Raw genomic sequence first — 88,381 nt, forward strand, 5'->3', positions numbered from 1 at the left:
AGAAGTCGTTTTTGAAGACGAGCAAACCGCTGAAGCGGCATTGGCAGGACTGTATGCAGGACTTTGGACGAACTCGCTTATTTCGGGAGGTATTGATGGAATGGGTGCATTGATGGGAACGTATACAGACGACCTGACCTGTGTGTACACATCAGGATCAAACGGTATTTTGGATATTGCTAACAATCAGCAGGTTGCTACTAATACCGTAGTAACGACGGCTTGGACGAATGCTTACGGGCAGATTTATGCTGCCAACAGCATCATAGAAGGCGTTACGAATTCAAAATCGTTAAGTCAGGCATCCAAAGACCGAATCAAAGGTGAAGCATTATTGGTTCGATCCATTATTTACTTTAATCTCTATCAGATTTTTGGAGAAATAGCTTACACAGAAACTACGAACTATTTTATAAATAGCCACTTGGGGAGAATGAATAAAGATCAGTTCCTCATAAAACTGGAAACCGATTTGTCTGAGGCGGTCAATCTTTTACCATCCGCTTACAGAAATGCAGAAAGAATCTATCCCAACAAATTTGCGGGATATATGGCATTGGCAAAAATGAAGATTCTGTTGAAGAAATGGGCGGAAGCAGAAGTGCTTTGCAGTACGATATTGCAATCATCACAATATACATTTCAAACAGATCCTTCCAAAGTATTTCAGAAAAGCGGCACGCATATCATTTGGCAGTTGAAGCCCAAAAATACGAATGATGCTACGAAAGAGGCATCACTGTACAACTTTACGGGAGCACCTTTATCGTTTGTCCTCAATTTGAATCTCATCAATACCTTTTCTGTGGGAGATTTGCGGAGACAGTATTATATAACGGCAGTTCCTTTTAACCAGCAGATCAATTACCGCTCTTCAAAATATAAAAACCTTGCGGTCAATAATCCTAATGAATATTCAATAATCTATCGTTTGGATGAAGTCAATTTCATGATGGCAGAGAGCCTGATCGAGCAAAATAAAGCAGGAGAAGCCGTTTTGTATATCAACCGTTCCCGCCAACGGGCAGGATTACCGGCTCTTAGCACCTCATTATCCGTTTCGTCGGCAACCACAGAATTGAGAGAGGAAAAGCGCAGGGAATTTTTTGTGGAACACGGCATCCGTTTTTTTGATCTGAAAAGATGGGGACTGCTTGACCAGTTGATTCCGGTAAAACCTAATTGGAAAAACTACCATGCCCAATGGCCGCTTCCGCAGAAAGAACTGCTTCTCAATCCAAATCTTAATCCACAAAATACAGGATATTGATAATGAACAGAAGTTCGAAGAATTGGAAGAATAGGGAAGACATACCTGAAAATAATAAGACGATGAAAACGATTCGAAAAATAGGGCTCCTCATTGTGTTTACTTTTCTGTTGTTGCCGTTACAATTCAACGGACAACATGATGACCTGAAAAAATTGGAAGCATTGGCAGAAAAAGCCGAAGTCCCGGATTTTCTGAAAATGTCAGAAGATGGAGAATGGGTAAGCTGGTTGATGAAATATGAAAGTAAATCGCCGATGTACATTTTACAAAATGTACATGATAAGACTCAAAAGTTTGAAAGAAAATCAATCAGGACTTCATTTTTTATGGGCAGTGAAAAATTTGCCTTTTTGAGTGGTGACCGATTAGAACTGATTAGTTTGGCAACTCAAACTATTGAAACAAAAAATCATATAAAGACGATTGATCAGATGAAACCGCAATCTTTATTTTTGATTCATTATGATGAGCATCAGAATAACAGACTGGAAATCTATGGTAAGAACGGAAAACAGCTGCAGTCGATTGATCAAGTCGTACGATTTCTTAAGGTTGACAATGAATTGATTCTATGGACGAAAAACGATTCTAAAGCACAAGAAATTAAAGTTTGGAAGATTGAAGGGAGCAATAAAAAACTGATTGCAAGTACTTCAGAAGAAGTCTTGAAAGTTTGGAAAGGCACTGCTACGGAAGGAGGATATACAGTCTTTGGTAAAGACAAGCATGAATATACATTAAAGCACTATGTTGATGGTTTGCCGATTCCGCGAAACCTTGATTTGATGCGGAGTAAAAATTATCATTATGTAAATCTTGACTATTCATCAGATCCTGATGCATTATTTATCAAGCTGATCAGAAAGATTCCGAAAGAAAAAAAAATGATAGAGTTTTGGTATGGCGTTGAAAAAGATCTCACTCATCATATTAAAGATATGCAGGTTGAAGAAAAATTTTTGTGGTATCCCAAAACAGGTAAAGTAATCCCGATGGATTCGATTTTTCATACAGAAATAGCGATTGGCAATTCCGGAGATTTTTTGAAGATAAAAAAAGATCATTCATTTGTAGATAAGAAAGATGATTTTTTCATGCCCAAAAGAGATTCCTTGTTTGTATGGAATTCAAGATCAAATGAACATCGTTTTTTTTGTGTGATTGATGAAAGACTGTATGTTTCACCGGATAGAAAATGGATTCTTACGGCTGATAACGATGGATGGAATCTTTTAAACACAATTACCCTTAAAACTAAAAAGCAATTATCAGATCGTGAAGCTTCACCCTATTTTAAAGGAACTGAGTTGATTACCTGGGTAAAAGGGAATAAGGTATGGGAACAAAATATTTTGAACGGCAAACTGGTGAGGAAAGTGAATTTAGATGGTGACCATGTTGAAATTATCAACAGTCAACACCAAAAGATAACGGAAGGGCTGCCTAGAGAAATTATTTCAGTACCTGAAAATAATTATTTATTTCGTCTCTCAAAAGGTGATTTGCTGAAATCATACGTAGAGTGGGATCATCGTACAATAAAAAAAATTATAGCTGAAACTACAGATAAAATACGAAATTTGATCTTTACAGATAATCATTCAAATTTTGTGTGGACTAAAGAAAATTACAATGAAGCGCCATCCATTGTATTTAAACAAAAAGGAAAGAAACATCATGTCGTATTCACGTCCAATGTTCATGATAAAACTGCGGAAAAAATAAGAAAGATTCAGCTGCATTACAAAGGAGCAACTCAAGAAACTTTAACTGCAACTTTATTTTTGCCACATGATTATAATTCGGGTAAAAAATATCCTGTCGTACTTAATATTTACGAAAAACAACAGAAAGGCATGTCAGCCTTTTTGCTTCCGACCTTTAAAAACGGAAGAGGCTTTAATGTACGGTTGCTATTGGAATCAGGCTATATGGTGCTCATTCCGGATATTACATACGGAGATAAAGGATCTGGTTTGTCTGCACTGGAGTCAATCCATAATGTATTAGATGAATTGGTAAAAATAGAACAAGTAGATGCGAGGCGAATTGCTTTGACAGGACAGTCTTTCGGAGGATATCAGACCAACTTTGTCGCAACGCACTCAGATCGCTTTGCTACATTTATTTCGGGAGCATCGGTATCTGACGTTATCCATACTCCGTTTTCTTTCAATTACGATTTTGGAAGTCCTGACTATTGGCGGTATGAATATGGTCAAATGCGTATGGGTGGCAGCTTTGTAGAAAATAAACAAAAATATATGGATAACAATCCGTTGTATTTTGCTTCAGAGGTTAAAGCTCCCATATTACTTTGGACAGGTGAAAAAGACAGTAATGTAGATCGCGAGGAAACCCGCTCATTATTTGTGGCTCTGAGAAAATACCGCAAGCCTGTGATAGCATTGTTTTATCAGGATGAAGGACATTCTCTTTCCGGTAGAGCAGAACAAAAAGATTTATCTGTAAGAATGCTGGAGTGGCTGGATTATTTTTTAAAAGATAAAAGAGATGTTGAATGGATTGATAAACAAATGAAGGGTGCGTTGTAGCACCCTTCACCTTTTTAATTAGTTAGGAATTTCATACAGTGGATTCCCGCAAGAGGTTCCACCTGCATTTTGGAATAGATTATGAGTGTTGACCCCATCAGACCAGGTACATACTTCCGTAATAACGTCTGGCTGACATGATTTTTCTGTCATAATACATTTTTCAACAGGTGCTAGAGGATCAAAACGATAGCCGTTTTCCACTAAACTGTTTTTTTTCACAACGCTTGTAGCGTACGCACTTCCTGCGCCTAAAAGCAATACTGCTAAGGGCAATGCGATTTTTCTCATTTTTTTCATGATGTAAAATTAAATTTGGTGCCTACTCTTAGTTCAGGTTTTCGGCTTCCCCCTGCAATGAAATGCTGAGTGATGTTCTGCGCAAAACGATATTTAATGATTTCATTTCCTGTTAATACATAAAGATGCTGATCTGCAATATGAAACTGCATCTTTTTTTCCTTTTTGGGATTTGGTAGATAAAAACTTCCGATGTATCCTTGTTTTACGGTAGAATAAACATCAATGATAAAAGAATTTTTCCACCGATCCCTGTCTTCAAATTTTCCGATGAGATTTGATTCGATAAACAACAGACCCGCATACGCAAATGCTTTTTTATTGACTTTTAATGGAGGTTTGCTCATCTTCTTTTTTCCGTCCGAAAGTTCAGAAACTTCAATCTGCGGAATGCTTATCGTATCAATGGTTTTATACTTCGCTTTGATGGTAAGATGGTTATCCATGATCAAGAGCTGATTTTTGTAATAGTGTACATAAACAGCAGTTTGAGTGATTGGGTCAAAATGCAGTTGTCCATCAGTATCAAAGATTCCGTCATTGGTTTTTCCAAGAATTCCTGATTTCAGATTCAGAGGATTTTTCTGCAAAGGATTTAACAATCCTAAGGTCTGCTTTTCTGAATCTTTGAAATAAGTGCTGATTGCAAAGGAATCTTTACTGATATTCACCAATTGGCTGAAATATGCCTGTCCTAAGCTCAAGGTCTTTGCCTGATGATTTCCCAGCATTCCCTGATAGATAACAGGTACGCTTCCATCATACAGATAGAAATCCGGTGCATTCACCTTCAGTTGCGCTCTTTTAAAATCAAAGTCGTACCTGTCCGGTATTATCCTGTGATCTTTCATTGCTTTAAAATTCAAATCAGTTGATGTCAGTAGAAATGGAGCAGTATAGTTGCCCAGATATACTGAATCTTTTGAAATGCCCGCAAGGTAATAGGAGTTGATCTGAAGATTGAAACGATTCTTTTCTGTTATAGGATGCTGCAAAAACCTTCGTGTAAAATTATTTTCCTTTTTGATCATAAATTCTGATTGTCTGTACATCAGAATGATTGCTGAACAACTTACAATCGATAAAACAATCAGCAGACTTACAGATTTAAAAATCTCTTGTCGTTTAGAACCTGAATATAAAACAATTGCAAAAGCAGCTATGATAACTGTGGCAATATTAAATATCAGATGGGTTTTCCAATCCATTTTTTCTAAAATTCCACCGCAAGAGCAAGGAATAAACTCGCTGTAGTTCAAGATCATGTAAATATAGACAGTGAATAAAACCATCAGAACAAAAGAAAAGTATAATCCGATTTTTCTGGTTCTCTCAAAGATCAATAAAATACATATTGCAAGTTCAATGATTAGAACTCCGTAAGAGATAACATTTGAAAATGCACTCAATAGGGGAGACTGTGCAATCTGAATCTGAAAATTTTCAAAATCCATCATCTTACTGATGCTCGCATAGCAAAACAGCAGGATGAAAAAATAGCTGACAATTTCTATAAATCTTGTTCTGACGGTTTTCATAATCGTAATATTTATCCTTTTCTAACTAAAATCCATTGTACGTTCTTTCCGCAATATGCCGGCATAAGTTCACCTTTTTATACAAAAACTGAAGTACTGATCCGCCCTTCAATTTCCCATTCACCGCTCACAGTGCATTTTTTTCCTGTGCTTATCAGTACCTTTTGGTTTTCCACACTTAGAAACTTTGTCGGTTAAAGAGGTTTTTATTTCTGGTGGTATCCTGCTCAATCCTCCAATGCTGCTTATCTCTTGGTGGATCGTCATCATCATCTCCTGTATCCAGATTTTCAGAATCACTTTCTCCGGATTCTTTATTTCCAATTTTTTCAGATTCATTATAGTTTTGAACTTCGATTTTCAGATTTTTTTGTTCTGTTATGTTAAAATCATTATCAGATCTTTCGCAAGACTGCATAAGCAATACAGTTATTAAACTTAAAATTGAGATACACTTTTTCATTTTTTAAATGGCTTTAAAAGTTATCCCGGCCGGTTTGAAATATGATTAGAATTCTGATGTCGAAATTAGGAGTGTTGGGGTATTCAGAAAAGCTTTATGCGGGTCTATGGATTCATTAGAAGGGAATAATTGATACATTATTCCCACAAAATAGAATCTTATAACGCTGTAAATCAGCTCATAGGTCATAAAAACTTTTGAATAGATCAAACAACTGTTTGAATTATGATTTTTTAATTAAATTTGTGAATACGCTATCTATATGTATTATCATAATCGATTATTATTGTTAATATTTACTTTCTTTTTGTCATTAATCCAAGGTCAGAATCTAAATGAACAGTCTTACAAGAATATTTCAGGCTTATTTAATTCGTATTCCGAGAATGATGAAAGAGCCTTGGTGTTTGTAAATCTGTACATCAGCAAAGCAAAAAAAGATCATAATTATAAAAAGCTCATAAGAGGATACGAGGAAGCGATCTACTACAGCAGAGATGTGAACCGCAAATTATTATATGCAGACAGTACGATAATCACAGCCATACAAAACAAAAATGATGATGATATTTCCAGGGCTTATCTTGGAAAGGGGATCATATACTATTATAACAGAAGACAATATAAACCTGCTTTAGAGCAGTATTTAATAGCCTTCAAGTTTTCCAAGAATTCGAAAGATGATTACCTCAAGAATAAGATCACGTATCATTTGGGGATGGTTAAAAGCTATTTGGGTTATTATAAGGAGGCGGCAGTACATTTGAAGAAGCAGCAGATTATTTTGAAAAAAAATCCAAAGAGAATGTTCATCCTAACATCAGGCTGAATAACGAATCAGGATACTTTAACAGTATTTACCGGTTAAGTACCTGTTACAGGAACTTACGGTTGTATCAGAAGGAAGATTCATTGATTAATATAGGATTAAGAAGACTTCACAATACCGCTCAGCTGTCCACGGAGTATGGATATTTTCAAAAAGGAAAAGGGGTACAGTTGTTAAGATTGGGAAATACCGATGATGCATTACAATATTTTAAACAGTCAAAGGATATTTTGAGTCACCATCAGGATGATGCTTCATTAATGACGGTTTATTTTTATATGGGAAAAGCGTATTGGTCAGATAGAAAAAGAGCAGAATCTTTACAGTATCTTAATAAAGTTGATTCTTTGGTCAATAAATTTTGGTTTGTCACTCCGGAGATCAGATCCGGTTATGAATATCTCATTAAAGATGCCAAACAAAACAAAAATTATGAAAGGCAATTATATTATACCAATCAGCTGTTAAAGGCTGATTCAATTATCAATGCTGATTTTGCCATGCTTTCTTCAAAAATTCACAGGGAATACGATACCAATACTTTATTAGAAGAGAAGAATAAATTGCAAAGGGTTCATAAAAATGGGTTTATTATTTTATATTATTCTATGGGTTTTGGATTGATGATATTATGCTTTTCAATCTGGAAGTTCCGCAAGAGAGAAAAAGCACTGACGATCAAGTATCAGGAATTGTTAGAAAAATTTAATACTTCTCAACCTACAGATCATTTTTTAGAATCGAAACCTGTTTCTTCCGAAGAAAAAAATATATACAGCGCAGAAATTATTGAAGAAGTAAAAGCAAATCTCAAGATTTTTGAAGAGAGAAAAAACTTTTTGAAGCAAAATTTAACGCTTCCGATTGTGGCTAAAATGATTGGAAGCAACCGTACCCATCTATCATACGTACTCAATGTTCATCTTGATGTAACATTTACCACGTATTTAAAAATTTTAAGAATCAGGTATATCACCAATTTACTATTAGAAGACAGTAAATATCTTAAATTTAAAATTGACAGCCTTGCGGAAAAATGCGGAATGGCAAACCGGCAAATCTTTTCAGCACATTTCTTGGAAATCAACGGAATTAGACCTACCGATTTTATCCGGAAAAGACTGGATGAAATTCAGAAGAATTGATTTTTTTATTTTTTAGCCCGATTTTTACGTGACCAAAAAAATGATACGTATGAACGGACAAAATTTCCGAAAAAAAAATGACCAGCTTTGGAAAAATCTTACAACAACTGTAGATCAGATCAACAGGAGCGAAAATGACATTGTCATTCGTTCTGAAGAGATTCTGATGGAAACAGACATTGCCATTAGACAATTGAAGGATCACCTTCGGCAATATCAATTTTCAGATTGGAGTGATGAAATCTACTTTTTTAAAAATACCAAACCGCAATTCATAGCAGTTTATATTTACTACTCCAAAGTTTTAGCTATAGAAGCCTCAAAACCTTATGCAGATCCTCAAGCCTTACAATCCTACTACGAAAATGAGAGAAGCAATCTTTTGTATTTTTATAATGAGCAGAGAGAATTTATTAGTTACTACCGCCGAAAATCTACCTATCTGGATAAGAAATATTTCGTCAGGTTCAAATTCGACTTTAAGTTGAAGTTAAGCCCCGAACTGTACAGCTATGATGAAGAATTTTCGACATCCCATGATCATATGGTATCTCAGATTTTAGCGAATGATCTTTTGGATCACTATTTATCTAATAAAATAAATTCGAAAGAAGTCAGAGAAAATTCAATCGCACATATCAGAAATCTGGAATGGACAGCTCCTAAAGTTGCATTGATTGAGTTGTTGTATGCGCTTCACCAAACAAAATGTTTCAACGGTGGTCACTCAGATCTGGCTGAAATTTTCAGGTGGGCAGAAAACTCACTTCATATTAATTTAGGCAATTATCATAAAACTTTAGGTGAAATACGCTTACGTAAAACGGAAAGAACTAAATTTTTGTCATTGCTTCAAAAGAATTTAGATCAATATCTGGATAATTTAGATGTGTGATTTGGATGAAGATAGATAAAACAAATTGTAATCTTTAATTTAAAACCTTTTATTCATAGGTTTCACAAGGGAATCTTTCGGTAGTACCGACAAACTACCGAAAGATATTTTGCGTGATTTCGAAAATTTGTCAGACAAAACAAATTTGAAATCATGGCAATATCCATTATCACCAAAGAAGATCTTCAGCAGTTTAAAGTTGAATTGCTGGAAGGGATTAAAGAATTACTACACGATAATACAACAGAACAAAAATTATGGCTTCGGACCTCCGAGGTCAAAAAGCTGTTGAACATCTCTTCAGGAACATTACAAAATCTGAGAATCAACGGAACGTTATCATACAGTAAGGTAGGAGGGACTCTGTACTACAATTACAAAGACATTGAGAAACTACTGACAGACTTCAAACATTAAATCGGTAGTTATGAAGCAGTCTAATAAAATTATTGATTTTTTTGGAAATGTCATTAGGGATCATCGGATGGTTCCCTCGCACATCAGTTTATATGTTTCGCTTTTCCAGTTGTGGAGTAGGCATCAATACCAAAATCCATTTCGTGTGAGTCGGAAAGAGGTGATGAAGCTCGGTAAAATAAAATCTTTTGCGACTTACCACAAATGTATAAAAGAACTGCATAGCGCAGGGTTTATCATTTATTCCCCTAGTTATCACCCTTATGAAGGAAGCTTAATCGAAATTATTGATTTTGAAAGTGAAGATTTTGAAAAAAGTAAAATAGTACATGACCAAAAAATAGTACCCGACAAAAAGATTTCCTTTTCTGTACCGATGCTGTATGAGGTTGAACTATATTTTAACGAGTGTGATTTTCAATCTGAAGAAGCGAATCAATTTTATTCATTATACGAATCTAAGGATTGGAAGTTGTGCAATGATCAACCCATGAAGTGTTGGAAATCTGCAGCAAGAAATTGGATTTCAAAGCTGAAAAATTCAAATCAAAACCAAAACCAAAACCAAAACTAATGAAAGAAATTGATCCTAAAACTCCGATCTGGCAACTGACTGTTGGAGAATTCTTAGAAATTTCGAGCGGTGTCAACTCTGAAAAGAAATATGAATATGGTCTGAAAGGTTTAGCGAAAATATTGGGATGTTCTGTTTCAAAAGCTTCAGAAGTAAAATCATCGGGGTTATTGGATGAAGCCATCATCCAAAACGGAAACATTATCATCATAGACAAAGAAAAAGCATTATCGCTTTTCGGAAAAAAATAAAGATGACTTATCTTGAATTGATACACCGATTTTGGGATTTTAATAAAATAAATCAAATAGGTTCTACGGGAATTTCGATGTATCTGTATTTGCTTAAAATTGGATATGACAATAACGGGTATGAGTTCCAGATTTCTGATGTTGCAGTGAGTAAAGAGTTGGGATTAACCCGAAAGACCGTAAAATCTGTAAAAGAGAAACTCCAGAACTTTGGATTAATTGAATTTCAAACCAAGAACGGACTTCCATGTTACTACAGATTGCTTTTAGATTATCCCTTGAAAATTGCTAAACCCGAAAAAATAAAGAAAGCTAAAATTGTAAAAAGTTCAGATTTTCTTACAGCAGGAAGTGTAGAAATTCCATCACAACAACAGCCATCACCACCTGTAATCAATCAAAAGAACATTCCAAGTTTTGATGAATTTATTGAATATGCCCAAACATTAGAAACTTATGAATCTGAATTAGATTCCGTCATAGAAAAAAAGTACGAAGTCTGGGTACGTAATGATTGGCAAAATAGTTCAAACCGACGTATTACCAACTGGAAATCTTCCCTAAAAAGTATATTGCCGTTCATAAAAAATGAGGATACAAACCTTCAGCTTTCCGTATCAAGCATTCCAAATATAAAGCGTCCTAAAAATCCAGACCGAAAGTAATACTAAAATAAAAAATTCAACACATAAAAAAGATGTACAGCATGGGGGATCCGCATGTAAGACTTATCCGAAAGGAATTTGACAATAAAAGCGAAAGAGTTCCCGAAAAAATCAGAATAGGGAACCATTTCGTGGACGATTTCATTTTTGAAGATCATGAAGCTGCCGATATTCCTATCAATGCACTTCGGGTGATTTTCAATATTATTTCCATCATCAGCAATGAACAATTCCGTCCGGAAGACAGACCAAAACAGCTTTCACTTTTTGATGAAGAATTTGAAACCGAAAACAATATTTTCGCTTCTATAAAAATCAGAAATAGCAAAATTTCTCCTAGCGGTTCCACAAAACAAGTGATAGATGCTTATGAATTTCTCGCAAAATTCAAAATGAGCTGGTATAAATCGTTTAATTCTAAAGGAAGAGAAATCAAAACTTTCGGTGGACTCATTTCAACACCGAGTTACGATAAAAGAGGGTACACCACTTTTCTAATCAGCAGTTATTGGCTGAAAAAATTGATGGTCATTCCGGAATATAATTATGTGCTGTACAATCTGGTCTATAATGTAAGAAACAACAAACATATAATATTTGCTATCTGGCTTTCGAAAATCCCTGAAAATGGAACGGTATTAAAACTGTCAACACTGAACAAAAAATTTGGATTGAATTATCAAACTGCCAAGGATTTTTGTTTCAAGTTTCTAAAACCTGCAAGAAGCAGTCTTAATACATTCAATACGGTCTCTTTCGATTATAAGTACAAAAGAGATTCAATTTTTGTAATACCGCGTTTGACAAAAAAGAAGGAAGATGATCATATATCTGAAAACAGTAACGAAGAACGGAAATTAAGAAAAGCATATCCTAATGAAAAGCAAGAAATCAGCCGAAGATTGATCTACTTTAGAAAAAGATATGGTCTGCTGACAAGTGAAATGATTCAGTTTTCGCATCAATACAGATATATTCCGCAAACCAGAGTATTGATAGAGAAAGCTTTTGAAGAATTTATTAGAACAGCACGATTGCAAGGAATTAAATCGACAGAATTTCAAGGAACCGAATTTTTAAATAAAATTCAGGAACACATCATACAGATTTACAGGAATACAAAAATGGGAGAGTTGCTGCCAAATGGCTACCCAATAATTATTTGAGTTCGGAATTCCACTCACCCAAAATTCGGAATTGCACTCACTGAAGTTAAGAAAATGTTAAAATATTGAAATTTTTGATTGAGAATTCGGAATTGCACTCACTCCAAAATTCAAAACCCGTTAAAAATAGGGATAACTGTAAGAAAATGTGAAAAAAAACGAAAAATCAATGAAAGTAGAAAATACAATTCGGATTTACACTCACCACAAATGAGTTGTTTTTTCGGAATTGCACTCACTCCACTTTCGGAATTGCACTCACTGAAATTCGGAATTGCACTCACCGAAAATGGGGTTCAAATGCTTTACCATAAGGCGATTCGGTGCATCATTAAAAGTATTATAAAAGTAATTAAAAAGTCTTTTTTTATTTAAAAGGAAAATGTGGATAAAAAATTTGCTTTAAAAAAGAAAAAAATGAATTGCGAAGAAGCAAAAGAAAAAGTAAATATTAGAACAGTTTTGGAATCGTTCAATCTCTTTCCCGTGAAAGAAAACCGAAAAACGGCATTTTATTTTGCGCTCGACAGAGAGGAAAAAATCCCGAGTTTGTCTGTTGATTTTGTGAAAAATAAAGCTTTTGATTTCGGAACCGGGAAAAGTTATGATGTTATTTCAATTGTTCAGCAAATGAATCAATGTTCAGTTTCTGATGCTTTGAAGTACCTTGATAAATTTGACTTCTCAGTTCAAAATAATACTCAGATTGAAGAATCTGTCCAAATCAAAAATTATCAAATCATAAAAGTAAATGAAATTCAGCACCCAGCTTTAATCCAATATTTAAAATCCCGAAAAGTTTGTGAACAAAAAGATTTGGTAAAAGAAATTGAGTATATGTTGAATGGTAAGAAATATTTCGGAATTGGCTTTTTTAATAATTCCGGAGGCGTTGAAATCCGAAATAAATATTCAAAGATATGTTTGGGCAAAAAAGATGTGACTTTGATAAAAAATGATTTGAAGACTTCCAATGAAATTGTAGTTTTTGAAGGTTTTTTTGATTATCTGACTTTTAAAAATTTGGAAAGTGCAGAAAGTTCAATTTCAGATTGTTTGATTCTCAATTCTACGGCAATGCTTTTCAAAGTCGATAAAGAACTTAGAGCATATTATAAAACCTCACTTTTCCTAGATAATGATGATAATGGAATTACAATCAAACAGGTTATCCGGAAAAACTATAAAAATGTTGAAGATTGTTCTTTGTTGTACAAAGATTTTAAGGATTTAAACGAGTGGTTTTGTGCAACAAAGTAAAATGTAAAAATTCTGAAAATGATTTTAAAGAGAAATTTAATTTTAAAAATCATAAACTGGTTAAACCTTAAAAAAAACAGATTACCTAATGTTTAATTTTACATTTTTCCTACTATCAAAACCCTCTATTTAATCACTTCTAACTGATTTTTGGCTTTTTACTATTGCAAATGTAGGACAGCATCATTCACCTAAAAAAATATTTTTGGGTTTCTATAAAAATTCTTTCCACGAGTTCCAATAATTTTTTCAGACACTCCTGAATCCTTCGGACAAAAATATTTCGAGCCACAATCCTCCAAAGCTTTGGAGGATTGTGGTTTTATATGCCTGATACTTTCCTATGATCATCGGCAAAGAAAAAGACGGAACCTCAGTTATACGAATCAATTAAATCGCAGACGGTCTTTGACATCAACGGAAAAAACAACAAAATAAAACAACAAATAATTCTGCTTTTCCAATTGGATATAAGCAGAAAAAAAAACGAGTGTCCTCGAAACCAAATCAATCAAATCGAAAATTTTAACAAACTCGAAAATCAATTATTAACAATCAAAAATTAACATTATGAACATCGTAGGCAGAATTACAAAAAACGCAGAAATCAACACTTTAAAAAATGACAAACAGGTCGTGAATTTTTCACTAGCCATTAATGACAGATTTAAAACCAAACAAGGCGAACTAAGAGAACAGACCACTTATTATAACTGCTCCTATTGGCTAAGTGCCAACGTAGCTAAGATTTTAACGAAGGGAACATTAGTAGAGCTTACAGGCAGAGCAAGTGCGAGTGCGTGGATTGGAAAAGATGGAGAAATAAAATCGGGGTTGAATTTCCATACTTCTAACATCAAAGTACACGGAGGCGGAAAAAAGTCTGACACAGAAGAACAACCAGCTTCACAGCCACAGAAATCCAATGCTTTTGCGGAAGATACGGACGATGATTTACCATTCTAAAAGCATTCAAAATATGGAAGCACAATATAACTTTCAAATGAAGCCGAAAAGTGATAAGAATGATTGGGAAAAGGTGGAAATCTTTTCCCAATTCTATTGCGAGAGAACGACAGCAATACGGTATGCAAAAAGTCTTTCAAGAAAATTCAAATCAGAAATCCGCCTTACAGAGGGAAAAGAACCTTTCAAAACAAGCGGAACATACATTTACGAAAACAACAATTATACAACAAATATTATGGCAAATTGGTGCAACAATAAAGTAACATTCACAGGAAATCGAGAGGTTTTGGACAAAGTCTCGAATGTATTTCAAGAAATGATAGAAAAGGAAACTAAGGGAAATATTGGGCAACTGCCCGATTTTGTCAAGAGCAAAAACGGTTACTTCTGTGAAATTTATCGAAGTGAAACAGATGAATGTTCTTTCCATTATGAGACAAGATGGAGCCCAAATATCGAAGCATTATGGATTGTTGCAAATCATTACGATGTCGGATTTGTATTGGATTACGAAGAATCTGGCTGTATGGTTTTTGGCAAGACCATATGCGAAAACCAAATCTTACAGGATTATTTTCTCAATCAATGTGACTTTCAAGACTTCATCTACAATGTAGATACAGATTGTTACGAATTCGAAGGTGAAAATTACGATTACAAAGAGGAGATTATGAGAATCCTATTAGACAGGAAAATAAATAATAACAAACAAAAAATTGCATAAATGAAAACATCACTTCAACAAACAGAATATTTACTGATAAAATCAATGACCAACAGTGAATGGGATAATGGCGATTTTGCCATTATCCACATTACGGGAGAATGGAAAGAAATCCAAAAGAAAAGGCTCGAAGCCGTAAAGCCTTTGGAAAATGACTATGATTTAAAATGGCTGAATTATGCCGATACCAATGTAGAGTTTTTCAAATTTTCGGAAGAAAATTATCCCTAAGTTGAAGAATGGCTTTCGGAGAGAAGCAGGATTTTTATCGAATTGGAAAAAGAGGATTTGAAAAAATTTTTGCAACCCGAAAATAATCTGAATTGCTACCAAATGCAAGTCTATAAAAACGGAAATGCCATTTACAACGCTTTTGGAAAACAGACAGGCGAAGAATTTTGGACAGAAGAATTTTCATTATATCAATTAACTCAACAACAATGAGAGTAACAGACTTAAACGGTTGCAAGATTAAAGTAACCAATCTTGATGAAGCTATCCAAATTACAGCAGAGTAAGGAATATGAACATACAAACAAAGAATTTTCAGAATTAGATAAAAGACTGAGAAGGTTTTGGAAAGATATGTACGGAAAACTACTAAAATCAAAACAATATGAGCAATCTCGCAGACAAAACGGAGTATAAAGCATTGAACATTATTGCCAAAATGGTAAAACAATATGAAAAATTACACTATTTGGATATGACCAAAGAAGATGATTGGAATGCCACAAACGCAAGAAACCTATTACAGAGCATTATTCAAAATAATGAATATAAAATTAATTATAACAGAAATAGTAAAAAATCAATTTTAAAAACAAAATTATGCAAACCAATTTTTTCAGACAGATAGGCAAACTCAATCTTACAGGAGATTTGCAAATCACACTCCGACAAGGGGCAGAAAACAGTTTCGTTCTTTCCGTATTGCTCAACAATGAGCAATGCGGAGACGAGGCAAGGAAAACGATTCCGCCACTCAATTTAAGGGGGACAGCGGAAGAATTGGACAACGGATTTTTTGAAAGTATTTCGACACCATTGCAGACCGCATCGGGCTTAATGGTAGATATGGAAAGTTTTATGAAACAGGTCGAAGAAGCCAAGAAGAAATCGGCAATGGAAAAGGAGAAATCCGACAAGGAGAAAAAAGAAAAGGAAGGCAAAGATAAAAAGTACAAAGAAGCCTTGCAAAAAGCCGAAGAACTCGAAAAAGACGGCAAATACAAAGAAGCGTGGTCAGCTCTTCCAAAAGTATCGGAATTTCCCGATTATGCTGAAATCATCCGCAAAAAGCAGGATGAATATGAGAAACATTTTGCACCAAGCCTATTCTCTGAAACGACCAATGAAAATGTTGAATCTTAAAAATATTATAAATGTTACTTGCAACCCTATTAGACCGAGTTTTTATACTCAAAGATAACGGACAGGAAATACGTTTACCTGACCCTGAACCAAAATGGAGCGTAGAATCAGTAATGAACTTTTACGCCAACACGTACCCGATACTGACCACTTCAAAAATTTCAGCACCGAAAATCAAGGATGATGCTGTTGAATATCAATTTGAAAGTGTGATGGGAACAAAAGGATAATAAATAGTTGATGGTTTTTGGTTGACAGTTGATAGAATTACAATCTAAAAGCTAACAACCATCAACCATAAACTGACAAACAAAAATAAAATGAATGCAACGAAAAACCATATCGGGGACAATTCAACCTCCCGAAGAAAAAAAACAAAGGCAACTTCACTTACAATTGAGGGAATACGCACAATGGATGCATCAGATAAAAGACAGTTCGGAAGTTCAGAAAGACCAACGGAAATCCGTTCCAATCTCCCAACTTCCAATGCTTTTCTGAGAACCTGCTTTATGCCGAAATTAAAGGAGAATGAAATAACAATAACACAGGGCAAACGTAAGTCTGCTAAAACAGAAAGGGATTTTTATAAGTCCCTTTCTCAATTAGCAAAGCATTATGATATAACCCCAATGCCGACACAGCATTTTAATTATCCATACAATATCAGCCTTGCTTTGAGAGATATTGAAACGCAGTTGAAAACCAAGACTGAAAATTGGCAGAGTGTTAGGCTGATAGAAAAAGGGAGTAAGACTTGCTTTGCAATAGAAGAAAGATGCAACACAGGGGCAACCTTGTTTTATGTTCCCGTCGTACCGCTTTATCAATTGCTCCGCAATAAGGTACACAGAAAAGCAGCTTGCTTACTATTGTCCGTATGCACTTATCTGTATAGAAATGTAGATATTCCATATTACAGACAGGAAGATTCTTATCTCTATTGGAATTACGAAATGCTTACTGATTGGATAGAGCAGGACGAAGAAATAGAAGATAACCACATCTGCAAAAAAGAACTTCAACGGGCGGAAATCAACGGAGATATGATGGGACAAAAAATTTCCAATGCTAAGAATCTTCTTTTTTTTGAGCAACGCTTGAAACGTTTTATACCGAAAAACAGGTTTGATAAAGAATGCCTTCAATTGGCAGAAAAAACCTTTAAACTTTATTGTGATTACCCTAATGAAAGCATTTTCAGAAATGCCCACTATAATAATGCAAACAAGCCCTCAGAAATGGAGGGAGATGACAATTATAATGAGGAAACTGTTATCGCAATGGATAAATATATTTCCTTTTTTGCCGAGAGTGACGGATTGATTTATGATAATCTAACGAGTATGGTCAATAATGAGTTCAACGAATATGCTGAAACACAGCAACCAATGATTTTTAAAACCTTTGACGGAAGTGATATATTGGATAAAAACCTTGATTTTGAAAATCAGTTGTTTAAGGTCTTAAACGAATTGTGCCGATTGCTCAACTAATCTGTGCATACACGGCGCAAATAATTCAATTATAAAAACAAGCTATGAGAAATACAGCCAATACAATTAAGAACGAAGAAACCGACATAACCAATAATTTTGGAACACTTTACTATCCTAAATCAGCACTGGTCTTTTATGAGACAGAAGATTATAATCGCGATGGTTATGTTGAACATTTTGATATTGACCCTAATGGAAACCCTGTCAATGCCCACCCTTTGACTGTAAGGGAGGCACAACGACTCTCCAAATCTTTAAATATTCAAAATAAGAAAGAAAAAGATTTTCTAAGACCAAGTGGTATTATTTCTGAAACTGTACTATTTATAGATACATCGGAAAATGGAAAAGTGGTCTGGTACACAAAAGCACAGGAACGACAGTTACTATTTACCGAAAAGCTTTCCATTCCAAATGGTTTAGCGAATGTGCCACCTTTGCTATGGTGTGCCAATAAGCAGGGAATGAAAATATTCGCATTGGAGACAGACCAACGCCCCAATACAGATACACCACTATTTCACGCTCCGTTCTTTAATGTTTACGAAAGCGGAAGTGTTTGTATGGGAACGGTCGACGTAAACATTAAAAGTTCCGCATCACTCGAAGAGTTTACTAAGAAATGGGAAAACTATTTTTTCAATTCTTATTTCAGCCATTTGGTCAACAGCCATAATCCGATTAAAGGAAACTTGGTAATCCTTTGGAAAAGCCTTATTGATTCAAAAGAGCCGTTTCCGACAGATATTCTAATCAATTCAAATCTAACTTTAAAAAATCTACTCTAATGATACAATCTGAAAAAACAAAAGTCCATTTTACCGATGATAGCCTTTTAAATCCTACCAATCCTGTAATGGTAAACCTCATAGGTGCAGGTGGTACAGGTTCTAAAGTATTGACCGCCTTGATCGAAATGAACCATTCATTGATTGAATTGGGACACGCAGGATTACAGGTGCGGTTGTGGGATGATGATATTGTCACAGAAGCGAATCAAGGCAGACAGCGTTTTGCAGAATGTGAAGTAGGATTACCAAAGGCAGTTGCACTGATAAATCGGGCAAACCGATGGTCTGGAACGAATTGGAAAGCCGAAGTCAGAAAGTTTGAAAGAGATTCTTTAGGAAGAATCCAAGAGAATATGCAGTCCGCAATTTATATGTCGTGTGTTGATAATGTCAAATCACGATTTGAAATTGCTGATATTCTGAATGAATTGAAAGAGGGTAGGAGATTATACAGAAACCAGGCTAAATATTGGATGGATTTTGGCAACAACCGATATTCTGGACAGGTTTTGCTTTCTACAGTTGAGAATATAAAACAACCTGATTCCGAAAAATATCAAACAACGTCGAATCTTCCTTATGTGACGGAAGAATTTGGAGAACTGCTTTTGCAGTCTGAAACGCAAGATGATACACCAAGTTGCAGTTTAGCAGAAGCATTAGAAAAGCAGGATTTGTTTATTAATTCTACATTAGCACAAATGGGATGTTCTCTATTGTGGAACTTGTTTCGCAACGGACTGACTGAAAACAGAGGTTTTTTCCTTAATCTAAAAAATTTCCATTCTCAACTGATAAAAATATAAAAAACCGCCTGACCAAAAGTTGGGCGGCAAAAATGCAATTCCTCCCTGCGGTCGGAAACGTATTTTTGCGGAAAGCGGAACAACCCCATTTCTAAAACAATTCCGGACTTTGGCTTTGGTTTGTTTTAGAAAAAAGGTTGTAAGTATTAACTGACTATAGAAAACTCGTTGTGCATAGTTTCAATTAAGCATTAAAATAGTTAGTTGAAACTATGCACTTTCAGTGCAAGAATTTCAGTTTCTATAAATTTTTTATTCGACACAGATGCACAGATAATAAAATGAATTTTTTAATATTTTATTATCTGTGCATCTGTGGAGTTTTTTAAACGAATTTCATTCGTTGTTCAAATCTATGGACTGAAAGTCCATAGTGGTTTAGTTATTTACAACAAGCATTTCCCTCTTGAATAGGTGGGCACTTTACTGTACCGTAACTACAAAACACGCAACAATCTCCCTTTATAGGTTTTAGAGTTGTTTTGCAACTCTCACACTGATAGAAAAATTGACAAGCATCAGTTGGCATTTCTTCGGATTTCTTATGTCCGCAGGTTGGACAAGTTATTTCGGATATTAAAATGATGTCCATTATGAAATAATTTTGCTTTTTAGTGATTTGTAACCAGTAGAGTTGATAGCTTTTTCGATTTGCTCGATGCTGGTTTGTTTGTTGTCGAACTTTACAATTGCGTTGCCTTTTTCGTAAGAAACAATAACTTCAACAATGCCTTTTAGTTTGCTAATTTCTGTCTTTACATGATGTTCACATCCTGAACAAGTCATTCCTTTAATAGTAAATTCAACTTTCTGAATTTTAGAAGTCGAAGTAACAATTGCCGTGATTTTTGTCTTCGGAACAAAGATGTGAGCATAACTCGGAAATGATAGAAGTAAAACTGATATTACGGTAATACTTCCTAACAATGATTTCGTTTGCATAAAATTTTGTTTTTGATTTGTTTCACAATTACAGTCAATTTGTTGTTGAGGTTTCAGTTTTTGATACCAAGCAAAGCCAAGAACTAAAACAGTCATACCAATAAAATAAGGTCGAAAAGGTTCGAGCCACGAAAAGGTAGAAGCAATTCCGCTTGAACCCGCAACTATAGCCAAAATTGGCGTAATACAGCACAAGGACGAAGCAATTGCTGTCAAAAGTCCTGCACCGATTAATTTTTTTTCTGTTTTCATATTGCTTCCAAAATTTTGTTTTCGTTAAGGATTTTGAAAAAAGGTTTGAGCATTTTTTCATACTCTTTTGCCAACGAATAGAAAATAGTTTGCGCTTGTCTTTCCGTTTCAATGAGTTTTCTGTCTTTGAGTTTTCGCAAGTGCTGAGAAACTGCCGAAATGGTCATACTGAGAATATCGCTTAGGTCGCAAACACAAAGTTTCTTTTCTTCATAAAGAAGAAAAAGTATTTTCAGTCTTACATTGTTACCCGCTAACTCAAGTCCGCTGGATAAATAATCAACTGTCCCTTTGATTTCACTAATCCGGTCTTTGCAACGCATTATCTGCTTAACGTCCGCCTGCTGCCTTATACAAGAAAGATTATCCATAAGTACAAAGATAAGCAGATTGTTTATTTAAGCAAATACTAAAATACAAAAACATCTTTTTATACATTTTCATAAAAGGATAAAAGATTTCCGTATAAGTCTAATGCTGCAAATTCTCTTGTGCCATAATAGGTACTTTCTATCTCTGTTTTTTCATTGTGAAGCACCTCTTTTTCTTTTAGCTCTTTATACAGCTCTTCAACTCCTTTTACTTCAATTCTGCAACTGTGTGTTCCTGCTAAAAAGCTTTCTGCCCCACTACTAATCGGTTTTAGAAATAGAAAAATGCTTTTCCATTTCCAACTATAATTGCAGGAAGCCCACAAATGCAGTTCTATGTTGCCCCGAACCAAAATTGCAAAAGTGTCTTCCTTGTGCCGACAATCAAAACCAAATTTGTCTTTGTAAAATTGAACTGCTTTGTCAATTTCCCTGACAGGAAATGCGGGTGTTGCCTTTATCAGTTCTATCATTGTCATGTGCAATTTTAAATTGTAATATTGTGGTAAATAGTTGAGACAGCTCAAACGGATTGAAAAAACGTTTTCGGTTTCCTGGCTTAGCTGTTTATCCTTTGTTTTAATAATTTAAAGATAACCCAATACCCCAGCCCATATCGCTATCATAATGTGTACGAATACCCACATTTTTATTGATAATATATTTTAGCTCTGTCATATATTCCATATCGGTGTTGACCATAAAACCAGCCCTCAATCTCTTTGTGATGGGAATATCTTCACGCATTAAAGAAAGACGTACAATTCCATCGTGATATACCTCTGCCTGAAAGTTTACTAACATTGGTAATGTGTACATAAAGCCCAAGCTAATAGCTCTACGTGTATCTTTTTCATTTTTCTGTCCGAATAAATTGGTTTCGTGTTCATCCATACCCATTTTACGATACCTCCAATCAAAACCTATAAACGGCATAAACCATTGCATTTTTCCAATGTACCTTCCTAAATGTGTTTCTACTTCATAACCGTGCATATCGTTATAGCCTAATCGCCATTCTGTCCCTAAACTCCATCTTGAATTCTGAAGCATCGCATCACCATCATTTCCATTGCTAGCAAAATCATTCTGAGCCATTAAGTGTGGCATATTGCTTTCTCTTTGCAACATATTATATGCTTGTTTTTTGTTAGGTAAATTCGGATTTTGATAATCGTCAACTGCAAATACCCTGTTCATTCCTGACATCATATGATAAAGGATATGACAGTGGAAAAACCAATCTCCTTCTTCGTTTGCTAAAAACTCAATGGTATCAGTTTCCATTGGCATTATATCTATAACATTTTTTAGTGGTGATTTTTCGCCTTTGCCATTGATTACCCTGAAATCAAAACCGTGCAAGTGCATTGGATGGCGCATCATTGAGTTATTATGAATGGTAATTCGTAGAATTTCTCCTTTTTTCACAGGTATTTTATCAACTTCTGAAAGTATTTTATTATCCATACTCCACACATAACGGTTCATATTTCCGGTAAGGGTAAATTTCAATTCTTTTACTGGCGCATCTTTAGGAAGTTCCGTATTGGAAGGAGATTGTAGCATTGCATAATTCAGCGTTTTGATTTCTCCCAAAGCATTTGCATTGTAACGGTTGGGATCATTTTCCATATTCATATTGTGTTGACTATGGTCTTCTTTTGGTTTTGCCTCTCCAGTAATTTCAGGATACATTACCACGTTCATATCCATTTGGTTCAGGCTCATTTTCATTCCCATATCGTCCAAATCTCCATTCATCTTCATCATATCGTTCATCATCTTCATCCCTTCAAAATATTTTAATTTAGGAAGTGGTGATATTAATTGTTTGATGCCATTGCCCACAAAATAACTTGCGGATTGTGTTCTGTCTTCAGTAGTAGCTAGAAACTGATAAGCAACACCATCTTCAGGAATTGTTACTACAATATCGTAAGTTTCAGAAACCGCAATGATTAATCTATCTACTTCCACAGGTTCTACATCATTACCGTCATTTGCAACTACGGTAATTTTACCGCCTGCATACCGCAACCAAAAATAGGACGAAGCACCACCGTTTGAAACTCGCAATCGTACTTTATCGCCCGCTTTTAGCGTTTTGCCGTCCACCTTTTTTAAATCGGTCGTATGGTTTCCATTGATTAAAATTTTGTCATAATACACATCGCTTACATCCATTGCCAACATCCGTTTCCATTCGTTGGTTAGTTTTGTTTTGAAATGTCCTTCTCTAATAGCTTCTGCATAAGACTGTGTTGCATTTTTTTTAATAGCTGCCCAATCGTTGGCATTATGCAGCATCCTGTTGATGTTGTCGGGATTAAGATTTGTCCACTCGCTTAAAATGATGGGTACAGTCGGCAAATCGTCAATTCCTTTTCTAAAGGTTTTATCATCATCCTTTTTCTTCATTATAAAACTGCCATACATCCCAATTTGCTCCTGCAAACCAGAATGTGAGTGATACCAATGCGTTCCGTGTTGGATAATTGGGAAGCGATAGGTATAGGTTGTGCCTGCCTTAATAGGTTTTTGTGTAAGCCAGGGCACACCATCTTCTTTGTTGGGCAGGAACACTCCGTGCCAATGCAATGAGGTACTTTCTTTTAATTGGTTATGTACAACGATTTCGGCTGTATCGCCTTCGGTAAAAGTGAGCGTTGGCATTGGTATTTGACCATTTACGGAAATGGCTCTTTTTTCTTTGCCTGCGTAGTTTACAAGCGTATCTTTTACATACAACTCGTAACGAACTACTTTTTGTGCAAAGAGAGATTGCGAACATAACAGTATAAAAACTGCTTGCAGCAACCTGATCGTAACATTTTTAGGTATATTCATTTTGATATTTTTTTTCTTGAAACTTAATCCTGCTCTTTTAGCCAATTGGTTAAAACTTTGATTTGCTCATCATTCAGTTTTGTGTTTTTATGCATCATTGTATATGATGCTAAGGGCATTTGTTTAGTTTCGATTTGTTCTTTAATTGAGTTTAATAATCTGTCCTGCTTCCTATTTGAGTATGTACCCCATTCGTTGAAATTCAAATCCTCTTTTGCGTTTTTTATGTGGTTTTCTACTAATGCTCTCATAGGTTGCACATAGTCGTACCAAACATAATTAGTATTGTTACTATGACAATCGTAGCAAGAGGTTTGAAGCATCGCTTTTACTTCAACAGGCATTTTATACGCTTGGGTAAAATCGGTTGTGTAAACCTGCCCTTTATCTACATTAAGGGCAGGCTGATAAAATTGAATAGCAATAAAAATAAACAGCACTATTGTCAACATTATCTTTAATACTCTCTTCATTTTTAGAACTCTTTTTTTACAGAGCCACAGGTAAGCATCTTGCTGCCATAATAAGGATTTTTGATAGTCTTAGCTTCGTTAATCCAAACCGCACCTTTACCATCATTGTACATTGGGCAGTAGTCCTGATATAATTTTTGGGTAGTTCCAAATAATGTGATAAGGTCAGAAACGTCTTTACTTAGCGATGCTAAATGCTCTCTCTGGTGGTCTATTTTACCAGCATTGTCACTAATATGCTCTGCATTTTCTTTGGCATTTTCCGCTATTTCCATATATTCTTTATGTTTATTCGCTGGGATAGCGTTCATATCCACATTTTTTAAGGTAGTAAACAATTGCTTTCCTGCATTAGCCGCTGCTTTGTCATTATCTGCAACAAGTGCATTTTTTAAAGCCAAATAATCCTTAATTATAGGTGCGACAGTAAACTTTTGAGCTTGCTTCACATCGGACTTTTCTGCCTCTTGAGAAGATGTATCCGTTGAAGTAACAGTTGCTACCGTATCATTGTGTGTAGGTGATTGTAACTCCGGAGTTGCAGCAATTGTTGTGCTATCATTAGCTTGCTGGTCGCTATTTTTATTTGAAGATTGATTGCAGGAAATTGTTACCGCTGCAACTGTTACTAATGTAATGATTGAGAAAATTATATTTTTCATTTTATTTATTTTTGATATTATTGAAGAAATTTGTCTTATTTATTTGTTTTCAAATTCATTTAGCTTACGCTTCATAAATTCGATTTCTTGTGCCTGTGTTTCCAGTATGTTTTTTTGTAACTGTATCAATTCGGGGTCGGTAAGCTTAGCTTTTTCAGACATCAATACTGCTGCTGCGTGATGCGGTATCATACCTTTTACAAACTCTTTATTTCCCACAAATAATTGCTCCCGAATACCAAACCAAGAAAAGATACCAATCGCAAGGGAAACCGTTATGATTGCCCAGTTGATTTTTTTGCTTTCATACATTCCTTTCATTATCAATAGTTCTATAATCAACATTGCAGAAACCATCAGCAAAGTCATATACAAATTATTGATGTTCAGGATAAGGTTCTGTAAGCCGTCAATCATAGCATACATAATGAAGTACATAGCTATGAACATAGCAACAGCCATTACAGCAAAGCGTTTGTACATTGCTAAAGAGTGATTAGTATTATGCTTTTCATTCTTATGGTTATGTTGCATTTCGTGTTGGTTTTCCATACTTTCCATAACAATAGCGTTTTATTTGTTATTAATAGTTTCCTGTACGCTACCGCAAGTAAGCATTTTGGAGCCGTAATACGGGTTTTTAATTGCTTCTTCTTTGCTTAGCCAATTTGCTCCTTTACCATTATTGTACATTGGGCAATGTTGATAATAAACAGGTGTTTCTTGTTTTGAAACTTTGGCTAATTCGTACATATTATTAGCCAGTAAAGCGAAAATTTCTCTTTGTTTGGTAACATCTTTTGCTATAGCAATTTTTTCTGCATTAGCAGTTAAATCTTTCATTACTTTCATCCAAACGGTATGTTCTTCGTTGGAAAGTTTTGTCATTTCTACTGCTTTAATGGCTTTTACCAATTCGGTAGCTTTTGCGGAAGAAGTACCTGCATCAGTTTTTACCAACGCATCTTTCACTGAAAAATAGTTATTGAAAACGGCTTTTAATTGCGGTACATTTTGTGTTTCAGTGGTATTTTTTTGAGCCATATCGCTTTGGTTATGGTTGGCGTGTTCATTTTTCATATCCATACCTGCATCTCTGGTTTTTGCAACTGGTTTTAGTTCCCTTTTATACTGGCAACAGTCGGATAATTTTGCATATACATCATCTGGAGCCAAAAATTTCTCACTGTCATAACCTGCTAAGGCAATGCGTTTCAATATTTCGTCCTGATTTGTTTTTTTACCATCATAGTTGAGTGTAGCAATCTTGGTATCTTTATTCCAATCTACCGTGGCTACATTTTTTAAATTTCCTGCTTTTTCGATGGTTGTTTTACACATTTCGCAGTTGCCATATATTTTTACAGTTTCTGTTTTTGCATTTTTGATTTGTGCAAAACTGTTTACGGCTGATAGTAATACGATGATTACCATCAATATTTTTGATATTGATTTCATTTTTATTTTTTTTAATTTAATAAGATATACGAAGAGTTTGCGAAAACTGGATTCAGCTTTCGACAAGGCACACGTATGGCTAACAAGCCATCGTTTTAGCTTATTTTAGGTGGTTGCCAAATGGAAGAGTAGCCTGAAGAATAGTAGGCTTCTTTGAAACCGAATTTTTGCTTTTTAATTTCAGCAAAAGGGTTAGCTGTTTTTAAATCTATTGGTATTGGTAAGCTTACAGAAGATGAAGAAGTGCTACATCCACATGAACTGTGCTTACAATTGCCGTCGCAGTCGTGACCATTTTTGCATTTTTTACAGGACTTGTCCTTGCAACTGCTTTTATGTTCTGCTTTTGCAGATTGATCTTTTGAGCAGGACTTTTGCTCTGTCTTAGTTGTTTTTTTTGCACAAGCATAGCTTATGCTTGGCATTAGGAAAAAGCCCAAACATAGTAAGATGACAAAGCTGATATGTTTACTCAAATTTTTCAACACTACAAAATTATGAAATTATTTCTTTTAATTGCTATATTTTGCACTTTCGTGAACTGCAAACACAGAATTATAGATAAAATATCTAAATCACTAGTCTGCATAGTCCTTTTTATGCTTATTAAAATAAATATACAGTTAATTACCTAAAGTGTTTGTTATAAGTTAAATAACTAAACAGGTTATTAGGATAAGGAAATTATCTTTGTTTAATGGTTCTATCTTAAAACCTGCTTTCTGTACAGTTTCAATTACCTGTTCTTGTGTAATTCCTTCTGATTTTACGGTAAGCACCTTGTCTTTAGTTGTATCTACTTCCCAATGGCATATTATACCATGGTATTATCCAAATGAGGTTTTACAGATGCTACACATCCACCACAGTTAATATTTGTTTTGAATCGTAAGTCTTGATTATTCTTTTCCATTTTGTTTATTGAATAATTCATTTAAAGTTTAAAACTGCGTAATCGCAATGCATTTACGATTACCGATACAGAACTTAAAGACATTGCTAAAGCTGCAATCATTGGAGATAATAAAATTCCGAAAAACGGATATAAAATACCTGCTGCAATTGGAACACCAAGCACATTGTAGAAAAAGGCAAAGAATAAATTTTGCTTGATGTTTTTCATAACAGCATGGCTCAAATTTTTTGCTTTAACGATACCTAATAAATCGCCTTTTACTAAAGTTATTTTGGCACTTTCTATGGCTACATCAGTTCCAGTTCCCATAGCTATTCCGATATTGGCTTGTGCTAATGCCGGAGCATCATTTATACCATCACCAGCCATAGCTACAATTTTCCCTTCTGCTTGTAAACGTTTAATTTCGTTGAGTTTATCTTCGGGTAAGCATCCTGCTTTATAGGAAGATAAACCTAATTCATCCGCTACTGCTTTGGCTGTATTAACATTGTCGCCAGTAAGCATAATTACTTCTACACCTTGGAGCATTAGTTCTTTTATCGCTGCTGCACTCGAAGTTTTTATCGCATCGGTAATTGAAACAAAACCAACTGTAACATCATCAACAGCAATGTAAGAAACCGTTTTACCAAGTTTTTGTTCTGCAATAATTTTGGTTTCTAAATCGTTAGAAATAGTTGCCTTAACCTGTTCCATTAGTTTTTTATTGCCTAATGCTACTTTTCTATTGGTAACCGTTCCTGTAACTCCTTTTCCTGTAACATTTTCAAAATCTTTGACTCCAATTAATGAAATAGATTTTGTTTTGGCATAATTGACTACTGCTTGTGCCAATGGATGTTCACTGTATTGGTTTAAGGAAGCTATATTTTGCAATAAATCATCCTCGTTATTAGTTGATGCGTAAATTTTTTCTACAGAAGGTTTTCCCTCAGTTAGCGTTCCTGTTTTATCTGTTATTAAAACATCCACCTTATTCATATTTTCTAAGGCTTCGGCATTTTTAATTAATACTCCAGATTGTGCTCCTTTGCCCACACCCACCATCACAGACATCGGCGTGGCTAAACCTAAAGCACAAGGACAAGCTATGATTAAAACTGCAATGGCATTTATAAATCCATAAACCTTCGCTGGTTCTGGACCAAATAGTGCCCAAACAAAAAAGGTAATTACTGAAATGATTACTACAATGGGTACAAAATATTTAGAAATACTATCGGCTAATTTTTGAATGGGTGCTCTTGAACGAGAAGCATCGTTAACCATTTGTACAATTTGAGAAAGTAATGTTTCAGAACCTACTTTTTCGGCCATCATTACAAATGATTTGTTCCCGTTGATTGTTCCCGAAATTACATTATCGTCTTTCTTTTTGTCAACGGGAATTGGTTCTCCTGTAATCATTGCTTCATCAATACTGCTTTCACCATCGGTTATTTTTCCGTCAACTGGAATTTTATCTCCTGGTTTTACGCGTAATAAATCACCTTTCTTAATATCATGAATGGAAATCACTTTATCGCCCCCTTCACCAATCAAAGTAGCTTCGGTTGGTGCTAATTGTAATAACGCTTTTATAGCTCCACTGGTTTGGCTATGTGCTCTTGCTTCTAACAATTGTCCCAACAAGACCAGTGTAATGATTACTGTTGCTGCTTCAAAATAAAGATGAATGGTTCCGTGTTCGGTTTTAAATTCTTCCGGAAAGATATTCGGAATCAGCATTCCTACAATACTAAACAAAAATGCAACTCCAGTTCCTATTCCGATAAGGGTAAACATATTTAGATTCCAAGTGATTATGGATTTCCAAGCTCGTACAAAAAACATCCAACCAGCATAGAAAACAACAGGAATTGAAAACAGAAATTGCACCCAGTTCCACATGTTGCTGTCCATTATTTGAAATAACGGATTGTTATGTACCATTTCCATCATGGCAATAATAAAAATTGGCACCGTAAAGAGGGTTGCAATTTTCATTTTTTTAAGCAAATCCAGATAGGTTTTTTTTTCTTCGGAATCGCTTGGTTCCATGGGTACTAAATCCATTCCGCATATAGGACATGAACCCGGACTATCTTGAATAACTTCGGGATGCATTGGGCAGGTGTACATCGTTTTCTTTACATTCAATTCTGCTTCTTTTACCAAATGCATTCCACAAACAGGGCAATCGCCAGCTTTATCATAAGTTTTATCGCCTTCACAATGCATTGGACAATAGTATTTGCCTTTTATATTGCTAGTCACTTCGATTGTTTTTTTATCATCGTGAGAATGAGCAGAGCAGCAGGATTTTGCCACTGGTTCATTTGTCGTGGTATGTTGTGGGCTTTTGTTATTGCTCATTTCTATGGTATATTTTCCAACAGCGGTTAATGCTTTTTGCAATTGTGTAGTTGGAATGTGTTTATCCATTGTCAGGGTAGCTGAGTTTTCATCTTTTGAAACTTCAACATTTGTCACATTTTCAACCTTTAATAAAGCTGATTTCACCTTTGCTTCGCAACCTCCACAGGTCATACCTGTTACTTGATATTTGTGTACCATTTTGTATGAGTTTTATGATACAAAGTTCCGTATTGTTTCCATTTTTTCGTTGTGGAATTTTGGGAATGATTTGTAAGATTTACTTAGACCTTATCCAAAGGTTTTCTTTTATCCTCTCGTATTCGCTTGAAATAACTTGGGGTAAGTCCTGTTACCTTTTTGAATTGGTTGCTTAAATAGGCTACACTTGAGTAATTTAAACGGAAAGCAATTTCACTCAAAGATAGTTCATCATATACCAATAATTCTTTTACCTTCTCTATTTTTTGGGCAATAAAATATTTTTCGATAGTAGTGCCTTCAATTTCTGAAAATAAATTAGAGAGATAATTATAGTCGTGGTGTATCTTGCTATTTAAAACATCCGACAAATTGTATTTTGTTTCGCCATCCTGATGATGAACGAGGTCAATAATAATATTTTTTATTTTTTCTATAATTCGGCTTTTTTTATCATCTATTAATTCAAAACCTAATACAGTCAGTGCTTGCACTAAATTGGTTTTAACGTTTTCAGCTAATTCTTTATCCAAGGTAACTTCTCCCAGCTTTATATTTTTCACAGTCAATCCAAGCTTCTCCAATTCATTCTGCACTACCATAATACAACGGTTGCAAACCATATTTTTTATAAAGAGTGTTGTCATATATTTTGTGCTTTATTTGAAATTAGCTTAAAATAAGCTCTATAAAATTACAATTAATATTTTCTTGTAATTGTAGAACAGTTGTCAATTGATGTATTTATCCACTGCGTTGTCCAATTCTTCATTTTTAATATTGCTTAAATTTATATCTGCCAAATGGAAAACTGGTCAAGTAGTTTGCTGACTTTCTTTATATCATTTCTTTATTCAAAGCATCAATGAGCATTTTGGTCATAATATTTCTTCTTTAGCCACAAACTTGCACGTACCAATAATATCAGTACAGGAACTTCCACCAATGGGCCGATAACGCCCACAAATGCCTGTGGCGAATGAATACCGAAAACCGATATTGCTACGGCTATTGCCAATTCAAAATTGTTTCCTGTGGCTGTAAATGCGATGGATGCGTTTTTATCGTAAGGAACTTTAAGAGATTTATTGATAAAGAAGCTCACGAAAAACATAAGTATAAAATAGATGATTAACGGTATTGCTACTTTTACTACATCCATTGGCAACTCTACTATTTTATCGCCTTTCAGACTGAACATCAATACTATAGTAAACAGTAAAGCATACAATGTAATGGGCGATATTTTGGGTACAAATTTCCGGTTATACCATTCTATACCTTTTGATTTTACAAGGATGTATCGGCTTAAAAAACCTGCCAAGAAAGGAATACCTAAATATATCAATACGCTTTCGGTAACATCTTTCATTGATACGCTTACATTGAAATTGGCTAATACTAATTTTGCAGGTAATACGTTGATGAATAACCATACTAAAAAACTGTAAGTAAATATCTGGAAGATACTGTTTAATGCAACTAACATAGCTGTATATTCTCTGTTTGCTTTAGCTAAATCACTCCAAACGATTACCATTGCGATACATCTTGCCAAACCTATCAGTATCAAACCTGTCATATAATCGGGTTCATTCCTTAAAAATAAAACGGCTAACCCGAACATTAGCACTGTACCGATAACCCAATTCAGCAATAAGGATATACCAATTACTTTTTTATCCTTAAACGCCATAGGCAATAATGAATAATCAACCTTTGCTAATGGCGGATACATCATCAATATTAAACCTATTGCCAACGGAATATTTGTAGTGCCTACGGATAGCGCATTTGTAATTTTTGAAATACCGGGAAAAATATATCCCAATCCTATACCTACTGCCATTGCAAGGAATATCCATAAGGTAAGGTATCTGTCTAAGAATTTTAGTTTTGGTTGCATCGGCTACATTTTAATCATTGAAAAAACATAGAACATTTCCGTTGCTATCTGTAAACTTCTATCAGCATAGACCTTTGATTGTTCCGGTGTATTGTCTGAAATTTTAGGGTCTTCAAATGTGATAGGTATTCTCTTTTCTGCTCCTGCAATAAAAGGGCATCCGCCGTCTGCCTGTGAACAGGTCATAATAGCTGCAAACGCTGATACAGGATTGAAAGGGCTATCATATTTTTTGGAGAAACCAACAATCGGCAAAGAATTATCACTATACTTTATGGCATATACAGGATTGTCGGTATCTGCTATTTTGAAAATACTTAATCCCTGATGTGTCAATGCTTCTGCCACTTTCGGGAATAATGCCGTTTCTTCTGTACCACCCGAATAACAATGTACCTTTGGGATAACATAGTGTGCTGCTGCTACCTGTGCCCAAACCTGCGATAAATGGCTTCTTCGGGAATTGTGGGTACAAATGAAGTTGATACTTATTTCCTGACTATTGTTTACTTTTTGCTGTACAAAATCTATCAGTGGTCGTAATATATTTTTGCGTTCTTCACTGATGTTTTGAAAAGTAGTAACATTGTTTATTGTTTCAACTAAATTCTTATACATTTTGATTGATTTAAAGGGTTTAACAACATCCTGAATTAGGTGTGCAGGAAGCATTATTCAACGCTGATAATTTTATTTTTTGCTTTTCGACAGGAATACCGCAAGCATCCTGAGCAAGACAAGCTGTTGTTTTACTTTTCAGTACGAATGTTTTTCCGTTGAAATCCAAATCATATTTCCCGATAGTATCAATTTGATATTCTACTTCAATTTCGGCATCTTCCATACCTAATTTTTCTTCGGATAGTTTGATGATATTTAATAGTTTGGTTGGCTTCAATCTATGTTCGTAATCGTCAGCATTCCATAATTGGAAATTGACAACTTTTTCATTGCGGATTACACCACCACAATCAATAAAAATTTTATTGATTTGCCCAACTTCGGTAACGTGGAAATGTTCGGGAACAAACGTTCCGTTCTCTAATTGAAATTCAACATGCTCTAATGTTGGTAAGATTTCTTTGATTTTTGATAGTTTCATAATTTCATTATTTAATTGTTATATTGCATTATTACGATTGATTTGGTTAAAATAAATGCTTAGCAACATTTATCAATACCTATATCGTCAACAAAGAAAGTATTGAGTTCCTTCTTAATCTGCTGCCAGACATTTTCATCAATGCAGTAGCATACACTGGTTCCCTCTATATTTCCTTTGATAATACCAATGTTTTTTAGTTCTTTCAAATGCTGCGAAATGGTAGCTTGTGCCAATCCCAATTCCTCTACCAAGTCATTACAAATACAGGCATTTTGTTTAATGATATATTGCAGGATAGCTATGCGTGCAGGATGAGCCAATGCCTTTAGCGAAGTTGCTAAACGGTTCTGCTGTTCCGTGTATATTTCAGTTTTTGTAACTCCCATTTTTATCAAAAATTATACATCGCAATATTACGATTAATATTTTAACTACCAAAATTGTTTAAAAAAATATTTAGTGAAGTTTACCCCTGTTGCACCAAATGTTGCAAATTCGGATCATTTTTTTTATCCGCTCTTTTTCATTTTCAATAATATTTACAATGTTTATTTTTATCTGGCGGTAATTCAGTAAAGATATCCTGTTGTTGATTTCCGGGCAATGATGGCGGTTGCTTTTAGGGTTGGTTTTGTTGGATGTCCTTTCAAAGCCACTTCGCTTTTTTGCAAAACGCAATTCCAAAGTCTAAAGTCCTACGTTTTTCCGAACAAAAAAGCTTTGAGGGGATGTCAGGTTCTCTTCCCTTTTTTAATTTGACGGAATGTATTGTGAACTCTGCTGTAGCTTTCCCTGCAAACTGTATAAAAAGGATTATACTAGTCATCAACCTGCATAAAATAAATACAGCTTTAAATTCATACCTGTGTAAATAAGATACAGATCATCATCATAAAATAGAATCATGCCGATCATCAAACCTGCGTAATACACATACAGCTGGAGTTCATACCTGCGTAAATCATATACAGGTCACCTGCTTAAGATAAGTACAGGTCAAAATCCTTACGATTTGATCTACAATACGATAGATAAATTATCACTTTGAAAGGATTTATTATTTACTTTCGTATGCTCAGACTTCACTTCCACACATTTCCAATAAAAACAATAAAAGAATCAAAACTGCTGATTATCAATACTATTAATCGTTTTTCAGAACTCCGAAAAATAAGCGGCTTTTTTTGAGCAAGATGTGTCTTTGTACCCACAAATTTTTGCAAATTTTCGAGTACAAAGACGATCTTGCCTTTTCTGCAAAAAGGAGAAAAAACGGCGGAACTTGTTTTTTTATGTTAGGTGAAATTTAAGTTAAGATTCCAAACTAATCCAATTTATTCTTTTTTAATCTTTATAGATTTTAGACTCATCCAGAGTATTCTTAATTAGCCCAACTCCCATCAAAACTATTGTTTTAGAGGTTTTTATGATACAACTTTGCCGTAGAAATTTTATCAAAAATGAAAAAATCATTTAACCTTTTAATATTTGTTTTTGCAATTATCGTTAAAGCTCAGGTTGGAGTTAATACGCAGACACCCGCAGCAACTTTGGATATTGTCGGCAAACCAGATCTGCCCAATCACTTTGATGGCATAATTCCCCCAAGAATTACAGGTGATCAACTTGCAAATAAAACTTATTCAGTATTGCAAAAAGGTGCCATTGTTTACGTGACTCAACCTGCATCAAATCTTTTGGGTCAAGTCATTCATATTGTTAAAGAAGGGTACTACTATTTCAATGGTATGTTTTGGAATCAGATGTTTAAGGAGCCTACTTATTACGATGCTCTTATTGTATTGGACGAAACACTTTCTGCAAATACTATTTCTGAACAATCCTCGTGGAACACATACCTTCCTTTTCCTACAAATCCTCGTCAGCATACATTATCTACAAAAATATATAGATTAGGAACATCAGGTCTAGGAATAACTGGGCAAATCGATGCGCGGCGAATAGGAACAATTGGCTATTTAGATGTCAGTATAATTTGTTCAACACCTATCACTTCAAGCTACGTAATACTGAATCTTTCAAAACCATTACGGGATTTAGGTTTTATGTCGGATGGCAGTGTGGGTTCACTGAGCAATATTTTAGTAAGTGGGAACTCAAATGGAATTAGTTCAGGAGTAGAGCAGGGCATTATTTCATTAACGAACGTTGATTTCAATCTACTTCTTTGGAAAAATCAAATCGAAAAATTTACCGGTACCATAAAGGGCATGACCACTTTTCCGATTAATTATCTGAATGTAATTGAATGATAAATAAGACGGATATTAAGAAGAAACATTACATTAAAATAAGGATTTCCATCATCCAAAAAGAAAAGTGGAAAAAAGCCTGTTCAGAAAAAAAAATCTCTTTAACAAGTCTAATTGTTAATTCTGTTGAAAATAGGCTTATGGACAACGAGAGAAGAAAAGTATTAGCGTTCATAGAAAAGCAGGATAACATATTCGGAAAGATTGAAAACAATATCAATCAGGTAGCAAAAATAGCAAATAGTCAAAAGTTTATCAGCGAAAATGAAATCAGAAAATTTTCGAATAAGTTATCAGAGATCATAATTCTGAAGAAAGAACAGAACGAAATGTTTACAAAAATCTACGCAATGCTATCAAGATGATTGTTAAGATTATGGATCCGGCAGGTCCCAGTTTTCCAGGAGTTCATTATAACGATAAGAAAATTGACAAAGGAACCGGAGAATTAATGCTGATGAAAAATTTTCCTTCCTTCATTAACGAATCAAGCAGCAAGGAGGAAGTAAGAAACTATTTGAGAGCTATTTCGATTGGAAACAAAAAAGTATTAAAGCCTCAATTTCATGCGATGATCTCTACGAAATTTCAAGGACATTCGAAAGAAGAGCTAACTAAGATCGCTGAGAATTTTATGGATGAAATGAAATATGGAGGACAGCCTTTCATTGTAGTTTTTCATAGTGACACCGATAATAATCACGCTCATATAGTTACTACAAGAGTCGATAAACAGACAGGGAAAAAGATCAATGATAGTTATGAAAGGCTTAAAGCCCAAAAAGCTTTAAGCGTTACAATTGAAAAATTGTATGGTCAGAAACCGGAAGAAGAACTTGGCAAACTGTTGAACTATAAAATAAGTTCGCTCAATCAGTTGGAAACTTTACTCAGCAGAAATGGTTATAAGATAGGCAAAAACACAGATGATATAAATTCTTTTAACATTTTAAAAAACGGAGTAATACAGCAAACACTTTCAGGAAATCAGATTGTTTTTGATAACAGTAAAAATGATAAAAGGGCAAAGCAGATCAAAGCCATATTAAGCAAATACAAACAATTGTATTCCACCAAGGTTTTCAAGGTGGAAGATGACAGAAAAAAGGAGTCAATGCTCCCAAAAGAAAAATTACGAGAAAATAATTTAAAAATAAAAATCAGTTTTGAAAGTGAACTCCAAAAGAAGCTGAAAGATGTTTTCGGGATCGATGTGGTTTTCCATCATAAAGAAGATAAAAATCCTTTTGGCTACACCGTGATCGACCATAAAACAGGAAAAGTCTATAAAGGAAGTGATCTACTGAAAATGAATGAAGTGTTTGAATTTACTTCTGACAAGCTAGATAAGAAGACTTTTGAAATCCTGAAAGATTATAATATTCCGAACCAGGAATCAAAAAAAATATTGCTTGAATTTTTAAATAAAAAATATCCGGAAATAGAGATCAAGGGCTTTATGCTTTTTGAAAACCGAGGAAAGAAAGATTTGGAAACCTATCGAAAAGTTCAGTTTGAAGTCAAAAGTTTCATTAAAAATCAAAAAAACACAAATGATGAAAAAAAGGATATTTCCATAACCAGGGCTGAAGACGGAAAGCTGTATGCGGTTCATACTCGGTTCCATTATATCGGAGAGCTCCAATCATTAATTGGGGAAAAGGAGTATCAAAAATTTCTGAATCCGACAGGCGTAAATGAAGTGCAGGCAGAAAACCGGACTGAAAATAATGAGAAAACAAAATTAAACAAAGCAGTTGATGAACTGCTGTTTGAGTTGATGAAAAGTTCAGGAACTGCAAAAGACCCTGTCGAAAATGAGCTCAAAAAAAGACGAAAAAAAAGACGATAAAATGATGGTTGTCGGCTGATATAAAAATCATCTTCGGTCCAACAACAATCAGTTAGAAACATAAACTAAATCCAATGATCATAACATTTGCTACACAAAAAGGAGGAACCGGAAAAACAACTTTAGCCATCGCTTTTGCCAATTACATTTCGGCAATTTCGGAAAGGAAAATCAATGTTTTTGATTTTGATTATCAGAAATCATTTTACTACAAATGGAAAGATGATGAATTATCGGAAAGTCCGAAATTGTATGAAGTGGAAATTATTGGCGATGATGACCAACAGCCATTTTCAGACTTTGAGACCCTCATTAATTTAAAAGATAGCGATGACATCAACCTTTTTGACTTGGCAGGAACACTCGATGCAAAATATAGCGATCTGCTCATTTACAGTGATTTTATCGTGATCCCGTTTGAGTATTCAGATGTTTCTGTCAAGTCCACATTGGTCTTTATCAATATGCTGGGACTATTGGAAAGTGAGGCTGAAAGAGTATTTATCCGTTCCAAGTATGATAAAGGCTACAAGTATCTGAATCAGGAAGGAATGGACATTGAGCTGAAAAAATTCGGATTGCTACTGGAAAATCCTGTATTCAAAAAAAACTGTCTACAAAAGATTGATACCAGAAAGCTGACCTACGAACAAAAATATGGGGTAAGAAAATCTTTCGATGAATTGATAGAATATATTAATCAAACATTGAAGATCACCCTTTGAAATAAAAAATATACCTAAGTATTAATCTCTATAACCTCAGTAAAAATGATAAAAATCTCGCTTTGCATCTTGGCTGTTTATCTGACGTATTACGCCGGAAATATTTTATACGATCTGTTTCTGAAAAAAGAAAAAGAAATCTATAAAGAAGAGACGGAGGAATTTTCATTGTCCGAAATTTCTGAACAGTACGAAGATCTTACTGCAACTATAGGGATTGAAGATGTAGAAAATCTCAACACTCCCAAGTCCTTTAATAAAAATGCAATCCATTCTGATATCACTGAAGGAAACGAAGAACGACAAGATCTGGAGTATTTGAGGGAAATATTTGAATCTGAACAAGATCTGGATGAACCGGGCATTGCACTAAAAAAAGATTCCACGGAAATCGAAAACCAATCACATCCTGAAAAAGCTGAAACAATCGAAGTAGATTTTGACCAGACGGAAAAAATATCAGCCGAAAAGGAAAATCAGAAACCTAACGAAGTGATTCGCGAAAACCCAATCACAGTTAGTGCAGACCAGGAAACTTCCAGAATAAAAGAATGGAAGGCGATGCTTAATCTTTCTGAAACCCTGGTTCAAATGGTTGTGAACTACGACGGATACAAAGTTTATCAATCCACGATGTAGTTAGCCAACTTAAACAAAATCTAACGTACTGAATATTAGACTTAACAGCGGATTTACATTCGTTGTCCGGGACTTCCATGCCCAAAATTTAACACTCAAATGATTATTAACCCTTTATAAAATTTTTGAATTATGATGAAAAATTATTTCACAAAAAACGTGACAACAAAAAAAGTTTTAACCCTAGCCTTGGCACTTATGGCGATAACTCCCGCATTTGCCCAAGGTGGAGCAACGGCAATCTCGAATGCAGCAAGTGATATCACTGATTATTGGGATCCGGTCAAGCTGATCTTGAAAGCAGTAGGAGGATTGGTCGGTTTTATCGGAGGTCTCCGAGTGTATAACAAATGGACCAATGGTGATCAGGATGTCAACAAAGAGATCCTTGGTTATGGAGGAGCAATGATTTTCTTGATTGTCGTTCCTGAATTCGTAACAGCATTCTTTGCCTAATATGGGATTCTACCTTTATAAGGGGCTCAAAAAGCCCCTTGTATTCTTCGGACTCAAAGGAAAATACATCTTTTATGCAGTCGGCGTCATCGGAGGCGGGGTCATATCAGCATTGGTACTCTCAAAGTTCGGTCTCTTAGGCTCTTTATTGGGTCTTGCAGTCACCGCAGGCGGAGTTTATCTCATCTTCAGAAGACAGGACAAATATGGTTTGTATGACAAAACCAAAAACTTCGATCAGATCTTAATTTTTCCAAAAAGGTTACATAATAATAAACTTTTAAAGAATGGCAACAATAAAAAAACAAGCCTTTAGCATCCCATTTATTGGATATGATCAGGGAAAAGATTTCAATTGGGATTTTGATGTTCTTTTCGGACAGTACGGGAATCCTATTATCGGGATCAAAATAAAAAATATTGTTGAGCAATATTCGGCAGACCCGGATAGCTATCTCAATTTCCACACGGTTTTAAATCAGGTGGTATCAATCATTGGAGAAGGAAGAATTGTTCAGAAGCTCGATATCTTTTCCAAGAAGAAATATGCTGCCGAGCAATCCAACCAATTTCTACAACAAAAATATTCGGAGCATTTTGAGGGCAGACTTTTCAAAACTATTGAGACCGTACTTCTCTTTACTGATATTGTAGATGATAAGCTGAAAAAGAAAATGAAGCATTATCATTTTTCTGATAAAAGCTATAAGGAACTACGGGATAAATGCCAGAAAGTTTTGATGCTATTAAAACAGAACAATTGTGAACCTGAGTTTTTATTTGAGAAAGATTTTGAGTACTACATTTCCGGGGTTCTATCGATGCAGTTTTCCGAATCTCCAACATTTGATAATATAAAGAGTACCAACGAATTTTTACAAATAGGAAAAAGGTTTGTAAAAAACATCTCTTACGTGGATGTCGAAAACATCGATTTACCATCGGAAATTGAACCTTATTCTATTCTCGGCGGCAATGGTGCCGCAGCAGAAACAGCAGTAGATAATTTTAGTTTTATCAATGAACTGGAAGACTACGAAACGATTGTCTACAATCAGATCATTACCATTCCGCTTCAGGCACAACAGCAAAGGGAGCTTGATAAAAAAAAGAAAAAGCACGAAGGAGCAGCCAATAATTCTCCTTCCAATGCGATCATAGCAGATGAAATTCAGACCCTGCTTCATAATATAGCGATTGATGGACAGCTCGTTGTGAATGCCCATTTTTCCATCCTTTTTTCAGCACAGACATTGGAAAAAATGGAGAACATTCAGTCGATGATTGAAAATAAGCTTTTTACGAAAGGAATCATCGTTTCTAAAAATGCCTACAACCAATTGGAACTCTGGCGAGCAGCCATTCCGGGCAATGGAACAGAACTGAGGGAATACGATTTATTTATGACGACAAGCGAAGCGGCCTTGTGTTTTTTTTTAAAGAAAGTTACCCGGTCAATGAAGAATCCAATTTCTATTTAAGATTTACCGATAGACAAGGCGTTCCGCTAAAAGTAGATCCTTCGGATTTACCGATGAAAACCGGAAGAATTAATAACAGAAATAAGTTCGTTCTCGGACCTAGTGGGTCAGGCAAAAGTTTTTTGATGAACAATATTATCGAGCAGTATTTGACCTGCAATTATGATGTAGTGATTGTTGATACAGGAGATTCTTATTCGGGAACCTGCAAATATAAGGGAGGAAGATACATCCAATACACCGAAGAAAAACCGATTACTATGAATCCTTTTCTGATGGATAAGAAAGAATTTAACATTGAGAAAATTGAATTTTTAACCAACCTGATCTTCCTTATCTGGCAAGGTCCGGATTCTTCAATGTCATCCGCACAAAAATCCATTTTAGACAATGTGTTGATGTCGTATTACCATCAGTATTTCAACTCAGGAACACAGTGGTATGAAAATAAAACTTCTGAAGAACTCATTCTCTATCTGAGTAAATATAACATACACGAAGATGATCTTTTTTATGAATATGAAAACGAAGCCAAAGGACAGCATACTTACTATGACATTTTGGGAATTACTTTCGATGCCAGTTCCGATGAAATAAAGGAAGCGGGAAGAAAATTATTGAAATTTTATCATCCCGACAAGAATATCAATAACCCGGAATATGAAAGCGAAAATTTCTATAAAGTTTATGAAGCGTATGACACTCTGAACGATGAAGAAAGAAGGAAAATATATAATGAGACGCAGTTGATTTTAATCAAGTCGAACGATATCATCAAGCAGCCTGGATCAGCTGAAGAATGGAACGAATCCTTTAGAAAAGCGATCATCAGGAAAATCAAAGAACTGGAAGAAAAGCTGGTCGTAACTGAACTTTCGTTCAATGGGTTTTATGATTATTGCGATCAATTTCTTCCTATCTACCTGAATAATAAGAAACATAATATTATAGAGAAAGAGTTTAATCTGCGCACCTTTTTATTTGTACTGAAAGATTTTTACAAAGGCGGAAGGTACGGAACGACTTTAAATGAAAGTGCAGACAATACGCTTTTTGATGAAACATTCATCGTTTTTGAAATTGACAACGTAAAAGATAATCCCAAACTCTTTCCGATCGTGACGCTCATTATTATGGATACTTTCATTCAGAAAATGAGGCTTAGACAAGAGCGTAGAAAAGCCTTAATAATTGAGGAAGCGTGGAAGGCAATTGCAAGTAAATTAATGGGTGGATACATTCTCTATTTATACAAAACAGTAAGAAAGTTCTGGGGTGAAGCTGTGGTTGTAACTCAGGAACTGGACGATATTATTGGAAATGCTGTGGTAAAAGATTCCATCATCAATAATTCCGACACTTTTATTTTGTTGGATCAGACGAAGTTCAAAGATAATTTCGACAAAATCGCATCATTGCTTTCGCTCAATAAAGTAGAGCAAAACAAGATTTTCACCATCAATAATCTGAACAACAAATTCGGGAGAAGCCGATTCAAAGAATTTTATCTGAAAAGAGGTTCAAAAGGCGAAGTCTATGGAAATGAAGTGTCCTTGGAGCAGTATTTAACCTACACTACAGAAAAGCCTGAAAAATCAGCTGTTGAATATTATGTTCAGAAATACGGAAACTATGATGAAGCATTACGCAGGTTAGTCGGTGATTTGAAAACCTTTGGAGATAGCCTCGAAAACTTTGTATCACTCGTGAATTTATATCAAAATCCTTTGGATCAAAAAATCAATTCTTTTTACAGAATGATGAAAAATGAACACAAAGGAAGGAATGTTTTCAAAATCATCTCTCAGGAATTAGAAGACCGAAATCTCAGCTTTTTAGAATTAATCAACCAAAAACAAGAGCTATATGAAAAAATTTAGTCTCAAAATAGCAATGCTGCTTTTCCCACTTTGGGGGACAATGGGATTCGCTCAAAACACTTACATCGACCCAACGGTAACGGCAGCAATGATTCTCTATTCAGAAAATCTAAAAGCCAAACAGAATGAAGTCATCGAAGAAACTTCAAAATTAAAGGACGCACAAACTTGGGTGGGAACTAAAATGGTGGTCGCCAATGATATTCAGAATAAAATACTGAAGGGATTAAAAGAAGTTTCAGGGACATTACAAAACGGAATTCAGGCACAGGAAATCTATTCTGAACTCAATAAATGCTACAATTATTCATCACAAGTGGTACAATTAGCATCACAGCAACCTGAGTATGCGATATTCGGTGTGAAGGCTTCGCAGAAAACCTACGAGCAAAGTCTAAAAATTGTTACCGATGTATCAGATATTCTCGCATCTGGAGAACTTAATCTTGCTACCGCAGGAGATCGATACAAAATTCTTCATAATATTTCCGAGAATGTAAAAAATCTGAAACTGTGGCTTTTGGCGATTAAGTTAAGACTTGAAAAAGCCAATCGATTGGGATTTTGGAATTCCATTAATCCATTTGCAGGATACATCAATACAGACAAAGGTATTGTTGAAAACATAATGAACAGATATAAACGGAATTTTTAAAAATCATACGATGAAGAAAGTTTTTCAAATTCTACTGATTCCAATGGTTTATATCGTGCTGACTTCTTCCGGCGGTGGTTCTACACCGGCTTGGCAGCAGGAAAACGTTTCCTTTCCGATGATGGATATTGTAATTAATGCGACGATGAAAGAACACGACAGACAAAAAGAAATGCGGCAAAAACAAATAGCCAATACCACCGTAGAAACAGCCAACAGAGCCCAATGGAATCAATTCAAGGAAAAGATTACAAAGATACAAGATCGGCTTAGGATTGTTTCATTTGCTATTCAGGCTGTACCGACCGGAATAGCAATGAGCAGGGAAATAACGAAAATAACAAACAATCAATCCGCCATTATCAATGAAATAAACGATGCTCCTTATTCAATTATTGCGGTATTGCCTTCTCAGGTTCAGTTTGTTGATGACCTGCAAATGGTAACACGGCTAATAACAGGGATCATTTTGTCTTACGGAGCTATTAACCAAATGGAAAAATCAGAACGTAAAGTATTATTAGACTATGCTTTAGATGAAGTAAAAGCAATAAGCAGAAATTCTACTCATATGCTTTTGAAAATTAGAGATATCAAAGCCAAAGTAAAACGTAATAAAAGAGCCTTTCAATATTATGTCAATAGAGATAAGCAAGTAGTTGAAAGCATAATGGATAACATCAAATCTTTCTAAAATGAAATCAAAGATTCGCAAATTCTATAGCAAAAAAGTAATAATGATATGAGCAAAAAAATATTTCTTTCCGGAGTTTTATTCTTCTCCGTTGCATCGGTAAAAAGCCAGCAAATAGTCATTAATGATAAACTCCTTTCGCAGATCACCGTAAATCACGGTGTTCGATTGGGAAGCGAACAAGCTTTTTTGGATTCCTATGAAAAGCAAAAAGAATTGTATGATGACATCAACAATAAAATCACGCAGATCATAGCCATTCAGGAGTATATCTATCAACAACTGAAAAATGTGAATTCAGCTTTGACCCAGAGCAAGAAACTTATTTATCTCTATCAATATTTAGGTAAAATAGTGACGAACTCCAATAAAATGCTGGATCTATCAGCGCAGCATCCTGAATATTCCGTACTCATTTCAAAATATTATGTTGAAATAGGCAAGCAGACGATGAAGCTTCAGCAGGAAGTTACCCAGGATATTCTCAATGAAGACAAAGATTTTCTGATGGATGCAATGGATAGGGAAATGCTTATTGAAAAGATATTTACCCGTGTCAGAAATATCAACGGAAATATTCTGTACATCAATTTACGGTTAGAGAATGCCAAGAAAATCCCTTATCTGTATCAGGTTCAGGTTCTCCGCAATTACATCAATATAGACAAAGCCATTGTTGGCGACATCATCACTAAATACCATTACCTCTTTAATTAAAAAATTATGGGAAATCTACTAAAAAAAATCAGTCTATTTCAGTTGCTCTTTTTTACAGCCACTGTGTTTGGACAATTGAGTGTAAAGAGATTGAATGACCCTTCCATTGTTGCTCAACATAAAAGAATTGTCTTTCAAGATTGGGGAGATTGGAGACCATATCCAAAATATTTTTTGGGAATCCAAACCAATTTTGCCTACGCAACAGTCTGGGGAATATGGGCTCCAAAGATCAACAGGGATTATAAAGACGGTGAAGATATTCGACCATTAAAACCTACAGGGGTGCAAAATCAGAGATTCGCCCAGTTAAAATTTCAGGAGGAAGAAGCAAAAAAAATAAAAGCAGCTTCAGATACCATTCATAAAAGAAGTGTTCAGGATTTTGCCCATTGGACGTCCGCTACTGTTGATGCCGATCCTCTTTGGCTTTTGTATTACAAACGAATGTTAAAACCAATTACCGAATTCCCCGACCATCCACAAAATTTTATTGAATGGAGATTGAAAGACCAACAAACGTTTGAAACGCTCAATACGACAGGAACCATTAGAAGGCTTAAGGAAGAGCTGGATCTCATCAAAGAAAAATACGCAATGTCCAGAAGTATGGATATGCCAAGAGGAAAACGGTTCATTATGTACCACGAAACCCTTATTAAATGGAGAAAATTTGTGCGAGAGTTAAGGGATTACAATAACAAGACAACACTTCTTACAGATTACAAAAATATTTTAAAGAACCATTCAAATTATGCTTTGCCACCTGGTTGGACACCCGCTTCAGACCAGCAAATTGTTCAAAATTTGATGAATCATTATAAACACCGATTTTAAAAATGAATAAAACGATAACATTAACTTTTTGCTTATTAACAATTCTTTTACCTGTTATGGGTTTCGCCCAGACAGACGGTGATTACAGCAATCTACTCCAATTTTTAAAGGGAGATGGTGCCTTTGAAAAGTGGTTTATGGAAGTTTTTACAAAACTGGACAACAGTGTGCAGGATAGCGCCGCCGGTTCAGCTTTGGTAGGAAAAGCAATAGGCGGTTTAGGCGCTCTGATGTACCTCGGGTACATGGGCTGGCAAATGGCTGCCGGAGACAGAGAATGGGAAATCACACCGATGCTGAAACCAATTCTTATTGGATTTACGCTTGTTTATTGGAGCGGATTTGTCAGTATGATTCAGGCACCATTTGAAGCCATTGCCGAGCCCGGAATATCAATTTTCAGCGAGATAGAATCAGAAGTTAACGACTTAAGGGTCGAGAGATTTAAGAAGCAGCAGCAATTACTCGATGCTGTCATCAAATTAAAGGCGGAAGAAGATGCCAAACAGGAAGTCATTGAGAATACTACTGAAGATGCGGATGATTCTTGGTATGACATCAGCGAAGGATTGGATAAACTCATTCAGCCCATCAAGGAATGGTCGATAAGAATGGAATTCCAAATGCAAAAATTAGTCGCGGAACTCATTGAGTTTGTTTGCCTGTCGATTCTACGCATTTGCGTGTATCTCATTTTCTTCATTCAGAAAATATGGTCTTACATTTTAATTATTTTGGGACCGATAGCTGTTGGAATGGCTCTTATTCCCGGATTTGAAAATTCATTATACAGTTGGGTCTCAAAATTCATCAACATTAATCTTTACACTTTTGTTGCCTACACGATCATCAACATCGGTCAGCAATTGATCGCTTCCGGTTATACAATGGAGATCGAAAGGTATGATACCTTATTATCCAATGGAACCATTACCAACTTAGACGCTTTAATGGTCTATGTGAGTAATTCGGGAATGATCTATAACCAGCTCTTTACCTGTGTTGCCTATGTTGTAACAGGTATCGGGGTTTTAATGACTCCAACTATTGCCGACAGTATTGTTTCAGCAGGAGGAGCCGGGGCGATGACGAAAATGAAAAGTGCCGCAGGAAAAATGGCAAGTAGTGCTAAAACAGCAATCTTGGCAGCTAAAACAGGAGGTGCTTCAGTAGCAGCAAGTGCAGCAGCAGGTTCCGCTTCGGGAAGGGTTAAGGAAGCGATGAAAAACGGAAAATAAATGTTTTACGCATGACCAACAACCTAACACTATCAACCAACAACTAAAATAAAGATGCTTATCAAAAATATAGAACAAAGAATCAAGATCAACAAGGTCATTTCATTATCTACCATTGCTTTTGCTGTTTTTATTGTCATAGCCGGATTTTTCTTTGCATACAGAATGATCGAGGATTCCAGAAAATCAATTTACATTTTAGACAATGGTGTTCCGGTTCTTGCCAAGCAGACAGATGTCCTGCTGAACCGACCTGTTGAATACAAAGCTCAAATTGAATTATTCCACCGATTGTTTTTCACGCTCGCACCAGATGATACCTATATCAAGGATAATATTCAAAAGTCATTGTATCTCATCGATGACAGCGGAAAAAAGGAATATACAAACCTAAAGGAAAAAGGTTTTTACAATCAGATCATTGCCTCCAGTTCGATGGTAAGTATTCATACTGATTCAATTGCACTCAATATGGAACAGAAGAAATTCTCTTTTTTCGGGAAACAGATGATCACACGAAAATCTTCTGTCATTACGAGGAAGCTCATCACCGAAGGTTTCTTTGAAGACATCATTAGAAGCCCCAATAATCCCCACGGTGTGATTCTTAAAAACTGGCGAATCATCAATAACGAAGAAATATCCAATCAAAATAAAAACTCTTATTAAAAATGGAAACTACATTAAAACAAAAGGGTCAGAAATGGCTTCAGTGGGCAGTTCAAAATCCAAAGAAATTCTTTACGTATTCAATGATTCTACTGTCGGTTTCATTTATTGGGTCTCTCATTCAAGGTGTCTTTTTCTCTTCCGACACTACGTTCAAAATAAGACCTCCAGTCCTCTATTCTAAGAGTAAGATGAGTCAAAATCAATCCTTAAATAATGATAAAGAGATGGAGAAGATTGTAAACGAACTGAAAGCTTTAAAAGTAAAAAGAGACCAAAATGCTTTGAAAAAAGAAGACAGCTTACGAATTGACTACTTGTTTAACCAATACCAAAAACTAAAAAATGGACATTAAAAAAATAAATTTTAAAGAAAAAAAATATGTTCTGCCACTTCTGGCTTTACCGTTTCTTTTTCTTTTCGGATATGTAGGAGCGCAGTTTGTCAAAGAAGACACGTCCGAAAAAGACAAGCCAAAAGAATTATCTCTTTCACTGGGGGATACGCAGGATTCCATTATGACCAAAAATGATGCTTACGATGCGTTTTTCAAAAAAGAGGACAACCGAACGATGCTTGGTGGTTTGGACAAAGAAGAGGATAGTTTACTGAACTATGATGATCAACTGTCCTTAGCACAAAAAAGGAAAATAGATTCATTAAAAGCAGTCAATGGCAGACAAAATCAATATGAGGCGAAAGGAAATCAATCCTCCTATTACAAACCAAATCAATCACAAAGTGACGATAAAGATTACAACAGGTCTTCGGAGATCATCAAAATGCTGAATGACAAATCTTACGGAGACCAAGAAGATAAATACGCTGATACACCAAAAGAAAAGACACAAAGTGTCCAACCAGACCCTGTAAAATATCTGAAAGAACAAATGCTCGTGATGGATTCTTTAGAAAAATCCCGTGACCCTGAGTACCAAAGTAAACTTGCCGCAGAACAGAGATTGAAATCAAATAAGGATAAGATGGACGATTTTCTCAATTCAACTTTCAATGTAAGCAAATCCGGAATAAACAGCGGTTTTAATGCTTTCTATAAGGAGAAAGATAACAGTTTTATCAAAGCGGTCATTGACGAAAATAACAAAGGCTTTCTGGGCAGCAGAATCAGGTTCCGCTTGTTGGAAGACATTTTTGTCGGAAACATAAAAATAATCAAAGGTTCGATATTATATGGTCAAATCTCAGGATTTTCAATGCAAAGAGTCAATCTCAATATTGTTTCAGTCTTTACCAAAGGGGAAATCTACCCTGTCAATCTATCCATTTACGATGTTGACGGTATGAAAGGACTGTACGTTCCGCAAAGTATTTTCAGAGATATGATGAGGGAAATGGGAAGTAACTCCGTACAAGGAACTCAAATGGATATGGGCGGAAAAGGATTCTTCTCAAGTATTGGATCCAGCCTGTTTACATCAACCTCCAAATCTATTGCCAACCTGATCAAAGAGAACAAAGCAAAATTGAAGTACAATTCTTATGTCTTTTTAATCGACGAAAAACAATTGAAAGATTCACAAAACCAAAAAAAATAAAACAATGAAAACGTTATTATACACCCTTTTAATTTTCGCAGCAAACTTACTCACTGCACAAACTGCAAGCAAAGAACAAATTATTTCCGATTTACCGGAAATTGAAATTACTGAAGGTATCAACCTGCATATTATTTCGCCGGAACCGATTCAGTATGTGGATCTGTCAACAGAAAAACTGACTGGAGATTTACCAGCTTCCAATATTGCCAGAATAAAAATCACAGACCATCCTGATTCTGATGAGAAAGGAAAAATCAAAACACCTTCCGTTTTTTTTAATGGAGATAAAATTGGAGTGATAACCGTTGTTGCGCAATCTTTCATCGCACAGTACAAAGTTGTTTACAGAAACCAGGACAACCTCAATACGATTACCAATATCCATATTCAACCCGAAGCGATGCAACCTGTAGAATTTGAAAAAATGGTTTTTTCAAATCTTGAATTGAGAAAATTTGCAATGGATATTATTAAAAAAAAATCTGAGATAAATCCAATAAGGGAAGAGAAGAATCTAAAACTCAGCTTTCAACTCAATAATGTCTATGTAATCAGTGATTACATCTTTTTGGATATGACCATCAAAAACAATTCTAATCTGAGCTACGATATTGAGGACTTGAAATTCTCTTTAGAAGACAAGAAAATACATAAAGCAACAAACAATCAAAGTGTAGATCTTACCCCAATTTTACAACTCAATCCTCAAAAACACTTCAGGAAAAATTTCAGAAATATCTATGTTTTCAAAAAATTCACTTATCCAAATAGCAAAGTAATGATGATCCGTCTCATTGAAGAGCAACTCTCTGGACGCACCATAGAAATGAAGGTGAACTATTCTGAAATTCTGAAAGCCGATACCTTTTAATAATTAATATAATGGAAAATTTTTCAATTATGCTGTGTTTCACACTCATGCTATTAATAATTACCTGTCATTCTGTTTTGATAATTGTCTTTCTTACTAAAAGAAAAGAGCTCATAAATGAGTATGAAAAGCTATTAAATCTTAAAGATTGGTATGAGAAAATATCTGAAGAGGCAGGTCGCTCCTACATTATCGAGAACGTCGAAAAAAGAGGAAATGAATTAATTGATCATTTGAATCTGTTGAATGCCAATCTTATTGAAATACAGGAACAGCAAAAAAAATTACAGGAACAGCAACAAAAGCTGCACAATAACCTATTAGAAGAACACAAATTACTTAATCAATATTTCGAAAATTATTCATAATGCAAGAACAACAACATCAAATCAAGATCTATGGCTTTTTACAAAAAGCAGTTTATGCAGTCGTTGCACTCGATTGTGCTTCGCTTTTCTACTTTAATGCTGATGTTCCGGTAATATCCAACTTGTTGAAAAATTTTTCAAAGCTGAGCTTTATTTACCCACCTATCAATGCCAAATTTGCAATATTAATTCTAATCGGATTAGTGGCTATCGGAACAAAAGCCAAGAAGAAGAAAGACCTTAATATTAGTAAAGAGATTATTGCTCCTATGATATTGGGATTGCTGATGATTTTCTCTTCATTGGTTTGGCAAAATGAGGCAGGAAATGCTAAACTTCCGAAAGTATTTCCCAGCTTAAATCTCTATCAGATAATTTATGCTGTTCTTTCTTTTTTAGGGGCAGTTATTCTTCAAATGGGTGCAGATAGTATTTCAAAACTGATGCAGCAGAAAATGGGAAAAGACCGATGGAATGTTGAAGAAGAATCTTTCGACCAAAATCAGGAATTGGTAACATCGGATGTCACAATCAATATTCCATACTTGTTCCGTTACAAAAACAAAAGCAATAAAGGTTGGATGAACATCAATCCTTTTAGAGGAACGATGGTCATTGGAACACCAGGTTCTGGTAAATCTTTTGGTGTGATCAATCCTGCCATAAGACAAATGATTGCAAAAGGTTTCTGTCTCTGCATCTACGATTTTAAATTTCCTGATCTAGCACAGATTGCATACTACCATTATTTGTTGAAAAAAAGTAAGGAAGCAGACTACGATTACAATTTCCACGTCATTAATCTGAAAGAGGTTGAAAAATCAAAACGAGTCAATCCATTTCACAAAAAGTACATCCAAACTTTAGCAGAAGCCCAGGAAATGGCAGAATCAATGGTTTCATCTCTACAGAAGGGAGGTTCGAGTTCCGGAGGTGGTTCTGAAGCTTTCTTTACCCAATCCGCCATCAATTTTCTGTCTTCCTGTATTTATTTTTTTGCAACATTTGAAAATGGAAAATATTCTGATCTGCCTCATATTCTTTCCTTTATGAACCGCAGTTATAAAGAAATTTTTGACACACTTTTTACCAACGAAGAAATTTTCTCTTTGCTTTCGCCTTTCAAAACGGCGTATGACAACAAAGCGTTTGATCAGCTGGAAGGACAAATTGGAACTTTGAAAATATTCCTTTCCCGATTGGCAACTAAAGAAAGCTTTTGGGTGTTTTCGGGAGATGAAGTGGAATTGAAGATTACTGATCGTGAAAATCCATCCATTATCATATTAGCATCAGATCCGGGAACACAGGATATTAACTCAGCCCTTTATTCCTCGGTGTTAAACAGGACTTTAAGATTGATCAATTCCAAGCACAATTTACCGGGAGGAATTATCGCAGACGAATTTCCGACGATTTATATTCATAAAATTGATAACATCGTGGCCACTGCAAGAAGCAATAAAGTTGCTGTAATGCTTGGATTACAAGAAATTCCGCAGCTCAGACAGTTCTACAAAAAAGAAGTTGCAGATACTATTTCTGCGATTGTTGGAAATATTATTTCCGGTTCTGCCAGAGACAAAAATACATTGGATTGGTTGGAAAAACTATTTGGGAAAATTAAACAGAAATCATACTCACAATCAATTTCACAGCAAGGGACGACCACCAGTATTAATGAAAAGATGGACAATATGATTCCTGCCGGAAAAATTGCGGCTCTGAAAACCGGAGAAATGGTTGGAATGATCGCACAGGGAGAAGAAAATGATGCTGAGGAATATAAAACGTCTGCAATTAGTGGTAAAATTAACCTGGATATGAAAGCGATTCAAGAAGAAGAAAAAAACTATGTTAAAATGCCATCTTATTACTCTTTTGTAGATAAAAAAGGGGTTAACCGCAAAGAAGAAGTGCTGATGACCAACTTTAGAAAGATCAACAAAGAAGTGGAACTCATTGTGAATGAAAATATTAAAGCTGCGTAAAATGAAAAAACTAAAATACACATTTACATTGATGGCGCTGTTTTACAGCTGCTTATGCTTTGCCCAATTCAATACGATTACACCAACAATACCGAAAAAATCTGAAAATCCAAAGGTATCCGAAAAATCTAATATTGAAGATCCGGTAAAACAAAAGAAGGCTAAGAAATCTTGGAAGCAAGTTTTAAATATCACCACAAAATCAGATTTAAAAAATGAAACCAAAGGTTCGACGAAGTGGTTAACGAGTCAAATAGATTCACTGAAAACACTGATTAAAGAGTATAGCAGTGTAAAAGAAATACGAAAAAATGAGTTTGAAAAACTGAAAGATTCTTTGATGCTGCAAGCACAAAATAGAGTAGAAGAAACAAAGAAAGCATCAAAAAAACAAAACTTTTTTACAACGTATGATTTTGTAGACGAACCTGCAGCATCTTTTTCAAAAATTGTAATGCCTCTTAAAAACAAGATTACCATTACATCTTCTTATGGGACAAGAACTCATCCTATTTTCGGAACAAAAAAAACGCACAACGGCATCGACCTTAAAGCCAGTTATGAGAATGTCTATTCTGTAATGGATGGAATTGTTACAGCAACCGGTTGGGATTCTAAAGGCGGAGGGAATTTCATAAAGGTAAAACATTTTAACCGTTTCGAAACTTCCTATCTACATCTTTCAGAAATGTATTATCGAGCTGGAGAAATAGTAAAAGCTGGATTTGTCATCGGAAAAAGCGGGAATACCGGAAACTCCACAGGACCACATCTGCATTTTTCGGTGAAAGAATTCGGACAAAACATCAATCCTTCTCATTTTTTAAATGACCTCATAAAAGTAAACAATTTAATAGCAACATACAATGAATAACATAACCTTACCTACCGATGAACTGAAAAAATACGGAATTATTAATGAGGATAATTCTTTCTCTAAAAAGCTAAATATAGAGGATGTTCAGAAATTTCTGCAAGGATATACCATCGTTGCAGACCACGACAAAAACAGGGCGACTTTTCAGCTGACTGATAATAATACTAAACTGAAGGTCATCTTTTTGGAAAGAGATAAAAGTATTTCTGACATCCTCGAAAACAGTAAAAATAATATTCAATATACTGATGTCAAGAATGTTTCTAAATCTGAAAATGAACTGAGTTTCGAAAAAAAAGCTTTCATTTTTGACAAAGAGACCGAAAAAGTAGTTGAATTTGATTTCATTAAAAATGCAAGAGAATTGACCGCAATTATTGCAGATAAAAAAAATACAGAAGAACTTAACCGTTACATAGCAGAACTTCTAAAACTTAAATCTTTTCTGCAAGATAAAATTGTTCAGTTCCCAGAAATGGCAAAAGAAATTACGAATGATTTGAATATTGTATCCAAAGAATTTAATACAGTTGCTGGAATCTCTGAAAAGCAAAATCACTCTCAAAAGCAGGAAAAATCAGATTTACAACTAAATGTGAACGACCCTGATGTCTATCAGGATGCCAATCGAATGAGAGATGAGGAAAGCCAAGAGCAGGACGAGGAAATACCAAAGTCAAGAGGTTTTAGAAGATAGCTTAATAGGTGGAAAAAATGGAAGACAATCTAACCTGGTTTGATAAGAATATAGTTCCCAGAACGAAGGCTTATAAAAATTTTGTGAAGGAAATTGAAAACACTTCACCTGAACAGTTTTTTCGGGACGGAGAGAGGCTGTTTACCGATAGAGAGAAAAAGTTTATGGCAATTCATCAATCTAAGGGAAAAGAATTTATTCAAGGTTCAAATTTTACATTGAAAACATTTTTCAATTCAAATCAGGGTTTCCCTATTGAGGATAAATTTAATACTACCGCTGAATTAGTCAGATTTATTGAAAAGCAGCGACTAGCCAATAAACATTTGATTTTGCAAAATAACAGGGAGTCTACTGAAATTGCTATAAGTAATGAGTCCATAAAACAGAAATTTCTCTCTGATCTCTGGGCTCAGGAATTGGAGAAAAAAACTGATTTAAGTTCCGGATTGACCTATACGCAAATTGATGAAAAGCAAGCTCATCATTATCGAAATTATGAAGTTGAAGCTGTAAAGTTATCATTAGAAGGGGTTCATCAAATTGAAATGACTGATCTGGAAGAAAATGCAGACTTTTTTTCAGATGAAGGCTTTGAAGAAAATTTAACCCCTGCATCTGACCTTCCGGACGGCTGGACCTGGAACGATTACGATGATGGGAGTGGCTCGCTGAAGAGTCCAAGCGGTCATAGGTATTACAGCTATGATCTGCAAACTCAGGAATATACATTACCGTACGGTCGGCGAGAATGGACAGGTATGAGAGATTTTTATGATGCTCCAAAAAGTTTGAACGAATTCAAAAGCTATGTCGAAAACGACTTAAAAGCAAAAGCGGTGCAAAATAATCTTTATCCGAAACTTTCCGAAGAGGAAAAAAATGATATTCTCAAATACAGGATCTTTATGAAAGAAAACGAATTCATACTGGAGAACTTGCAGATCACAGCGAGCCAAAGAAAAGCTTATTCAGAGAAAATGGAATTCGGAACAACAGATGGAGATTATTCTCTTACAAAGGCACAAATGGACACAATCCCAAATGTTATTGATGGTCATACGTTGTCAAAAAATGACAAATACGAATTGGCTTTCGGCCTATTGGAAAAACAGCTATATGGGGAATCCTACGAATTATTGGATAGCGGTGAAATTCTAAAAAATTATCTGGATGAAAATGTTTTTTCAAGAAACAGAATATTAACAATGAATGATATAAAATTTAACAATCAAACCCCAAACATTATGGAAACACAGAACGAATATGAACCATCTCAGTATCCGAAATTTCAATTAAAATATCTTGGTTTCGGAGAAGGAGAACAACTGCACAAAGATTTAGAAAACGGAATTAATGCTCCCGAAAAAGAGTTCGAAATTAAAACCACTTCCGACAAAACGATGCCCGGAAATGAAATGGAATTCACGTTAAAATTCAATAAGATAGAAAATGGAAGTGTCTTTATGAATTTTTATAATGCTAAACTCACTAAAGCAAATGGCGACGTTATCTCCCACAATTTTCCTGTTAACAGGGTGAATACATTTACTGCTAAAGAAGCAGTCAACCTTTTGGAAGGGCGTACGGTAAAAATACAATTTCACAATCCGAAAACAGAAAAAATAGAACCTGCATTTGCCAAACTGAATTTTAACGAACCCAAAACCGAAAAAGGAAATTACAATTTCCAGAATTTTTACAAAAATTATGGAGTTGATACGGCTCAGATCGTAGAAAAATCCAAACTGATCTTCGATAAGCCGGAATGGAAGGAAAGTACCATAAAATCTTTGGAAAAAGGAAATATCGTGAAGGTAAAATTTGAATTGGATGATAAAGTAATAGAAGGCAAAGCGGTGCTGAATCCGCAATACAAAAATCTGAATCTGTATGATTCTGATATGAACAGAATCAATACCAACAAGCCTTTAGAAGGTTTGGAACAAGACAACAAGCACGAAAAAAATAACGTGAAAGAACAAAGTATTAAACGATAGATAACACTTACAACCAATCATTTATTTCCCAGCGGTAAGTCAAATTAATTAGGCTGCCGCTTTTTTAAACCCTATATCTATGAAAAAACTTTTAATACTACCCAGCTTGTTTTTTCTTTTTGTAAGCACTTCCTGCCACAAAGAAATCAAATCCGAAAAAGGAGGAATCGATGTTGTCTCCAATGTATATTTTGATGTTTCCAAAAATCTGAACAATATCCAAAGTTTTCATTTGTCAAGCCTTAATTATTCAGGAGATTCCATAATAGAAAGGATTCCGGATGTTGATGCTCCCGAAATAACCCAACAGATTTATTTCATTAAAGATTCATTGTGCTATACTATTGAAAATGAAAATCCCGGCAAAATTATTCTGTCAGACATCATAAAGAAACAAAAGCCGCTTTCGGTTGAAAAGAAAAAAGGAGGAACATTGTTTTCTCAGGAAAAAATCCCCAATTACAGAAACAGAAAAAATCTGAATGATACGGTTTTGTTTAAGAAAAAATACAAACGATTTGAAATCAACTCACCTTGGATGTACACCCGGTTTTACATTTATCCAACGGATACTATTTTACCGTACTCTATTTACAAACACGCGGAAAAGGACTACCACGGAAGGCTCGAAAGGATTGATTCTTACAATAAAAAGACGGACATATTCGTGACGCTTCAATTAATATCAAGAAAAAACTGGGACAGTGAAGCCAAAGAAATTTTTGAATTTAACCACTTCATAAAAAACAGAAAAAAGTGAAAGATGAAGATTTTTTTAATGAGATAAATGATGACATTTCTGTAGTTGAAGGAAATAAAAAGGAACTTATTGTTTTCACAAACAGTAAGGATATGCTTTCATTCTTGGAGCTTCTTCAATTGAACAAGCAAGTCAATAATAGAACAATTATTACCTTAAATTCCGGTTCCAATAGCAAAAAGTTCCTCAATAGATACCAGAATTATGATGGCAAAATGTTTTTATGTCTGAGCGGGGACAGAACAGGAAATGCAATAACCAGAAAAATTCTTACAGAATTTAATGGCAAAAATATCAAAGACGTTCGTCCGTTGTATGAAATTTCTGAAAATGGGAATCAAGACCTGACCGAATATTTAGAGAATAAACTCAATTTTCAAGATAAAAATACTAATTTAGTTGAACCAAAAATTTCTGAAAATGAAAGCAATGCAATTGAATCCGGAACAACATCCGATCCTCAGCAAGTGGGAAACGGAACACCTGAACAAAACACTGGAGAACTTGGCTCAAAAATCCAATCCGAGCAAAACGGAAGTTACGAAAGCGGACAAGCAGTGGGCAGCAACAATGCTGGAAATGGACTTGCAGGCACAGAACGGAGCGATTTGGGAAACCGAAACCGAGGAAGAGGATCCAATGGAGGAACACAACCGCAAAATGATGAAAAAAATGAGGGAAGAGAATATTCCTTGGGCGGAATCGTATCCGGGAGAGCTATATCCGATAGAAGAAGATCCGATAGAAGACCTTCCGAGGTAAGTGAAAATTCAACAAATAAGGTAGAGCTAGATGTTCTCATTTCAAAATATAAAGGGCGAAAACTTAATAATGAACAAGTTGCGGAAGTAGTTTCTGCAGCTTGTTTTGTTTCTAATGACAACAGAATTCTTCTCAAAGAAAATCTGAAAGTCACGGATGATTTAAAAGAAATCTGCAATCAATTCCAAAGTGGCGGAACCGCAAAAGAAGGCAGAGGGATTTTAGATGAATATTACACACAAGATAAAATTGTCGATGCAGTCCGCAATTTAATCAAAGACCATTTCAAAACTCAAAAAGAAATTTCTGTTTTAGAACCCAGCGTTGGTACAGGAAATTTTATCTATGCCACTCGCGAATTATCTGTAAATTCTAAAATTACAGGCTTTGAAATCAACGAAACCACGGCGAAAATTGCAAAAATTCTACATCCCGAAGTCGAGATCAACCTTCGTTCGTTTGAAACTGAATTTATTGATGACAGAGGTAATAAAAAAGACTCAAAAGATTTTTCAGAAAGATATGATTTGGTCATCGGAAATCCGCCTTATGGCGAACATCGTGGGCTTTACAAAGGATTAGGCGAAGAACCTAAAATTTCAAAATACGAAGATTATTTTGTTAAACGGTCATTAGATTCTTTGAAACCCAACGGCGTTTTGGCGATGGTTCTTCCATCAGGTTGGCTCAACCGACAAAAGAATTTACAGAATGCTAGTGTTTTGGAAGGTTTCCGTTTACCCAATGGCGCTTTTGCAGGAACACAAATCGGAACGGATATTATCATTCTCAAAAAAAACAATCACCAGATTTCTGCGGATATTTCCAAATATTTTGAAAATAATCACACAAGAGTTCTCGGGGAAAACCGTGAGAAAACCAATCGTTTTGGGCGTTTGGAAAATTATATCCACGGAAATTTGGATGAAGCTCTCTTTAAGATTGAACAATTTAAAAATAAAAAAGAAACCGAGAGAATCGGAAATCTTTTTGAAGATTTGTTTTTAGAAAATACTGAGTCCAATTCTGTTACAAAAGTTCCTGTAAAAAAAGAAATTATTGCGGAGAAAATAGATGAGTTGAATTTAACAGAAACTCAAGAAAAAATTGAATTGGTACTTTCTAAACTCAATAACATCAAGTTTAAATCTCCCACCATTACGACTGAAATAAGAAAGTATGAAAAACTGCGCGAAGATTTAATCACAAAACCAGCATCGTTTTCAGAAGAAAAATTAAAAGAATTGATAGAAAAAAGTGATAGAATAATTTCTATTCACAATACGAGAACTGAGAAGGAATATAAAGTCCAAACGGAGCCTTCCATAAAGAAAGGAATTTTAAAATATCAATTCTCCAAACAGGATGAAATTGTAAATACTTCCTTGCAAAATAGTTCAAACATTACGAAAGAACAAATTGAAGCATTCAGAGATACATCTTACGATGGAACGCTCAACAATCACGAAAAACATTCCAAATTTTCAAATTATTCTGATGGAGTTTGGATTCACGATTTTTATTATGCAGAAGGAAATATTTATGCGAAGTTAGAGCAGCTCGAAAAAGATTTTGCAGATAAAAATGCTGTTGGTGGAACGGAAAATCAGTACGAAAAACAAAAAGCATTATTAGAAAATGTTCTACCAAAAGCGAAATCTTTAGATGAAATTTATATCAGTCCGAACCACGAGTTCGTGCACAAATTTGAGTTAGGCCAAATAGAAAAAGACCAATATAATCATATTACAAAACGTACCGAATCAGTCATTGTAGATTACAATCTTGCGGAAAGATTCAAAGACTTTGTAGGCACTTTGTCAAGTGAAGCCTTTGCGGGTTCTTCAGCTTGGGAAGTGCGAAGCTTTGTAGATAATGAAACGGTTACAGGAAGCGATAAAGAGCGAAATGCGTTAGTCAGAGAAAGACGAAAAGCTGCTGCGAATGATTTGTTTTACAAATTTGTACGTGAAGAATTATCAGATGACATTAGAACTCGTTTTGTAAAAGATTTTAACCGCAATTACAATAACATCCACGTTCCGGATTATTCTAAATTCCCATTGTTTTCAAAGATTCATAAGAATTTCAAAGGAAAGGAATTTAGATTAGCAGAGGTTCAGAAGGCGGGAATCGGAAGACAGACCACAAAAGGCGTAGGACTTTTAGCGCACGAAGTGGGTTATGGAAAAACATTGTCCGGAATCCTTTCAATGCACGAAGCAATGGAAAGAGGAAATGCGAAAAGACCAATCATCGTAGTTCCGAATGACAGCATTATGAAACAATGGGTGGAAACGATTTTTGAAACGATTCCCAACGCGAAAGTTAATGTTTTAGGGAATTTGGGGAAAGATTATGACCTTTCAAAATTTGATAATAAAGACGGAGAAATAACCATCGTTACTTATGAAGGTTTTAACAATATTGGATTTTCATCAGAAATAACCGAAGAACTTTCGTCAAAATTCAGTTACATCTCTGCAAGTGAAATGAAGGGCGTTACCAATACCGAAAGAGACCTCCAAATTGAGTTTCAGAAAGAAAAGGAGATTGAGGGAAAAATGAAGCGTGGTAAAATCTATGACTGGGAAGATTTTGGATTCGACCATTTGACTTACGACGAAGTTCACAATGCCAATCATATTGTAGGAAAAGTAAAAATTGAGGACCGAAGATTTGCGTCCGATTTTAGAAGTCAAAACCAACAGACTTCCAAACTGGGAATCAATACCTGGATGGCAGCTCAGTACATTCAAGACAAAAACGACGGAAGAAATGTGACCTTGCTTTCCGCAACGCCTTTTACCAACAAGCCTTTGGAATATTATTCCATTCTTTCTTTAATAGCAAATAAAAGATTAGAAGAATCGGGATATTTCAACGTCAATACTTTCTTCGAGACCTTTATGGAAGCGGATAATGATATGGAAATTGATGCAAAGGGTGATGTGAAATTTAAAGCCAACGTTCGGAGATTTAAAAATAATTCGCTGTTTCAACAATTACTTTCGGAATTCATTGATATAAAAGGAGAAGAAGACAATCCTGAATTAATTCGTCCCAACAAAATTAACAAAGAATATAAAATTGAACAGAATGATCTCACAAGAGAACAGTATGAGCTGCTCAATGAAAATTTCAGTGAGACTGAAAAAGGAGCAATTTTAACACATATTCTCAATGCCAGATTGATTGCTATTTCACCGTATTTATCGCCATTTTATGATGGCGAAGAACCTTCAATAAAAAAATTCATAGAAAATTCTCCGAAGTTAAAAGACACGATGGATTTGATAAGGCAGAACAAAAAAGATCTTCCTGACTCAGGACAAATTGTGTATTCTGAATTAGCAGTTGCTCAGTTTCCAAAAATAAAAGAATATCTCATAACAGAAATTGGTTACAAACCCGAAGAAATCGGAATCATTACCGGGGCGACCAATAAAAACCAAAGAATTTCTATTCAAAATGATTTTAATGAAGGAAAAATAAAAGTAGTTATTGGAAGTGAAGCCATTCAGGAAGGAATGAACCTTCAGGAAAACACAACCGATGTTTATATGCTTACGTTGCCATATAATTTTACGTCACTCCGACAAGTGGAAGGACGAGCCTGGAGGCAAGGAAACAAGAACGAAAATGTGCGGGTTAATTTTATGCTGACCAATGACAGTATTGATGTGTTTATGCTTCAAAAACTGCAATCCAAACAGGCAAGATATTTAGAAGCAATGAAAAAAGGAGCCGATGTTTTGGATATTTCAGACATCAGGACTCAAGAATTAAAAACCTCCATCATTACCAATCCCGAAACCAGAGCCAATATCGAAATCGAACTCATTAAAAAGAAGATTGAAAGTGAAAAAAATAAACATTTGGCCGATAGTGCATTTGTTCTGAGAAAATATGAAGATGTTTTGAAAGTAAAAGAATTGGTAACCCAAGCCGAGCATTCATATAATAGAATTGAAGGCTATTCGAAAAATGGCGATGCAAATGCTGAATATTGGGCAACCCAATTACCATCATATCAAAAAACAATTGAACTTCATAAAGTTCAAGTACAAGAAGTAATTGAAAATTTAGCTCAGAAAGGAATAGATGTTACTCAAATTGAATATCAAACCAAAATGACTGAAGATAAAATTGCGGAACTGGATAAAAAGCTGGAAGAGCTTCCAGCAGTTAGAGAAAATTTAGTAGTTCAATACAGAATAGAAAAAGAGGAACAGCTTAAAGCGAATGAAAATAGAAATTATGTGAGAGAAAGAGCGAGGGAAAATACAGTTTTATATAACAATTTAACAACAGTAGATTTTATAGATAAAGTATTAAACCAAAAAGAGAATATTTACTTAGATAATTTTCAGAATGTTGTCCGAAGAAGGTAGTTATTTATTTGTATATAGCTTAGTAAGATATATTTATATTGATTGTTTAGTACGGATTATTAAAAGAGATTTGTGCTTTGTAAGATACTGTAGTATAAATAATTTTTTTTAAAAGTCTTGTTAGTAATAAATTTTAAAAAAATAGATAAAATTTAATATATATTTATAAATGTAAAATAATTAACTTTGTCGCATGAATTTTCTAAGATTGCTTTTTACAGTCTACTTCATGGCATTATCATTAATGCCATGCATGGATGTTGCAAAAGCGCAATCAAAAAATGAAAATGTATCATATTCCTATATAAAATCTGAGCAAAACGATGCTCATTCAAAAACAGATTCTTGTTCTCCTTTTTGTTATTGTAATTGCTGCAGAATCAGCGTTACTTCGCTCAAAATAAATCCTGTTTTAGAATATCGTAAACAGATAAAAGAGTACTATTCTAAAAAAATTCTTTTCATAAAGAATGACTTTGCATATTTGGTGTACGATCAGATATGGCAACCTCCTAAAATATAATTTTTGTTAATCAGACGGAAGAATTGTCTTTCGTCAAAACAGTTATGGAAACATTGCAATAGCATTGCGTTGTATTCTTACTCATTTTTGTCGCTCGATTTTTAGAACAAATAGTTGTTCCAAAAGGTAGTTGTGACATTCAATAAAAATTATATTCTCATGTTAGATAAAATCATAAGATTTAGCATCAAGAACAAGATTGTCATTGGTATAATGACCTTGTTGTTGATTATTTGGGGAGTTTGGAGCGCAACCAAACTTCCGATCGATGCCACACCCGACATCACCAACAATCAGGTTCAAATAATCACGGTATGTCCTACTTTGGCCGGTCAGGAAGTTGAACAGTTGGTGACATTCCCTATAGAACAGAGTATTGCTAATGTTCCTGATATTGAGGAGACCAGAAGTATTTCACGATTCGGTTTGTCTGTAATCACTGTTGTATTTAAAGAAGAGGTTGACGTTTATTTTGCCCGCCAATTGATCAGTGAAAAGCTGAAGCAGGCTGCTGAAGAAATTCCAAAAGGAATTGGCACACCAGAGTTGGCTCCGGTAAGTACAGGACTTGGGGAAGTATATCAATACATCCTTCATCCAAAGAAAGGAAGTGAGAAAAAATACGATTCCAAAGAACTTCGTACAATGCAGGACTGGATCGTTCGAAGACAGCTTAATGGTACTCCCGGAGTTGCAGAGATTAACAGCTTCGGAGGACAGCTAAAACAATATGAGGTCGCTGTTAACCCTGATCGTCTACGAGCGATGGGAGTTAGTATTTCTGATATTTTTGCAGCTCTTGAAAAAAATAATCAGAACACAGGCGGAGCCTACATTGACAAAAAGCCTAATGCTTATTTTATCCGTGGAATTGGACTTGTGACCTCTCTTGAAGATGTTGGGAATGTTGTAGTTAAAAATGAAACAGGGAGTGTGCCTATATTCATTAAAGATGTTGCTGAGGTTCGTTTGGGAAGTGCGGTTCGATATGGTGCCATGACATTTAATGGTGAGGTGGATGCTGTAGGTGGAGTGGTGATGATGCTTAAAGGTGCTAATAGTAATGAGGTAGTGCAATTAATCAAAGAAAAAATACCAACTATTCAAAAATCTTTACCTACTGATGTGATTATTGAGCCTTATTTAGACAGAACTAATCTAGTTGGCAGAGCTATTGATACTGTCGAGAAAAATCTTATCGAAGGAGCGTTGATAGTGATTTTTGTGCTGGTAGTATTTCTCGGTAATTTACGAGCCGGTCTTATTGTGGCATCTGCCATTCCGTTGTCCTTACTCTTTGCTTTGGGAATGATGAACGTTTTCGGAGTAAGTGCCAACTTAATGAGTTTAGGGGCGATTGATTTTGGATTAATTGTCGACGGAGCTGTTATTATTGTTGAAGCGACTCTTCATCACTTAGGATTGCGGAAAACAACACGTCTTCTTACCCAGTCTGAGATGGATGAAGAGGTATTTCTTTCAGCTTCTAAAATCAGAAGCAGCGCAGCATTTGGGGAGATTATTATTTTGATTGTCTACATTCCTATTTTAACGTTAGTAGGTGTTGAGGGTAAGATGTTTACTCCGATGGCTAAAACTGTAGGTTTTGCAATCTTTGGTGCATTGATATTATCATTGACCTATATTCCAATGATGAGTGCACTTTTTTTATCGAAGAAAATCTCGCATAAAGAAAATTTCTCAGATAAAATGATGAACCGACTCCAAAAAATCTATCAACCTCTACTAGAGAAAGCTTTAAAAGTAAAATATTGGTTAGTAAGTGTTACTGTTGCATTATTTGCAGTTTCATTATTTATATTTGGAAGAATGGGGGGCGAGTTTATCCCTCAACTCCAAGAAGGTGATTTTGCTTTTCACTGTATTCTTCCACAGGGAAGTTCATTAAGTCAGAGTATTGAAACCTCTATGCAGGCCTCCAGGCTGATCAAGCAGTTTGACGAAGTTAAAATGGTTGTAGGGAAGACCGGTGCTGCTGAAGTGCCTACTGATCCAATGCCTCCTGAAGCTACTGATATGATGGTGATCTTAAAACCGCAAAGTGAATGGAAAACAAAAAAATCATATGATGAATTAGCAGATGAGATCTCTGAAAAGCTTGAAGCTATTCCCGGGGTATTTTTCGAAAAAAATCAACCGATCCAGATGCGTTTCAATGAGTTGATGACAGGAATCAGACAAGATGTAGCGGTTAAAATTTTCGGTGAAAATTTAGATTCTTTAGCGATATATGCGGATAAAACAGCAAAAATTATTCAGTCTGTTAATGGTGCGAGTGCTCCACAGATCGAACGTGTTAGTGGTCTTCCGCAAATTAATGTTGAATATGACCGCACAAGAATGGCTAATTACGGGCTGAATATTGAAGACGTAAATACTGCTGTAAGTACTGCTTTTGCAGGTCAGGCTGCAGGTCAGGTATTTGAGAATGAAAGAAGGTTTGATCTGGTGGTTCGTTTGGATAGTTTACATAGAACCAGTATTGATGATGTCAACAATCTGATGGTGTCTACGAAGACAGGAATACAGATCCCGCTTTCACAGGTGTCCAATATCAATTATAAACTTGGCCCCGCACAGATTAGTCGTGAGGCAGGTAAAAGGAGAATCGTCATTGGTTTTAACGTAAAAGGCCGAGATGTAGAAAGTGTAGTAGAAGAAATCCAGCAGAAGCTTAATAAAGAAAAATTACCATCAGGATATTATTATACATATGGCGGACAATTTGAGAATCTTAAAGCTGCCAGTAAACGACTGACCATTGCTGTACCTGTATCATTATTTTTGATCTTTATGCTGTTATATTTTACTTTTGGTTCGCTAAAGCAGGCTGCCTTGATCTTTACGGCAATTCCAATGAGTGCTATCGGCGGTATATTCGCGTTAATGCTTCGCGGTATGCCTTTTAGTATCAGCGCGGGAATTGGGTTTATTGCATTATTTGGTGTAGCGGTACTTAATGGTATTGTGTTGATCGGAACATTTAACGAGTTAGAGAAGGAAGGTGAAACCAATATTTTAAAACGTGTGATGGAAGGAACTAAAACTCGTCTGAGACCTGTTTTAATGACAGCCACAGTCGCATCATTAGGATTTTTACCTATGGCAATTTCAACCGGAGCCGGGGCAGAAGTGCAGAAACCTTTGGCGACCGTTGTAATCGGGGGACTGGTTACAGCAACTTTCTTGACTCTTTTTGTTTTACCGATGTTATACATTATCTTCAGTACTAAACTAAAAATCAAAAAGCCTTCAGGTAATAAGCCACTGACAGCGGTTTTAGTTTTAGGTTTTTTATTCATTGGACAGACCTTTAACGCACAACAAGGTACCCCTGTTACAGTTGAGGAAGCTACGAGCATCGCATTGACCAACAATAATTTAATGCGGTCGAAAGATTTGGATATTAAAGTAACAGAGGCACTGAAACCTACTGCTAAAGAACTTCCAAAAATGAGTTTAGATGCTCAGTTAGGCCAATACAACAGTAAAAAATTCGATCAATCTTTTTCTATATCTCAAAGTATTCCGTTTCCAACATTGTTTAAAGCAAGAAGAGAACTTATCGCTGAACAGATCAAAGGAAAGCAGATCAATAAGGAGATTTCGGTCAACGAACTTGCAAGACAGGTTAGGACCTATTACTATCAGATCGAATATCTGCAATTTAACCAGTCAAAATTAAAAAATCTGGATAGTTTATATCAGGATTTTATAAGAATTGCTACGGTCAGATTTAAATCAGGAGATATTAAAAAGATAGAGATCAATACTGCAGAAACTCAGAAAGGGGAGATCAATTTGTTGTTGAAGCAAAATGAAGTTTATTTGAATAATGCATACAAAAACTTAAAAACCTTATTGAATACTTCGGGAGACATCTCGGTTCCTTATAACACAAATTATGAGCCCCTGAAAGCTAATTATGTATTTGACAGCGCGTCAATAGCGAATCATCCAACAGTAAGGTCTTACTATCAGGAGATGACCATAGCAGAAAAAAATAAAAACGTTGAAAGGTCTCTGGGCCTACCTGATTTCAGTATAGGTTACACCAATCAGTCTTTAATCGGTACCCAGACGATCAATGGTATGGATCGGAATTTTAATGCGGGAAATAGATTTCACGCAGCAACTATTGGCGTTACGATTCCCCTGACTTTCGGTGCTACAAAAGCGAGAATGCAATCTTGGGAGTTCCAAAAGCAAGTAGCGGAATCTAATGCAAAATTACAGCAAAAACAGCTGGAAGCGCAACTGGAAAACGCTTTGAATCAATATCAGCAGGATGTAGAGCAATATAATTATTATATTAATCAGGCTATACCCAATGCTGAGAAAATAGCTAAAGCCGGACAATTGGGATATAAAACAGGAGAAATTTCCTACGTTGAATATCTTTTTGCGCTTCAGACTTCTACCAATATTCAATTAAAGTATCTCGAATCGATTCAACAGGTTAATCAATCTGTTATTACCATTAATTCTATCATAAACAAATAAAATGAAAATTAAATATAATATAGTATCTACGCTGTTAATTTCTTTTTTAGTCTTAAGCTGTGGAAAAAAAGAAGCCTCTGAGGAAACGGAAGTAAAAGCAAAAACCGAACAGGTAGAGGAGGCTCATGAAGAGGCACCGCAAACGATCGCGGCATTAACAGAAGAACAAATGAAAGCAGTCGGAATCTCCTTAGGTAAAATTGAGATGAAAGATCTGACCTCACTTGTTAAAGCCAATGGTGTATTGAGTGTTCCCAACAATAGAAAAGCTACCGTTACCTCTCTGTATGGTGGGGTGATTAAGACATTAAATGTACAGATAGGAGATCATGTGAGGAAAGGGCAGGTAATTGCATCAATCAATAATCCCGAGTATATTCAGCTTCAGGAGCAATATCTTACAGTGAACAGCAGGATCGCGTTTGCTGAACAGGAATATAGAAGGCAACGTGAACTATTTGATAATGATGCCGGAGCAAAAAAGAATCTGCAAAGCTCTGATGCTGAATTAAAAAGTTTAAGAACCCAAAGATCATCACTACAGAGACAGCTCCAGCTTATGGGGATCAGCCCGGGTAAAGTAAGCAATGGTAATCTACGATCTGGGTTGGTTATAACTTCACCGATCAGTGGAACCGTAAGCAGTATCAATGCGCAGATTGGAAGTTATGTTGATGTGGCATCACCAGTTCTTGATATTATTGATAATAGTTCTATCCATTTAGATCTTCAGGTTTTTGAAAAGGATCTACCTAAAATGAAAGTTGGACAAACTGTACAGTTTAAGCTGACCAATAATCCGGAAACTTTGTATAACGCTACCGTATTTAGTATCGGGTCGTCATTCGAAAATGAGAGTAAAACGATCTCTGTACATGCGAGTGTTACAGGAAATAAAGTGGGGTTGATCGATGGGATGAATGTTACCGGAATGGTAAGCCTTGGAAACTCAAGCACCGCTGCCGTTCCTGATGAAGCAATCGTGGAAGCTGACGGTAAATTCTATGTTTTCATACAGACTTCTAAAAAGCCTGAAGAACATGCTGAAGAGGAAGAAGGGGGTGAGAAAGAGGAAGGTACAAAAGAGGCAGCGCATACCAAGAATCAAGGAAAAACATTGAATTTTGAGAAAATAGAAATTGTTAAAGGTTCTTCAGATCTAGGTTATACTGCAATCACTCCAGTGACCAAAATTGCACCTGATACAAACATTGTGGTAAAAGGTGCATTCTTCGTCAATGCTAAATTATCTAATTCAGGAGGGCATGAAGATTAGATTTATTATTACGAAAGCCTTTATATAAAAGTTTCAGCTGTAATAAAAAATAACATTATGCTACGAATCGAATTAAATCGTGAACTACGTATCATAATGTTATATCAAATCTATAAACAAAAGTTATGTTACTAAACAAGAAAATTTCAATCTGGTATTTTATTGATCAAATTAAAAGCCAAATATTACTGATTGTTATACTTGCTGTAGGTATAGGTTTGTTGGATCTGCATCCTATTTTCAAAAAAATATCAATTCCATTAAGCATTCCCGCAATTTTAGGAACTGCTGTATCACTGCTACTTGCATTTAGGACGGCGCAGTCATACGAGAGATGGTGGGAAGCAAGAACCGTTTGGGGTGCTATTGTTAATGATTCCAGGTCTCTTATCCGATTAATTATTCAGTTCATTCCTCAGGATAGTGCGGACGTTAAAATATTTGCAGAAAGACAAATCGTATGGGTCTATGCGTTAGGCGAAGCATTAAGAAAACAGCCTTTTTCCGGTAAAGTAGGGGAGTATTTGAATATGCATCAGATTAACGCTGTTAATATACCCAATGCAATTTTGGATGAACATTCTTATCACTTAAGACAAATAGCCGAAAAAGGATTGGTATCAGATTTCAAGGAGGTTCAGCTTAACGAAGTTCTCATGAGGCTGTGTGACAATATGGGAAAATGTGAAAGATTGAAAAATACGGTATTTCCACGTGCCTATAGTATTTTACTGCATACTCTTATATATGTTTTTGCTTTTATACTCCCTTTCGGATTGGAAGATTCCCAGCTCACCTTGGAAATTATTACAACGATCACTATTCCTCTGCTATTTATAGCCATTGAGAAAACAGCAATCATCATGCAGGATCCTTTCGAGAATACTCCTGTGGATACGCCAATGACATCTATTGCACAAACTATAGAAATCAATATTTTACAGATGATCAAAGAAAATGATATTCCTGTTAAAAAAGAAAATAATACTTACTTCGAAATGTAGAGTCAATCTAGTAAATACATAAAATTATGAGCGACACAAATAAACAGACTGGATCTGCATCAAGCAGACATAAGAAAAATTTACTCATCGTCCTAGCACTAAGTGGTACTTATCTTATTGCTGAAGTCATTGGAGGAATTGCAACAAAAAGTCTTGCATTGCTTGCGGATGCTGCTCACATGCTAACAGATGTTGTCGGTTTACTCCTAGCATTTATTGCAATCAAAATTGGTGAGAGAAAGGCTAGTCCTGAAAAAACATTTGGGTACTATCGCACAGAGATTTTGGCTGCTGTGATTAATGCTGTTGTGCTATTGGGTATCTCATTATTTGTTTTATATGAGGCATTTCAAAGATTTAAAAATCCTCCTGAAGTGCAAAGTGGCTCCATGATGATCGTTGCAGGAATTGGTTTTGTGGTCAATATCATCGGTATCCTTATCATAAGAAAGGACTCCAATGAAAGTCTTAATATGAAAGGTGCTTATTTTGAGGTCTTGTCGGATATGCTGACATCCGTAGGAGTAATGATCGCAGGTGTGATAATGCTGACAACACAATGGTATTACGCAGATCCGATCATTTCTGCGGCAATAGGTCTATTAATCATTCCCAGAACCTTAAAGTTGCTTATGGAAGCGGTTAATGTCTTATTGGAAGGTACACCGAAAGATGTAGATATCAGCAAGCTTAGAGCATCACTGGAAGAACTCCCGGAAATCAAGGGACTCCACGATCTTCATGTTTGGTCTCTTACGTCAGGCGTTAATGCCATGAGTGCTCATGTGATTGCAGATGAAAATAAAAATCGCAACGAAATCCTGAAAATATTAACAGACAAAGTGACAACAGATTTTAAAATAACCCACACCACTTTTCAAATCGAATATGAAGGCTATGATGAAAGTGTAATACACTTATAGATGAACGGTAAAAATAGATTGATAATAAATAAAATCTAATGGTTAGTTCTCTATCACATAAAATTGATTTCAAAGGATAATAATGTTTTAATCACTTATAAAACTTGTTTATGAGACTAATTAAAATTAAGAGAAGCACTTATAGCCTGCTCACTAATTTTTTCTTATTATACATGATCTTGTCCTTTTTTCTTAGGATAGGGCTTTCTGTGGCCAGCATTCAAAAAGCTGATCTTAGTTTTATTTCATTGTTGAAAGTATTTGCTATGGGATTTTTGTTTGATATTGGTGTAGGGGTATTTTTTGTGCTACCATACAGCCTATATCTGCTTTTGTTTCCCCAGAAATATAATAATTCGCTTTTCAATAGAGCTATGACTTTTTTTTGTTTTACTGTAGCTGTGCTTATATTGTTGTTTTCATTTTTTGCTGAAGTAACATTCTGGCAGGAATTTGAAAGTCGGTTTAATTTTATTGCAGTTGATTATTTGGTTTATACCTATGAAGTAATCAATAATATTAATGAATCATATCCTTTGCCATTGCTCATTACAGCCATGTTACTAATGACCTCTTTGGTATTTTTACTTTTCTATAAGAGGCATTATTTCACAGATAATTTTGAAGGCAGTACACCTTTTATACAGCGATTCACTATTTTTTTAGGATTGCTTTTTATTTCAGTCTTCTACACATTTTTTATTGACAACAGTTTAGCAGAGAGCAGTGAGAACAGGTATAGGAATGAGTTGTCAAAATCAGGAATCTATTCTTTTTTTTCAGCTTATAAAAATAACGAGATCAATTATGAGCACTTCTACACACTCATCGATAATAGAGAGGCGTTTAATATTGTGAGAACTGATCTGCAGGAAACTGACTCACATTATGTATCAAAAGATTTCTCAATTGTACGTAACATTAAGGGAGATGACTCCTCTGAGAAGCCCAATGTTATTATGATCACATTGGAAAGTTTCAGTGCAGACTTTATGAAAACATTTGGCAACAATCAGAATCTGACACCTACGTTGGACTCATTGGCGAATCGAAGCATTTTATTTACCAATATGTATGCTACCGGAACAAGAACCGTGCGAGGAATGGAGGCACTTTCACTTGCCGTTCCGCCTACACCGGGGAATAGTATTGTTCGTAGGAAAGACAACGATAATCTGACCACTGTAGGATCTATCTTCGGTCAAAAGGGATATGATACTTCATTCTTATATGGTGGTGATGGATATTTTGATAATATGAATAATTATTTCGGTAATAATGGATACACAATTGTTGACAGGAAAAGAAATTCTTTTGTAGGGGAAGATTATCAGTCTCCAAGAATACCAATAGAAGACAATGAGGTCACTTTTGAAAATGCCTGGGGTATTAGTGATGAAAATCTTTATGATCAGGTGATAAAGCAAGCAGATCAAAAATTTGCAGCGGGGAAACCTTTTTACGATTTTGTAATGAACACTTCCAATCATCGTCCTTATACATATCCTGAAGGAAAGATTGATATTCCCTCGGGATCGGGAAGGGAAGGCGCCGTGAAATACACAGATTATGCGATCGGTCAGTTTTTTAAAAAGATAAAGAATAAATCCTGGTACAAAAATACCATTGTTATAATTGTTGCAGATCATTGTGCCAGCAGTGCGGGCAAGAACGATATCGATGTCGCAAAATACCATATCCCTGCAATGATTGTCAACCTGAACGACAACGAACCATTCAGAATTGAAAAAATGTGCTCTCAGATCGATTTGTATCCAACACTTTTCGCACTTTTAGGTTGGACATATCAGAGTAATCTTTATGGTAAAAATGTTTTAGGCGAAAGCTATATTCCAAGAATATTTGTAAGTACCTATCAGAAACTTGGATATATGGAAAACAACAAATTGGTTATTCTAGGTCCACAGCAAAAAACAGAGACGTATTTGTATGACAAGGAGAAAAATAAACAAAATCCAGAGATGCTGTCTGAACAGTATGTAAAAAAAGCGATAGCAAATTATCAGTCGGCCTACTATCTTTTCAAGAATGAAGGATTAAAACAGAAGCGGATTAAAAAGGGAAATATAACCACAACTAGATAAAGTGATATAAAATGGATCTAAAATTTGAACTTTTACTTGCCGGAAAATTATTATTAGCACTGTTTTTTGGCGCGATAATAGGTTTCGAAAGAGAAACTGCCCATAAAGATGCAGGGGTTCGCACTTTTGGCGTTCTCTGTATGGCTTCTTGCTTATTTGTGGCAGTTGCCTCGCATCTTACAGATGATAAATCTGCAATAGCGAGAATGTTGGCGGCGATACCTGCCGGTTTAGGATTTATCGGAGCTGGACTGGCATTTAAAGATAGTTCCAAAAGCATGCAGGGGCTTACAACATCCACTGCTTTATGGGCTGCATCGGCAATAGGATCTGCCCTTGCACTGAACATGTTTTTGTTATCTTTTTTAGCAACTGTTCTTACCTTGTTCATCTTAAGTATTAACAAATTTGGCTGGTATAAAAAAATTCTAAAAACCGGAAGACAATCAGACCAGGATATATATATAAAGTAACCTAAAAATCATAAAAATAATATTATTATGGAACATAAACACATCTACGACGAAAATGGAAAGCAGCTCTGCTGTACTCCACAGGAAGGCAAAATCTATAAAGATGCTGGAGCCAAAAAATTAGTTGAAGAAGACGGATGCTGCGCTCCAAAGAAGAAAACGGAAGATCATCAACATACAGATGATGATGGACATGATCATGCAGAAACTGATAAAACAGCGTTTCAGATGTTCTTGCCTGCGATTATTTCTTTGGTATTGTTATTAGCAGGCATTGCATTGGACAATTACATTAAGCCTGAATGGTTTAAAGACTGGGTACGTATTGTCTGGTACGGTGTTGCTTATCTACCGGTAGGCCTACCGGTTTTAAAAGAGGCATTTGAAAGTATCAAACAAGGTGATGTGTTTTCAGAATTTTTCCTTATGAGCATTGCAACGATAGGGGCTTTCATTATCGGAGAATTTCCTGAAGGAGTAGCGGTTATGTTGTTCTATGCAGTAGGAGAGGTTTTTCAGACTCTGGCTGTGTCGAGAGCTAAAACCAATATTAAGGCTCTTTTAGATCAACGTCCTGATGAGGTAACGATTATTGAAAATAATCAGCCTAAAAAAATCAAAGCTGCCGAAGCCAAAATCGGGGATACGATTCAGTTAAAATCAGGAGAAAAACTGGCATTGGACGGAGAACTGATCTCCGATTCTGCGTCTTTCAATACCGCAGCGTTAACAGGAGAGAGCAAACCTGATTCTAAAAATAAAGGTGAAACAGTTTTAGCCGGAATGATCAATATGAACAGCGTAGCTTTGATTAAGGTTAATACAGCTTATGAGGATAGCAAACTCAGTAAGATCCTTGAACTGGTACAAAATGCAACAGCTCAAAAAGCTCCGACTGAACTTTTTATCAGAAAATTTGCAAGAATTTACACCCCAATTGTGGTTGCATTAGCTGTTTTGATCTGCTTAGTACCTTATTTCTTTGTTGATGATTATGTTTTCAGAGATTGGTTGTACAGAGCATTGATTTTCTTAGTTATATCTTGTCCGTGTGCATTGGTGATCTCTATCCCGCTTGGCTATTTTGGAGGTATCGGAGCAGCGAGCCGCAATGGTATATTATTTAAAGGAAGCAACTTTTTGGATAAGATCGCTGAGATTCAGAATGTGGTAATGGATAAGACCGGAACTATGACAGAAGGTGTTTTCAAAGTTCAGGACGTTACCATTAAAGAAGGATTTGACAAAGATGAGATTCTCCAATTGGTCAATGTTGTTGAAAGTAAAAGTACCCATCCTGTGGCTACTGCTGTTCACGAGTTTGTAGGAGAGATCAACAATTCGATCAATTTAGAGGATACTGAAGAAATTGCAGGGCATGGGCTTAAAGCGAGAGCTAATGGGAAGGAAATCCTGGTGGGTAATTTTAAACTATTGGATAAATTTAAGATCGGTTATGATGTAGACCCATCCAAAATCGTATATACGGTGATAGCTATCGCATATGATGGAAAATTTGCAGGATTCATTACGATTGCCGACCGAATCAAGGACGATGCAAAGCAAGCAGTTGAAAAACTTCATAGCTTGAATGTAAAAGCGACTATGCTAAGTGGTGACAAGACAACTGTAGTAAAATATGTGGCTGAGCAGATCGGTATTGACAATGCTTTTGGAGACCTGCTTCCGGAAGATAAGGTCAACAAGGTCAAAGAAATCAAAGCAAGAAATGAAAGTGTGGCTTTTGTTGGTGATGGTGTAAATGATGCGCCTGTAGTAGCATTAAGTGATGTTGGAATAGCAATGGGTGGACTTGGCAGCGATGCGACCATCGAAACTGCCGATGTTGTGATCCAGGATGATAAACCATCAAAAATACCTATGGCGATCAATATTGGAAAGAAGACCAAAAGGATCGTCTGGCAGAATATCATTCTTGCCTTTGTTGTAAAAGCCATCGTGCTCGTACTTGGAGCTGGTGGACTGGCTACGATGTGGGAAGCTGTATTTGCTGATGTGGGAGTTGCTTTGATTGCAATACTCAATGCAGTCAGGATTCAAAGAATGAAATTTTAAAAGAGATTATCACAGATAAAAATAGAGCAAATTCTAGTATCCTGTTTCCTTAGGATATTACAATTCTAAGGAAAATTTGCCTCCACTCATATTATTAAGATTGAGTTCCCATAAAAGATGGGAACAGGGAAGTTACATCCAATTTTACGATATAAAATTGAATACTATTAATGTTAGATCCGAACAATAAAAATCAGAAATATAATTTTTATGTGGACTTATGTAAAAAAAAACTCAATACTAATCCTTTTACTGAAATTCTCTCTAAGTATTTATGCTCAGGATAGTTTGTCATTGCAAAAAACTGCTCAACAAGATTCTTTAATAATAAGAGATGATACTTTGGATTATAAAAAACTTATTGTTCCGGTTAGCTTGATATCGGCAGGTGCAATTGGTTTTACAATTCCTGAAATCAAAAAGTTTGATTATGATGTGAGAAGGGAGGTAAACGATCATACATTAAACAATTCAAAATTAGACAACTATACCTTATTTGTACCAGCTGCGCTCGTTTATGGTTTAAACATAGCGGGTGTTCGAGGGAAACATAACTTAAAAGATCGAACGATCATTTTAGCAACATCACAAGCTATCTTATTGGCAATAGTTATTCCTTCAAAATCATTGATCGGCAGGGAGCGGCCTGATCAATCAAATTATATGTCATTTCCCTCAGGTCATGCAGCGATCGCATTTTCAACTGCACAGTTTATGTTCAGAGAATATAGGGACAGCAATTATTGGATCAGTCTGTCAGGATATCCGTTTGCCATTTTTACTAGTGTGTACAGAATCATCAATAATAAGCATTGGGTTACAGATGTCCTGTCTGGTGCTGGTATCGGAATTTTTTCTACTGAGATAGCATATTGGTTATATCCAAAGATCAAAACTTTATTTAAAAGTAAGAATGAAAAAACATTATCTATGATTTCTCCTTATTTCCAGAAGAGTTATCAGCAGAAAAGTTTGGGTTTGAATTACCAGCTATTTTTTTAAATGAGAAATTATGGGATTTAAAAGACGATTTAGGAGACGAATAATCAGGAGGGGAAAGCATCGGCTTGCGTCAGAAGATATATTCTATTTGATAGTTTTTAGTATCCTGATACTATCTCTTATAACATATGGATTTAAGAAATATTTTCATCCTGTCAAAGACCATCATTTTAAATATCATCAAAGTAAAAACTAATCAATCTACTTCCTAAAACGATCAATAGTTAACTATGGACAGATAGAAATAATATTTTTTTAGAGTAATGTTTTAACATATCACGTTTTTAAAGGACATTTAAAATTATTTAGATGTTTGAAGCAATATTGTTTAAAACAATGGAAAGTATTTAAAATCAGTAGATTATAGCTTTGTTTTGGCATCTTATTTGCCTTTCACAAATAACAACATATATAAATTAATATTCACCTTTAAATTAAAATGTTATGAACAGCGAAGATCAAAAAAAAGAGACACACGACCATCCAGAACATCACGAACACAAAGAACATCATCCGCACAAGGAACATCACGAGGGTCCTGAACATGCAGATGAGCCGGAGCATCACGATGAGGCCGAGCATCATCAAGAAAAAGAACATCACGATGAGAAAGAACATCATGATGAGAATAAGAAGTAAATAGCATAGTTCTTATAAATACTGAATTTCAATACTGGAATTCAGTATATTTTTAATAATATAATGTACCGTATTTTAATCTTTCTTCATAAGTGAGCATTTTCAAATATTAATATTTAATTGAGTCGTTATGTATAAAATCTAGATTGAATTCGCTAATTCCAGTAATCCTACGAAACAGTCTTTCTTGCTTTTTGTCCCTTAACAAAAACATAAAGAATATCCACGGAGTATTAACTCAAGAATGACTTTTTGCTCAATCCTAAGATCTGCGGAGGCAAATTATTAGAAATACGTTGAAATACCAAAGCTGAAGCCTACAGTTTTTGCCGCAGGGTTCGCAAAAATGTCTTTCTGTTTCTGAAATCTATAATTAAGTCTAAAAACAGTTTGTGCATTGGGTCTAAAACTGATTGCAGGCATAATACTCCATAAATCTTCTCCAATTTTGCTGTTGTCTTCTCTGAAATGACCTACGTTCCAATCTACATACTCTAAACGGCATGCAAGATTAACGGTTGCTCTTTCCCAATCCAAAATTTTTCTTTTAATTATTGGCTGAACAATGTCTATAAATCCTCCATGCTGCCTGTCTCCATATTGTTGTGTATAAGTTTCCGGGACATCTACTTTAACCCAAGCCCATTCTGCAGTAATTAAAGTTCCAAGGTTTGGAAGTGTATTATTATAATCCAATGCAAATACCCGAACCCTTCTTTTATCGTCAACCTGAAGACCTTCATCCTGAAATTTATTATAGATTCCTCCCATATAAGAGACTCCAAATTCTCCTGCTTTTTCATGTCTTGTGGCAATTTTTGCTGTTAAAAGAGGAACACCGCTGTTAATTTCTTCAAAACGTTCAGGATTACTTTTGGCAGCAGGTAAGTACGTTTTGTTTTGATTATTGTCAATAATTGAATTATCAAAATTTCCTGATAGATATACCTCGTATCCGAACATCCACTCGGCTTTATACATTTTTCCATAAAATCCGAAACCAGCATTACTGAATGTAGCAGGCAACATTTCTGTAGCAGATATAGGACGATCGGTAAACTCCCATTTCGGACCGTCATGATTTTGGTTGAAAGCACCAATTGGATTCATAATAATTCCTCCTCTCAAATTAAGCAAGGGATTAAACTCTACATCAATGGCAGCAAATTCAATATTAATCTCTTTACCTCCTTCTTCTAATTCTATTTCACTCAGAAATTTAATTTTTGAGGAAATTGTAGAAGATACAAAAAGTGTCATCCTACGTAATTGAAATTGATGTCCATCAGATATACCATCAGTGCTGATATGCTGCCAATTGGCTTCCGCATAGCCACCAATAGAGACAGGCACTTTCCCTAATCCTAAGAAGGGACGCTTGTAAACGGCATCCATGTTCAAAGAGCGAGAACTGTCTACAGGTATTCTTTTTAGTAATTCAGAATCTATCTGTGCTGTGGCTTCCTGAAAAATTAAAATTATAATTAGATAGATAATTTTTTTCATACCGGTTTTTTTAAAGAAATTTTCAAAAAATCCGATTCTATGTATACTGGAAATTTTCTTAAGGTCTGATCAGCAGGACCGTTTTGTACTAAACCTTGGTTGGAAAATTCACTACCATGTGCAGGACACTGTAGCTTATCTCCAAATACTTGTAACTGGCTACCCTGATGGGTACATTGCATCCATAATGCTTCATACTCAGTTTCCGAAAAACGAAATACACAAATGGGATATTTGAGAGATTCATTTTGAATAATTACATAGGATAATTTTTTGTCAGGATATTTTGTATCCATAAAATCCTCCAAAGGCAATATGATATAATCGTCTTTAATCGCTCCTGAAATCATTTTATTGCTTATACACCCTGAAAGAATGGGAGGAATTGCAGTAAAGCCTAAACAGACCAAACTGCATTTTTTGAGAAATTCAAGTCTGTCCATAATTATAAGGATTTCAAAAATTTAATAATAGCTTCTTTTTCTTGGACTGGTAATTGAGTGTAATTGGTTCTGCTGGTTGCAGCCTCTCCCCCGTGAAGCTGTATTGCTTCTTCTATACTTTTTGCCCTGCCATCATGCATTAAGAAGTATTGACCGCCTTGTGATTTTGGAGATAAACCTAACCCCCACAGTGCAGGCGTACGCCATTCATAAGTTTTCGCAGTGCCTTCCGTATAGTTGTCATCCAAAGAAGCACCCATATCATGAAGTAATAAGTCTGTGTACGGATAAAACTTTTTATTGGATAATGGTGAAATTGAGGAGGATGAAGTTTTCAGTTCCGGGACATGACATTTATTACAACTTATCTGAGAAAATATAGTCTGACCTTGTTTAATGATACTATTTTCTGCGTCTCGCTGAATAGGTGTTTTCAATGTACGAAGATAAAATACAACATCTGCGATGGTCTTATCAGAAACTTCGGGATCAACATTCATTCCTGAATAAACATCGTGAGGATTAAAAGTTGAAGTAATGCCCATATCTTGATTGTAAGCATTAACGGTTTGTTGTAGTAAACTGTATGTGGATGCCTTTTTACCAAATCTTCCGATATACTTCCCTCCTTTTGTTACAGCAAAGAAGAATGGTGCTTGATATGCCGGAAGATCAATATAATTGGGGACTCCTGAGATGCCATCATTATTTGTATCAAAAGGGTCAGCCATTGCCAAAATATCCATATCAGAAACCAATTCAATAAAACCTAATCCGGTATTGGCAGGCGGAGTAAATTTAGAAAATGTTGCTCCGGGAGGAATTGCTTCCGGAGTATAACCTGGTATCGCCCTATTTTGCAATTGAGGACCACCTAAAAGCAAAAATAAATTTCCTGTTTCGTCAGTCTGTCCAAAACGTATAAGAGTAGTAAAGGGAGTCCCTTTTCCATCACCAGCATGACAGCTTCCACAACTTGTTGCCACGAAGGTTGGACCAAGACCTTTCCCGACCGTGAAGGTTTCATCGTTAAAGGCGATATCCCCTCGCAAAAATTGTTGGTTTTCAGCATATGATAACCCCACAATGGAGCCATCAAGTAATTCACTCTCATCTATCGCTTCAGGCTGAAGTTTATCACAAGCTTGTACGATCAGAAAAAGAAGATAGAAAATTATAATAATAGGTATATATCTCTTGCTCACGTTTTTTTTTCAAATATAATAAAAAGTTAGATTAATCTAACTTTTTATTTCGCTATGTCTAATTATTTTTATGACTGCTGTGCATTTATAGCAAACACTATAAATAAAGATTAGATAATTTGAAACGGAATTTAATCTCAGGATATGTGCTGTTAGGATATTTTTCTTGAAAAACAATAACCTTTATCGCATAGTAAATTAATGTGGATATTGAACAGTCCTAGTGTACAAATTTTAATAGCCAGACGAAACAGTTGGTTGCCAAGTGCTAAGGTTGACCGTCTTAATAGTAGTAGGTAATTATTTTTTGTAAATTATACAATTTTACCATCTAAACTTACCAAAGATAAAAAGGATGATAGTTCATTAATGATTTTTGGTTTGGGGATTTATATCAAAAGCGAAAAATGATTAGGGCAGGGTATATTTGTTATTTGAAAATCTGTGGATTATGGAAGAGATAGAAAAAAGATCTACATTTATTTGTGAAAAATAAAAAAAAACATATCTTTGCACCAGTAAAAACGACGCACTCTATTTTTGTTTATTAAAGTGACCTATTCGGTGACCTAAAAATAAGAGAACGACATAAAGCTTATGGATAGGGAGTTTTTCAAATAAGAACAAGTCCCGTCCGGATCGCATAAAAGCTTCAAAACATTTGTTTTGAAGCTTTTTTTTGTTTTATACCTGTTCTAAAAGGGTAAAAGCTATAAACAGAAAGTAACCTACTCAATGATTTGTTGAAAATATATCGCTTTTTTATTTTCGAATATTTGCCAAGAATTATTTTAATTATAATAAGTCTTTATCGTATAAATTTTAACTGAAAGAGAGTTCTTTAAAGCTGAAAATCAGATCTTTTTAGTATATTCATTATATGAAAAAACTGCTTTTCTTTTGGAGTGAGTTGAAATCGACCTTTTGGTTTGTTCCCGTGATTATTATTGTTGGGGCAATATTTTTTGCAATACTTATTTTAAGTGTTGACGGTAATCTGGCTTTGCAGAATGAAGGAATCAGAAGATTCTTTTTTATAGGAAGTTCGGCTTCGGCAAGGAGTGTGCTTTCTACAATATCAGGAGCTATGATAGGGGTTGCAGGTACTGTTTTTTCTGTTACTTTGGTTGCTTTAACGCTTGCTTCTTCGCAATTCGGTCCTCGATTAATCAGGAATTTCATGTATGTACGTTTAAATCAGGTGGTTTTAGGAACGTATATTTCAACCTATATTTATTGTCTTATTGTTTTAAATACAATAAAAGATACTGAAGATTACAAGTTTATTCCTTCCTTATCTATTCTGTTCGCAATTCTTTTTGCGGTAATGAATATTGTGCTGCTTATTATATTTATCCACCGTATTGCGATAAGTATTCAGGCAGATCACGTTATTTCTGAAATTTCTGCTTCCATCGGTAAAGAGGTGAAAAAATTATTTCCCGAAACGCTTGATGATGAGCCGGAAGAGGTTATTCTTCCTGATGTAGAAAAAGAAATAGCGATTTACGGAAAACAAATCTCGATTCCGGCAACTCAATATGGTTACATGCAATATATTGACATCGATACTTTATTAAAATTGGCAACAGAAAGTAAAGGTCTGATAAAACTCAATTACAGACCGGGAAATTATATTGTGAAAGGAATTGATTTGGGTACTTTATATTATGATGATATTGAAGATGATATTTTAGAAAAAATACAGAAGCAGTTTATATTAGGCAGCTCTAGAACATCAAGACAGGATATTGAACTGTCTATTCATCAGATGGTAGAAATTGCGATAAGAGCTCTGTCTCCGGGAGTAAATGATCCTTACACCGCTATTTCCTGCATAGATAATCTCACTGCCACATTATGTTATCTGTCGACAAAAAAATTTCCGCCAAGCTATCGGTTTGATGAGAAAGAAAATCTGCGTGTAATTACCAATGCTTATGATTTTGAGCTTGTTACCGATGTTGCTTTCAATCAAATCAGGCTGTATTCTTTCGGAAATACTGCCGTTGTTATTAAATTAATGGATGCTTTGGTTCTTATTCATAAAATGGTAAAAAAGCCAAAATATAAAGATGCTGCAAAGAAACATGCCAGAAAAGTATTGAATGTTGGTAAAGAATGTATAACCGATGAAGAAGATTTGAAGACTTTAAATATAAAAGCAAAAGAAATTCTGGGATAATCATTCTCCCTAAACTTTATCACGATCTGAATTTTGTTTACTAATTATGAATGAAACCTTCTGATTATACAAGGAGATTACTTTTAATTATTCATTTTTAATTTTTCATTAATTCTGTGTTTTTTCGGTGTGCTAAAGACATATATTAAAATCAGTATAAATACGTAACTATATATGTTTTACAATTTTTAATTTTGACAATAGTTATTTAACATAATAATATAAAGATAAAAGCCATTTAAAACTTTATTTAAAACAAATTTAAATTTTTATATTTTAAATATTTATGATTTATTATATTGTTATAATGAAAATAAAAGTATATTTGTTATTAATTGTTGATTGATATTTCATATTTGTTAATGATTGAAAAAAAACTAAAACCAACCGAAAACCTAAATTAACATGAAACAATTCTTACAAAAAATCCCCCTTCGATTCGTTGATTATTAATTTCTAAAATTTAGAAGCAACGTAGCCACACGCTTTAATTTATTCATATAAAATATATGATAAATTGATGTTTTGTACCATATATCCCCGATGAATTTTCGATCGGGTGTTATGCCTCTATGAGTTTAATTTGATAATCTCAAGAATCTAATCTATTTACTAAAAGACAAAATTTTATCTGTTTCACTTTAAAAAAACAAATAACTATGGAAGGAACAATAGGAGAAATCCGCCTTTTTGCCGCAAACTTTGCACCTAGAGATTGGTCGTATTGTAATGGTGCATTAATCGCAATCAGAGCAAACACCGCTTTATTCTCTATTTTGGGAACCACTTATGGAGGAGATGGAAAAGTCACTTTCGGCTTACCTAATCTTTCAGGAAGATCTGCCGTAGGAGCAGGGCAAGGACCTGGATTATCTTACTACGACTTAGGTGAGATGACCGGTACAAATAAAACAACACTTACTGTTTTGAATCTTCCACCACATACTCATACCGCGGGAGGAAATATTGTTATTCCTGCATTTTCAGATGATGGAGACTCTGCAACTCCGGCAAATAATATTTTGGCTTCAAAGAGTGCTATGTATACATCTGAGGCAGGTGATTCTAATACTAAATCTATTCCTCTGAACATTCAGGTGAGTGTTATAGGCGGAAGCAATCCAATTAATATTACTCAGCCTTCACTAGGAATGAATTATATTATTTGCATGTACGGAGTTTTCCCATCTAGAAGCTAATAAGGAGTCATTTCTTAATTTTTAAAATTTATAATAATTAAAACTAAAATACTATGGAAGGTTATATAGGAGAAATTCGATTGTTTGCGGGAAATTTCGCTCCAAGAGGATGGATGTTTTGCGATGGAACGCTATACAATATATCAACTTATGATGTGCTTTATACAATCTTAGGAACTACTTATGGGGGTAATGGGCAAACTACATTTGGTGTGCCAGATTTACGTGGCCGTGTTGCTGTAGGGACAGGTCAAGGAGCTGGTTTACAAAATATTACACTGGGTCAGGCAGGAGGTACGGAAACTGTAACAATGACTACTTCACAAATGCCAATGCATACTCATAATGCAATAGCAACGATAGCATTTCCTGCTTCTTCTGAGGCTGGAGATTCAGCTTCGCCTTCGGGAGCTATTTTAGGAGGATTGCAGGGTGCGTATTCTACTCAGCCGGCAGATACAAATATTGCTCCGGCTACAGCTTCGGGAGCTTTATCTACTGTGGGTAGTGGTGTTCCTTTTGAAATTCTACAGCCTGTTTTAGCAGCCAATTACATTATATGCTGTGAAGGAATTTATCCAAGCAGACCATAATTAAGTAAATTTTTAATTCTAAAAAACTAATCATCATGGATGGAACAATGTCAGAAATAAGAATGTTCGCAGGAAATTTTGCTCCAAAATCGTGGGCTTTTTGCCAGGGACAATTATTAGCAATCAATACAAACCAAGCACTTTTTGCACTTTTAGGAACGATGTACGGTGGAAATGGAGTTAGCACATTTGCGTTACCTAATTTTGCAGGTAGAACTGCTATGGGAACTGGAAGTGGAGCAGGAATTGATAGCTGGACACTTGGAGAATTAGCTGGTACACCAACGGTGACATTACTTACTGCTAATCTACCTATGCACAATCATGGTTCTGGTACAGAAACAGCTTCAATTAGTGCATATTCAGATACTGGAAATTTAGGTTCTCCCACAGATGCTAGACTTGCCTCTGTAACAGGATTATATTCGAACAAGCCTGCAAATACGGCATTAAGATCAATAACAACTGCATTTAATTTAAGCGTTACGGGAGGAAGTCAGCCAATTAGTATTCAGCAACCGTTTTTAGGAATGAATTACATCATTTGTTTAAGCGGAATTTTCCCTTCAAGATCATAATTAATAATACAAAAGCCTCTAATAGTTTGTTCGATTAGAGGCTTTATCGAAAAAATATGAAAATAGCTTTACTTTTACCACGATCTGTTATCTATCCTTCAATGTCTTTTGATATGATGGATGGCTTTAAGCAAGCCTTGAAAAATATCGGCTTGGATGGTCATCACGAAATCGTATCGGCAGGAATAGGGGTTGCAGCAAAACATGAAGAAATTTATGAACGTTGTGAGCAATTCCTTTTAGAAGGTGCAGATATTATTATTGGATATATCAATCCTATTTCAGCGGAGTTTGTTCACTCACTTTTCGAATCTTCAGGCAAAACATTAATTGTTTTAGACAGTGGATATCATTTTCCTGCTTTTCAGGGAAGGCTTTCCAATGCATATTTTATATCTCTTCAGGGAGGTTTGTGTACGAGAGTTATCACTCATAAAGCAATTGAAGAAGGGCATAAGAATTTTGCGTTTACATGTTCTTTTTACGATGCGGGTTATCGCCCGTCTTATATCTATCCGGCTGCAGTTGAAGAGAAAGGCGGTGCAATAGGTTTTAATCACGTTACATCTTTGCGCCGTGAAGATTTTACTCTGGCCCCACTTACCGAATATCTTGAGCAGCAAAAAGAAACTGCAGTTCTTGCAACATTTTGTGGCGATATGGCAGACGATTTTTTCAGAGCAGGAAATGATCTTGTGAATAATCATTCGGTATACGGAACAGGTTTCACATCTGATGAGGCTTGGCTTTCAAAAATGTCTTATCCGGGAAGTGATTGGAGCTCTGCAGTAGCTTGGTCTAAAACTTTAATGACTCCCGAAAATGAAACTTTTGTAAATATAATGAACGGTATTAAAGAAGGTAAAGCCAACCTTTTCTCCTTATTGGGATGGGAAGCTGCTCTTTTTATCGCATTTGAAAACGAAAATTTCGATGGCATTACAATCAATTCGCCACGCGGAAAGGTTTATATGAATCCAGAAAACAGATTTACCGAAGCTCCGGTTTATTATGCAACCGTTTCAAAAGATGAAACTACGGGAAGCTGCCTTCTGAAAGACGTTGAGGTCGCCTCGGTAACAGAATCTGAACGTGAAAGTTTAAATAATAATATTAAATACATTCAAAGTATTGAAGCTAATTCTTGGCTCAATGCTTATGCATGTTTAGAATCATAATGACAGCATCCAAAATAGTAGTTTTATGCAATAATCGTATGGCGATTCCGGCTTTGCAGGCTTTAGCTTCGCAAGGTCGACTTTGTGCTTTAGGAGTACCGGAAGCAAATACAGATGTCATCGATTTTTGTTTAATGCTTTCAAAACAATCCGGAATACCATTATTAATCATTAAAAAAGAAAATCTTTCTGCTCAATTAGAAGAATTAATCACTAAAACAAATGCTCAATTTATTTTCACCATGACATTTCCCTGGAAGATACCTGCGGAGGTTTTAAATAAATATCAGGGTAAATTCTACAATTTTCACTACGGATTATTGCCTGAAATGAGAGGCGCAGATCCTGTTTTTGAATCTATAAGAAGTGGTGCAAAAGAAACTGGGATTACCGTTCATGCCATTGAAAATAAAATTGATAAAGGGGCAATTATTCTGAAAAAGATTTTACCTCTTTCGATAAATATGACACACGGTGTACTTTGTACCAACTTGTCATGGTTGGGAGCAAATTTATTGAGTGAACTTTTAATTTTATTAAAAAATGATTCTAAAGGCACAAAACAAAACGAAGACAATGCTAAATATTTCACAAAACCTGCAGCAGCAGATGTTTGCATTTCTTGGCAAAAGTATGATGCTAAAACTATCGAAGCTTTATCAAGAGCATGCAATCCGTGGAATAAAGGAGCATATACACAATGGAATGGTTGGAATATAAGAGTTGTTGAGGCTACAGTAATTAATGAGACTTCACATCAGTCTGATATTCCCGGAACCATTCTATCGTTGGACGAAGACAATGGGCTTATTGTAAAATGTAATAATGAAACCCAGCTTCGATTAGATATCATCTATACAGATGAAGGATTTATGAGTGGTCACAAACTGTTTGCTTTTGGTATGAAAAAAGGCAGCCGGTTTGTGAATCTTTAACCTAAAAATGAATTAAATATGAAAAATTTTTATTCAAAAATTAAAACACTGACACAGACGTTCCTTATTGCAGGAGCGTCATTGTTAGGATTTGCGGCCAATGCGCAAACGACCCTTGTTGCAGGAGATATTGCCTTTACTAGCTATGACTCATCGTCTGCGAATACGGCTCAGAATCCTGTTGGAGATAAATTTTCTTTTGTCTTACTTACAAATATTTCGGCAGGAACAACCATCAGTTTTACCGATAGAGGGTATAATGGGGCTGGATGGCAGGGTGTTGGAGGAACAGAATCTACTGTAACCTGGGTGAGTAGCACGGCAATTGCCATGGGGACAGAAGTGTCTATTGTAGGGCTTACGGCTTCTACTTATAACCCAATAACCAATACATCAACTCCAAATGGTACTGTTACGCTTACTGAAGGTTCATCTGCAAATGGACTTTCATTATCCACAGCAGGAGATCAGGTTATTGCATTTCAGGGAGGTAATGGAAGTATTACGGCTGGTGGAGCTTATTGTATTGCGGGAATCAATTACTTTTATCACCCATCAGGAACAAATGCAACTCAATGGAATTTTGGAGGGTCAGGAGGGCCTAATGCATCGTTAATGCCTCCCGGACTAGGAGTAGCAAGTGCACTTTATACAGGGACGCTATCAGGAGATATTGTTGCGGTATCAGGAAAATTCAATTGTACTGGAACACCAACGACTACTTCTTCGGCGGTACGTACGGCGGTGATGACGATGGGAAACTGGTCACTTAGCAATGTTACAGGTTCGGCATATTCAGGGTGTCAGTTTATAGGTAGTAATCCGGTAATTACAGGAAACCCGCCCAACAGAACAATTTGCTCTGGTGGAAATACAACATTTTCTATTACCGCAACGGGTGCCACTTCTTATCAATGGCAACAAAATACAGGGAGTGGTTTTGTTGCTTTAGCTAACGGAGCACCGTTTTCGGGAGTTACTACAAGTACGTTAACGGTAACAGGAGCAACAGGAACAATGAATGGATATCAATATCGTTGTGTTGCAACTAATTCTTCAGGTTCGGCAACCTCAAATAGCGCAACATTAACAGTTTCATCTATTTCTGCAACAACCACTAAAACAAACGTATCATGTAATGGAGGTAATAATGGTACTGCCACGGTTGTTGCATCAGGAGGATTTGCTCCTTATACTTATTCATGGTCTCCGAGCGGCGGAACTGCAGCAACAGCAACAGGATTAGGTGTCGGAGTTTATACAGTAACAGTTACTGATTTCCTAGGATGTTCTACTACTGCAACTGCTACGATAACTCAACCTACAGCAATTTCAGGAACAACAGTTGTTACAAACATTGCATGTAACGGAGGTTCAACAGGAGCTATTAATTTAACACCAACAGGAGGAGCAGCACCTTATACTTTCAACTGGGGAGGTGGAATCACTACAGAAGACCGTACAGGATTATCAGCAGGAACTTATACAGTAACCATTACTGATGCTAACGGATGTACAGGAACAGTAAGTGCTACTGTAACTCAGCCAACAGCAATGAGTGCAACGACTTCTCAAACAAACATTTCATGTAACGGAGGAACTAACGGAACAGCAAGTATTGTTGTAACGGGAGGAACAGCACCTTACACTTATTCATGGTCACCGAGCGGTGGAACAGCAGCAACAGCTTCAGGATTATCAGCAGGAGCTTATACAGTAACAGTAACTGATGCAAATGCATGTACAATTACGAGAACGGTAACAATCACTCAGCCTACAGCAATTTCGGGAACAACAGTAGTTACAAATATTGCATGTAACGGAGGTTCAACAGGAGCTATTAATTTAACACCAACAGGAGGAGCAGCACCTTATACTTTCAACTGGGGAGGAGGAATCACCACAGAAGATCGTACAGGCTTAGCTGCTGGAACGTATACGGTAACGATTACTGATGCTAACGGATGTACAGGAACGGTAAGTGCTACTATCACTCAGCCAACAGCAATGAGTGCAACCACTTCTCAAACGAATATTTCATGTAACGGAGGAACTAACGGAACAGCAAGTATTGTTGTAACGGGAGGAACAGCACCTTACACATACTCATGGTCACCGAGCGGTGGAACTGCAGCAACAGCAACAGGATTATCAGCGGGAACTTATACAGTAACAGTAACGGATGCAAATGCATGTACAATCACTAGAACAGTAACAATTACTCAGCCTACAGCAATCTCAGGAACAACAGTTGTTACAAACATTGCATGTAACGGAGGTTCAACAGGAGCTATTAATTTAACACCAACAGGAGGAGCAGCACCTTATACTTTCAACTGGGGAGGTGGAATCACTACAGAAGATCGTACAGGATTAGCAGCTGGAACCTATACAGTAACCATTACTGATGCTAACGGATGTACAGGAACAGTAAGTGCTACTGTAACTCAGCCAACAGCAATGAGTGCAACGACTTCTCAAACAAACATTTCATGTAATGGAGGAACAAATGGAACAGCAAGTATTGTTGTAACAGGAGGAACAGCACCTTACACTTATTCATGGTCACCAACAGGAGGAACTGCAGCAACAGCTTCAGGATTATCAGCAGGAGCTTATACAGTAACAGT

84 protein-coding genes and 1 pseudogene (1 of these 85 only partly in view) are annotated in these 88,381 nt (G+C 35.5%); 63 read left to right on the top strand and 22 right to left on the bottom strand.

The genetic code is table 11. From position 1 onward, the window contains the following. Positions 1–1,270, top strand: partial view of a RagB/SusD family nutrient uptake outer membrane protein gene (locus BUR17_RS17735; protein ID WP_034741412.1) — the 3' portion only. The gene continues 116 nt to the left of window position 1, outside the view; only the last 1,270 of its 1,386 coding nucleotides appear in the window; the start codon falls outside the window, past its left edge; its stop codon occupies positions 1,268–1,270. 2 nt (positions 1,271–1,272) lie between these two features. Beyond that, a complete protein-coding gene (locus BUR17_RS17740; RefSeq protein WP_034741409.1) occupies positions 1,273–3,828 on the top strand; it encodes an alpha/beta hydrolase family protein in 2,556 nt (851 codons plus the stop codon). 18 nt (positions 3,829–3,846) lie between these two features. Here BUR17_RS17740 and BUR17_RS17745 read toward each other — a convergent pair whose 3' ends face one another. The 3 genes from BUR17_RS17745 to BUR17_RS17755 form a co-directional block, all read right to left on the bottom strand. Then, positions 3,847–4,104 (bottom strand): hypothetical protein, encoded by a 258-nt coding sequence (locus BUR17_RS17745; protein ID WP_123855292.1) that lies wholly within the window; start codon positions 4,102–4,104, stop codon positions 3,847–3,849. Between the two features lie 20 nt (positions 4,105–4,124). Next, positions 4,125–5,666: a MauE/DoxX family redox-associated membrane protein gene (locus BUR17_RS17750; protein WP_034741403.1), complete on the bottom strand. Its 1,542-nt coding sequence runs from the start codon at positions 5,664–5,666 to the stop codon at positions 4,125–4,127. 178 nt (positions 5,667–5,844) lie between these two features. After that, complete coding sequence (locus tag BUR17_RS17755) at positions 5,845–6,129, bottom strand: hypothetical protein (protein WP_123855294.1); 285 nt, start codon at positions 6,127–6,129, stop codon at positions 5,845–5,847. A gap of 307 nt (positions 6,130–6,436) precedes the next feature. Here BUR17_RS17755 and BUR17_RS20585 point away from each other — a divergent pair, with 307 nt between their 5' ends. The 20 genes from BUR17_RS20585 to BUR17_RS17845 all read left to right on the top strand — a co-directional run bounded on the left by BUR17_RS20585 (position 6,437) and on the right by BUR17_RS17845 (position 19,494). Further along, positions 6,437–6,958: a hypothetical protein gene (locus BUR17_RS20585; protein ID WP_143747617.1), complete on the top strand. Its 522-nt coding sequence runs from the start codon at positions 6,437–6,439 to the stop codon at positions 6,956–6,958. 83 nt (positions 6,959–7,041) lie between these two features. Next, a complete protein-coding gene (locus BUR17_RS20590; RefSeq protein WP_143747618.1) occupies positions 7,042–8,103 on the top strand; it encodes a helix-turn-helix domain-containing protein in 1,062 nt (353 codons plus the stop codon). A 40-nt stretch (positions 8,104–8,143) separates the two neighbouring features. Next, entirely contained in the window at positions 8,144–8,998 is an 855-nt protein-coding gene (locus BUR17_RS17765) for an RteC domain-containing protein (RefSeq protein WP_228418834.1), read from the top strand. Between the two features lie 153 nt (positions 8,999–9,151). Further along, on the top strand, positions 9,152–9,415 hold the full coding sequence (locus BUR17_RS17770) for a helix-turn-helix domain-containing protein (protein ID WP_034741391.1): 264 nt from the start codon (positions 9,152–9,154) through the stop codon (positions 9,413–9,415). Between the two features lie 10 nt (positions 9,416–9,425). Further along, entirely contained in the window at positions 9,426–9,989 is a 564-nt protein-coding gene (locus BUR17_RS17775) for a hypothetical protein (RefSeq protein ID WP_074231889.1), read from the top strand. Further along, the gene (locus tag BUR17_RS17780) at positions 9,989–10,240 is read left to right on the top strand and encodes a DUF3853 family protein (RefSeq protein ID WP_034741388.1); all 252 of its coding nucleotides are present in this window, start codon (positions 9,989–9,991) and stop codon (positions 10,238–10,240) included. The genes BUR17_RS17775 and BUR17_RS17780 overlap by 1 nt, the downstream gene beginning before the upstream one ends. A gap of 2 nt (positions 10,241–10,242) precedes the next feature. Then, complete coding sequence (locus BUR17_RS17785) at positions 10,243–10,905, top strand: hypothetical protein (protein ID WP_034741385.1); 663 nt, start codon at positions 10,243–10,245, stop codon at positions 10,903–10,905. Between the two features lie 41 nt (positions 10,906–10,946). Further along, positions 10,947–12,071, top strand: a complete 1,125-nt coding sequence (locus tag BUR17_RS17790; protein WP_117590634.1) for a hypothetical protein — start codon at positions 10,947–10,949, stop codon at positions 12,069–12,071. Between the two features lie 417 nt (positions 12,072–12,488). After that, complete coding sequence (locus BUR17_RS17795) at positions 12,489–13,331, top strand: toprim domain-containing protein (RefSeq protein WP_074231924.1); 843 nt, start codon at positions 12,489–12,491, stop codon at positions 13,329–13,331. 570 nt (positions 13,332–13,901) lie between these two features. Beyond that, positions 13,902–14,297, top strand: coding sequence for a single-stranded DNA-binding protein (locus tag BUR17_RS17800; RefSeq protein ID WP_028122590.1), 396 nt, complete (start codon positions 13,902–13,904; stop codon positions 14,295–14,297). Between the two features lie 13 nt (positions 14,298–14,310). After that, complete coding sequence (locus BUR17_RS20795; protein ID WP_159437613.1) at positions 14,311–15,024, top strand: DUF1281 family ferredoxin-like fold protein; 714 nt, start codon at positions 14,311–14,313, stop codon at positions 15,022–15,024. Beyond that, the gene (locus tag BUR17_RS20600; protein ID WP_051889993.1) at positions 15,025–15,255 is read left to right on the top strand and encodes a hypothetical protein; all 231 of its coding nucleotides are present in this window, start codon (positions 15,025–15,027) and stop codon (positions 15,253–15,255) included. Positions 15,256–15,312: 57 nt separating this feature from the next. Next, complete coding sequence (locus tag BUR17_RS20800; RefSeq protein WP_159437614.1) at positions 15,313–15,468, top strand: hypothetical protein; 156 nt, start codon at positions 15,313–15,315, stop codon at positions 15,466–15,468. A gap of 45 nt (positions 15,469–15,513) precedes the next feature. Continuing rightward, entirely contained in the window at positions 15,514–15,672 is a 159-nt protein-coding gene (locus BUR17_RS17815) for a hypothetical protein (protein WP_228418836.1), read from the top strand. Then, complete coding sequence (locus BUR17_RS17820) at positions 15,641–15,883, top strand: hypothetical protein (protein WP_028122591.1); 243 nt, start codon at positions 15,641–15,643, stop codon at positions 15,881–15,883. The genes BUR17_RS17815 and BUR17_RS17820 overlap by 32 nt, the downstream gene beginning before the upstream one ends. After that, positions 15,856–16,398: a PRTRC system protein E gene (locus BUR17_RS17825; protein WP_028122592.1), complete on the top strand. Its 543-nt coding sequence runs from the start codon at positions 15,856–15,858 to the stop codon at positions 16,396–16,398. The genes BUR17_RS17820 and BUR17_RS17825 overlap by 28 nt, the downstream gene beginning before the upstream one ends. Positions 16,399–16,409: 11 nt before the next feature. Further along, positions 16,410–16,628 (top strand): PRTRC system protein C, encoded by a 219-nt coding sequence (locus BUR17_RS17830; RefSeq protein WP_027379053.1) that lies wholly within the window; start codon positions 16,410–16,412, stop codon positions 16,626–16,628. A gap of 90 nt (positions 16,629–16,718) precedes the next feature. Further along, positions 16,719–17,894, top strand: a complete 1,176-nt coding sequence (locus BUR17_RS17835; RefSeq protein ID WP_034741379.1) for a hypothetical protein — start codon at positions 16,719–16,721, stop codon at positions 17,892–17,894. Between the two features lie 44 nt (positions 17,895–17,938). Then, positions 17,939–18,685 (top strand): PRTRC system protein B, encoded by a 747-nt coding sequence (locus tag BUR17_RS17840; protein WP_051259640.1) that lies wholly within the window; start codon positions 17,939–17,941, stop codon positions 18,683–18,685. 2 nt (positions 18,686–18,687) lie between these two features. Then, complete coding sequence (locus BUR17_RS17845; protein ID WP_028122595.1) at positions 18,688–19,494, top strand: PRTRC system ThiF family protein; 807 nt, start codon at positions 18,688–18,690, stop codon at positions 19,492–19,494. A 382-nt stretch (positions 19,495–19,876) separates the two neighbouring features. On the opposite strand, the gene BUR17_RS21090 is transcribed toward BUR17_RS17845, so the two are convergent. From BUR17_RS21090 to BUR17_RS17930, 16 genes are all read right to left on the bottom strand, one after another. Beyond that, on the bottom strand, positions 19,877–20,086 hold the full coding sequence (locus tag BUR17_RS21090) for a GDCCVxC domain-containing (seleno)protein (protein WP_072410579.1): 210 nt from the start codon (positions 20,084–20,086) through the stop codon (positions 19,877–19,879). Then, entirely contained in the window at positions 20,086–20,688 is a 603-nt protein-coding gene (gene merTP, locus BUR17_RS17855) for a mercuric transport protein MerTP (RefSeq protein WP_028122596.1), read from the bottom strand. Before merTP ends, BUR17_RS21090 begins: the two co-directional genes overlap by 1 nt. Beyond that, positions 20,685–21,059 carry an ArsR/SmtB family transcription factor gene (locus BUR17_RS17860; protein ID WP_027381139.1) on the bottom strand — a complete coding sequence of 125 codons (375 nt, stop codon included), beginning with the start codon at positions 21,057–21,059 and terminating at the stop codon, positions 20,685–20,687. Before BUR17_RS17860 ends, merTP begins: the two co-directional genes overlap by 4 nt. A 59-nt stretch (positions 21,060–21,118) precedes the next feature. After that, positions 21,119–21,532, bottom strand: coding sequence for a bleomycin resistance protein (locus BUR17_RS17865; RefSeq protein WP_198417452.1), 414 nt, complete (start codon positions 21,530–21,532; stop codon positions 21,119–21,121). Positions 21,533–21,638: 106 nt separating this feature from the next. Then, positions 21,639–23,909, bottom strand: coding sequence for a multicopper oxidase family protein (locus BUR17_RS17870; protein WP_034742681.1), 2,271 nt, complete (start codon positions 23,907–23,909; stop codon positions 21,639–21,641). A 23-nt stretch (positions 23,910–23,932) separates the two neighbouring features. After that, positions 23,933–24,382 (bottom strand): heme-binding domain-containing protein, encoded by a 450-nt coding sequence (locus tag BUR17_RS17875; RefSeq protein ID WP_034741374.1) that lies wholly within the window; start codon positions 24,380–24,382, stop codon positions 23,933–23,935. Positions 24,383–24,384: 2 nt separating this feature from the next. Next, a complete protein-coding gene (locus BUR17_RS17880; protein ID WP_034741371.1) occupies positions 24,385–25,044 on the bottom strand; it encodes a DUF3347 domain-containing protein in 660 nt (219 codons plus the stop codon). A 39-nt stretch (positions 25,045–25,083) separates the two neighbouring features. Continuing rightward, a complete protein-coding gene (locus BUR17_RS17885) occupies positions 25,084–25,578 on the bottom strand; it encodes a DUF305 domain-containing protein (protein WP_228418839.1) in 495 nt (164 codons plus the stop codon). 39 nt (positions 25,579–25,617) lie between these two features. Next, positions 25,618–26,502, bottom strand: coding sequence for a DUF3347 domain-containing protein (locus tag BUR17_RS17890; RefSeq protein WP_034741366.1), 885 nt, complete (start codon positions 26,500–26,502; stop codon positions 25,618–25,620). Positions 26,503–26,597: 95 nt separating this feature from the next. Then, positions 26,598–26,978, bottom strand: a complete 381-nt coding sequence (locus tag BUR17_RS20905) for a hypothetical protein (RefSeq protein WP_159437615.1) — start codon at positions 26,976–26,978, stop codon at positions 26,598–26,600. Between the two features lie 458 nt (positions 26,979–27,436). Next, positions 27,437–29,977: a heavy metal translocating P-type ATPase gene (locus BUR17_RS17905; RefSeq protein ID WP_034741361.1), complete on the bottom strand. Its 2,541-nt coding sequence runs from the start codon at positions 29,975–29,977 to the stop codon at positions 27,437–27,439. An 83-nt stretch (positions 29,978–30,060) separates the two neighbouring features. After that, on the bottom strand, positions 30,061–30,624 hold the full coding sequence (locus BUR17_RS17910; RefSeq protein ID WP_028122606.1) for a helix-turn-helix domain-containing protein: 564 nt from the start codon (positions 30,622–30,624) through the stop codon (positions 30,061–30,063). 215 nt (positions 30,625–30,839) lie between these two features. Continuing rightward, positions 30,840–31,883, bottom strand: coding sequence for an ACR3 family arsenite efflux transporter (gene arsB / locus BUR17_RS17915; protein ID WP_034741357.1), 1,044 nt, complete (start codon positions 31,881–31,883; stop codon positions 30,840–30,842). Between the two features lie 3 nt (positions 31,884–31,886). Beyond that, a complete protein-coding gene (locus BUR17_RS17920) occupies positions 31,887–32,501 on the bottom strand; it encodes an arsenate-mycothiol transferase ArsC (RefSeq protein ID WP_034741354.1) in 615 nt (204 codons plus the stop codon). Between the two features lie 19 nt (positions 32,502–32,520). Then, a complete protein-coding gene (locus tag BUR17_RS17925; protein WP_028122608.1) occupies positions 32,521–32,985 on the bottom strand; it encodes a DUF6428 family protein in 465 nt (154 codons plus the stop codon). 59 nt (positions 32,986–33,044) lie between these two features. Then, positions 33,045–33,374: an ArsR/SmtB family transcription factor gene (locus BUR17_RS17930; RefSeq protein ID WP_028122609.1), complete on the bottom strand. Its 330-nt coding sequence runs from the start codon at positions 33,372–33,374 to the stop codon at positions 33,045–33,047. Between the two features lie 1,074 nt (positions 33,375–34,448). Here BUR17_RS17930 and BUR17_RS17940 point away from each other — a divergent pair. The 34 genes and pseudogenes from BUR17_RS17940 (at position 34,449) to BUR17_RS18105 (ending at position 75,929) form a co-directional block, all read left to right on the top strand. Beyond that, positions 34,449–35,261: a hypothetical protein gene (locus BUR17_RS17940; RefSeq protein ID WP_074231890.1), complete on the top strand. Its 813-nt coding sequence runs from the start codon at positions 34,449–34,451 to the stop codon at positions 35,259–35,261. Between the two features lie 140 nt (positions 35,262–35,401). Continuing rightward, entirely contained in the window at positions 35,402–35,626 is a 225-nt protein-coding gene (locus BUR17_RS21100) for a hypothetical protein (RefSeq protein ID WP_228418842.1), read from the top strand. Then, positions 35,623–37,113 carry a relaxase/mobilization nuclease domain-containing protein gene (locus BUR17_RS17950; RefSeq protein WP_074231891.1) on the top strand — a complete coding sequence of 497 codons (1,491 nt, stop codon included), beginning with the start codon at positions 35,623–35,625 and terminating at the stop codon, positions 37,111–37,113. Before BUR17_RS21100 ends, BUR17_RS17950 begins: the two co-directional genes overlap by 4 nt. 74 nt (positions 37,114–37,187) lie before the next feature. Then, positions 37,188–37,838: a ParA family protein gene (locus BUR17_RS17955; RefSeq protein WP_034741346.1), complete on the top strand. Its 651-nt coding sequence runs from the start codon at positions 37,188–37,190 to the stop codon at positions 37,836–37,838. 45 nt (positions 37,839–37,883) lie between these two features. After that, complete coding sequence (locus BUR17_RS17960) at positions 37,884–38,477, top strand: hypothetical protein (protein ID WP_123891965.1); 594 nt, start codon at positions 37,884–37,886, stop codon at positions 38,475–38,477. A gap of 135 nt (positions 38,478–38,612) precedes the next feature. Continuing rightward, the gene (locus BUR17_RS17965) at positions 38,613–38,933 is read left to right on the top strand and encodes a DUF4134 domain-containing protein (RefSeq protein ID WP_378086794.1); all 321 of its coding nucleotides are present in this window, start codon (positions 38,613–38,615) and stop codon (positions 38,931–38,933) included. Between the two features lies 1 nt (position 38,934). Beyond that, positions 38,935–39,249 (top strand): DUF4133 domain-containing protein, encoded by a 315-nt coding sequence (locus tag BUR17_RS17970; protein ID WP_074231894.1) that lies wholly within the window; start codon positions 38,935–38,937, stop codon positions 39,247–39,249. Beyond that, positions 39,221–42,294, top strand: a pseudogene (locus BUR17_RS17975) (TraG family conjugative transposon ATPase). The gene BUR17_RS17970 and the pseudogene BUR17_RS17975 overlap by 29 nt, the downstream one beginning before the upstream one ends. Continuing rightward, positions 42,281–42,949 (top strand): hypothetical protein, encoded by a 669-nt coding sequence (locus BUR17_RS17980; protein ID WP_074231895.1) that lies wholly within the window; start codon positions 42,281–42,283, stop codon positions 42,947–42,949. The pseudogene BUR17_RS17975 and the gene BUR17_RS17980 overlap by 14 nt, the downstream one beginning before the upstream one ends. A gap of 10 nt (positions 42,950–42,959) precedes the next feature. Then, positions 42,960–43,643 (top strand): hypothetical protein, encoded by a 684-nt coding sequence (locus BUR17_RS17985; RefSeq protein ID WP_074231896.1) that lies wholly within the window; start codon positions 42,960–42,962, stop codon positions 43,641–43,643. Positions 43,644–43,691: 48 nt separating this feature from the next. Continuing rightward, complete coding sequence (locus BUR17_RS17990) at positions 43,692–44,360, top strand: hypothetical protein (RefSeq protein WP_074231897.1); 669 nt, start codon at positions 43,692–43,694, stop codon at positions 44,358–44,360. A 6-nt stretch (positions 44,361–44,366) separates the two neighbouring features. After that, positions 44,367–45,197: a hypothetical protein gene (locus tag BUR17_RS17995; protein ID WP_034975929.1), complete on the top strand. Its 831-nt coding sequence runs from the start codon at positions 44,367–44,369 to the stop codon at positions 45,195–45,197. A 56-nt stretch (positions 45,198–45,253) separates the two neighbouring features. Next, positions 45,254–46,435 carry a hypothetical protein gene (locus BUR17_RS18000; protein ID WP_228418845.1) on the top strand — a complete coding sequence of 394 codons (1,182 nt, stop codon included), beginning with the start codon at positions 45,254–45,256 and terminating at the stop codon, positions 46,433–46,435. Between the two features lie 54 nt (positions 46,436–46,489). Beyond that, positions 46,490–47,104, top strand: coding sequence for a conjugative transposon protein TraK (traK, locus tag BUR17_RS18005; RefSeq protein ID WP_074231899.1), 615 nt, complete (start codon positions 46,490–46,492; stop codon positions 47,102–47,104). Between the two features lie 2 nt (positions 47,105–47,106). Beyond that, a complete protein-coding gene (locus BUR17_RS18010; RefSeq protein ID WP_074231900.1) occupies positions 47,107–47,460 on the top strand; it encodes a hypothetical protein in 354 nt (117 codons plus the stop codon). Further along, positions 47,456–48,661 carry a conjugative transposon protein TraM gene (gene traM / locus BUR17_RS18015; RefSeq protein WP_074231926.1) on the top strand — a complete coding sequence of 402 codons (1,206 nt, stop codon included), beginning with the start codon at positions 47,456–47,458 and terminating at the stop codon, positions 48,659–48,661. Before BUR17_RS18010 ends, traM begins: the two co-directional genes overlap by 5 nt. Positions 48,662–48,665: 4 nt before the next feature. After that, positions 48,666–49,535 (top strand): conjugative transposon protein TraN, encoded by an 870-nt coding sequence (gene traN / locus BUR17_RS18020; protein ID WP_074231901.1) that lies wholly within the window; start codon positions 48,666–48,668, stop codon positions 49,533–49,535. Positions 49,536–49,546: 11 nt separating this feature from the next. Continuing rightward, positions 49,547–49,903, top strand: a complete 357-nt coding sequence (locus tag BUR17_RS18025) for a hypothetical protein (RefSeq protein WP_123891964.1) — start codon at positions 49,547–49,549, stop codon at positions 49,901–49,903. Continuing rightward, on the top strand, positions 49,903–51,894 hold the full coding sequence (locus tag BUR17_RS18030) for a type IV secretory system conjugative DNA transfer family protein (protein ID WP_074231903.1): 1,992 nt from the start codon (positions 49,903–49,905) through the stop codon (positions 51,892–51,894). Before BUR17_RS18025 ends, BUR17_RS18030 begins: the two co-directional genes overlap by 1 nt. A 1-nt stretch (position 51,895) precedes the next feature. Beyond that, positions 51,896–52,768 (top strand): M23 family metallopeptidase, encoded by an 873-nt coding sequence (locus tag BUR17_RS18035; protein ID WP_051879935.1) that lies wholly within the window; start codon positions 51,896–51,898, stop codon positions 52,766–52,768. After that, positions 52,761–53,468: a hypothetical protein gene (locus tag BUR17_RS18040; protein ID WP_034975922.1), complete on the top strand. Its 708-nt coding sequence runs from the start codon at positions 52,761–52,763 to the stop codon at positions 53,466–53,468. Before BUR17_RS18035 ends, BUR17_RS18040 begins: the two co-directional genes overlap by 8 nt. Before the next feature lie 17 nt (positions 53,469–53,485). Continuing rightward, on the top strand, positions 53,486–55,468 hold the full coding sequence (locus BUR17_RS18045; protein WP_074231904.1) for a hypothetical protein: 1,983 nt from the start codon (positions 53,486–53,488) through the stop codon (positions 55,466–55,468). Positions 55,469–55,547: 79 nt separating this feature from the next. Then, positions 55,548–56,228, top strand: a complete 681-nt coding sequence (locus BUR17_RS18050) for a hypothetical protein (protein WP_034975921.1) — start codon at positions 55,548–55,550, stop codon at positions 56,226–56,228. Then, positions 56,225–61,384, top strand: coding sequence for a helicase-related protein (locus tag BUR17_RS18055; protein ID WP_042279187.1), 5,160 nt, complete (start codon positions 56,225–56,227; stop codon positions 61,382–61,384). Before BUR17_RS18050 ends, BUR17_RS18055 begins: the two co-directional genes overlap by 4 nt. A 193-nt stretch (positions 61,385–61,577) precedes the next feature. Beyond that, positions 61,578–61,907 (top strand): DUF6660 family protein, encoded by a 330-nt coding sequence (locus BUR17_RS18060; RefSeq protein WP_072410597.1) that lies wholly within the window; start codon positions 61,578–61,580, stop codon positions 61,905–61,907. Between the two features lie 159 nt (positions 61,908–62,066). Further along, positions 62,067–66,431 (top strand): CusA/CzcA family heavy metal efflux RND transporter, encoded by a 4,365-nt coding sequence (locus BUR17_RS18065; RefSeq protein WP_072410604.1) that lies wholly within the window; start codon positions 62,067–62,069, stop codon positions 66,429–66,431. A 1-nt stretch (position 66,432) separates the two neighbouring features. Beyond that, positions 66,433–67,707 (top strand): efflux RND transporter periplasmic adaptor subunit, encoded by a 1,275-nt coding sequence (locus BUR17_RS18070; RefSeq protein ID WP_028123472.1) that lies wholly within the window; start codon positions 66,433–66,435, stop codon positions 67,705–67,707. 125 nt (positions 67,708–67,832) lie between these two features. Continuing rightward, entirely contained in the window at positions 67,833–68,711 is an 879-nt protein-coding gene (locus BUR17_RS18075) for a bestrophin family protein (RefSeq protein ID WP_028123473.1), read from the top strand. 26 nt (positions 68,712–68,737) lie between these two features. Then, complete coding sequence (locus BUR17_RS18080) at positions 68,738–69,634, top strand: cation diffusion facilitator family transporter (RefSeq protein ID WP_072410598.1); 897 nt, start codon at positions 68,738–68,740, stop codon at positions 69,632–69,634. A 374-nt stretch (positions 69,635–70,008) separates the two neighbouring features. Then, positions 70,009–71,739 carry an LTA synthase family protein gene (locus BUR17_RS18085; RefSeq protein ID WP_228400877.1) on the top strand — a complete coding sequence of 577 codons (1,731 nt, stop codon included), beginning with the start codon at positions 70,009–70,011 and terminating at the stop codon, positions 71,737–71,739. An 11-nt stretch (positions 71,740–71,750) separates the two neighbouring features. Then, complete coding sequence (locus BUR17_RS18090; protein ID WP_034975913.1) at positions 71,751–72,212, top strand: MgtC/SapB family protein; 462 nt, start codon at positions 71,751–71,753, stop codon at positions 72,210–72,212. Between the two features lie 27 nt (positions 72,213–72,239). Beyond that, entirely contained in the window at positions 72,240–74,288 is a 2,049-nt protein-coding gene (locus tag BUR17_RS18095; protein ID WP_040995614.1) for a heavy metal translocating P-type ATPase, read from the top strand. 210 nt (positions 74,289–74,498) lie between these two features. Further along, positions 74,499–75,290: a phosphatase PAP2 family protein gene (locus BUR17_RS18100; RefSeq protein WP_034975909.1), complete on the top strand. Its 792-nt coding sequence runs from the start codon at positions 74,499–74,501 to the stop codon at positions 75,288–75,290. A 444-nt stretch (positions 75,291–75,734) separates the two neighbouring features. Then, positions 75,735–75,929, top strand: coding sequence for a hypothetical protein (locus BUR17_RS18105; protein WP_034975906.1), 195 nt, complete (start codon positions 75,735–75,737; stop codon positions 75,927–75,929). 285 nt (positions 75,930–76,214) lie between these two features. On the opposite strand, the gene BUR17_RS18110 is transcribed toward BUR17_RS18105, so the two are convergent. Genes BUR17_RS18110 through BUR17_RS18120 form a run of 3 tightly spaced genes read right to left on the bottom strand, consistent with a single transcriptional unit; the run spans position 76,215 to position 78,930 of the window. Next, on the bottom strand, positions 76,215–77,435 hold the full coding sequence (locus BUR17_RS18110; RefSeq protein ID WP_034975904.1) for a hypothetical protein: 1,221 nt from the start codon (positions 77,433–77,435) through the stop codon (positions 76,215–76,217). Beyond that, complete coding sequence (locus tag BUR17_RS18115; RefSeq protein ID WP_051879933.1) at positions 77,432–77,878, bottom strand: QcrA and Rieske domain-containing protein; 447 nt, start codon at positions 77,876–77,878, stop codon at positions 77,432–77,434. Before BUR17_RS18115 ends, BUR17_RS18110 begins: the two co-directional genes overlap by 4 nt. Before the next feature lie 2 nt (positions 77,879–77,880). Beyond that, the gene (locus BUR17_RS18120) at positions 77,881–78,930 is read right to left on the bottom strand and encodes a di-heme oxidoredictase family protein (protein WP_233788903.1); all 1,050 of its coding nucleotides are present in this window, start codon (positions 78,928–78,930) and stop codon (positions 77,881–77,883) included. Between the two features lie 1,033 nt (positions 78,931–79,963). On the opposite strand from BUR17_RS18120, the gene BUR17_RS18125 reads away from it, so the two are divergent. From BUR17_RS18125 to BUR17_RS18155, 7 genes are all read left to right on the top strand, one after another. Next, positions 79,964–81,268 carry a DUF2254 domain-containing protein gene (locus BUR17_RS18125; protein WP_074231905.1) on the top strand — a complete coding sequence of 435 codons (1,305 nt, stop codon included), beginning with the start codon at positions 79,964–79,966 and terminating at the stop codon, positions 81,266–81,268. Between the two features lie 659 nt (positions 81,269–81,927). Next, complete coding sequence (locus BUR17_RS18130; protein ID WP_074231906.1) at positions 81,928–82,467, top strand: phage tail protein; 540 nt, start codon at positions 81,928–81,930, stop codon at positions 82,465–82,467. Between the two features lie 53 nt (positions 82,468–82,520). Then, the gene (locus BUR17_RS18135; protein ID WP_074231907.1) at positions 82,521–83,060 is read left to right on the top strand and encodes a phage tail protein; all 540 of its coding nucleotides are present in this window, start codon (positions 82,521–82,523) and stop codon (positions 83,058–83,060) included. A gap of 35 nt (positions 83,061–83,095) precedes the next feature. After that, positions 83,096–83,638: a phage tail protein gene (locus tag BUR17_RS18140; RefSeq protein ID WP_074231908.1), complete on the top strand. Its 543-nt coding sequence runs from the start codon at positions 83,096–83,098 to the stop codon at positions 83,636–83,638. A 56-nt stretch (positions 83,639–83,694) separates the two neighbouring features. Continuing rightward, on the top strand, positions 83,695–84,816 hold the full coding sequence (locus tag BUR17_RS18145; protein WP_074231909.1) for an ABC transporter substrate-binding protein: 1,122 nt from the start codon (positions 83,695–83,697) through the stop codon (positions 84,814–84,816). Then, complete coding sequence (locus tag BUR17_RS18150; protein ID WP_084550760.1) at positions 84,801–85,751, top strand: formyltransferase family protein; 951 nt, start codon at positions 84,801–84,803, stop codon at positions 85,749–85,751. Before BUR17_RS18145 ends, BUR17_RS18150 begins: the two co-directional genes overlap by 16 nt. Positions 85,752–85,769: 18 nt before the next feature. Next, the coding region (locus tag BUR17_RS18155) for a beta strand repeat-containing protein (protein WP_394333829.1) at positions 85,770–88,381 on the top strand (2,612 nt) is incomplete at its 3' end.

The organism is Chryseobacterium scophthalmum, from assembly GCF_900143185.1.
In the GTDB taxonomy this organism is placed as follows: domain Bacteria; phylum Bacteroidota; class Bacteroidia; order Flavobacteriales; family Weeksellaceae; genus Chryseobacterium; species Chryseobacterium scophthalmum.

Bases quoted from the DNA above. Each gene is read 5' to 3' on its own strand.
- BUR17_RS18095 (WP_040995614.1), top strand. From the start codon at position 72,240: ATGGAACATAAACACATCTACGACGAAAATGGAAAGCAGCTCTGCTGT.
- BUR17_RS18125 (WP_074231905.1), top strand. From the start codon at position 79,964: ATGAAAAAACTGCTTTTCTTTTGGAGTGAGTTGAAATCGACCTTTTGG.
- BUR17_RS17820 (WP_028122591.1), top strand. From the start codon at position 15,641: ATGAGCAATCTCGCAGACAAAACGGAGTATAAAGCATTGAACATTATT.
- BUR17_RS18065 (WP_072410604.1), top strand. From the start codon at position 62,067: ATGTTAGATAAAATCATAAGATTTAGCATCAAGAACAAGATTGTCATT.
- BUR17_RS17990 (WP_074231897.1), top strand. From the start codon at position 43,692: ATGAGCAAAAAAATATTTCTTTCCGGAGTTTTATTCTTCTCCGTTGCA.
- merTP (WP_028122596.1), bottom strand. From the start codon at position 20,688: ATGAAAACAGAAAAAAAATTAATCGGTGCAGGACTTTTGACAGCAATT.
- BUR17_RS18070 (WP_028123472.1), top strand. From the start codon at position 66,433: ATGAAAATTAAATATAATATAGTATCTACGCTGTTAATTTCTTTTTTA.
- BUR17_RS17755 (WP_123855294.1), bottom strand. From the start codon at position 6,129: ATGAAAAAGTGTATCTCAATTTTAAGTTTAATAACTGTATTGCTTATG.
- BUR17_RS18040 (WP_034975922.1), top strand. From the start codon at position 52,761: ATGAATAACATAACCTTACCTACCGATGAACTGAAAAAATACGGAATT.
- BUR17_RS18090 (WP_034975913.1), top strand. From the start codon at position 71,751: ATGGATCTAAAATTTGAACTTTTACTTGCCGGAAAATTATTATTAGCA.
- BUR17_RS17960 (WP_123891965.1), top strand. From the start codon at position 37,884: ATGATAAAAATCTCGCTTTGCATCTTGGCTGTTTATCTGACGTATTAC.
- BUR17_RS17940 (WP_074231890.1), top strand. From the start codon at position 34,449: ATGAAAAAATCATTTAACCTTTTAATATTTGTTTTTGCAATTATCGTT.
- BUR17_RS18000 (WP_228418845.1), top strand. From the start codon at position 45,254: ATGGGTTTCGCCCAGACAGACGGTGATTACAGCAATCTACTCCAATTT.
- BUR17_RS17860 (WP_027381139.1), bottom strand. From the start codon at position 21,059: ATGGATAATCTTTCTTGTATAAGGCAGCAGGCGGACGTTAAGCAGATA.
- BUR17_RS20795 (WP_159437613.1), top strand. From the start codon at position 14,311: ATGGAAGCACAATATAACTTTCAAATGAAGCCGAAAAGTGATAAGAAT.
- traN (WP_074231901.1), top strand. From the start codon at position 48,666: ATGAAAACGTTATTATACACCCTTTTAATTTTCGCAGCAAACTTACTC.
- BUR17_RS17870 (WP_034742681.1), bottom strand. From the start codon at position 23,909: ATGAATATACCTAAAAATGTTACGATCAGGTTGCTGCAAGCAGTTTTT.
- BUR17_RS18135 (WP_074231907.1), top strand. From the start codon at position 82,521: ATGGAAGGTTATATAGGAGAAATTCGATTGTTTGCGGGAAATTTCGCT.
- BUR17_RS17840 (WP_051259640.1), top strand. From the start codon at position 17,939: ATGAGAAATACAGCCAATACAATTAAGAACGAAGAAACCGACATAACC.
- BUR17_RS17925 (WP_028122608.1), bottom strand. From the start codon at position 32,985: ATGAAACTATCAAAAATCAAAGAAATCTTACCAACATTAGAGCATGTT.
- BUR17_RS18030 (WP_074231903.1), top strand. From the start codon at position 49,903: ATGCAAGAACAACAACATCAAATCAAGATCTATGGCTTTTTACAAAAA.
- BUR17_RS17905 (WP_034741361.1), bottom strand. From the start codon at position 29,977: ATGGTACACAAATATCAAGTAACAGGTATGACCTGTGGAGGTTGCGAA.
- BUR17_RS18150 (WP_084550760.1), top strand. From the start codon at position 84,801: ATGTTTAGAATCATAATGACAGCATCCAAAATAGTAGTTTTATGCAAT.
- BUR17_RS17795 (WP_074231924.1), top strand. From the start codon at position 12,489: ATGAATTGCGAAGAAGCAAAAGAAAAAGTAAATATTAGAACAGTTTTG.
- BUR17_RS18050 (WP_034975921.1), top strand. From the start codon at position 55,548: ATGAAAAAACTTTTAATACTACCCAGCTTGTTTTTTCTTTTTGTAAGC.
- BUR17_RS18110 (WP_034975904.1), bottom strand. From the start codon at position 77,435: ATGAAAAAAATTATCTATCTAATTATAATTTTAATTTTTCAGGAAGCC.
- BUR17_RS18105 (WP_034975906.1), top strand. From the start codon at position 75,735: ATGAACAGCGAAGATCAAAAAAAAGAGACACACGACCATCCAGAACAT.
- BUR17_RS18010 (WP_074231900.1), top strand. From the start codon at position 47,107: ATGGAAACTACATTAAAACAAAAGGGTCAGAAATGGCTTCAGTGGGCA.
- BUR17_RS18025 (WP_123891964.1), top strand. From the start codon at position 49,547: ATGGAAAATTTTTCAATTATGCTGTGTTTCACACTCATGCTATTAATA.
- BUR17_RS18075 (WP_028123473.1), top strand. From the start codon at position 67,833: ATGTTACTAAACAAGAAAATTTCAATCTGGTATTTTATTGATCAAATT.
- BUR17_RS17770 (WP_034741391.1), top strand. From the start codon at position 9,152: ATGGCAATATCCATTATCACCAAAGAAGATCTTCAGCAGTTTAAAGTT.
- BUR17_RS18080 (WP_072410598.1), top strand. From the start codon at position 68,738: ATGAGCGACACAAATAAACAGACTGGATCTGCATCAAGCAGACATAAG.
- BUR17_RS21090 (WP_072410579.1), bottom strand. From the start codon at position 20,086: ATGGACATCATTTTAATATCCGAAATAACTTGTCCAACCTGCGGACAT.
- BUR17_RS17890 (WP_034741366.1), bottom strand. From the start codon at position 26,502: ATGAAATCAATATCAAAAATATTGATGGTAATCATCGTATTACTATCA.
- BUR17_RS18145 (WP_074231909.1), top strand. From the start codon at position 83,695: ATGAAAATAGCTTTACTTTTACCACGATCTGTTATCTATCCTTCAATG.
- BUR17_RS17830 (WP_027379053.1), top strand. From the start codon at position 16,410: ATGTTACTTGCAACCCTATTAGACCGAGTTTTTATACTCAAAGATAAC.
- BUR17_RS17865 (WP_198417452.1), bottom strand. From the start codon at position 21,532: ATGATAGAACTGATAAAGGCAACACCCGCATTTCCTGTCAGGGAAATT.
- BUR17_RS18115 (WP_051879933.1), bottom strand. From the start codon at position 77,878: ATGGACAGACTTGAATTTCTCAAAAAATGCAGTTTGGTCTGTTTAGGC.
- BUR17_RS17880 (WP_034741371.1), bottom strand. From the start codon at position 25,044: ATGAAAAATATAATTTTCTCAATCATTACATTAGTAACAGTTGCAGCG.
- BUR17_RS18140 (WP_074231908.1), top strand. From the start codon at position 83,096: ATGGATGGAACAATGTCAGAAATAAGAATGTTCGCAGGAAATTTTGCT.
- BUR17_RS17920 (WP_034741354.1), bottom strand. From the start codon at position 32,501: ATGTATAAGAATTTAGTTGAAACAATAAACAATGTTACTACTTTTCAA.
- BUR17_RS18130 (WP_074231906.1), top strand. From the start codon at position 81,928: ATGGAAGGAACAATAGGAGAAATCCGCCTTTTTGCCGCAAACTTTGCA.
- BUR17_RS17955 (WP_034741346.1), top strand. From the start codon at position 37,188: ATGATCATAACATTTGCTACACAAAAAGGAGGAACCGGAAAAACAACT.
- BUR17_RS17740 (WP_034741409.1), top strand. From the start codon at position 1,273: ATGAACAGAAGTTCGAAGAATTGGAAGAATAGGGAAGACATACCTGAA.
- BUR17_RS17750 (WP_034741403.1), bottom strand. From the start codon at position 5,666: ATGAAAACCGTCAGAACAAGATTTATAGAAATTGTCAGCTATTTTTTC.
- BUR17_RS17765 (WP_228418834.1), top strand. From the start codon at position 8,144: ATGATACGTATGAACGGACAAAATTTCCGAAAAAAAAATGACCAGCTT.
- BUR17_RS17800 (WP_028122590.1), top strand. From the start codon at position 13,902: ATGAACATCGTAGGCAGAATTACAAAAAACGCAGAAATCAACACTTTA.
- BUR17_RS17815 (WP_228418836.1), top strand. From the start codon at position 15,514: ATGAAGCTATCCAAATTACAGCAGAGTAAGGAATATGAACATACAAAC.
- BUR17_RS17785 (WP_034741385.1), top strand. From the start codon at position 10,243: ATGACTTATCTTGAATTGATACACCGATTTTGGGATTTTAATAAAATA.
- BUR17_RS18045 (WP_074231904.1), top strand. From the start codon at position 53,486: ATGGAAGACAATCTAACCTGGTTTGATAAGAATATAGTTCCCAGAACG.
- BUR17_RS18060 (WP_072410597.1), top strand. From the start codon at position 61,578: ATGAATTTTCTAAGATTGCTTTTTACAGTCTACTTCATGGCATTATCA.
- BUR17_RS17780 (WP_034741388.1), top strand. From the start codon at position 9,989: ATGAAAGAAATTGATCCTAAAACTCCGATCTGGCAACTGACTGTTGGA.
- BUR17_RS17965 (WP_378086794.1), top strand. From the start codon at position 38,613: ATGAAAAATTATTTCACAAAAAACGTGACAACAAAAAAAGTTTTAACC.
- BUR17_RS20600 (WP_051889993.1), top strand. From the start codon at position 15,025: ATGAAAACATCACTTCAACAAACAGAATATTTACTGATAAAATCAATG.
- BUR17_RS18100 (WP_034975909.1), top strand. From the start codon at position 74,499: ATGTGGACTTATGTAAAAAAAAACTCAATACTAATCCTTTTACTGAAA.
- BUR17_RS17835 (WP_034741379.1), top strand. From the start codon at position 16,719: ATGAATGCAACGAAAAACCATATCGGGGACAATTCAACCTCCCGAAGA.
- BUR17_RS17885 (WP_228418839.1), bottom strand. From the start codon at position 25,578: ATGCAACATAACCATAAGAATGAAAAGCATAATACTAATCACTCTTTA.
- BUR17_RS17775 (WP_074231889.1), top strand. From the start codon at position 9,426: ATGAAGCAGTCTAATAAAATTATTGATTTTTTTGGAAATGTCATTAGG.
- BUR17_RS17995 (WP_034975929.1), top strand. From the start codon at position 44,367: ATGGGAAATCTACTAAAAAAAATCAGTCTATTTCAGTTGCTCTTTTTT.
- BUR17_RS21100 (WP_228418842.1), top strand. From the start codon at position 35,402: ATGGACAACGAGAGAAGAAAAGTATTAGCGTTCATAGAAAAGCAGGAT.
- BUR17_RS17875 (WP_034741374.1), bottom strand. From the start codon at position 24,382: ATGAAGAGAGTATTAAAGATAATGTTGACAATAGTGCTGTTTATTTTT.
- BUR17_RS17825 (WP_028122592.1), top strand. From the start codon at position 15,856: ATGCAAACCAATTTTTTCAGACAGATAGGCAAACTCAATCTTACAGGA.
- BUR17_RS17790 (WP_117590634.1), top strand. From the start codon at position 10,947: ATGGGGGATCCGCATGTAAGACTTATCCGAAAGGAATTTGACAATAAA.
- BUR17_RS17970 (WP_074231894.1), top strand. From the start codon at position 38,935: ATGGGATTCTACCTTTATAAGGGGCTCAAAAAGCCCCTTGTATTCTTC.
- BUR17_RS17980 (WP_074231895.1), top strand. From the start codon at position 42,281: ATGAAAAAATTTAGTCTCAAAATAGCAATGCTGCTTTTCCCACTTTGG.
- BUR17_RS17985 (WP_074231896.1), top strand. From the start codon at position 42,960: ATGAAGAAAGTTTTTCAAATTCTACTGATTCCAATGGTTTATATCGTG.
- BUR17_RS17910 (WP_028122606.1), bottom strand. From the start codon at position 30,624: ATGACAACACTCTTTATAAAAAATATGGTTTGCAACCGTTGTATTATG.
- BUR17_RS18035 (WP_051879935.1), top strand. From the start codon at position 51,896: ATGAAAAAACTAAAATACACATTTACATTGATGGCGCTGTTTTACAGC.
- BUR17_RS17930 (WP_028122609.1), bottom strand. From the start codon at position 33,374: ATGGGAGTTACAAAAACTGAAATATACACGGAACAGCAGAACCGTTTA.
- BUR17_RS17950 (WP_074231891.1), top strand. From the start codon at position 35,623: ATGATTGTTAAGATTATGGATCCGGCAGGTCCCAGTTTTCCAGGAGTT.
- traK (WP_074231899.1), top strand. From the start codon at position 46,490: ATGCTTATCAAAAATATAGAACAAAGAATCAAGATCAACAAGGTCATT.
- BUR17_RS18085 (WP_228400877.1), top strand. From the start codon at position 70,009: ATGACTTTTTTTTGTTTTACTGTAGCTGTGCTTATATTGTTGTTTTCA.
- arsB (WP_034741357.1), bottom strand. From the start codon at position 31,883: ATGCAACCAAAACTAAAATTCTTAGACAGATACCTTACCTTATGGATA.